This window comes from Candidatus Blochmannia sp. SNP (genome assembly GCF_036549215.1).
Classification (GTDB): Bacteria; Pseudomonadota; Gammaproteobacteria; order Enterobacterales; family Enterobacteriaceae; genus Blochmanniella.
This window is the reverse complement of record NZ_CP144371.1, coordinates 692,058-783,877: the sequence shown is the minus strand read 5'-3', so window position 1 is coordinate 783,877 and position 91,820 is coordinate 692,058. Positions and strand designations below refer to the sequence as shown.

Annotated in this window: 66 protein-coding genes and 2 tRNA genes; 53 read left to right on the top strand and 15 right to left on the bottom strand. The window is 28.5% G+C overall.

Annotated elements, in window-relative coordinates; all coding sequences use genetic code 11:
* Positions 1 to 1,914, top strand: a complete 1,914-nt coding sequence (dnaK, locus tag VOI34_RS03305; protein ID WP_331828434.1) for a molecular chaperone DnaK — start codon at positions 1 to 3, stop codon at positions 1,912 to 1,914.
* Positions 1,915 to 2,037: 123 nt separating this feature from the next.
* A complete protein-coding gene (gene dnaJ, locus VOI34_RS03300; protein WP_331828433.1) occupies positions 2,038 to 3,180 on the top strand; it encodes a molecular chaperone DnaJ in 1,143 nt (380 codons plus the stop codon).
* A gap of 60 nt (positions 3,181 to 3,240) precedes the next feature.
* On the opposite strand, the gene rpsT is transcribed toward dnaJ, so the two are convergent.
* A complete protein-coding gene (gene rpsT, locus VOI34_RS03295; protein WP_331828432.1) occupies positions 3,241 to 3,519 on the bottom strand; it encodes a 30S ribosomal protein S20 in 279 nt (92 codons plus the stop codon).
* A 227-nt stretch (positions 3,520 to 3,746) separates the two neighbouring features.
* Here rpsT and ribF point away from each other — a divergent pair, with 227 nt between their 5' ends.
* The 8 genes from ribF to folA all read left to right on the top strand — a co-directional run bounded on the left by ribF (position 3,747) and on the right by folA (position 15,437).
* Positions 3,747 to 4,706 (top strand): bifunctional riboflavin kinase/FAD synthetase, encoded by a 960-nt coding sequence (gene ribF / locus VOI34_RS03290; RefSeq protein ID WP_331828431.1) that lies wholly within the window; start codon positions 3,747 to 3,749, stop codon positions 4,704 to 4,706.
* Positions 4,707 to 4,713: 7 nt separating this feature from the next.
* Complete coding sequence (ileS, locus tag VOI34_RS03285; protein WP_331828430.1) at positions 4,714 to 7,542, top strand: isoleucine--tRNA ligase; 2,829 nt, start codon at positions 4,714 to 4,716, stop codon at positions 7,540 to 7,542.
* Complete coding sequence (gene lspA, locus VOI34_RS03280) at positions 7,542 to 8,024, top strand: signal peptidase II (protein ID WP_331828429.1); 483 nt, start codon at positions 7,542 to 7,544, stop codon at positions 8,022 to 8,024. The genes ileS and lspA overlap by 1 nt, the downstream gene beginning before the upstream one ends.
* 100 nt (positions 8,025 to 8,124) lie before the next feature.
* Positions 8,125 to 9,060, top strand: coding sequence for a 4-hydroxy-3-methylbut-2-enyl diphosphate reductase (gene ispH, locus VOI34_RS03275; RefSeq protein ID WP_331828743.1), 936 nt, complete (start codon positions 8,125 to 8,127; stop codon positions 9,058 to 9,060).
* A gap of 266 nt (positions 9,061 to 9,326) precedes the next feature.
* A complete protein-coding gene (gene dapB / locus VOI34_RS03270) occupies positions 9,327 to 10,181 on the top strand; it encodes a 4-hydroxy-tetrahydrodipicolinate reductase (protein ID WP_331828428.1) in 855 nt (284 codons plus the stop codon).
* A gap of 233 nt (positions 10,182 to 10,414) precedes the next feature.
* Positions 10,415 to 11,557 (top strand): glutamine-hydrolyzing carbamoyl-phosphate synthase small subunit, encoded by a 1,143-nt coding sequence (carA, locus tag VOI34_RS03265; RefSeq protein WP_331828742.1) that lies wholly within the window; start codon positions 10,415 to 10,417, stop codon positions 11,555 to 11,557.
* Between the two features lie 22 nt (positions 11,558 to 11,579).
* The gene (carB, locus tag VOI34_RS03260; protein WP_331828426.1) at positions 11,580 to 14,810 is read left to right on the top strand and encodes a carbamoyl-phosphate synthase large subunit; all 3,231 of its coding nucleotides are present in this window, start codon (positions 11,580 to 11,582) and stop codon (positions 14,808 to 14,810) included.
* 129 nt (positions 14,811 to 14,939) lie between these two features.
* Complete coding sequence (folA, locus tag VOI34_RS03255; RefSeq protein WP_331828425.1) at positions 14,940 to 15,437, top strand: type 3 dihydrofolate reductase; 498 nt, start codon at positions 14,940 to 14,942, stop codon at positions 15,435 to 15,437.
* 186 nt (positions 15,438 to 15,623) lie between these two features.
* Here folA and VOI34_RS03250 read toward each other — a convergent pair whose 3' ends face one another.
* The 9 genes from VOI34_RS03250 to leuA all read right to left on the bottom strand — a co-directional run bounded on the left by VOI34_RS03250 (position 15,624) and on the right by leuA (position 27,556).
* On the bottom strand, positions 15,624 to 16,448 hold the full coding sequence (locus tag VOI34_RS03250; protein ID WP_331828424.1) for a symmetrical bis(5'-nucleosyl)-tetraphosphatase: 825 nt from the start codon (positions 16,446 to 16,448) through the stop codon (positions 15,624 to 15,626).
* 343 nt (positions 16,449 to 16,791) lie between these two features.
* A complete protein-coding gene (gene rsmA, locus VOI34_RS03245; protein ID WP_331828423.1) occupies positions 16,792 to 17,598 on the bottom strand; it encodes a 16S rRNA (adenine(1518)-N(6)/adenine(1519)-N(6))-dimethyltransferase RsmA in 807 nt (268 codons plus the stop codon).
* Entirely contained in the window at positions 17,576 to 18,604 is a 1,029-nt protein-coding gene (gene pdxA / locus VOI34_RS03240; protein WP_331828422.1) for a 4-hydroxythreonine-4-phosphate dehydrogenase PdxA, read from the bottom strand. Before pdxA ends, rsmA begins: the two co-directional genes overlap by 23 nt.
* Positions 18,605 to 19,888 (bottom strand): SurA N-terminal domain-containing protein, encoded by a 1,284-nt coding sequence (locus tag VOI34_RS03235; RefSeq protein WP_331828421.1) that lies wholly within the window; start codon positions 19,886 to 19,888, stop codon positions 18,605 to 18,607.
* A 62-nt stretch (positions 19,889 to 19,950) separates the two neighbouring features.
* On the bottom strand, positions 19,951 to 22,323 hold the full coding sequence (lptD, locus tag VOI34_RS03230) for an LPS assembly protein LptD (protein ID WP_331828420.1): 2,373 nt from the start codon (positions 22,321 to 22,323) through the stop codon (positions 19,951 to 19,953).
* 521 nt (positions 22,324 to 22,844) lie between these two features.
* Positions 22,845 to 23,456 carry a 3-isopropylmalate dehydratase small subunit gene (gene leuD, locus VOI34_RS03225; RefSeq protein ID WP_331828419.1) on the bottom strand — a complete coding sequence of 204 codons (612 nt, stop codon included), beginning with the start codon at positions 23,454 to 23,456 and terminating at the stop codon, positions 22,845 to 22,847.
* Between the two features lie 26 nt (positions 23,457 to 23,482).
* Positions 23,483 to 24,877 (bottom strand): 3-isopropylmalate dehydratase large subunit, encoded by a 1,395-nt coding sequence (gene leuC / locus VOI34_RS03220; protein WP_331828418.1) that lies wholly within the window; start codon positions 24,875 to 24,877, stop codon positions 23,483 to 23,485.
* Between the two features lies 1 nt (position 24,878).
* Positions 24,879 to 25,979: a 3-isopropylmalate dehydrogenase gene (leuB, locus tag VOI34_RS03215; protein WP_331828417.1), complete on the bottom strand. Its 1,101-nt coding sequence runs from the start codon at positions 25,977 to 25,979 to the stop codon at positions 24,879 to 24,881.
* 23 nt (positions 25,980 to 26,002) lie between these two features.
* Positions 26,003 to 27,556: a 2-isopropylmalate synthase gene (gene leuA / locus VOI34_RS03210; RefSeq protein ID WP_331828416.1), complete on the bottom strand. Its 1,554-nt coding sequence runs from the start codon at positions 27,554 to 27,556 to the stop codon at positions 26,003 to 26,005.
* Between the two features lie 444 nt (positions 27,557 to 28,000).
* Here leuA and rsmH point away from each other — a divergent pair, with 444 nt between their 5' ends.
* The 15 genes from rsmH (at position 28,001) to secA (ending at position 48,204) form a co-directional block, all read left to right on the top strand.
* Positions 28,001 to 28,963, top strand: coding sequence for a 16S rRNA (cytosine(1402)-N(4))-methyltransferase RsmH (rsmH, locus tag VOI34_RS03205; protein ID WP_331828415.1), 963 nt, complete (start codon positions 28,001 to 28,003; stop codon positions 28,961 to 28,963).
* A gap of 2 nt (positions 28,964 to 28,965) precedes the next feature.
* Entirely contained in the window at positions 28,966 to 29,280 is a 315-nt protein-coding gene (gene ftsL, locus VOI34_RS03200) for a cell division protein FtsL (RefSeq protein ID WP_331828414.1), read from the top strand.
* 80 nt (positions 29,281 to 29,360) lie between these two features.
* On the top strand, positions 29,361 to 31,058 hold the full coding sequence (gene ftsI / locus VOI34_RS03195) for a peptidoglycan glycosyltransferase FtsI (RefSeq protein ID WP_331828413.1): 1,698 nt from the start codon (positions 29,361 to 29,363) through the stop codon (positions 31,056 to 31,058).
* A gap of 39 nt (positions 31,059 to 31,097) precedes the next feature.
* Entirely contained in the window at positions 31,098 to 32,609 is a 1,512-nt protein-coding gene (murE, locus tag VOI34_RS03190) for a UDP-N-acetylmuramoyl-L-alanyl-D-glutamate--2,6-diaminopimelate ligase (protein WP_331828412.1), read from the top strand.
* Complete coding sequence (gene murF, locus VOI34_RS03185) at positions 32,606 to 33,979, top strand: UDP-N-acetylmuramoyl-tripeptide--D-alanyl-D-alanine ligase (RefSeq protein WP_331828411.1); 1,374 nt, start codon at positions 32,606 to 32,608, stop codon at positions 33,977 to 33,979. The genes murE and murF overlap by 4 nt, the downstream gene beginning before the upstream one ends.
* Positions 33,964 to 35,049: a phospho-N-acetylmuramoyl-pentapeptide-transferase gene (gene mraY, locus VOI34_RS03180; RefSeq protein ID WP_331828410.1), complete on the top strand. Its 1,086-nt coding sequence runs from the start codon at positions 33,964 to 33,966 to the stop codon at positions 35,047 to 35,049. The genes murF and mraY overlap by 16 nt, the downstream gene beginning before the upstream one ends.
* A gap of 7 nt (positions 35,050 to 35,056) precedes the next feature.
* Positions 35,057 to 36,379, top strand: coding sequence for a UDP-N-acetylmuramoyl-L-alanine--D-glutamate ligase (gene murD / locus VOI34_RS03175; protein ID WP_331828409.1), 1,323 nt, complete (start codon positions 35,057 to 35,059; stop codon positions 36,377 to 36,379).
* Entirely contained in the window at positions 36,379 to 37,575 is a 1,197-nt protein-coding gene (gene ftsW, locus VOI34_RS03170; protein WP_331828408.1) for a cell division protein FtsW, read from the top strand. Before murD ends, ftsW begins: the two co-directional genes overlap by 1 nt.
* Entirely contained in the window at positions 37,572 to 38,639 is a 1,068-nt protein-coding gene (murG, locus tag VOI34_RS03165; RefSeq protein ID WP_331828407.1) for an undecaprenyldiphospho-muramoylpentapeptide beta-N-acetylglucosaminyltransferase, read from the top strand. Before ftsW ends, murG begins: the two co-directional genes overlap by 4 nt.
* A 52-nt stretch (positions 38,640 to 38,691) precedes the next feature.
* Positions 38,692 to 40,137: a UDP-N-acetylmuramate--L-alanine ligase gene (murC, locus tag VOI34_RS03160; protein ID WP_331828406.1), complete on the top strand. Its 1,446-nt coding sequence runs from the start codon at positions 38,692 to 38,694 to the stop codon at positions 40,135 to 40,137.
* Positions 40,138 to 40,268: 131 nt separating this feature from the next.
* Positions 40,269 to 41,081 (top strand): cell division protein FtsQ/DivIB, encoded by an 813-nt coding sequence (locus tag VOI34_RS03155; protein WP_331828405.1) that lies wholly within the window; start codon positions 40,269 to 40,271, stop codon positions 41,079 to 41,081.
* A gap of 29 nt (positions 41,082 to 41,110) precedes the next feature.
* The gene (gene ftsA, locus VOI34_RS03150; protein WP_331828404.1) at positions 41,111 to 42,367 is read left to right on the top strand and encodes a cell division protein FtsA; all 1,257 of its coding nucleotides are present in this window, start codon (positions 41,111 to 41,113) and stop codon (positions 42,365 to 42,367) included.
* A gap of 78 nt (positions 42,368 to 42,445) precedes the next feature.
* On the top strand, positions 42,446 to 43,624 hold the full coding sequence (gene ftsZ, locus VOI34_RS03145) for a cell division protein FtsZ (RefSeq protein WP_331828403.1): 1,179 nt from the start codon (positions 42,446 to 42,448) through the stop codon (positions 43,622 to 43,624).
* Positions 43,625 to 43,725: 101 nt separating this feature from the next.
* A complete protein-coding gene (gene lpxC / locus VOI34_RS03140; protein ID WP_331828402.1) occupies positions 43,726 to 44,619 on the top strand; it encodes a UDP-3-O-acyl-N-acetylglucosamine deacetylase in 894 nt (297 codons plus the stop codon).
* A gap of 852 nt (positions 44,620 to 45,471) precedes the next feature.
* On the top strand, positions 45,472 to 48,204 hold the full coding sequence (gene secA, locus VOI34_RS03135; protein WP_331828401.1) for a preprotein translocase subunit SecA: 2,733 nt from the start codon (positions 45,472 to 45,474) through the stop codon (positions 48,202 to 48,204).
* 377 nt (positions 48,205 to 48,581) lie between these two features.
* Here secA and coaE read toward each other — a convergent pair whose 3' ends face one another.
* On the bottom strand, positions 48,582 to 49,199 hold the full coding sequence (coaE, locus tag VOI34_RS03130; RefSeq protein WP_331828400.1) for a dephospho-CoA kinase: 618 nt from the start codon (positions 49,197 to 49,199) through the stop codon (positions 48,582 to 48,584).
* A 523-nt stretch (positions 49,200 to 49,722) separates the two neighbouring features.
* On the opposite strand from coaE, the gene dksA reads away from it, so the two are divergent.
* Positions 49,723 to 50,190: an RNA polymerase-binding protein DksA gene (dksA, locus tag VOI34_RS03125; RefSeq protein ID WP_331828399.1), complete on the top strand. Its 468-nt coding sequence runs from the start codon at positions 49,723 to 49,725 to the stop codon at positions 50,188 to 50,190.
* 265 nt (positions 50,191 to 50,455) lie between these two features.
* The gene (gene folK, locus VOI34_RS03120) at positions 50,456 to 50,947 is read left to right on the top strand and encodes a 2-amino-4-hydroxy-6-hydroxymethyldihydropteridine diphosphokinase (protein ID WP_331828398.1); all 492 of its coding nucleotides are present in this window, start codon (positions 50,456 to 50,458) and stop codon (positions 50,945 to 50,947) included.
* A gap of 1,949 nt (positions 50,948 to 52,896) precedes the next feature.
* Here the strand turns inward: folK and lpdA are convergent.
* From lpdA to aceE, 3 genes are all read right to left on the bottom strand, one after another.
* Complete coding sequence (gene lpdA / locus VOI34_RS03115) at positions 52,897 to 54,324, bottom strand: dihydrolipoyl dehydrogenase (protein ID WP_331828397.1); 1,428 nt, start codon at positions 54,322 to 54,324, stop codon at positions 52,897 to 52,899.
* Positions 54,325 to 54,484: 160 nt separating this feature from the next.
* On the bottom strand, positions 54,485 to 55,780 hold the full coding sequence (aceF, locus tag VOI34_RS03110) for a dihydrolipoyllysine-residue acetyltransferase (protein WP_331828396.1): 1,296 nt from the start codon (positions 55,778 to 55,780) through the stop codon (positions 54,485 to 54,487).
* Between the two features lie 8 nt (positions 55,781 to 55,788).
* A complete protein-coding gene (gene aceE, locus VOI34_RS03105; RefSeq protein ID WP_331828395.1) occupies positions 55,789 to 58,458 on the bottom strand; it encodes a pyruvate dehydrogenase (acetyl-transferring), homodimeric type in 2,670 nt (889 codons plus the stop codon).
* 2,158 nt (positions 58,459 to 60,616) lie between these two features.
* Here aceE and mrcB point away from each other — a divergent pair.
* The 26 genes from mrcB to tyrA all read left to right on the top strand — a co-directional run bounded on the left by mrcB (position 60,617) and on the right by tyrA (position 90,439).
* Positions 60,617 to 62,917 (top strand): bifunctional glycosyl transferase/transpeptidase, encoded by a 2,301-nt coding sequence (gene mrcB, locus VOI34_RS03100; RefSeq protein WP_331828394.1) that lies wholly within the window; start codon positions 60,617 to 60,619, stop codon positions 62,915 to 62,917.
* Positions 62,918 to 63,160: 243 nt separating this feature from the next.
* Entirely contained in the window at positions 63,161 to 63,511 is a 351-nt protein-coding gene (erpA, locus tag VOI34_RS03095) for an iron-sulfur cluster insertion protein ErpA (protein ID WP_331828393.1), read from the top strand.
* Positions 63,512 to 63,945: 434 nt separating this feature from the next.
* On the top strand, positions 63,946 to 65,589 hold the full coding sequence (locus tag VOI34_RS03090) for a CTP synthase (RefSeq protein ID WP_331828392.1): 1,644 nt from the start codon (positions 63,946 to 63,948) through the stop codon (positions 65,587 to 65,589).
* A gap of 79 nt (positions 65,590 to 65,668) precedes the next feature.
* The gene (gene eno, locus VOI34_RS03085) at positions 65,669 to 66,982 is read left to right on the top strand and encodes a phosphopyruvate hydratase (RefSeq protein WP_331828391.1); all 1,314 of its coding nucleotides are present in this window, start codon (positions 65,669 to 65,671) and stop codon (positions 66,980 to 66,982) included.
* Positions 66,983 to 67,516: 534 nt separating this feature from the next.
* Positions 67,517 to 69,337: an NADPH-dependent assimilatory sulfite reductase flavoprotein subunit gene (gene cysJ, locus VOI34_RS03080; protein WP_331828390.1), complete on the top strand. Its 1,821-nt coding sequence runs from the start codon at positions 67,517 to 67,519 to the stop codon at positions 69,335 to 69,337.
* Positions 69,337 to 71,064, top strand: a complete 1,728-nt coding sequence (gene cysI, locus VOI34_RS03075; protein ID WP_331828389.1) for an assimilatory sulfite reductase (NADPH) hemoprotein subunit — start codon at positions 69,337 to 69,339, stop codon at positions 71,062 to 71,064. The genes cysJ and cysI overlap by 1 nt, the downstream gene beginning before the upstream one ends.
* Positions 71,057 to 71,818, top strand: coding sequence for a phosphoadenylyl-sulfate reductase (locus VOI34_RS03070; protein WP_331828388.1), 762 nt, complete (start codon positions 71,057 to 71,059; stop codon positions 71,816 to 71,818). The genes cysI and VOI34_RS03070 overlap by 8 nt, the downstream gene beginning before the upstream one ends.
* 318 nt (positions 71,819 to 72,136) lie before the next feature.
* Complete coding sequence (cysG, locus tag VOI34_RS03065) at positions 72,137 to 73,564, top strand: siroheme synthase CysG (protein ID WP_331828387.1); 1,428 nt, start codon at positions 72,137 to 72,139, stop codon at positions 73,562 to 73,564.
* A 15-nt stretch (positions 73,565 to 73,579) separates the two neighbouring features.
* Positions 73,580 to 74,494 carry a sulfate adenylyltransferase subunit CysD gene (gene cysD, locus VOI34_RS03060; protein ID WP_331828386.1) on the top strand — a complete coding sequence of 305 codons (915 nt, stop codon included), beginning with the start codon at positions 73,580 to 73,582 and terminating at the stop codon, positions 74,492 to 74,494.
* A 9-nt stretch (positions 74,495 to 74,503) separates the two neighbouring features.
* Positions 74,504 to 75,931 (top strand): sulfate adenylyltransferase subunit CysN, encoded by a 1,428-nt coding sequence (gene cysN, locus VOI34_RS03055; RefSeq protein ID WP_331828385.1) that lies wholly within the window; start codon positions 74,504 to 74,506, stop codon positions 75,929 to 75,931.
* Positions 75,932 to 75,944: 13 nt separating this feature from the next.
* Positions 75,945 to 76,583 carry an adenylyl-sulfate kinase gene (gene cysC / locus VOI34_RS03050; protein ID WP_331828384.1) on the top strand — a complete coding sequence of 213 codons (639 nt, stop codon included), beginning with the start codon at positions 75,945 to 75,947 and terminating at the stop codon, positions 76,581 to 76,583.
* Between the two features lie 362 nt (positions 76,584 to 76,945).
* On the top strand, positions 76,946 to 77,236 hold the full coding sequence (locus tag VOI34_RS03045; RefSeq protein WP_331828383.1) for a septum formation initiator family protein: 291 nt from the start codon (positions 76,946 to 76,948) through the stop codon (positions 77,234 to 77,236).
* A 41-nt stretch (positions 77,237 to 77,277) separates the two neighbouring features.
* Positions 77,278 to 78,003: a 2-C-methyl-D-erythritol 4-phosphate cytidylyltransferase gene (gene ispD, locus VOI34_RS03040; RefSeq protein ID WP_331828382.1), complete on the top strand. Its 726-nt coding sequence runs from the start codon at positions 77,278 to 77,280 to the stop codon at positions 78,001 to 78,003.
* A gap of 15 nt (positions 78,004 to 78,018) precedes the next feature.
* Positions 78,019 to 78,492, top strand: coding sequence for a 2-C-methyl-D-erythritol 2,4-cyclodiphosphate synthase (ispF, locus tag VOI34_RS03035; RefSeq protein ID WP_331828381.1), 474 nt, complete (start codon positions 78,019 to 78,021; stop codon positions 78,490 to 78,492).
* Positions 78,493 to 78,934: 442 nt separating this feature from the next.
* Positions 78,935 to 79,840, top strand: a complete 906-nt coding sequence (locus tag VOI34_RS03030) for a peptidoglycan DD-metalloendopeptidase family protein (RefSeq protein ID WP_331828380.1) — start codon at positions 78,935 to 78,937, stop codon at positions 79,838 to 79,840.
* A 988-nt stretch (positions 79,841 to 80,828) separates the two neighbouring features.
* Complete coding sequence (gene alaS / locus VOI34_RS03025; protein WP_331828741.1) at positions 80,829 to 83,468, top strand: alanine--tRNA ligase; 2,640 nt, start codon at positions 80,829 to 80,831, stop codon at positions 83,466 to 83,468.
* A 185-nt stretch (positions 83,469 to 83,653) separates the two neighbouring features.
* On the top strand, positions 83,654 to 83,839 hold the full coding sequence (gene csrA / locus VOI34_RS03020) for a carbon storage regulator CsrA (protein ID WP_250236520.1): 186 nt from the start codon (positions 83,654 to 83,656) through the stop codon (positions 83,837 to 83,839).
* A 149-nt stretch (positions 83,840 to 83,988) separates the two neighbouring features.
* Positions 83,989 to 84,079 (top strand) — tRNA-Ser (locus tag VOI34_RS03015).
* Between the two features lie 16 nt (positions 84,080 to 84,095).
* A tRNA-Arg gene (locus VOI34_RS03010) sits at positions 84,096 to 84,169 on the top strand.
* Positions 84,170 to 84,355: 186 nt separating this feature from the next.
* On the top strand, positions 84,356 to 85,717 hold the full coding sequence (gene ffh, locus VOI34_RS03005) for a signal recognition particle protein (protein ID WP_331828379.1): 1,362 nt from the start codon (positions 84,356 to 84,358) through the stop codon (positions 85,715 to 85,717).
* 94 nt (positions 85,718 to 85,811) lie between these two features.
* Positions 85,812 to 86,051 (top strand): 30S ribosomal protein S16, encoded by a 240-nt coding sequence (gene rpsP / locus VOI34_RS03000; protein ID WP_331828378.1) that lies wholly within the window; start codon positions 85,812 to 85,814, stop codon positions 86,049 to 86,051.
* A gap of 16 nt (positions 86,052 to 86,067) precedes the next feature.
* Entirely contained in the window at positions 86,068 to 86,619 is a 552-nt protein-coding gene (rimM, locus tag VOI34_RS02995; protein WP_331828377.1) for a ribosome maturation factor RimM, read from the top strand.
* Positions 86,620 to 86,648: 29 nt separating this feature from the next.
* Positions 86,649 to 87,419 (top strand): tRNA (guanosine(37)-N1)-methyltransferase TrmD, encoded by a 771-nt coding sequence (gene trmD / locus VOI34_RS02990; RefSeq protein ID WP_331828376.1) that lies wholly within the window; start codon positions 86,649 to 86,651, stop codon positions 87,417 to 87,419.
* 4 nt (positions 87,420 to 87,423) lie between these two features.
* Positions 87,424 to 87,780, top strand: a complete 357-nt coding sequence (gene rplS, locus VOI34_RS02985; protein WP_331828375.1) for a 50S ribosomal protein L19 — start codon at positions 87,424 to 87,426, stop codon at positions 87,778 to 87,780.
* 443 nt (positions 87,781 to 88,223) lie between these two features.
* On the top strand, positions 88,224 to 89,321 hold the full coding sequence (locus tag VOI34_RS02980; protein ID WP_331828374.1) for a 3-deoxy-7-phosphoheptulonate synthase: 1,098 nt from the start codon (positions 88,224 to 88,226) through the stop codon (positions 89,319 to 89,321).
* On the top strand, positions 89,318 to 90,439 hold the full coding sequence (gene tyrA, locus VOI34_RS02975; protein ID WP_331828373.1) for a bifunctional chorismate mutase/prephenate dehydrogenase: 1,122 nt from the start codon (positions 89,318 to 89,320) through the stop codon (positions 90,437 to 90,439). Before VOI34_RS02980 ends, tyrA begins: the two co-directional genes overlap by 4 nt.
* 322 nt (positions 90,440 to 90,761) lie before the next feature.
* Here the strand turns inward: tyrA and VOI34_RS02970 are convergent, their stop codons facing one another.
* Positions 90,762 to 91,631: a prephenate dehydratase domain-containing protein gene (locus VOI34_RS02970; protein WP_331828372.1), complete on the bottom strand. Its 870-nt coding sequence runs from the start codon at positions 91,629 to 91,631 to the stop codon at positions 90,762 to 90,764.
* Positions 91,632 to 91,820: the final 189 nt, after the last annotated feature.

Sequence of the window (91,820 nt, the reverse complement as noted above, 5' to 3'; positions counted from 1 at the left end):
ATGGGAAAAATTATTGGTATAGACTTAGGCACGACCAATTCTTGTGTTGCAATTATTGAAGGAAATAAGCCTCGTGTATTAGAAAATAGCGAAGGCGATCGTACAACTCCTTCTATTATTGCTTATACACAAGATAGTGAGATTTTAGTTGGTCAGCCGGCCAAACGTCAGTCTGTTACTAATCCTAAGAATACTTTGTTTGCTATTAAGCGACTGATTGGTCGTAGATTTCAAGATAAAGAAGTTCAGCGTGATGTTAATATCATGCCGTATAAAATAATTTCTGCTGATAACGGAGATGCTTGGTTAGATGTTAAAGGGCAAAAAATGGCTCCTCCTCAAGTTTCCGCTGAAATTTTGAAAAAGATGAAAAAAACCGCAGAAGATTATCTTGGAGAGCAAATCTCAGAGGCGGTGATTACGGTCCCAGCTTATTTTAATGATGCTCAACGCCAAGCTACTAAAGATGCCGGGCGTATTGCTGGTTTGGAGGTTAAACGTATCATCAACGAACCAACTGCTGCAGCATTAGCTTATGGTTTAGATAAAGAAACTAGGGGTAATCGTACTATTGCTGTGTATGATTTAGGTGGAGGAACTTTTGATATTTCGATTATTGAAATTGATGATGTTGATGGAGAAAAAACTTTTGAAGTATTGTCTACTAATGGAGATACTCATTTAGGCGGCGAAGATTTTGATAGCCTTTTAATAAATCATTTAGTAGATGAATTTAAAAAAGATCAGCATATTAATTTATATAACGACCCTTTAGCAATGCAGCGATTAAAAGAAGCGGCAGAAAAAGCAAAAATAGAATTATCTACTTCACATCAAACTGATGTAAATTTACCATATATTACAGCAGATAATACTGGTCCGAAGCATATGAATTTTAGAGTAACACGTGCTAAATTAGAATCTCTTGTGGAGGATTTAGTGAATCGTACTATGGAGCCGCTTAAAGTGGCGCTAAAAGATGCTAATTTATCTATTACTAAAATAAATGATGTTATTTTAGTAGGCGGACAGACTCGTATGCCTCTTGTGCAGAAAAAGGTTTCTGAATTTTTTCAAAAGGAACCGCGTAGAGATGTTAACCCTGATGAAGCAGTTGCTATCGGAGCAGCAGTACAAGGAGGAGTATTATCAGGAGACGTGAAAGATGTGTTGTTGTTGGACGTAACACCATTATCTTTAGGGATTGAAACTATGGGAGGAGTCATGACCTCATTAATCTCCAAAAATACTACTATCCCTACTAAGCACAGTCAAATTTTTTCTACAGCTGAAGACAATCAATCTGCTGTTACTATTCATGTATTACAAGGCGAAAGAAAAAGAGCAAGTGACAATAAATCATTGGGACAATTTAACTTAGATGGAATAACGCCGGCAATGCGTGGTACACCTCAGATTGAAGTAACTTTTGATATTGATGCTGATGGTATTTTGCATGTATCTGCTAAAGATAAAAATAGTGGGCGTGAACAAAAGATAACTATCAAAGCTTCTTCTGGTTTAAATGAAGAAGAAATTAAGAAAATGGTTAAAGAAGCAGAAGTTAATGCTGAATCAGATCGTAAATTTGAAGAATTAGTACAGATTCGTAATCAGGCTGATCATTTATTGCATAGTACAAAAAAACAGTTAAAAGAAGTAAGTGACAATATCTCATCGGATGATAAATCTTCTATAGAAGACGCATTAAGAGAATTGGAATCAGTCATAAAAAATGAAGATAAAAGTGAAATTGAATCTAAAATTCAATCTTTAATCAAAGTTTCTGGAAAATTATTAGAAGCAAGTCAAAAACATCAAGAACAATCTAAATCTCAAACTTCTAATAGTACCGCTGATCCAACTGGAGAAGTGGTGGATGCAGAATTTGAAGAAATAAAAAATAAAAAATAATTTTTTAAAAAATTAAATTTAGAACAGGAGAAAATAATATTAAAGTTATAACTTAAAAATATTATGAAAATAAATATGTTAAATACCTAATGAATAGGTATATTGAGGGATATAAAGAAAACCATGGCTAAATCAGACTATTATGAGATTTTGGGCGTTTCCAAAAATGCGGATGAGCGTGAAATCAAAAAGTCCTATAAACGCCTGGCAATGAAATTTCATCCAGATCGTAATCCAGGAAATACTGCAGCTGAAACAAAGTTTAAAGAAATTAAAGAAGCATACGAAATATTAAGTAATGTAGAAAAACGTGCCGCTTATGATCAGTATGGTCATACAGCGTTTGAGCAAGGAAATATGGGGTCAGCGGCTAATTCAGGAAGGACATCATCAGCAGATTTTAGCGATATTTTTGGTGATGTGTTTGGAGATATATTTGGAGGAAATAGGAGAAATCGTTCAGGTAGAGGATCAGATTTACGGTATAATATAGAATTAAATTTAGAAGATGCAGTACGTGGAGTTATTAAAGAAATCTGTATCCCAACTTTATCAAGCTGTGAGAAATGTCATGGAAGTGGAGCACGATCTAATGCATCAATAGTCACCTGCATGACGTGTCATGGTCAAGGACAAATTCAAATACGCCAAGGATTTTTTTCTGTGCAACAATCATGTCCTGCATGCCATGGACATGGGAAAATTATTAAAGAAGTTTGTAATAGATGTCATGGAAATGGACGGGTAGAGCGATCTAAAACTCTTTCTGTTAAGATTCCTGCAGGTGTAAATACAGGAGATCGTATACGCTTGTCAGGTGAAGGTGAATCTGGAATGAATGGCGCTCCTGCAGGGGATTTATATGTTCAAGTACAAGTTAGAAAACATCCAATTTTTGATAGAGAAGAAAAAAATCTTTATTGTGAAGTGCCAATTAGTTTTTCTATGGCAGCTTTAGGAGGTGAAATTGAGGTACCCACTTTAGATGGTAGAGTTAAATTAAAAATTCCTCCTGAAACACAAACTGGAAAGTTGTTTCGCATGAGAGGAAAGGGTGTGAGATCAGTACGTAGTAGCGGCGGCAGTAATGGCGATTTATTATGTAGGGTGGTAGTAGAAACTCCCGTTAGATTAAGCAGTACCCAAAAACAACTGCTGCAAGATTTGTCAGATAGTTTTGAAGGACCTAATGGTAATAGAAATAGTCCTAGATCTAAAAGTTTTTTTGATGGCGTAAAAAAATTTTTTGATGATCTTACTCGTTAATCTGATTAAAACGGAGTTATCGTTATTTTTTAGAGATAATGTTTTTGATTTTTTATCTTATTATTCCAATGAAGAATGAGTCATTGATTCAATACGCGTATATGTCCTAGATTTATGTCTAGCAGCTTTATTCTTATGAATTAAACCTTTGCAAGCCTGACGATCTACTATTTTTTGCATAGAAACAAATGATGTCATTGCGGATTTTTTATCTTTAGCTGCAATTGCTATATGCACTTTTTTAATAAAAGTGCGCAGCATTGATCGACGACTTATATTATGCCTACGTTGATTTTTTGATTTTATAAGATTTTTTTTAGCTGATTTAGTATTAGCCAATATGTTACTCCTAAGAATTAAAATATAACAATATAATATAGAATATATTATATTGTTATATTTTATATTACAATTATTATTTATGATTTAAATATAATTGCTTTATGATTATAGTATACGTTTTACTTCTTGATTCTATCTTAAAATTAAATTATTTTTTATTATTTTTAATTAATTAAATTATAGAATAGTATAAATATTTTCTAATAATTTATTTAAATTTTGATATGGAATTTATTAGAGGATTACACAATATAAAATCTCATCATAAAGGCTGTATACTTACTATTGGCAATTTTGATGGATTTCATCGTGGACATCAAGCATTAATTTCAAAATTACAAGAAGAAAGGAATCATTTAAAATTACCTGTTATGGTTATGATTTTTGAACCACAACCCAGAGAATATCTATCTAATATAATAGCAATACGATTAACTAGGTTGAGAGATAAAATTAATTATTTATATACTGCAGGTGTAGATGTTATTCTATGTATTACCTTTAATAAAAAATTTGCTTCAATAGAAGCATATAATTTCGTTAAGAATATATTAATCTATAAACTAGGAGTGCAATTTGTTTATATTGGGGATGATTTTAGGTTTGGAGCCTTTAGGAAAGGAGATTTTTTTTTATTGAAAAAAATAAGTAAAAATGAAGGTTTTAAAGTAATACGCACTGCTGCTTATCTTGATTCAAATGGAAAAAGAATAAGTAGTACTGCAATACGTGAGGCTTTAACAGAAAATAGAATTTTAGATGCTGAATTATTACTGGGACATTCTTATTGTATTTCTGGTAGAGTAATACATGGAAATAGCTTAGGCCGTAAACTTGGGTTTCCTACAGCTAATATATCATTACAGGGTAAAAGATTACCTATACGTGGCGTATATGCAGTAAAAGTATATGGTATTTCTAATCTACCATTACCAGGTATAGCTAATATAGGAATACGTCCTACAATCACTGGTAAAAACCAACAACAATTAGAAGTGCATTTGCTAAATATATCTACAAATATATATACTTATCACATTAAAGTAGTTTTTTTAGCTAAAATACGTGATGAACAATATTTCACTTCTATGGAAACATTACAACATCAAATTAAAAACGATATAATAAATGTACGTAGTTATTTTAACAAAATAATATCAACAAAATTTATAAAAATGGAATGATTTATAAATGATGAACTATAAAAATACTTTAAATTTACCGCATACATTGTTTCCGATGCGTGCTAATTTAACTATATGTGAACCTGCTATATTAGAACGTTGGTATAAAGATAATTTATATGAAGCTATTCGTCTTAAAAAAAATAAAAAAAAGCTGTTTTTATTACATGATGGCCCACCTTATGTCAATGGTAATATTCACTTAGGACATGCAGTCAATAAGGTTCTTAAAGATATTATTATTAAATATAAAGGTTTCATGGGATATAACGCTCCTTATATCCCAGGTTGGGATTGCCATGGATTGCCTATTGAACTGCAAGTAGAACGATCGATAGGACAACCGAGAATTAACATTAGTCCAAATGAATTCCGTAATATTTGTCGTAATTATGTTTTAGATCAAATAGAAATACAAAAAAAAGATTTCATGAGGTTAGGTGTTTTAGGAGACTGGGCTCAACCTTATTTAACAATGAATTTTAAGACTGAAGCAAACATTATTCGTACTTTGAGTAAAGTGATATCTTATGGTTATTTTTATAAAGGTATTAAACCAATACATTGGTGTTTTCAATGTCATTCTGTATTAGCTGAATCAGAGGTAGAATATAATAATCATTTATCTTCTGCTATTGATGTTGCTTTTTCTGCAGCAGATAGTATTCGTGTTTCTGAAATATTTAATATTAATTTGTATAAAAGTACTATTGAATTAGTTATTTGGACTACTACTCCTTGGACATTACCTGCTAATCAAGCTATTTCTGTACATCCTGATTATAGTTATCAATTAATTTTGATAAATGATAACAGATATATAATTATTGCAGCCAATTTGGTAGACATTGTAATGAAACGTATACAATGCTTATCTTGGAAGATTTTAGGAGAAACTTTAGGTAATTCTTTAGAATCATTAAGATTTCATCATCCATTTATGTCTTTTGATGTTCCTGTTGTGTTAAGTTGTCATGTAGCATTGGATACTGGAACAGGAGCGGTACATATAGCTCCAAATCATGGTATTGACGATTATATTATAGCTCAAAAATATAATTTAAAAAATATTAATAATATAATAAACGATAAAGGATATTATATATCTGATATACATCCTATGTTAGATGGAGTGCATATTTTTCAATCAAATAATATAATAATAAATTTACTGAGCCAGTTAGGTGCTTTATTACATGTAAATTGCAATTATGAACACAGTTATCCATATTGTTGGCGTCATGAAATTCCTGTTATATTTAAAACTACTTCACAGTGGTTCTTAAGTATAGATAAATATAACTTAAGAGATAAATTATTGAAAGCAGTACATGAAGTACACTGGATTCCGGAGAAGAGTAAATCTAGTATTGAAACAATGATTATTAATAGACCTGATTGGTGTCTTTCAAGGCAGCGTGTTTGGGGCGTGCCAATACCTTTATTTATTCATAAACAAACAGATGTTTTACATCCACGTACATTTGAATTAATGGAAATAGTTGCGCAACGTGTAGAAAAATGTGGGATACAAGCATGGTGGGATTTAAAAGCTGAAGATATTATAAAAAAAGAAGCGGATCAATATGAAAAAGTATTAGATACACTTGATGTTTGGTTTGATTCTGGTTCTACTTGTGATTCAGTAATACCAGAAAGATTCAAATATCATAAACATGTACCAGATTTATATTTAGAAGGTTCAGATCAATATCGGGGTTGGTTTATGTCATCTTTAATTATATCAACTGTAATTAAAGGTAAAGCGCCTTATAGGGAGGTATTAAGTCATGGATTCACTGTAGATGCTCAAGGACGTAAAATGTCTAAATCTCTTGGAAATGTTATTAGTCCACAGAAAATAATAAAAAATTTTGGAGCAGATATTTTGCGGTTATGGATAGCTTCTTCTGATTATTCTAAAGATATGACAATTTCCAGTGCTATTTTAAAACATACAACTGATATATATCGGCGTATTCGTAATACTGCTCGATTTTGTTTAGCTAATATCAGTGATTTTAACCCAGAACAAGATTGTGTTCATCCAGAAAATATGATTGCAATAGATTGTTGGGCAATAGATTGTGCTTTGTCTGTACAATTAGGAGTAATATCAGATTATAAAAAATATAATTTTCATAATGTAATACGGCGAATTATGCAGTTTTGTTCAGTAGAAATGGGTTCGTTTTATTTAGATATTATTAAAGATCGACAGTATACTACAAAAAAAAATAGCACAGCACGTCGTAGTTGCCAAACTGCATTATATCATATTATCGAATCTATGGTACGTTGGATAGCTCCAATTTTATCTTTTACTGCTGATGAAATTTGGAAGTATATTCCAGGAAATCGTTCAGAATATGTGTTTACTGAAGAATGGTATGATGGATTATTCAGTATAAATTCGACACAAGTTATGAGTAGTAATCATTGGAGTACTTTTTTAAATGTTCGAAACGAAGTAAATAAAACAATTGAACAAGCACGTCTTAATGGAATTATTGGAGGATCCTTAGATGCTAGTATAATTTTATATGCTATTCCAGAGTTAGCAAATAAATTACGTATATTAGATAATGAACTGTCTTTTGGATTAATAACATCCTCGGCTATAGTTTTAGATTATTATGATAAATTTAATACAACTACACACAAACAAGAAGGAATACCAGGATTGCAGATTTTTTTAGAAAAAGCTAAAGGAAAGAAGTGTTTGCGTTGTTGGCATTATAGATTAGATGTTGATCAATATAAGAATTATTCAAATATTTGTGCACGTTGTATTTCTAATATGGTTGGTCCAGGAGAAAATCGTAGGTTTTTTTAATGCAGCATAAAAAGTATAATTATAAAAATTTAAAATGGTTATGGTTATCTATATTATTAATGTTATTAGATATGGAAACTAAATATTGGATAAAGACTCATTTTTTGATCGGAGAGGTATCATCAGTACTACCTGGCATTAATTTTTATTATATTCATAATTCAGGATTAGCTTTTGGGATATTTGCTGATGTTAATTTATATTATCATTGGGTATTCATATGGATAACAATATTAATCATCATAGCATTTATTATAACTTTGTATAAAATGATGAAGTATTCTAAGTGTTATAGTATATCTTGTTCTATGATTATTGGAGGAGCTTTAGGGAATCTATTAGATCGAGTGTTATATGGAACAGTAGTTGATTTTATTGATGTGTATATTAAAAGTTGGCATTGGCCAACTTTTAATATCGCAGATATGGTAATTTGTATGGGAACTATTATTTTAATAGTAAAACACTATTATGATTTTTAAAAAATTTTAATTTAGGATATGCGTATATGTTTATAAAAACTATATCGTAATTATAATACAATATTATTGTATTTGTATATATACAAATAAGGGGATAGATATTAAAGTTGTATTAGCTAATCCGCGTGGATTCTGTGCAGGAGTAAATCGAGCGATTAGTATTGTGGAAAAAGCTATTCAGGCATATGGTACTCCGATTTATGTAAAACATGAGTTAGTGCATAATAGTTATGTAGTTAACAAATTATCTAAGAAAGGTATTATTTTTATTGAACAAATAAATGAGGTGCCTAATGGATCAATTTTAATTTTTTCTGCTCATGGAGTATCAAAAAAGATACGGGAAGAAGCGAAAATTAAAAAATTAGTAATACTTGATGCTACTTGTCCATTAGTTACTAAAGTACATATGGAGGTTTCACGCGCTAATCGTAATGATATGGAAGTTATTTTAATAGGTCACGCTGGTCATCCAGAAGTAGAAGGAACGATGGGACAATATATTCCTAAAAATTCTGGGAGAAAAATATATTTAGTTCAATCTCGATCAGATGCTTTGTTACTTCAGGTGAATTATCCAAATAATTTGTTTCTTGTAACGCAAACAACTTTGTCAATAGATGATACTGCAGAAATTGTTACGATTTTACATAAAAGATTTCCTAATATCCTAAGTCCTAGAAAAAATGATATTTGTTATGCCACATTTAACAGGCAGAACGCTCTTAAAAATTTAGCTTTAACAGTAGAGATAATATTTGTTGTAGGATCAAGGATGTCGTCTAATTCTATGAGATTAATTGAATTAGCACATCGTATTGGAAAAATTGCATATTTAATTAGTCATGCTAATGATATTCAAAGAGATTGGTTACATGGGATAAATAATGTTGGCATTACTGCTGGAGCGTCAGCTCCAGATGTTTTAGTACATCAAGTCCTAAATAAGTTACGTATATTAAGTAAAGATCATCTTGTTGTTGAAGAAATGATTGGACAAGAAGAGACTATGTTTTTTAACACACCTAAAATTTAGTATGTTTAAACAACAGTGTATCTATTAATTTAGTATAATAATAATAATAAAACTATAAGTTTTAAGTAAAATAAGACAGCATAGAAATTATATAACAATGGTATATGTTATGTATTATATTTTATTAAAGAAAACACATAATTAATTACTAAAATTTATTGAAAACAAATATATATATATATATTTGTTTTCATATAAAATATGAAAACAAATTACGATTATACGTTTTTCTATATAATAAGTACTATTATAGGGTATATGAAATTATGAATGATGCACTTCTTCGTATTGCCGTTACGGGAGTAACCGGACGTATGGGCAAAAGAATAATACAATGTATTATTGTTGAGGGAGGAAAAAAAATTAGTCGAGAAATTATTTTAGGGGCTGCTATAGCACGTTCAAATTCCAGTGTTTGTGGTATGGATGTTGGGAAGTTAATGAAAACTGATACTTTAGGTATAACAGTTACTGATGATCTCGAATTAGTTAAAGATGACTTTGATGTTTTAGTAGATTTTACTGCTCCTAGTATATCTATGGAATATTTAAAATTTTGTGCCAATAATAATAAAAATATAGTTATTGGTACGACTGGGTTTAATCAAGCTCATAAGCGTTTTATTATAAATGCATCTCAAAAAATAGGAATTGTTTTTTCTTCTAATTTTAGTATAGGTATAGCATTAATATCAAGATTATTACATAAGATTACGCATATTATGGGCAATAATTCAGATATCAGTATTGTTGAAGCGCATCACAATAAAAAACGTGATATTCCATCTGGAACTGCTTTAATGATGCAAAATACTATTGTAAATGCATTGAGATCTGTCCGATCTAACAAAGTTATGGATTGTGATGTTGATTATACAACATATTCATCATCAACATCTTCTGATCGTGATGTTTTAATTCATTCGATACGTGCTGGGAACATTATTGGAGAACATACTGTTTTATTTATAGGACCAGAAGAACGTTTAGAAATAACACATAAGGCGTCAGATCGTATAATCTTTGCTAGCGGGGCGTTACATTCTGCTATCTGGTTGGGACGTGATAAAATAGGATTATTTGATATAGGAGATACTTTAGAAATAAATACATTATTATAATCACTTAAGTAGATAGAGATACTAATAGTATAGTTATACATTTTAATTAATGTTAAAACATTTTGGAAATTAATAATAAAATAAAACATGTGTAAATAAGATTTACACATGTTTTATTTTATTATACTATAATATTAATTATAATTTAATATTTGACTCATCAATTTCCTTTAATAAATTAAATATAAATTATATATTTAATGATTAATTTACCTGAGAAATATAGAGGTATTTTGATGAAACCGGCTTTATTAGTATTAGCAGATGGCAATCAATTTTATGGATACGCAATAGGAGCTGAAGGCGAAACAGTAGGAGAGGTAATATTTAACACATCAATGACTGGGTATCAAGAAATAATTACTGATCCTTCTTATGCGTATCAAATAGTAATTTTAACTTATCCTCATATTGGGAATGTTGGAACCAATGAACTTGATAATGAATCTTCTTGTATTCAGGTCAGAGGACTTATTATTCATAATTTAGCAATTACTGTTAGTAATTTTCGTCATACGTTAACTCTTTCAGATTATTTAATACAACAAAATGTTGTTGGTATCGCTGGAGTAGATACTCGTAAATTAACTCGATTAATACGAGAAAAAGGAATGCAACATGGCTGCATTACTGCTCGTGATGTTCCTAATGCTACTTTAGCATTACGTAGAGCTCGTGAATTTACTGGATTACATGGACTTAATCTTGCTCATAAAGTAAGTACTTCTCAACAATATATATGGAATCAAGGCACTTGGAATATCAAATCTGGAGTATTCGTTACTCCATTAAGTTTACCTTATCGTGTTGTAGTATATGATTTTGGTATTAAACGAAACATCATGCGTATATTAGTAGACTATGGTTGTTTATTAACTGTAGTCCCGGCACATACTACAGCGCGTGAAATAATTGATATGAAACCAGATGGAATTTTTTTAGCTAATGGGCCTGGAGATCCAAATGCATATGGATATGCGATTAATTCCATTCAAATTTTTTTAAATACCACTAAAATACCGTTATTTGGAATTTGTTTAGGTCATCAATTATTAGCACTAGCTAATGGAGCAAAAATAATAAAAATGAAATTTGGTCATCATGGATCTAATCATCCAGTCAAAGATATAGAAACAAATAAAGTTATAATAACCGCTCAAAACCATAATTTTGTGGTAGATAAAAAAACTTTGCCTGATACTTTAAGAATAACACATATTTCATTATTTGATGGAACATTACAAGGTATTCACCATATTAATAAACCTGCTTTTAGTTTTCAAGGTCATCCAGAAGCTAGTCCTGGGCCTCACGATGCTACATCATCATTATTCAGTCATTTTATTGAATTAATTAAAAATTATCGTAATCAATAAAATATGTTTGGAGAGTACAAACATGCCAAAAAGAACCGATATACAAAGTATTTTGCTATTGGGAGCTGGGCCAATTATTATCGGGCAGGCCTGTGAATTTGATTATTCTGGAGCGCAGGCTTGTAAAGCATTACGTGAAGAAGGATATCGTCTTATTTTAGTAAACTCTAATCCTGCTACAATTATGACAGATCCTGATATGGCTGATGCAACTTATATTGAGGCAATTCAATGGGAGATAATATCTAAAATTATTGAAAAAGAACGTCCAGATGCACTACTCCCAACTATGGGCGGACAAACTGCTTTAAATTGCACTTTAGATTTAGAACGTCACGGAATTTTAAGAAAATTTAATATCATAACTATTGGAGCAACAATAGATTCAATTTATAAAGCAGAAGATCGCCAAAAATTTCAAAAATCTATGAAAAAAATTGGTTTAGATATAGCCCGATCTGAAACTGTGCACGACATAAATGAAGCTATGGTAACTTTAGAAAAAATTGGACTGCCTTGTATTATTCGTCCTTCTTTTACTTTAGGAGGAAACGGAGGCGGTGTTGCTTATACTAAAGAAGAATTTAAAAAGCTTTGCAGATATGGATTAAATTTATCTCCTAATCATGAACTTTTAATTGATGAATCTTTAATTGGTTGGAAAGAATATGAAATGGAAGTAATTCGTGATATTAAAGACAATTGTATAATTGTATGTTCTATAGAAAACGTTGATCCTATGGGTATCCATACTGGTGATTCTATTACTGTGGCGCCAGCTCAAACTTTAACTGATAAGGAATATCAGGTTATGAGAAATGCTTCAATAATGGTATTACGTGAAATTGGAGTAGAGACTGGTGGTGCTAACGTACAATTTGCAGTAAATCCAAATAATGGAAGACTTGTTGTTGTTGAAATGAATCCGAGAGTATCACGGTCATCAGCATTAGCTTCAAAAGCAACTGGATTTCCTATAGCTAAAATAGCTACTAAACTAGCAGTAGGATATACTCTAGATGAATTGTCGAATGATATTACAAATGGTAAGATTCCTGCATCTTTTGAGCCATCTATTGATTATGTAGTAACTAAAATTCCTCGTTTTGATTTTGAAAAATTTCCAGGACGGCGCAATAATAGATTGACAACTCAAATGAAATCAGTAGGTGAAGTGATGGCGATTGGCCGTAGTCAACAAGAATCTTTACAAAAAGCAATACGTGGACTAGAAATAGGAGTAACAGGATTAGATTCCAAAATTAATTTAGATCATCCTAAAATATTTAATACTATTAAATATGAATTAAAAAATGCTAGCAGTAACAGAATATGGTATATTGCTGATGCTTTTCGGTATGGAATGTCTTTAGAACAAATTTTTCATTTAACTAATATCGATCGTTGGTTTTTGGCTCAAATTGAAGAATTAATACAATTAGAAAATGATGTAATATCTGCAGGTATATCATACCTTAATAGAAATCGATTATATTTTTTTAAAAAGAAAGGATTTTCTGATGCAAGATTAGGGAAATTAACAGGTGTATCAGAGAATAAGATTCGCGCATTAAGATTTATGTATAATATACATCCTGCGTATAAGCATGTCGATGCTTGTGCGGCAGAATTTTCTACTGATACTTCTTATATGTATTCTACTTATGATGGTGAGTGTGAATTCCAATCTAATCAAAATAATAAAACTGTCATGATATTAGGAGGAGGACCTAATCGAATTGGGCAAGGTATTGAATTTGATTACTGCTGTGTGCATGCAGCACTAACATTGCGTGAAAACGGATATAACGTAATCATGGTAAATTGTAATCCCGAGACTGTTTCTACTGACTATGATATATCAGATATGCTTTATTTTGAACCAATTACTTTAGAGGATATTTTAGAGATTACACGTATTACTAAACCAATGGGTGTAATTGTTCAATATGGAGGACAAACTCCATTAAAATTAGCTAAAGCAATGGAAGCAGCTGGAATATCTATTATAGGTACTAGTCCAGATGCAATTGACCAAGCAGAAAATAGAGAACGATTTCAACGTTCAATAAAGTGTTTAGGATTACAACAACCTAACAATGTTACTGTTACATCATTAGAATCAGCTTTAAAAAACGCCAAAATTATAGGGTATCCTATGGTAGTTAGGCCTTCTTATGTTTTAGGAGGTAGAGCTATGGAAATAGTATATAATAAAAAAGAATTATTATGCTATTTTAAAAATGCTGTTAAAGTATCTAATAATGCTCCAGTTTTATTAGATCATTTTTTAGAAAATGCAATTGAGGTAGATGTAGATGCTATTTGTGATGGACAGCAGGTGTTTATTGGAGGAATTATGGAACACATTGAATACGCAGGAGTACATTCTGGGGATTCAGCATGTTCTTTACCGGCTTATACATTAAACAAATGTATCCAAGATAAGATAAGGTGTCAAGTAAAAAAATTAGCATTCAAATTTAATGTAAAAGGTTTAGTTAATATACAGTTTGCGATACAAAAAAATGAAATTTATATAATTGAGATTAATCCAAGAGCGTCACGTACAGTTCCGTTTGTATCTAAAGCTACTGGTATAGCGTTAGCAAAAATTGGGACTAGAGTAATGATTGGACAATCTTTATTTGATCAAGGTATTATAAATGAGGTGATTCCTCCTTATTTCTCAGTGAAAGAAGTGGTGTTGCCATTTAATAAATTTATTGACATAAATCCAAAATTAGGACCAGAAATGAGATCTACAGGGGAAGTGATGGGTATCGGACGTACTTTTGAAGAAGCATTTGCTAAAGCAACGGTAAGTAGTCAATCTTATATTAAAAAACATGGTAATATATTATTATCATTATCTAAAAGAGATACAAGTAAAGCAATAGATTTAGTTGCTAAATTTATTCAAAATGGTTTTATATTAGATGTTTCATATGAAACGGCAAAGATGTTAGAAAGCGTTGGAATTGTTTCTCAAATGATTAGGCCAGTGCATATAGCTAATACATATATTCATAAAAAAATTAAGAATGGCGAATATAGTTATGTTGTAGATACTACTTCAACAGATAGAGTTAGCGGTAATAATGCTACATTGCTATGTCGTATTGCGCTGCAACATAATATTCATTACGGTACTACAATAAATGGAAGTTTTGCTGCAGCAATATCATCAACTGTTGATACTACAGAACACGTTATATCAATTCAAGATATGCATTCTAAAATAGAACATTAATTATAATTAATAATATATAATAATAGATGTAATTATAATGTATACTTCCTAATAAAGTTTTTGCTGATGTAATTAGATATTCTTTAAAAATATTTTGTTTAATTTAATACATATTACAATCTTTTATATATGATCATTAGCTTAATTGTTGCATTAACCACCAATCATGTAATTGGAAAAGGAAATGTTATTCCTTGGTATTTTCCTGTAGATATTAAGTGGTTTAAGTATCATACTTTTCATAAGCCAGTTATTATGGGACGTAAAACATTTGAGTCAATAGGTAAAAAACCGCTACTAAATAGATTGAATATTGTTTTAAGTCGTAATCCAACAAATAACTATAATGATGTTTTTATGGTAGATAATCCAGATTATGCTTTATCTTTAGTAAAAGATACATACGAAGTTATGGTAATTGGGGGAGGAACAATATACAATATTTTTTTACCTTATGCTCAACGTTTATATTTAACATATATCAATAATATTATTGATATCGATGGTGATTCTTGGTTTCCTGATTATGATATAAAAGAATGGAAATCTATTTTTAATAGTTTTTACAAAGTAAATGATAGATTTTTTAATTACTTAAATTTTAAAATCCTAGAACGTCTTGAATAAGACCATTATAGCTAATTTTAAAAGTATTCTATGATGCCGATAGCGATAGAATTAATTATATTTTGGATCAATAAGCTATATTTTCTTAAAAATATCGATGGATTAAATATAATTGTTAATTTATTTCAGTTTATATGAAATATTTATATAGAATCGTCAAGATTTTAATTCTTATTTTTGAGCGTTTTATGCAGGTGGAGTACAAGGTATACAGATAGTTTCTTTATTTTCCCATCGCAACAAAGTAAGTGCACCTCCCCAACAACATCCAGAATCTAAACCATAAATACCAGAAGGAACTTGTATGCTTTTTAATGCTGACCAATGTCCGAAAATTATGTTATATGTAGGATCTATTAATTTCTTCAAAGAAAACCATGGATAAATATTTTTTGGAGCATTTTTGGGTGCACCTTTATATTTAAAATCTAATTTTCCGTTTAAATAAACATAACGCATTCGGGTAAATACATTAATGTGTTCTTGTATCTGTGCCAATTTTTTTTTATTTATCTGAATCTTATGTAAATCAGATATATCTTTATATATATTTTTAAAAATCAAATAAGGATTATCGCTGACTAGAATTTTTTCTATTTCTTGGGCATATTTTTTAGCAGCGCGAATATCCCAATTAGGACTAATTCCCGCATGTGTCATTATTATTTTTTTATTTTCATCTATGAAAAGCATAGGTTGATGGCGTAGCCAATACATTAATTCTTCTAAGTCCGGAGCATTTAATATTGCATTGAAGTAATCTTTATGATTTTTATTATCCATTCCAAAATATGTTTTTAACAAATGCAACTCATGATTACCTAATACTAGGCGAGCACTTGAGCGGAAATTGTGGATTAAACGTAATACCTCTAATGAACTAGGCCCCCTTGCTATTAAATCTCCAGTTAAATGTAAAGTATCAATATTAGGATCAAAGCATATACGATCCAGCATAGTTTTCAAATTTTTATAACATCCATGTACATCTCCAATAAAATAAGTAGACATTTTTGATTATAAATTTTATTATTAAATAATCGGTAACTTATAATATATTATTATAAGTTTTATATTTTATATTTAGATAAAAATCTTTCATTTAAAAAATATTTAATTTACAAGATAAATTTATTTACAAAATAATAAGCTTCTTTTTTTATTAAAGAAGCTATCAATTATAAAATGACTATTTTTATATAAACTATCCAGTTATTGAAATCTTTTAACAAAAGATTTCAATAACTAAAATATAACCAACACAAAAAGAATTATATCACTTAATTATCTAAAATACAAACATGAATGATTGTATTTTAGATATATATAATAAAAACATCATTTTAAATTAAGTTTATTTGTTATTTAATATAGCTGTCAGTGCACAATATTGATTAATGGTAATATTTTCTGCTCGTAATGTTGGATTTATTCCTTGTTGTATTATTTCTGTTTGGTTAAAAAATGTAGATAAGCTGTTGCGCAGAGTTTTACGTCTTTGTCTAAATGCTAATTTAGTAAGTAAAGATAGTTTTTTTACGTCGATTATGGGGTAAGGAGCATTCGTGTGTGGAATGAAGCGCATCATTAAAGATTCTACTTTTGGGATAGGAACAAAAGAAGTTGCTGGTATTTTAAATAATGGAATAATTTTGTAGTGATACTGTGTTATTATGCTTAGTCTTCCGTATTCTTTGTTATTAGGGCCTGCACAAATTCGTCTGCCTACTTCTTTTTGAAACATAAAATGCATATCATCAATTACATTAACATACCTGAATAAATATATGATTAATTCTGTAGCTATATTATAAGGTAAATTTCCTATTAACCGTAGTTTTTGTCCGACTTGGTTGGATAAATCAAAATAATTTATTGTCATTGCATCTTGATTAAAAATTTTAATTTTTTTATTAAATGTTTGAATTAATCGATTAACTAAATTAGAATCGCGTTCTATTAATATCAAGAAATCAATATCTATAGCGTTTAAAATTTGTTTGGTTAATGCGCCTAATCCAGGTCCAATTTCTACTATTTTTTGATATTTTTTAGGATTAATAGATTTAATAATAGCATTAATAATGTTTTGATCGCTAAGGAAGATTTGACCCCATTTTTTTTGTATAAAATGATTTTTATAATAGTAAATTTTTTTCATGAAGTTTATTTGCCATACTAATTGCAACTGTGATAGCCATCATCATACTATTAGGTAACGCTAACCCTGTGCCAGATAATTCGAGAGCAGTTCCATGATCCACAGAAGTTCTAATAAAAGGTAATCCAAAGGTAATATTTACTGATTGACCAAACCCAGAATACTTCAATATAGGTAATCCTTGATCATGATACATAGCTAATATTACGTCTGCATGTTGTATGTATTTTGATTGAAATATTGTGTCAGCTGACAAAGGTCCTATTATTTCATAATTGGTATTTTTTTTTAAAATATTTAGAGCAGGTATAATAGTTTCAATTTCTTCTTTTCCTATATACCCAGATTCTCCAGCATGAGGATTTAAACCACATACATAAATCCTAGGACATAGAATACCAAAGTATTGGTTTAACCCTTTAGCAAGAATAGAAATAGTATCACAAAGAGATTTTTGAGTAATTACTTTTGGAACAGATGATATAGGTATATGAGTAGTGACCAATGCAACACGTAGCTTAAGCTTGCTATTACTTAACATCATGACAGTTTTATTGCATTTGTTCATGTGAGATAAAAATTCAGTATGTCCACGAAATGCTATATTTCCTTTATTAAGGATAGCTTTATGCACGGGTCCAGTAATTAATGCTGAAAATTCTTTATTTAAACATCCTTGCGATGCTCTTTTTAAAGTATTAATAACATAATCGTTATTATCAACATCTAATTGACCAGGTACAGATTTTTTTGGAAGTAATATTTCTAATATAGATAACTCTCCGGGTATACAAGGAGACGCAGTTTTTTTATCATGATAAGAACGTAATTTTAAAGGCAAATTTATTTGACTTGCTCTATCTAACAGCAAACGAGGATCTGCGCATACAACTAATTCTACAGGCCATTTTTTTTGTGCGCTCATAATTATTACATCAGGACCGATCCCAGCGGGTTCTCCTGTAGTAATAACAATTCGTTGAAATTTTTTATTTGTTTTAATCATTTAATTAAGGATCTTAATATATGATGCAGATCGTAATTCTTGTATCCAATATTTCATAATTTCATTAAATTTTTTACTTAATAAATGTAAATAAGCACGTTCATGTATTATTGCAGTATAATCTAATACGGAAAAATCTATTAACTGAATTAAGTACCATCCATTATAAATATGCATTGGCATACTAATGTCATTATTTTTTAGAGTAATTAAAGCTTTTCGTATGGATGGTTCAAAGTCATCTAAATCCTTATATATTATATCTTCTTCATAATTATCAAAACATATATTTTTTAGTTTTTCTTTAGTAATTATATCAAACGTAGTATTGTTTTTTTCAACAAGTTCTTTAATCTGCAACAGTTGTTTTACTACGTTTATATTTTTACATGAATCTTTCACACCAAATATTTTTGCTTTAATTTTAGTAACAGGAAACATCAGTTGTTTATAACGTATATCTTTTACTTCTACAAGATGTATTCCATCATGAGATAAAATAGGACCAATAATATCGCCTTTTTCTATTGTTTGTAAATATTGATCAAAAATAATTGGTATATCCTGCCATGAAATCCATTCTGTTTCTTGTACTTTAATTATTTGCAGCATATCTTTAGTGGAATAAAGACGTATTAATTTTTTAATATTACTATTTTTATTAAATTCTTTTTCTTTAATTAACAATCTTGCAAAACATTCTATTGTGTTTATTTGGTTTTGAGTTGGTTGTATTGGTAATGAAAATGTGATATGTCTTAACTTAAATTGTTTATTAAAATCAATTATTTTTGATTGACTAACAACTTTATTTATTTCATTAGTAAGTATATTAGCACGATGATAAATAATACGATTACATATACTGATTTTAAGCATATCTTGATATTGTTGTGTACAATATTTTTCATAATTTAGACCAATATTATATAAGTATGTACGAAACTGGTTTAGTGTCATATCGTATAGATTTGCAATACGATAAATCGCCTGATTGAGCTGAGTATAATTATTTGTAATCTCTTGCTGAGTAGCGACCTGAAAAATGAGTTTATCTGTAATTAATTGGTCTAGTATTTGCTGATAATATATTACATATTGTAATTCATTGTTATCAATGTTAGAAATGCGTTCTTGAATCATATACATACTGTTTCGAACATCGCTATCTAATATAATATGATGATTTACTAAAGCTACAATTTTGTCTGTTGTTTTCATTTCTCCAAAAACAATGTTTGTATTTATTATAAATATTAAAATTAATGTTTTCCAAAATTTCATAAATAATTTAATAATATTGTGTGAGTATAAATTCCAAATCCTTTATGAAGGTATATATAAAATTAGGAGATATGTTGATACGGTAAAATACTAATATTTAACATCTTATGTAGATGTTGTTTAAAATCTGATGTAGAATTGTACAATTTAATATCTAATCGTATTTTACTATCATATGTATGATGATTCGATTGATTGATCCAATCAATAATTTTTCGTTCATAAGATATATTAATTCCCCAACATGGGGTATGATATTGTATTCCTATTGTTTGATCAATAAATTGATTAGTTTTTATATTATGGTAATGTGAGCAACTTATTTTCCAATTATTAAATAATGGATAGCAAGTGAGAATACCTAATTGAGCAATCGTTTTATAGTAAGTTGATTCGTTAATTTTTGGTAATATTTTTTCAAGATATTTTTCGTTGACATATCGATAATGTGTTTGTAGCACTTGATTATTTTTTCCTGTGTACTCCAATATTATAGTTCCAAAAGATAAGGTATGGTGCAGAAAATCATACTGTATTTCAGTGCTTGTATTCCAATAATTATTAATATTCCAACGACTTGTTCCTGAAAATAACTTGATATTGGGAATATGATATCTATATTTAGTTATTTTTGGATATTTAGTATTAAATTGTGTAAAATTCAAGATTTGTCCTATAGACGCGCAAAAAAATTCATTTTTTTTCTTAAAACACCGTATCGTGATATCTCCTGTAATTTGATTAGCAGGTAAAATACGATCCAACCCACTGCAGATAGAATCATGAAATAAATTTTTGTGATCTATATGAATCATATTAGTATCATATATACCAATGTTGTCTTGAAAACGATACGGTATATATAAATATTGAAATTGTGGCTCTAAGAAACTTTTATATTTTTTAGAAACATATGTTTTTTTTTTAAGAATCATTTTTCCATTGATTTTAAATTGTGGAATAAGGCGATTGACTGTATTTTGCAAAAAATAATCCATGCGCTGTGTTTTGTTATAGTAATTAATATTTTTTTGTCGGTAATGTGTCATTCTCAATTTTGCTTCAGTATTAAAACTGCCCCAGCAATTATTTATTGGCCAACTTAAAGTTGGTTCTGTATGTATTCTGATTGTTTTTGGAAAATTATAATTTACAGGTATAAATTGAGTTAATTGACTAAATAATTTAAAATTAAACGGTTGTTTTTTGATATTATTATAATAGGTATTTAATTCTAATTGAGGAGTTGCATTATAGTTATAATAACTTTGGATCGTCGTTGTTTTAATATTTGTAATACCAAAGTAAACAAAACTAGTATTCCAATTTTTATCGCTGTAATTACATAAAATTTTTTGATTCATATAGTCGTTATTAGAATATATATATACTGGTACATTAGTATTATCAATATAATTATTAAAATCTGCAGTAGTTAAAGTATAATCAGAATAAAAATGCCATTTTTTATTCATGATACCATTGTGTTTCCAATATAGTTGCCAATTACTACTGAAATAATTATTATCAAATTTTTTATTATGTATTTTCTGATTTTCTATGATATCTAAAATTAATAATCCAGTTCCTGGTTTAATTGAATAACGTATTTCTGTTTCTAATTTTGCTCCTAAGTTAGATGTGTAACATGGAGCAATACTTCCTGAATAATGTTTTGAAAAATTAATAATAGGACAAGGTATTTTAAATCCTAACCCTTGTTTATTACTGTATTTAACACTAGGTATATAGTATCCTAAAATATTATTTTGTCGTAAAGGTAATGATAAATAAGGGGTATAAAATATTGGTATTTTTTTTATTTTAAGGCATGCATTCCAAATATCTATATTACGTTTATGATGATCATATATCATTTCTGATCCTGTAATATTCCAATAATTATCATTTAGAATACAAGAAGTACACTTTCCTTGTTTAATGATAGTATAACGATTTTTACCTCGTTGCATAATAGAATTTGCCACACCATAAATATGCGGTTCTAATAAATAATATGTGGCTTTATGAATGTCTATGTTTTTATTATAAAAATTCATCCAAGCATGAGTTCCTGTTAGCATAATGTAATTACTATTATACTTTACATGACCATAAGCATATAAAGCATTATATAATAATTCATTTTTTTTATTGTGTGATATTATTAATTTATCAGACATTAAAATATGGTTATCTTGTTTAATACTAACATGTCCAGAAAATTGAATTTTTTTAGGATAATAGATATCTAATTCGTCAGATTGCACATAGATAGGCTGATCAACATAAAAAGAATTGCTGATCATAGGAATGTGTATACAATCAGACGCACAGGCTAAAAAATAAAATTGAGTATAGAATATAAAAAAAATTAAACTAAAGAAATTTTTTTTAAAAAACCTAATTCTATCGATCAAACTATTTTGATGCATATTTTATCAAAAAGACGAAATTTTTGATTGAGCTAAAAATAATATATAATATTTAACTATTAGATACGCACTTCGTATTAATTAAATAATGTTATTGAAATATTTTATTATAGCTTTGACAAGTAATACGTGTTTGTGTATAAGAATTCTTAAATTTGAAAATATAACTTTTATTTATATACCCCAATATTACTTTTATGTTTCTTATTTAATAGAGATGTGTTATTTTTCTCATATATAAAAAGATACTAACATGTGTCTATTGGAATAACACGAAATTATAGTAGTTATTTTGTTTAAATTTTTTGATTATGTGGGTTAAATAATATTCCTTCAATTGTGTTTATTTTCAATAATTGATCTATCATACCTATATATTCAGATAAATTGATTGTTAATTAGATAATATAAAATAAATTATTACAATAATCGAAAATTATATATTTTAGATGGTTTTAATATTTATTTTCATTTTAATTTATATAAAAAATACTATAATATATTATATTTTGTTAAGGTGTTTATTTTAAATAGGATGGCTGATTGTCTTCATATTTCTTAATAGCAGCATTATATTGTAAAGTTAAATTAATATCGTCTATATTATTAAGCATACAATTTCTATAAAAATCATTTATTTTAAATAAATATTTTTTTTTGTTATCATATGTATAAATAATTTGTTCATATAAATTTATAGTCAAGGACATACCTTGTTTTCGTATTGAAATTTCTTTAAATAAATCGTTTACCTGCACTTCTGATAAAGTTATAAGTAATAAGCGGTTGTTAAAACTATTTTTATGAAAGATATCTGCAAAACTTGGTGCTATGACAACTTTGAATCCATAATCTATCAGTGCCCATACTGCATGTTCACGAGATGACCCACATCCAAAATTTCTTTGACTTAGTAAAATGCTAGCATTTTTATAACATGGTTTATTTAATATAAAATTTGGATTCAAAATTTTAGGTGTATTTTCAAGAAAGCGCCAATTAAAGAATAAATATAATCCAAAATTAACACGAGTAATAGTTTGTAAAAATTGTTTTGGGATTATGTTATCAGTGTCGACATCAGCAATGTCAAGCGGTAAAACTATCCCGGTATGCTGAATAAACTGAGACATGTATATACATCCTTATATTATTGGTTTTATTTTCGGATATCTACAAAATGCCCGGCAATGGCAGCGGCCGCTGCCATTGCCGGGCTTACTAAATGAGTACGACTCCCATGACCTTGCCGACCTTCAAAATTACGGTTACTAGTAGAAGCGCAACGCTCGCCTATATTAAGTTTATCATTATTCATAGCTAAACACATAGAGCAACCAGGTAACCGCCACTCAAATCCTGCTTGTATAAAGATCTTATCTAATCCTTCTTCTTCCGCCTGTTTTTTCACTAATTTAGATCCAGGTACTACTATTGCTTGTGTACTATCAGAAATGCGACGTCCCTTAATGATTTGTGCTGCTGCACGCAAATCTTCAATACGTGAGTTAGTACATGATCCTATAAATACTTTATCAATAGAAATATCCGTTAAATAAGTATTAGGTTGGAGTTTCATATAAGCTAAAGCTCGTTCAGCAGAATTACGTTCTATAGGATCTATAAAAGATTCTAAAGATGGAATCGGTTGATCAATAGAGATTACTTGACTAGGCTTAGTTCCCCAAGTTATTTGCGGTTTAACATTAGATACATCAAAATTAAATGTTTTGTCAAAATGGGCATCATGATCGGAATATAATGTTTTCCAATATAATAATGCTTGTTCCCAGTTTTTTCCGGTTGGCGAGAATTCACGATTTTTTAAATAATCATAAGTAGTTTTATCTGGCGCTATTAAAGCAGAAGTTGCGCCCATTTCAATGGCCATATTGCAAAGAGTCATACGTTCTTCCATAGTTAAACAATCAATAACAGACCCACAAAATTCTACTACATGACCAGATCCTCCTCCATGCCCAATTTTTCCAATGATTGCTAAAATTATATCTTTAGCTGTAATCTGAGGAGCAATAACACCCAATAAGTTCACTCGCATAGATTTGTATCGAATTTGTTTTAAAGTTTGTGTTGCTAACACATGTTCTATCTCTGAAGTTCCTATTCCAAATGCTAAAGCACCAAAAGCTCCATGAGTAGCAGTATGAGAATCTCCACATACAATAGTCATACCAGGTAATGTCATTCCTTGCTCTGGAGCTAATACATGAACTATTCCTTGATAAGGATGATCCAAATCAAATAATTTGATTCCAAAATCTTTGCAATTTTTCGTCAATCTATCTAGTTGTGCTTTAGCCATGTTTCCAGAAATATTGATATTTTTTGTTGTAGTAGGAACATTATGATCCATAGTAGCAAATGTTTTATTGGGTTGTCTAACTATACGTTTTTTTAAACGCAGTGCTTCAAAAGCTTGTGGAGATGTAACTTCATGTAACAAATGTCGATCAATATATAATATTGGAACGTCATCTTTATTTTCATATACAATATGCATATCATATAGTTTTTGGTATAAGGATTTTCCCATATTATTTTTCTCTTTTATTTTGAATTAAAGAAGCTATGATATCGCCCATTGCATTAGTGCTTATGCTTTTGTCGTATTCTGATGCTATATCAAACGTTCGATATCCCAACGTTAACGCTTGAGAAACTGCTTTTTCGATTGCAATTGCAATATGATTTAATTTTAAACTATATCTAAATAACAATGCAGTAGAAAGAATATGTGCAATAGGATTAGCAATATTTTTACCTGCAATATCTGGAGCAGATCCTCCAGCAGGTTCATACAAACCAAAGTTACACTCATTAATACTAGCAGAAGGTAGTGTACCAATCGATCCACTTATCATGGCACATTCATCAGATAAGATATCGCCAAATAAATTTGAACATAAAATAATATCAAACCTAGATGGATTTTTGATTAATTGCATACTAGCGTTATCGACATATAAATGTTCCAATTCAACATCTGGATAATTTTTTGCAATCTGTGATACCACTTCTCTCCATAACATAGAAGTATGAAGTACATTAGCTTTATCTATAGAAGACACATGTTTACGTCTCATTTGAGCCAATTTAAAAGCAATATTAGCAATGCGTTCTATTTCAAATCGATGATAAATGGTAGTATCAAAAGCATATTCATGCGAACCTTCGCCTGAACGTCCTTGTGGTTTGCTAAAATAAATACCTCCAATTAATTCACGTACACATATAATATCGATTCCATCTGGAATTATTTTTATATTTAAAGGAGATAACTCCTTTAATGTAGCAGAAAGATATATAGGTCTTAAATTAGCAAATAAATTAAAATGCTTTCGTAAAGCTAATAAGGCACCTTGCTCTGGTCCATTTGATCCTTTTAAATGTGCCCACTGCGGTCCTCCCACTGCTCCGAGCAGTATTGCATCTGATTGTTCACAATGTTTTAAAGTGCTATTAGGCAAAGGAGTGCCTTCATTATTAATTGCATCTCCTCCTACCTTATGTTCTGTAGTAATAATATTGACTTGAAATTTTTTCCTTATTACATCTAAAACCTTATACGCTTGTTTTGTAATTTCTGGTCCAATACCATCCCCTGGTAATATTGCAATTCGATAATTAATATTCATAAATATTTAAGATTTTAAAATTATTAATGACTATCTTTTTGTAAGTATTTTCGTTGAATTATTACTTGTTTTGCACGCCAAATGTTATTTAAAACATGGATCATAGCTTTAACTGAAGATTCTATTACATCTGTATCTAATCCAACTCCATGAAAATTACGACCTTCATACGATACAACAATATCTACTTGCCCTAATGCATTACGACCGTGCCCTTTTGCGTTAAGTTGATATTTCTCTAAATTTATAGATAATTTTGTAATACACGTTAATGCCTCATAAATCGCATCTATCGGTCCATTCCCAGTTGCTGAATAAGCGCATATGTTTTTCCCACAATATAATTTTACTAAAGCGGTAGCAATGCCAGAAGAACTAGAATGTACATCAAAACACTTTAATCTAAAAAATTCTGATTGTTCTTGTTGATTATTAATAAATGCTAAAGCTTCTAGATCATAATCAAACACTTGTCCTTTCTTATCTGCCAATTCTAAGAAAACATCATATAACTTATCCATGTCATAATCACTTTCTTGATAACCCATTGCCTGCATATGATATTTTACCGCCGCCCTCCCAGATCGAGATGTAAGATTTAATTTAACATCTTTTAAACCAATACTTTCTGGAGTCATGATTTCATAATTTCTTCTATTTTTTAATATACCATCCTGATGAATACCTGAAGAATGAGCAAAAGCATTTGACCCAACTATTGCTTTATTGGCTGGAATAGGCATATTGCATAATTGACTAATTACTTGACTAGTCCTATAAATTTCTTGACAATGAATATTAGTGTGTACATTTAATAAATCCTCTCTCACTTTAATGGCCATAATTACTTCTTCTAGTGCAGTATTTCCTGCTCGTTCACCAATACCATTTATAGTACCTTCAATTTGCCGAGCTCCTGCTTGTATGGCTGAAATGGCATTACCTACTGCCATGCCTAAATCATCATGGCAATGTACTGAAATAATAGCTTTGTCAATGGTAGGAACACGATTATATAGAGAAGCGATAATTTGACCAAAGTGATATGGAGTTGTATAACCTACTGTATCAGGAATATTAATTGTACTTGCTCCAGATTGAATAGCAATTTCCACAATACGACACAAATTATCTATAGTAGTACGTCCAGCATCTTCGCAAGAAAATTCTATATCATCAGTGTATTTTCTTGCATAATGTATTGCATGAATGGTCATTTCTATAATTTGATCAAAATTTTTATTCAATTTAGATTGAATATGCACAGCTGAGGTGGGCAAAAATATATGAATACGAAAGTTTTTGGCAACTCTTAATGCTTCTGCTGCAATGTCAATATCTTTGTCAACACATCTAGCTAAGGCACATACTAAACTATTTTTTATTTGTTTAGCTATTGTACGTACTGATTCAAAATCTCCCGGAGAAGATATTGGGAATCCAACCTCCATAATATCTACCCCTAGTCGTTCTAAAGCAAAAGCAATTTGTAACTTCTCCTTTACATTCAAACTCGCCTGTAAAGATTGTTCCCCGTCTCGTAAAGTTGTATCAAAAATAATGACTTGTTGACTCATAGATTATCCATGTCTCATGAATGTTAAAAACAAATATATGCATAATATTTTATAATCATATATACACTATAACTAACAATATCAGATTCAAATAATAATTTATTACATTAAACTTATTTTAAGTCTATTGAATATTACTTGTCAACTACTAATACGACAGAAATAGGGTATTATAATAGTAATATTATAGTATTTTAGAGCTAATTTTTGTATTATTTTACTTATAATGATGATGTATTTTGCATATTTTTAAAATAAAAATAAGTGTATTTTAATACTTCAGATATAGGTATCAGAATATATTACAATTATTAAATATTTTTATAGACACTAAGTATAATGAAGCATAGAATGTTGCATAATTAATAATTTTTATCATAATCAGATGCTTTATATTTATAAAATTTAAGTATACATATGTGACGTGTTTATATTTTGATCATTATGTGCATATTTCATATTAACTATGACCATAAAAGTGTATTGTTGGAAGAAGCGATACAAGCATTAAATATTAATTCAACAGGAGTATATGTTGATGGAACATTTGGTTCAGGAGGGCATTCTAAGTTAATTTTATCTAAATTAACTAAACAAGGACGTTTATTAGCAGTTGATAGAGATTTATCAGCCATAAAAATTGGGAAAATAATAGCTGAGCAAGACAGTAGGTTTACAATAATACACAGTACATTTTCCAAAATACATAAACATATTGAAAATATGAGGCTTACTGGATCGGTAGATGGCATTCTGTTGGACCTAGGGGTGAGCACGCTTCAATTGAATGATGACAACAGAGGGTTCTCATTCATGAGAGACGGTCCTTTAGATATGCGTATGGATGTTAGTAGTGGACAATCTGCTGCTGAGTGGTTATCAAAAGCTTCGTTGGAAGACATTGTTTGGGTGTTGAAAACTTTCGGAGAAGAAAGATTCGCTAAAATTATTGCTAAAGTTATTATATCTACAAGACGATATAAACCTATTGTACGTTCCATTATTTTATCTAAATTAATATGTGATATCGTTCCATATCGCAACGTGTATAAGCATCCTGCAACTAAAAGTTTTTTAGCAATTAGGATGTATATTAATAATGAATTGGAAGAAATAGCACAGGTATTAGAAGATTCGTTAGGGATGCTATCTACACGAGGAAGATTAGTAGTAATTAGTTTTAATTCTTTGGAGGATCGCTTAGTAAAGTACTTTATTCGTGATCATAGTTGTGTTGTGTCTATACCTCCTAAAATTCCATTAACAGATTACCAAATATTTAGTCAATATAAAAGTAAATATAAACTAAAAGATATGGGAAAATTAATGCCCTCAAAAAAAGAAATTGAAAGAAATACATGTGCTCGCAGCGCGAGATTACGTTATGCTGAAAAATTAATGATTTAAATATGATGAAAAAAAGGCAATATAACCTTGTTAATATTATTTATAATGATCTATTTTTTTATGGTAAACAGCAATTATTTTTATTGTTGTTAGTGTTAACTTCGGCAATGTTAGTAATTTTAGTAACTTATAATACTAGATCAATGATTATGGATCGAGAAAAAATTTTTTTGGAAAAAGATGCTTTAGATACTGAATGGAGAAATTTGATCCTTGAAGAAAAAATATTATCTGACCATAGTCGTATTGAATGTATTGCTATAAATGAACTACAAATGCATTATGTAGATCCAACACAAAATAATATGTTCAACTGACTTAATGAAATGTATGTTGATATATAAAAATTATTTATTAAATGTTATAGATCATCATACGATGATCTAATATATGTTATATGAAGTTTAAACCTTATAATTTCCAAATAATTTTAAGCAGTAAACGTTTTAACTTATTATACAGTTGTATTTTTTTTATATTAATTATTTTACTATTAAGATTAACTTATTTACAAATTATTTATTCTAATAAGTTAATTAATGAAGGCAACATGCGTTCATTACGTGTGCAACGTATCTCATTCACTCGAGGTATTATTACTGATAGAATGGGCCAATTACTAGCAATTAGTATACCGGCTGACTCTGTTTGGGTAGATCCTCATAAAATTAATAGGAATGGTGGCATCTCTTCTGATATCCGTCGTTGGACAGCGTTATCTAAAATATTAGATATATCATTGGATAAATTATCATCTCTTATTAGTAATCATACTACAGGACGTTTTATTTATTTGGCGCGACAAATAAATCCTTCTGTTTCTCAGTGTATTAGTCAACTTAGATTACCGGGGGTATATTTACAACAAGAATCAAAACGATATTATCCTGCCGGGCGTACAACTGCTCATTTAATAGGAGTAACAGATATAGATAGTCAAGGTATCGAAGGTATAGAAAAAAGCTTTAATACTTGGTTATCTGGTCAACCTGGAACAAAAGTAATACGAAAAGATAGATTTGGTAGAACAATTGAAGAAACTACTGTAGAAGATGGTCGAGCTTCTCAAAATATTGTTTTAAGTATCGATGAACGTCTGCAACACTTAGCATATCATGAATTAAATAATGCTATACATATAAATAAAGCCGAGTCTGGTAGCATAGTTTTAATAGATATTAGTACCGGGGAAATTTTGGCTATGACAAATAGTCCATCATATAATCCAAATAATTTATCTATTACTAATAGATCCGTTATGCGTAATCGCGCTATTACTGATGCATTTGAGCCAGGTTCAACAGTAAAACCCATTGTAATTATGGCTGCATTAAAACACAACATAATAACAACAGGTACTATTATTAATACATCTCCTTATATGATTGATGGATATCAGATCAAGGATGTAATATATCGTGATAAATTAACTATTAGAGAAATATTACAAAAATCTAGTAATGTTGGCGTTTCTAAATTAGCATTATCCATGCCTGCAACGGCCTTAGTAAATACATATTTAAATTTTGGGATGGGTAAGATGACCAATATAGGATTAATAGGAGAAAGTAGCGGGATATACCCATACGATAAATGTTGGTCAGATATAGAACGAGCCACATTTTCTTATGGATATGGCTTAATGATTACCCCGTTACAATTGGCTAAAGTTTATGCTACTATTGGTGGAATGGGAGTATCTAAACCACTTTCTATCATACGAGTTGATTCTCCTTTGACATTAGTAGGGCATCGAGTTTTTCCAAGATCGTTAGTACGTGCCGTTTTAGATATGATGGAAACTATATCATTACCACTAGGTAGTAATCATCAGGAAACGATTAAAGGATATCGGGTTGCAGTAAAAACTGGTACCATTAAGACAGTAGGATCACATGGAAAATATATTAACAAGTATATTGCATGTGCTGCTGGAGTAGCTCCAGCGAGTAATCCTAGATTTGCTTTAGCAGTAGTTATAAATGATCCCAAAAATGGCCACTATTATGGAAGTATGGTATCTGCGCCAGTGTTTCGTACAGTTATGAGTAATACATTAAAAATAATGAACATTGCACCAGATTTTTTACAGTAATTTGAAAGAAATACTATAATCTTTTTAATAAAAAATTATATGCATAAATTACATAATTTATATAAATTTCTTATACCATATGTTTCTAACAATTCTGATAGCCCCATATTAACAGGAATACAATTGGATAGTCGTGATGTTGTACTAGGAAATTTGTTTGTGGCGGTCAAAGGTTGTAGGACTGACGGAAGATTATATATTAATTGTGCAATTAAAAAAGGAGCTACAGCAGTTTTGTTGGACTCTTGGAATAATACAACAATATATAAAAAATATAGTCATAATAAAAATGAAATACCTGTAATTTATGTAAATCATTTATCACAACATTTATCTGATATAGCAGGAATCTTTTATAATCATCCATCGCGTTTTTTGAACTTAATTGGTGTAACTGGTACCAACGGGAAAACTACTGTTACACATTTATTAGCTAATTGGGTTCAATTATTAGGAGAAAAAAGTGCTGTGATGGGTACGTTAGGTAACGGGGTATTAGATAGTGTCTCTTTATCCGACAATACAACTTGTTCTGCCATTGATACTCAAAAGATATTAGCTCAATTTATTCAAGATAAGATCGTATTTGTTGCTATGGAGATATCATCACATGGATTATCTCAATATCGTGTAGATGCTTTATATTTTAAAGTTGCTGTATTTACTAATTTAAGTCATGATCATTTAGATTATCATGGTAACATGGAACAATATTCAATGTCTAAATGGCGATTATTTAACGAATTACATGTAGAGAAATATGTTATCAATGCTGATGATTTTATTGGGTATCAATGGTTATATTATTTGCCACAAGCGGTTGCAGTAACCATAACAGGAAATTTACCTTTTTTTTGGAAAGGTAAATGGATATCTGTGATTAAAGTTAATTATTATTTGCGTTACACAGACATTATTTTTGATTCAAGTTGGGGAAGTGGGATAATTCATAGTCAATTATTAGGAGAATTTAATGTTAATAATTTATTATTGGCTTTAGGTACACTATTGGTATTGGGATATCCTTTGTCGTTATTAGTACATACATCATTTCAATTACGACCTATAGTTGGTAGGATGGAAGTATTTCGTTCCCATGGACATCCTACAGTTATCGTAGATTATGCACATACTCCTGATGCATTAAAAAAAGTACTGATTTCAATTAGGCGGTATTGTTGTGGCCAATTGTGGTGTGTTTTTGGTTGCGGAGGCGATAGAGATCCAAGTAAACGTGCTTTAATGGGTTATGTTGCAAAGCAATTTGCTGATTGCATAATTATTACTAATGATAATCCACGTACTGAAGAACCACAATCAATCATAAATGATATTATGTGTGGTATAGGTGTAGCATATTCAAAAAAAAATATTAAAATTATTAAAAATCGTTATAGTGCGATACGAGCTGTCATCTCCCAAGCGTGTTCAGAGGATATAATATTGATTTCTGGAAAAGGTCATGAAAAATTCCAAATTATAGGAAATAATTGCATATATCATTCTGATCAAGACATAGTAAAAAAAATTTATAAACATAATTTATCATGATTCCATTTAGTCTTCATGAAATAGCACCAATTTTAAATGCAAAACATGTTGGTATAGATTTGATCGTTCATTCAATTACTATTAATTCAAATATTATTTGCAAACAATGTATGTTTGTAGCATTGATAGGTAAACGTTTTGATGGTCATGATTTTGCCGCCCAAGCAATTGCTTCTGGCGCTACAGCATTATTGGTAAATAGTTATATGTTTTTAGATGTTCCTCAATTAATTGTACCTAATACTCGTTATGCTTTATTAATATTAGCACATTGGGTACGTCAACGAGTATCAGCAAAGGTTATTGCTATAACTGGGTCCAGTGGTAAAACATCAGTAAAAGAAATGACCGCATCTATACTAAAGAATTGTGGGCATACAGTAGCAACACAAGGTAACTTTAATAATACAGTTGGAGTTCCAATTACTTTATTACGTTTAACTAAACAAAACAATTTTGCAATTATTGAATTAGGTTCAAATCATCCAGGAGAACTGATACAATTAAGTAAAATAGTTGCTGCTAATTCAGCTTTAGTAAATAATATTTACCCATCACATTTATTAGGGTTTGGGTCATTAACTAAAATAAAAAAAGAGAAAGGGAAAATTTTTTCTGCATTAGATGCACACGGAAAAGGTATTATAAATGCTGATAGCCATGCTTTGTACTTATGGCGTAAAATATTACGGGGAAAATCTATATGGAATTTTTCTTTATGTACTAATGTCGGTGTGGATTTTTCTGCAAGTAATATTATTTCCGAAAAAAACGGAATGCGGTTTTTTTTACATAGTCCATATGGAACCTCTCCAGTATTTCTATCGATGTTAGGCAAGCATAATGTATCTAATGCTTTAGCCGCTAGCGCTCTTGCATTTTCTGTAGGCGCAGGATTATCAGAAGTGGTTACTGGATTAGAAAATATAAAACCGTTGCCTGGTAGGTTATTTCCAATTATTTTAGGTGAAGGTAAGTTATTATTAGATGATACTTACAATTCTAATGTTGGTTCTATGATATCTGCGATTCATGTATTAACCACAATGCCAGGTTATCGCATATTGGTAGTTAGCGATATGTCAGAGTTAGGGAAATATAAAGAAATCAAATATCATTCTTATATTGGGAAATTGATCGCAACAACAAATATAAATAAAATTCTTACTATAGGCAGCGCCAGTTATTTTATTTCCAAAATGTGCAGGAAAGGAAAACATTTTAGAAATAAACGTAAGTTAATTATTTATATTAAACAAATGTTATCTAGCTATACATCAATTAGTGTGTTAGTAAAAGGATCTCGTGTTTTTAAAATGGAGAAAATAATAAATGCTATCAAGGATGAAAAAAAATGTTATTTTGGTTGATAAAAGATATATCAGTATTATACTCATTTAATTTTAATATTATTTGTCATTTAACTTTTAGGGTTATTGCTAGTTTGTTGTCAGCATTATTTATTTCTTTAGGGATAAGTTCTTATATAATTAAACGATTTCATAATTTACGTTTTTTTCAAATAGTACGTGAGAATGGACCAGAAGCGCATATTCAAAAACAAGGTACACCTACTATGGGTGGAATTATAATACTTCTGTCTATTTTTATAGTAATAATAATGTGGGCTGATCTATCTAATTTATATGTATGGTATGTATCATTTATATTAATAACATATGGGATATTAGGATTAATTGATGATCTTTTAAAAATAAAAAGGAAAAGTACTGCTGGTTTAAGCGCATTGCACAAATATTTTTGGCAATCATTAATTGCATTAACATTGATTATTACTATGTTTGCGTTAGACCACAACATTGTATCTACACAATTAGTAGTGCCATTTTGTAAAAATTTTATGCCACAATTAGGTGTTTGGTATATTGTATTAGCATACTTTGTCGTTGTTGGAACAAGTAATGCAGTTAATTTATCTGATGGATTAGATGGATTAGCTATCATGCCTATAATATTAATTACGGCTGGATTAGCTGTAATTGCATCTATAACTAGTGATATATACTTTTCGCATTGTTTACATATTCCTTACCTTGCTCTTTCTGGAGAATTAATAATTGTATGCGCTGCCATTATCGGATCTGGTATTGGATTTTTGTGGTTTAATACTTATCCAGCTCAAATATTTATGGGTGATGTGGGTTCTTTGTCACTTGGAGGTACGCTGGGGATAATTTCAGTATTGTTACATCAAGAGTGTTTATTATTAATTATGGGTGGTGTATTTGTAATAGAAACTATATCTGTGATCTTACAAATAAGTTATTTCAAATTATTTGGAAAACGAATATTTAAAATGACACCAATTCATCATCATTTTGAATTAAAAGGTTGTCCAGAACCTCGGCTTATAGTGCGATTTTGGATCATATCGTTAATATTGGTTTTATTTGGATTAATTACTTTGAAGATACGGTAATAAAGATATGAGTAATTATCGAGGATCACAAGTTGTGATTATCGGTTTAGGAGTTACAGGTTTATCTTGCGTTAATTTTTTTCTATCTCGCGGTGTAATACCAAAAGTAATAGATACTCGTACGCATCCTCCAGGAATAAATCAATTACCACATATTGTAAAGTGTTATTTGGGTACATTTAACGATATGTGGTTGTTAAGTGCTACGTTAATCGTAGTTAGTCCAGGAGTACGATTAGATCATCCTATTTTAATTGAAGCGTTAAAATCTGGGATAGAGATTATTGGTGATATTGAATTATTTGCTCGAGAAGTAACTGCTCCGATAATAGCTATTACTGGATCTAACGGAAAAAGTACGGTAACTCAATTAGTTTATAGGATAGCTAAGAGCGTTGGTTGGTGTGTTGGTGTTGCAGGAAACATAGGTGTACCTGTTCTGAGTTTATTAAATAAATCATATCAATTGTATATATTGGAGATTTCAAGTTTTCAATTAGATACTACTTATAGTTTACGCGCAAAAGCTGCGATAATTTTAAATATTAGCGAAGATCACATGGATCGTTATCCTGGTGGATTAAGACAATATTATCTTTCTAAACAAAGGATTTATAAAAACGCTACAGTTTGTGTAATGAATGCTTTAGATCCTTTAACAGTGCCTATATATGATGGTTGTGATTATTGTGTAAGTTTTGGTATAAACGTAGAGTCTGCAGACTATCATCTGAAATATTATAAAGGACATAATTGGATAATCGCGTACAACGAATACGTGTTCAATTGTTCCTCAATGAAAATTAATAGTCGCATTAACTATACAAACGCGTTATCTGCTTTAGCATTATCAGATATTGTCAATATTCCTCGTTCTATTTCCTTAAAGGTATTGTGCCAATTTTCTGGATTAACGCATCGTTGTCAATTAATTTATAAAAATCATGGAGTTAGTTGGATTAATGATTCTAAAGCTACTAATGTTAGTGCAACCATAGAAGCGATTAATAACTTAAGATTATCTGGAAAACTACATTTGATGCTAGGAGGCGATAGTAAATTAGCTGATTTTTCTGCGTTGAAACATTTAATTAAACAATATGAAATACATCTTTATTGTTTCGGAAAAGATGGATTATTATTAACAAAACTAGGTTTTGATAATGTTATTCTCACAAATACAATGATACAAGCAATGCGAATCATCAGTCGTCGTACAAAAGAAAAAGACATAGTTTTGTTATCTCCAGCTTGCTCTAGCTTAGATCAATTTAAATCATTTGCAACACGTGGATTTATGTTTGCCTATTTTGCACGAGAGTTTGGATAATGAAAGTATTAAAAGAAAAAATTCCTAATCAGTTATCGAAATCACATAAAAATAAATCATCGCATATTGATGCGTTATATGATCGTTTGTTTTTTTGGTTTGTATTAGGATTAATTTGTATTGGTTTTATTATCATTAGTTCAGGATCGATTCCTATTGGAATACGATTAATGAATGATCCATGCTATTTCATAAAGCGTGTAGTTATTTACTATATTATAACACTCTTATTATCTGTAGTTGTTTTAAAAATGCCCATAATAATTTGGCAGAATTATAGTTTTGGAATGCTATTATATAGTTATATAGCGTTGACAGCGGCATTGATATTAAATAATTCTACTAATGGAGCATCGCGTTGGATAATGTTAGGTTCGCTATGCATTCAACCTTCAGAATTATCAAAGTTATTTTTTATTTGTTATCTTGCTAATTATTTGACACGTAAATCACAAGAAATATGTGCTAATTTTTGGGATATATCTAAACCCATAGTAATTATGATGCTATTAGCTATATTATTATTAGTGCAACCTGATTTTGGTAGTATTGTTATTCTATTTATTACTACTTTATCTATATTATTTCTTTTCGGAGCCAAATTATGGCAGTTAACATTGATTTTTGTGTCTAACATATTTTTAATTGCATTATCGATTATAATTAAACCTTATCGTATACAACGTATGCTTACTTTTTGGGATCCGTGGAAAGATCCATTTGGAAATGGCTATCAATTAACTCAATCATTGATGGCATTTGGTCGTGGAAAATGTTTTGGAGAAGGATTGGGAAATTCTGTACTTAAATTAGAATATCTACCTGAAGCTCATACTGACTTTATTTTTTCTATCCTTGCAGAAGAATTAGGATATTTTGGATCAATTTTAGTATTATTTATGTTGTTTATAATTGTGTTTCGTGCCATGACTATTGGTTATAGCGCTTTGAACATTAATCATAGATTTTCTGGTATTTTGGCTTGTTCTATTAGTATCTGGTTTGGGTCACAAATATTTATTAATATAGGAACTGTTAGCGGGATATTACCCACTAAAGGGTTAACATTACCGTTTATTAGTTATGGAGGATCTAGTTTTTTAGCTACAGTAATAGCAAGTATGCTGTTGTTAAGAATAGATTTTGAAACACGTTTATCTAAAGATCAAGCTTTTTTGAAGAGCATGAAAAAATGAATCAAAAAAAAAGAATTTTGATAGTAGCAGGCGGTAGCGGAGGACATGTATTTCCAGGATTGTCAGTAGCTCATTACTTAATTGACAATGGATATCAAGTTGTTTGGTTGGGTACTTCAGATCGTATTGAAGCTAAACTAGTTCCTAAATATGGCATTGATATTAAATTTATTCATATTAAAAGGTGGCATGGCGAAAAATTGCACATCAAGTGCATAATGCCATTATATATTTGTTTAGCAGTATATCAAGCACGAAAAATTATAAAATATTGGAAACCTGATATAGTCTTAGGCATGGGTGGATATGTCTCTGGACCTAGTGGATTAGCAGCATGGACATGTGGTATTCCGTTAATCATACACGAACAAAATAGAATTATTGGTTTAACTAATCGGTATTTATCGATGTTTGCTGCAAAAGTATTACAAGGATTTCCTAATACCTTTCCTAATGCGAAAATAGTAGGAAACCCAATACGACGAACAATATTAGCTATTCCAAATCCAGTTAAACGATGGGAAGGCCGTGTTGGTCCTATTCGTGTTTTAGTTATTGGAGGAAGTCAAGGGGCTCATATATTAAATAAAATTATTCCAAACATGGCAGAAAAATTATCTAATAAACTGATCATATGGCATCAAGTTGGAGAACAAGATTTTAAAAAAGTAAAATGGGCTTATCAAAAAATAAAACAAAATTATCATAAAATTGTAAAGTTTATTGATGATATAGCTCAAGCATATTCTTGGGCAGATATATTAATTTCTCGTGCTGGCGCATTAACAGTCAGCGAAGTATCGATCGTAGGATTGCCGGCAATATTTGTACCTTTTATACATCATAAAGATCGTCAACAATATTGGAATGCTATGCCTTTAGTACAAGTAGGAGCAGCAAAAATTATTGAACAACAAAACTTTACAAGTGATTATGTTAGTACAGTGTTAGAATCTTGGGATAGAAAAACATTATGCAGTATGGCTCAACGTGCTAGAAATGTGGCCATACCTAATGCAACTCAACAAGTTTCTCAAATAATAATTGAATATCTAAAAAAATAAATATACTAATAATTTAAATTTTTTATATATGTAAAATTTTGAAATATATTGCATGAATCTGCTTAATATACCGTTATTTAAATCAAGAGATATTATGTTAATGATGAGTTATGTCAAAAAAATACATTTTGTTGGCATAGGTGGAACTGGTATGTGTGGCATTGCAGAAGTATTAATGTATGAAGGTTATGATGTTACTGGTTCTGATATTGTACACAATAATATAACACGTCATTTACTTGAAATAGGGGTAAAAATTTATTTCGGCCATAAATATAGTAATATAAATAATGCTAATGTTGTCGTCATATCTGGCGCCATTACCCCAAATAATCCAGAAATTTTAGCTGCTAAACAAGCTCGGATTCCTGTTATTACACGCACAGAAATGTTATCTGAACTCATGAGGTTTAGATATGGGATAGCTGTTTCTGGAACACATGGGAAAACTACTACTACAGCAATGATAGCTAATATTTATACTGAGTCAGGGTTAAATCCAACTTTTATAAACGGCGGTCTAGTAAAATCCGAAGGTGTGCATGCTCGTCTTGGATATGGTCGTTATTTAATCGTAGAAGCAGACGAAAGTGATGGTTCATTTTTACATTTACATCCCATAGTAGAGGTGATTACTAATATTGATACTGATCATATAAATGCATATCAAGGAAATCTTGAATGTCTTAAAAAAGCATTTATTAGTTTTTTACATAATCTACCATTTTATGGACATGCTGTGGTGTGTATTGATGATCCCATAATTTGTGAGATCTTACCTAAGATTAATAGAAAAATTATTACTTATGGTTTTAATAAAAATGCTGATTTACATGTTTTTGATTATCATCAAAATATAGAAAAAAGTAGTTTTACTGTATTGCGTCCAAATAAATCAAAACTAAAAGTAACTTTAAATGCCCCTGGTTGTCATAATGCACTTAACGCTACGGCTGCTATTGCAGTAGCAACTGAAGAAGGAATTAGTGATGAACATATTCTTAAAACTATGTTATATTTCCAAGGAACACAACGACGTTTTGAAAATTTAGGTCATTATTCTTTAAATACAATAAATAGTCAAACAGGAGAATTTATATTAATTGATGATTATGGACACCATCCTGCTGAACTATATGCTACTATTGTAACAGCTCGAATCGGATGGCCTAATAGACGATTAATTATGGTATTTCAACCTCACAGGTACACACGTATAAAAGAATTATATGATGATTTTGTTAATGTACTTTCTAATGTAGATATTCTTTTAATATTAGATGTTTATTCTGCTGGCGAAACTCCTATTTTAGGAGCAGACAGTCAATCTCTGTGTCATACAATTCGTAAATATGGTAAAATCAATCCAATATTTATATCAAATACACAGATGTTATCAGATATACTAGCTCAGTTCTTAAAAAATAACGATTTGCTCTTAATTCAAGGAGCAGGTACAATAAGTGAAATTGTGCGTAAATTAATTATTAAAAAATAATGATATATATATATAAAACTATCATGACAAACAGTATAAAGTAAAAAATATAAGTATGCATAGAATAATAATGAATTTTATGGCAATAAAATTATGAAAAGAAATAAATTACTAAAACACTTCGAACAGTGTTGAACGCACGTAAAAGCACAAAAGTTAAATATAGTTTAAAACTAAGTCCAAATAGATATTATAAATTTCATCATCCATTATTAGATTGGATATTATTATTTATCGCTATAATTGGTGTTGTTTGGATTTTTTATTATGTAAAAACATGGATTTATAATTCTTGTTGTTGTCCTGTGTCTTGTATGATAGTGACTGGGAATCGTTATTATACTACTAACACAGATATTAATCAGATAATAATAAAATTAGGTGTATTAGGCACATTTATCACGCAGGATATTAATATTATTCAAAAAAAAATTGAATGTTTACCATGGATTCAGCAAGTGAGTATAAGGAAACAATGGCCAGATACATTAAAGATTCACATAGTAGAGCATATTCCATTAGCTTATTGGAATAATTTACAAAACATCAGTATAACAGGTACTATTTTTAGTATACCTAAAAAATATAAAAATAATGACACAAAAATTCCGTATTTATATGGGCCAAAAGGCAGCGAAAAAACTGTACTAACTAATTACCACATATTTAATGAAATATTAAAGTCTAATAAATTTCAAATAAAATCCATAAAAATGGATACACGTTATTCATGGCAATTGATTTTACAAGATAATATTCATCTAAAATTAGGTAGAAATAATATAATCGAACGATTATATTATTTCATTAAAATTTATCCTATTCTTCTTCAAGAAATTAACGAAAATAATAAATATATTGATTATATAGATTTACGTTACCGATCAGGATTTGCTGTAAGATGGATTTCTAGCTCGATTACTCCTGTACTTTATAATAAATAAAGAAAAAATAAATAAAGGCAAATACAAACATGATCAAAACTTCAGATAAAAAATTACTAGTAGGATTAGAAATTGGCACAGCTAAAGTTGCTACGATGGTAGGTGAAGTTTTGCCTGATGGAATAATAAATATTATTGGATTAGGATATTGTTCATCGCGTGGCATGGATAAAGGAGGAGTAAATAATTTGGAATCAGTAATAAAATGTGTACAATATTCAATTAATCAAGCAGAATTAATGGCAGGTTGTCAAATTTCATCTGTTTATCTTTCTTTATCTGGAAAACATATTAGCTGTAAAAATGAAATAGGTATGGTACCTATTTCAGAAGAAGAGGTAACGCAATCAGATGTGGATAATGTAGTACATATAGCTAAATCAGTTAAAATACGTGATGAGCATCGAATATTGCACGTTATTCCACAGAATTATGCTATTGATTATCAAGAAGGGATAAAAAATCCAGTTGGATTATCTGGGGTTAGAATGCAAGCTAAAGTCCATTTGATTACTTGCCATAATGATATGGCTAAAAATATTGTCAAAGCAGTAGAACGATGTGGATTACAGGTAGATCAACTGATATTTTCTGGATTGGCATCTAGTTATGCTGTGTTAACAGAAGATGAGCGTGAATTGGGCGTCTGTGTTGTAGATCTTGGTGGTGGCACGATGGATGTGGCAATATATACTGCTGGAGCTTTACGCCATACTAAAGTTATTCCATATGCTGGAAATGTAGTTACTAGTGATATTGCCTATGCTTTTGGAACACCATTGTCTGATGCAGAAATAATTAAGATACGTTATGGTTGTGCTTTAGAATCTCTAATTAGTAAAGGAGAAAATATAGAAGTTCCAAGTGTTGGAGGTAGACCCCCTCGTGTTTTACAACGTCATATGTTAGCGGAAATAATTGAGCCTAGATATATTGAGTTAATGATGTTAATTAATCAAGAAATACTGCAATTACAATCACAACTACGCCAAATTAATATTAAACATCATCTTGCAGCAGGTATTGTATTAACTGGTGGAGCATCTCTTATAGATGGATTGTCAGCTTGTGCGCAAAAAGTATTTCATACACAAGTTCGCATTGCGTCTTCTATAAATACGAGCGGAATAATAGATGATATAAAAAATCCACAGTACTCTACTGTTATTGGATTATTACATTATGGAAAAGAATCTCATTTGAATAATGAGATAAATATAGAAAAAGGAATAACAATTAAAAGTTGGATAAAAAAAATGAATAATTGGTTAAAAAAAGAATTTTAAAAATTTTTATAAATTTAAAATATGCTAAATCCGTTAAAAAATTTATCTCAAAATAACTGAAGTAATATGGAGAAAACTATGTTTGAACCAATGGAATTAACTAGTGACGCAGTAATTAAAGTTGTTGGTATTGGCGGAGGTGGCAGTAATGCGGTTGAGCACATGTTACGTGAACATATTGAAGGTGTGGATTTTTTTGCTGTTAATACTGATGCTCAAGCTTTAAGAAAAATGACAATAGGCCAAACCATCCAAATTGGTAGTTCCATTACTAAAGGGTTAGGGGCAGGCGCTAATCCAGAAATTGGTCGTAACTCTGCAGAAGAAGATCGCGATGTATTGAAAGCCACTATAGAAGGTGCAGATATGGTTTTTATTGCCGCAGGCATGGGCGGAGGAACTGGAACAGGTGCTGCTCCGATAGTAGCCGAAGTAGCTAAAGATTTAGGAATTTTAACTGTAGCCGTAGTTACTAAACCTTTTAATTTTGAAGGGAAAAAACGTATGATGTTCGCTGAACAAGGAATTTCTGAATTATCTAGATATGTAGATTCACTAATAACAATTCCAAACGACAAATTATTGAAGGTTTTAGGACGCGGCATATCATTATTAGATGCATTTAGTGCTGCCAATGATGTATTAAAAGGGGCAGTGCAAGGTATTGCAGAATTAATCACTCGACCAGGCTTAATGAATGTAGATTTTGCAGATGTACGTACAGTAATGTCAGAAATGGGATACGCTATGATGGGAGCTGGAGTAGGATGTGGAGACGATAGAGCAGAAGAAGCATCTGAATTAGCTATTGCTAGTCCTTTATTAGAAGATATTGATTTATCTGGAGCTCGCGGTGTTTTAGTAAATATTACTTCTGGTTTAGATCTACGGTTAGATGAATTTGAAACTGTGGGTAATACTATACGTTCTTTCGCTTCTGATAACGCAACAGTAGTAATAGGTACTGCTTTAGACCCAGATATAAATAATGAATTACGTGTTACTGTGGTTGCAACAGGAATTGGTATTGATAAGCGTTCGGATATTATCCGATCCCGATCCCGATCAAATATTAAAGAAGAAAAAAAAATAACACGAGATAATCATTATCATAATCATTCTTCTCAAAGAGTATCTACATTTTTCAAGGAATCTAGACATACATCATCTGATACAGTTAACCAGCAGAGTACAACCCTTGATAAAGATACAGATTATTTAGATATTCCCGCTTTTCTAAGAAAACAAGAAGACTAAATTAAAGATAATATTAATGAGCAATTATCACAAAAATGAAAATATATGTCTATATAATTTATTGGTATAGTAATAGTATAATAATTGTATGAAATAATATCATGATAAAACAACGAACATTAAAGCGCGTTGTACAAGTTACTGGTGTAGGATTACATACTGGTAAAAAAGTTACATTAACTTTACGTCCTACTGCAGCAAATACTGGTATTATTTATCGTCGTACTGATTTATATCCTCCTGTAGATTTTCAAGTTAATATTAAATCAGTAGGGAGCACTGCATTGTGTACATGTTTGATTAATGAATATGGTGCTCAAATTTTTACTGTAGAACATTTAAGTGCTGCTCAAGCAGGATTGGGTATTGATAATATTATTATAGAACTGAATGCCCCTGAAGTGCCAATAATGGATGGAAGCGCTAATCCTTTTGTATGCTTATTATTAGATGCTGGCATAGAAGAACTTAATAGCGCTAAAAAATTTATCCGATTAAAACAAACCGTACGTGTTGAGGATGGTGATAAATGGGCTGAACTAAGACCATTTGATGGGTTTACACTTGATTTTACTATTGATTTTGATCACCCAGCGATTAATGTTAATACGCAGCATTGTTTTTTTAATTTTTCTTCAGAATCTTTTGTTCATAATATTAGTCGAGCGCGTACTTTTGGCTTTATGCGTGATATTAAAGATTTACAATCTCGTGGATTTGCTTTAGGAGGAAGCTTCAGTTCGGCTATAATAATTGATGATGATCGTGTGCTTAATGAAGATGGATTACGTTTTGACGATGAATTTGTGCGACATAAAATGCTTGATGCCATTGGTGATCTATTTATGTGTGGACACAATCTTATCGGTTCTTTTATTGCTTTCAAATCCGGACATACCCTAAATAATAAATTATTAAAAACTGTTTTATCATGCCAAGAGTCATGGGAAATCGCTACTTTTTCTAAGGCATCTGATCTACCTTTAGTATTTTAGATATCCATTCATATTTTTAAATGTAAAAATGATAATATCATTATAAATTTTAACACGTAAATTTATCTAATTTATTTAAGATAATTCCATTATTATTATTTAATTATTTAAAAAATTTCATTTATTAATACATATGTAGTTATATTACATACTATATACTTCTAATTTATTAAATTAAAAGCTCTAAAAAATTATTTAAATTTGTCTGTAATAAACATTTTTATCTTGTAAAATAGACGATATGTATATATAAATCTGAGTATAGCATGTCTAATTTATAAGTTTATATCATTATGAAAATCAGAGATAAACGAATATTTTTTGATATTTTATTTCTTCTTATTTGTATGTGTAGAAACCATCTATGCTATCAAGTGAATATATACATTTCCATATATAAAATATATTTTTATATTCGTATATAATAAATTTAATAATTATTAATAACTATACTTGAACGATTTTTAAAGTTTATTTAAATAGTTTTACATTCAGAATATCAAATATGCTAATCAACCATTAATCATATATCGCATTATATAATATGTTTAAAACATATACTTAATGCGTAAGTTTATGTAAATAAAAGCTTATATACTTATCCATGCGATTTTACTGTTTAAATATTTTTATATAAATATTTATGTTAATCAATATTATTTATAGCATTACACATATATTTTGTTCAATTTATTCACATTTATTTTAATGGATTGTAAAATAATATAAATTAATTACTGTTATTAAAACAATCAAATACATATGTGCATATAGTATATATCGTCAATAAGAGTATATTGTCACATTGTTATTTGTATAATTCACCGTCATTGTAATGAGATATAAATTATTATGATAACACCATTTAAATTACTTACTAAAATTTTTAAAAATAGAAATGAGCGTGCACTATATCGTATGAAAAAAGTGGTGGATATTATAAATTGTATGGAAAAAGATATAGAAAAATTAAATGATAATCAACTTGCATCTAAAACTAATGAGTTTCGTGCATCTATTAAGTCAGGTGTAAAATTTGAAGAATTATTACCACAAACGTTTGCTGTAGTGCGCGAGGCTATCAAGAGGATATTCAATATACGTCTTTTTGATGCCCAATTATTGGGTGGAATAGTTTTAAATAATCGTTGTATCGCGGAAATGAAAACTGGGGAAGGAAAAACTCTAACCGCTACGTTACCCGCTTACTTGAATGCGTTAAGTGGTAAAGGAGTGCATATCGTTACAGTTAATAATTACTTAGCACATAGAGATGCAGTAAATAATAGACCATTATTTGAATTTTTAGGATTGACCGTTGGGATCAATTTACCGGAACAATCAACATCTATAAAACGCGCTGCGTATGCAGCAGATATTACCTATGGAACAAATAATGAATATGGCTTTGATTATTTGCGTGACAATATGGTTTTTGTTCCAGAAGAACGGGTACAACGAGGATTATATTATGCATTAATAGATGAAGTAGATTCTATTTTGATCGATGAAGCTCGTACTCCATTGGTCATTTCTGGCCCATCAGATGATACTTCTTTATTATATTTAAAAATAAACGAATTAGTCTTTAGTATAATTCAAAAAAATACAAAAAATATAAAAGATTTACAAAAAGAAGAATATTTCACAGTTGATGAAAAATCTAGACAAGTTATATTAACTGAGCAAGGATTAGTATTAATAGAACAATTGTTAATTAAATCTGAAATCATGAATCAAGGCGAATCATTATATTCATCAGATAATATCATCTTGATGCACCATGTTAATGCAGCGTTTCGTGCACATATTTTATTTTCATGCGAAGTAGATTATCTTGTTAAAAATGGTGAAATACTGATTATCGATGAACATACAGGACGTGTTATGCCTGGTCGTCGATGGTCAGATGGATTACATCAAGCGATAGAAGCTAAGGAACGAGTAACAGTGCAAAATGAGAATCAAACATTAGCTTCAATTACATTTCAAAATTATTTTCGTTTATATGAAAAGTTATCTGGCATGACAGGAACTGCTCATACCGAAGCATTTGAGTTTCAATCTATCTACAAATTAGATACTATTATTATACCGACTAATCGCCCTATGATTCGTAACGATTTACCAGATGTAATTTATATGACGGAACGCGAAAAAATTGATGCTATTGTTAGTGATGTTAAAAACTGTGTTAAACGTAATCAGCCAGTTTTAGTAGGAACTATATCAATTGATAAATCTGAAATTATTTCTCGTGCTTTAAAGCAAGCTGGAGTTGTTCATAAAGTTTTAAATGCTAAATTTCATTCTGTAGAAGCGGATATTATAGCTCAAGCGGGGTATCCTGGTGCAGTAACTATTGCTACAAATATGGCTGGCCGTGGAACTGATATTATGTTAGGAGGAAATTATCGCGCAGAAATTGCTGAATTGAATACAGTGAGTACATGTAAAATTTCAAAAATTAGATCTGATTGGAAAAAACGTCACGATACAGTATTAAAATCTGGAGGGCTACATGTAATTGGTACTGAACGGCATGAATCTCGTCGTATTGATAATCAACTGCGCGGGAGATCCGGACGACAAGGAGATATAGGTTCCTCTAGATTTTATTTATCAATGGAAGATTCTTTAATACGAATTTTTGCTTCTGATAGATTAGTAAATATGATGAAAAAATTAGGTATGAAATCTGGAGAAGCAATAGAACATCCATGGATCACTAAAGCTATTGCCCATGCTCAAAAAAAAGTAGAAAATCGTAATTTTGATATTAGAAAACAATTATTAGAATATGATGATGTAGCCAACGATCAACGTCGAGTTATTTATGAACAACGCGATAAATTATTAAACATGTCAGATATTGATGATATTATCAGTAATATTCGTCGCGATGTTATTGACAAATTATTTAATATTTATATTCCTTTACAAATCATAGAGGATAAAAATGATTTAATAAAATTAGAAGAATGTTTGAAAACTGATTTTTATTTAACATTACCTCTTGCAGGATGGATAGATTTAGATCCCAAATTATATGAAGAAAAAGAAAGATTACGTCAGCGTATATTAGATAGTATGACCCAACAATATGAACATGCCAGACAAATAATAGGAGTGAATATTGTGCGTTCTTTTGAAAAAGGAATTATGTTAAGAACATTTGATATCTTATGGAAAGAACACTTATCATCAATGGATTATTTACGTCAAGGAATTCATTTAAGAGGGTATGCACAAAAAGATCCTAAACAAGAATATAAAAGAGAATCATTTGCTATGTTTACTAAAATGCTAGATCATTTGAAATATGAAGTAATAAGTGAAATTAGTAAACTAATGATGGAATTGTTTAATAAAAAAGAATCCATTTTATCAGAAAGTAACAAGTGTAATGAGATACAATCTATTAATCCACAAATAATTAATAGTAAATTATTGTCTATAGATTATTTTCTACATGCAAATACACTAATTAAAAATAAAGTAGTAGGACGTAATGATTCTTGTCCCTGCGGATCTAATAAGAAATTTAAGGAATGTCATGGTAAAATTACATATAAATATCATTAATCACTAATATACATATAAACTATTTGAAATTGTTTTAATGTAATTATTATGCGATTGACAATGAAATTATACTTTTATTTAAAATAAAAAATAATGTTTGTACATTATAAATAAAGAACGTTTACAACATATACATAGTATTTTTATATATTCATAATCTTTATTATCGCGCCACAATGTTAACTAATCTGAGATTAGCTATTTGTAATTTTAATAATGGGTTGTATTGTGTGTGTAAAGTGCAAATATGAAAATAATTATAATGATTTGATTACAAAAATAATGAATACATAATTTGTTATTATGATGATGAAATATGTATTTCATACGATGAATATGACATAATTTTGAAATTTTTCTTAATAAAAACAGTAGTTTTAGTGATTATTTTTTTTTACATTCATATAATATTTATGTAAAATGGAAATGTCTGTGTCGATGTCATTCAGATTTTTGTTGTTGTTAATAATATCATCGGCAAAGTCGAGTCTATGTTGACGAGATACTTGTGATAATAGAATATTTTTAGCATATCGTTGGCTAATTTTGTCTCTGTTAATAATCCGATTCAATTGAATATCGGTGCGAACATCTACTACTAATATACGATCTGCAAATTTTTGTAAATTATTTTCTATTAACAATGGAATTACCCATAATATATAATATGATCTATTAAATAATAGATTTATAGTTTTTTGAGTTTCTTTTCTGATTATCGGATGTAACAATTTTTCAAGCCATTCTTTATCTTTAAGATTAAAAAAAATGATTTTTTTTAACATGGATCGATTTAATGAACCATTGGAAAATAATATATCTGATCCAAAATGTTTAGCTACCATATGTAAAGCAATGCTTCCAGGTTGTGTTACTTTTCTAGAAATCAAATCGGAATCTACTACAGATACTTTTTTTGATAAATCAGAAAATTTTTTAGCAATAACACTTTTCCCAGAACAAATACCTCCGGTTAGCGCAACAATATAAGACATAATGTATTTTTATTGAATAAAAGTTTTGTTTCTATAAAAATATAATTTTTTAAAATCATAAAATGAATATTATGATTTCCGTATAAATATTTAATAAATTAAATACAATACTATTATTATTGATAATAAATATTATAATATTGTTATAAACACCTCAATGATATTGTAACATAATGCATAATTTTTAAACAATTATCAATACTTATTATTCCCATTATAAGCAATAAAAAATATATATACAAACCAATTATAATATTTTTCTAAAATATTATAATTGGTTTGTATATATATTGATATGATTCTATAATTAAGTGTACGTTTTAAAAATAATCAAGTATCATAATAAAATGAAAAGGTTGCTTAAATAAGGCCTGTTATATTTTATTAAATAATAATACTTATTTTATTTAATTTTTTATTCATTATATATTTGTAATATTAGTGAATTTTATTTAAAAATTAAATTTTATATCATATTGATATGAGTTTGTTTTAATATATATATAAAATTAGGAGCAATTATATGCCGACAAAGTCATCAACCCATAGTAACAAGTGTTCTTCTTTAAATGTATTAATAATTGCCGGAGTTACGCCATATCAACGCAAACCTAATGAAGAATATATGAGTTCTGATCAACTATTACATTTTAAACGCATTCTCGAAACGTGGAAAAACCAACTTAAACATGATTTAGGGTCTTCTACATTATGTGTACAAAATCAAGAATCTGTCAATTTTCCAGATCCAGTAGATAGAGCCGCACAAGAAGAAGAATTTAATATTAAATTACGCAATCGAGATAGAGAACGTAAACTTATTGAAAAAATTGAAAAAACTTTAAAAAAAATAGGTACAAATGAATTTGGATTTTGTGCTTCATGTGATGTAGAGATCGGAATCCGAAGATTGGAAGCTCGACCAACGGCTGATTTATGTATTGATTGCAAAACTTTAGAAGAAATTAAAGAAAAACAAATGACCGGATAAATTATCATAGTATAGCAATCAATTTTTTATTAGATGATATAATGATATTATGACATGAAGATATAATTAAAAATCAATTTTTTAATGATTTATATATAATTTTTGTTATGATAATTAGTTTGATTAAGATTTGTTGATTGTTTTGTGTATAAGCATGTATTTATATAAAAATTTATAAAATATTTTAATTTTAATTATATGTAAATTTTTATAAAAATCAAAAGACTGATGATTTTGTAGTTAATTAGTTAGGATACATAATCAAATGGAACGTGTTTGGATAGGACTAGGCAGTAATATGTTAAATCCTAAAAAACAAGCTGATAAAGCTGTGTGGTCTCTTTCTAAGCTCCCAATGACCAAACTTATTGCTTTTTCATCCTATTATTGTAGCCGGCCATTGGGGCAGAAAAATCAGCCTGATTTTCTAAATGCAATAATAATATTAGATACTAATCTCTCTCCAAAATCATTATTAAGTCATATCCAATATATTGAAAAAAAACAAGGACGTGTTCGGTTACATAATTCTCTGTTATGGCAGTCACGCACACTAGATTTAGATATTTTATTATTTGGAAAACATAATATATATACTTCTGAATTGATAATACCGCATTATGACATATGTAATCGAGAATTTATAATTTATCCATTAATTGAATTAGATAATCATTTAGTTTTTCCTAATGGAAAAATTATAACAGATATTGCTAAAACTGTTCCTAAAAATGGTTTAGATTTTTGGAAAAAATAAAATCTTTAAATATTATTATCTATAACAACTGTAATATGGAGGGGTTATTATTTGTTCCAAAAAATAAATTGTTCATCTATAACCAATTGTTTATAGTGAAATTAAAGATATTGATATATCTATTTAGTATTGTGAATATATTGATCTAACTATCGAAAATTTAATTCATAACAAATTCTCTATTATTTTATTTTTATTATCTTAATTAAAATTATATACCAAAATTATTTAGCTATATTTATTAATAAATATTTAATAATTATTATAATTTGTAGCGATTTCTATAGATGAATAAATTTCAGATACTAGTATTCTCAGAAAATAATAAAAAATTTATAATTGAGATAAAAATAATAACTTTATATTATTAAAATCACAAATTACTATATTGTCATGTTTATATAAAAATGCATAAACATGCAAATATATTTTTATTGCTTAATATACTTATTTTTATTATAGTAATATACTTTTTAGTGATAAATGAATTAATTATTATGAAATAAGTATTATATGTTATGTTCTATACTTATAAAAATATTTGATATGTGAATAATTTTTAATTTAATTTAAAACAAATTAATATTTATCTTTTTAAATATATGCAGATATATTAGTTTATTGATGATATATACTATATAAGTAATTAATTATATTTATAACAAAAATAATTGCTATAAAACATATTAATATTAGCAATCATTTGGAAAATATTTTCATAATGAACCTTCATTTTATTAATTAAAAATAAAATTATTTAGTGATTTTAATTAAAGAATATTATAGTGATAGTAATCAAAAAATTATGCCTATATATATGTTTAATAATTTAAATTATTTTTTATTGTTAAGTTTGATAACTTTTATGCTTTTAAAATACTTATTAACATATTTATTTTTTAGATATATATAGAATATAGTTGATATTATAATTGTATTGTAAAACGTACTTTAGATTAAACAATAAATGGTAAATAATTATCACTATATGTTGTCATACTATTATTAAATATAAATCGGTCTGTGTTATTAGATAACATAATACTAATAACACAAAAAACTATTGATTTAATAGTTATTTTTAGGTTGTTATAGACAACAAGAATTATACGGATATAATAATAATTCTCAATATAAATAAAATAAGAGTTATTATTAATTTATACAGTAAGTATTTTTCTTAAATATTTATTTAAAACTATAAAATAGATATCATATTTTAAAATTATTATGATACATTTTATTGTTATTAATAGATTTTAAATATAATTAATATCTATATTTAGATTGAATTAAAATATATCTAATTATTCTAAATTAAATTGAATGATTAAAACATATATGAAATTTAGATATACCAAATTTTTTAATTTGTTTCTAATATTGTAAGATATTGGCAATATGGTTAGTATTTTGTTATTATTAAAATATATAAAAAATATTTTTAGACTAATTTGTAAATTACACACTTATGATAATATAACTAGTTTTAGTATTAGAATAAATTTCTGTTTTTATAACAGATTAAATATTTCAAATAATAAAATATTAAATTTATAATTATAATTAATTAATAGTTACAAATCAATTATGTCCTAAATACTTAATAAGTATAATGTGAATACACCTCACAACCATAAGTTATGTGATTGTATATAATTTATGATGTTTAATGAATGAACGCTATTTGAGTGACGATATTATTATTTTAAACATTTTATTTTCATCTAATAAACTATATCACATCAATAACATAAATATGTAGCGATATATATCGCTACATATTTAAAAATATAAATAAATGTAATTATTATATTTGATTTTTATAAATTGTATAATATGTTAAATATTAACACTTATATACTTTATAAGTTGGAATAAACTATATACCAATGTAGTATTATTTTTAAATTAATCAATTTAGAACTTTATTTATAATCATATAAAATTTATTGGTTTTGTGTTTTTATATTAGGCAGATCAGTAATCGATCCATTATAAATAGATGCTGCTGATGCTATTGATTCATATAAAGTTGGATGAGCATGAATAGTTAGAATAATATCTTCTGCATCACACCCCATTTCAATAGCTAATGCAACCTCTCCTAATATTTCACTAGCATGCGTGCCTAAAATAGATCCTCCAATAATTCTGTTTGTTTTTTTATCGAAAATCAATTTAGTCATACCTTCTTTGCAATCTTCAGTAATTGCTCGGCCTGAAGCCATCCAAGGGAAAATAGTAACTTTATAATCTATATTTTTTGCTTGTGCATCTTTTTCAGTATAGCCAACCCATGCTATCTCTGGATTAGTATATATAATAGATGGAATTATTATTGGATTAAAATAACGTTTTTTACCAGCAATAACTTCTGCTGCTACATGTCCTTCATGAATACTTTTATGCGCTAACATTGGATGTCCAATAATATCACCAATAGCAAAAATGTGTTTTATATTAGTACGCATTTGTTGATCTACAGGAATAAAACCGTATTTATCTACATTGACCCCTGTGTTTTCAATGTTCAACATATTGCCATTCGGAACACGTCCAATTGCCACTAATAATACATCATAACGTTTAATATTTTTTAATGAAGTTTGATTATTTTCCATAGTAACATAAACACCATCTTTTTTAGCCTCTACTATATTTACTGTGGTATTTAAAATTAAATTAATATTCTTACTTATTATTTTAGAAAAAGGATTAATAACATCTTCATCTAAAATTGGTATAATTTGATTATATACTTCTACTATATCAATTTCTGATCCAAATGCATGATATATTGTTGCCATTTCTAATCCTACAGCTCCAGAACCTACAATCAGTAAACGCTTAGGTATTGATTGTAAAGATAGAGCATCAGTTGAATTCCAAATACGATTATCATTAGGAACAAATGGTAAGGAAACAGAATGAGATCCTGCTGCTATAATAGCGTAATTAAATGTTATTTCTAAAGTCATTTGATTATTTTCAACTTGAATAGTATTCTTATCAAGAAATTTACCAATTCCATTAATTACTTTAACATTACGTGTTTTTGCCATGGTACTTAAACTATTTGATAGCTGAGTAATAATTTTATCTTTCCAAGAACGTGTTTTATCAATATCAATATCTGTTTCTGCTGATGCAAGAATACCATATTTATCTAAATTTTTTCTTGTTTCAATTAATTTAGCAATATGTAATAATGTTTTAGAAGGAATACAACCAACATTAAGACATACTCCACCTAAAATGGGGTAACGTTCTACTATAGTGGTATCCATTCCTAAATCAGCACAGCGAAAAGCCGCAGAATAACCTCCTGGTCCTGCGCCTAAAACAAGAATTTGAGTTTTTAGTTGCATATGCATAGCTCTCTCTTTTACCCCTCAGATTTTAATTAAAACTATAAACTAGTATATCTAATTTGATTAGACATGTATTTCTTTATTATGTTAATTTATATCTGATAATGACATATACTCTTGCATTTTATGTGATAAAATTATCATAATTTATATAATAATCAATTTACATAAACAATAATCGCATATCAGAAATTATTTTATTAATAAGTGTTATAAATCGAGCACCATCTGCACCATTAATAACACGATGATCATATGATAATGATAAAGGCAATATTAAACGTGGAACGAATTTTTTTCCAGTCCAAACTGGTTTTGTAAAAGACTTAGACATACCTAAAATAGCTACCTCTGGAACATTAATAATAGGAGTAAAGATTGTCCCCCCTATACTTCCTAGATTAGATATAGTAAAACTTCCTCCCTGCATATCAGAAGGACTCAATTGATTTCCAGAACGCGCTTTCAAAGAAAGCGCTGTTAATTCTTGTGATAATGAAATGATACCTTTTTTATTTACATCACGCAAAACAGGTACTAATAATCCTTTGGAAGTATCTACTGCTATACCAATATTAATATATTTTTTTAAAATTAACGTCTGACTGTCTTGAGATAAAGAACTATTAAATTGTGGTAATTCTTCTAATGCTTTTGAAACTGCTTTCATAACAAAAACTAGCAGTGTAATTTTACAATTTATTTTTTTCTTTTCAATTTCAAGATTTTGTTGTTTTCTAAAATGCTCTAAATCAGTAATATCAACTTCATCGAATTGTGTTACATGAGGAAGCATTATCCAATTTCTTTGTAAATTTGAACCAGAAATTTTCTGTATTTTACTTAATGTTACAGTTGTAGTATTGCCAAATTTACTGAAATCTATTTTTGGCCAAGATGGTATAGGTAATAATCGATTAGATTGAATAGATGGTATACAATTTGTATGATGCATTGATATATTATTCATGTAATCTTGAATATCTTCTTTTAAGATACGTCCTTTACGGCCACTACCCTTTACTTTTGATAAATCTATTCCGCACATACGAGCTATGTGACGTACTAATGGAGTAGCATGTATTGTGATATTGAATTTAGAATAGATACTGCGATTTATCGCATTACTATATATAACTCTTTTTTTTATATTATTGGTTTCTGAAAAAGAAGAAGAGGGGCTAATGTTATTTTGATCACTGAAAGACGATGTATTAGTACCATTTTGTGTATCAAGTAATAAAATTAAAGATCCTGTATGTACTTTATCTCCAACATGAACATGAATTGCCGTAACAATACCAGAATAGAGAGCTGGTATTTCCATAGAAGACTTGTCACCTTCTATCATAACAAGTGATTGGTTAATATTAATTTTGTCTCCAATTTTGACCATAACTTCTGTAACTTCTAATTCATCATCACCAATATTTGGCACATTAACTTCGATTGCTGTCATGCTACCTCCTATATTAGACGTGGATTAATTTTATCAGGATCAATATCATATATTTTGATAGCATTTAGAACAACGTTGGCATGAATATGGCCATTTTTCATTAATTGAGCTAATGCAGCTGTAACTACATAACCTGTATCTACTTCAAAATGATGTCTTAAATTTTCTCGACTGTCAGAACGACCGAATCCATCTGTACCTAAAACAAAAAAATGATTACTTGGAATAAAACATCTAATTTGTTCTGCAAATAACTTCATATAATCAGTAGCTGCTATAGTAGGAAAATTATTTAACACGGTAGTAATATATGGTATTTTGGGTATATCCATAGGATGCAACATGTTCCAGCGTTCACAGTCTTGCCCATCTCTTGCTAATTCAGTAAAAGAAGTAACGCTGTATACATCAGAACTTACATTATATTCTTCAGATAAAATTTGAGCTGCGTCACGAACGAGACGTAAGATAGCACCAGATCCCATTAACTGGATTTTTCCATTTTCTCCAGATAAAGATTCTAATTTATAAATTCCTTTTCTAATGCCTTCTTCAACTCCTGCTGGCATTGCTGGCATATGATATTTTTCATTTAATGTAGTGATATAATAATATATATTTTCTGGTTTATTTCCATACATACGCACCAACCCATCTTGTATAATCACAGCGATTTCGTATGCATATGCTGGATCATAAGAAATACAATTAGGAATTGTTAATGACTGAATATGACTATGGCCGTCAGCGTGTTGTAGTCCTTCGCCGTTTAAGGTAGTGCGACCAGATGTGCCTCCAATTAAAAATCCTCGAGCTTGTTGATCAGCGGCAGCCCAAAAAAAATCTCCAATTCTTTGGAAACCAAACATTGAATAATAAATATAAAATGGGATCATAGGAAAATCATTAGTACTATATGAAGTAGCAGCAGCCAACCAAGAGGCTGCTGCCCCCAATTCGTTAATCCCCTCTTGTAAAATCTGCCCTTGTTTATCTTCACGATAATATGCAAGTACATCATGATCTTGAGGGGTATATTGTTGTCCCATAGAACTATAAATGCCGATTTGACGAAATAATCCCTCCATCCCAAAGGTTCGAGCCTCATCAGCAATAATGGGTACTAATCTATGCTTAATTGACTCATACTTCAATAGTATATTGAAGGCACGCACAAATGCAAGAGTAGTAGAAATATCTTTATTTTGTTGTGTTAACAAAGAATAGAAATGTTTTAATGTTGGCAGTTTTAATGAATAAGTAGAATGTTGCAATCTGTTTGGAATGTATCCAAATAATTTTTTGCGTTGTTCATGTAAGTATATGTATTCCTTAGAACCTTCTTTAAATGTTAAATAAGGCAAAGATTCAATTTGGTCATCTTTAATAAGACTAAGGTTAAATCTGTCTCTAAAATGACGTATTCCGTTTATATTAATTTTTTTAATTTGATGCGCAATATTCATTCCTTCAGCACTAGAACCCATTCCATAACCTTTAATAGTATGTGCTAATATTACGACAGGTTTTCCAGAGCTATTCTTAGCTTTTTTTAAAGCAGCAAATACTTTTTTAGGATCATGTCCACCGCGATCTAACGCCCAAATTTCAGAATCACTCATATCATTCACTAATGCGTTAGTTTCTGGATATTTTCCAAAAAAATGTTTACGTACATATGCGCCATTTTTAGATTTAAATGTTTGATAGTCTCCATCAACAGTTTCATTCATAAGTTTAATAAGCTTACCGCTAGTATCCTTACGTAACAAAGAATCCCATTTACTTCCCCAAATAACTTTAATTACTTCCCAACCTGATCCTTTAAATATATTTTCTAAATCATTGATAATTTTTCCGTTGCCTACTACTGGACCATCTAATCGCTGTAAATTGCAATTAATAATAAAAATTAAATTATCCAATTTTTCTCTAGCGGCAATATTAAGAACTCCTTTAGATTCAGGTTCGTCCATTTCTCCATCTCCTAAAAAAGCATATACTGTCTGTAAAGTAGTATCTTTTAAATTTCTATTTTTTAAGTATTTTAAAAATTTTGCTTGATAGATTGCGCTAATTGGAGTAAGACCCATAGAAACTGTAGGAAATTGCCAAAATTCTGGCATTAATTTTGGATGAGGATACGAAGGAAGTCCTAGGTTTTTTATTTCTTGACGAAAATTATTTATTTGATCCTCACGCAATCGTCCTTCAAGAAAAGCCCGAGCATATATTCCAGGTGATATATGACCTTGAAAATACACTAAATCACCTCCATCGTGTTTATTACGTCCACGAAAAAAATGATTAAAACATACCTCGTATAACGTAGCTGAAGATTGAAAAGAAGCGATATGCCCTCCTAAATCTAAATTTTTTTTTGATGCATGCAATACCATCATAATAGCATTCCAACGAATAACAGCGCATATATGTTGCTCTATTTCTAGATTTCCAGGATATTCTGGTTCATCTTGAACTGGAATAGTATTTATATAATTATTTGTTATTATTTCATTACTAGAAGTAATAACACCATTGCTACGGGCTTCATGTACAATTTGATCTATTAAAAACTGAGCCCGTTTAACACCTTCTTTTTGAATAACTGAAGAAATAGATTGTAACCAATCTTGTGTTTCTATTGGATCCACATCATTAGATAAGCATTCTAACATTGTAGCGTTTCCTTAATGTGTTTGAATATATGTATACTGTTTATATTTATATTATATTTATATATATGATATAAATATAAATTTATTTATATACGATTATGTTCATAACGAATAAAAAATTATTTTTAAAATATATTAATTCACCGCTGTAAAAATAAAAAATTTTGGTACAAAACGATAATTCGGTAATTCAGGTGAATATAGAATATTGTTAAAATATTCTATATTCACCTCTTTAAGAGCAACAAATAACAAATCAAATAAGTAAACATAATATATGCAAATATTATTTATTAATTTTTTCATATTAATTCTTATAATATATCATGTATTTAATAATCGTAATAAGATATATAATAGATTTATTTTTATTCTAATTTTTTCAGTATTATGTATATATTTTATATGCAAAACAATAATGTTGTTTTTGTTAAATAGTTTTATGACTATTTCATCATAAAATTAAATTACATTGCATATTTTTATAATAATAAACTAAAAGTACATATTAGTTGTTATTTTATTATTTCTTAATCGTAATATAATTTACATATTAAATCAATTTGTTGTTTATAAATTTATATATAACAAAAAATTTATTCAATACTTGAATATTTTCTAATGTTAAGTTAGATCTTTACAGAATTATTATATTTATATTGTTGTGTCATTTTTACACAGCATTAAAATATTATTATTATTATTATTAATAATAATAATAAAATGAATGTACTTTCATATTATGCATTTGTATTGATTAAAACTATATGATTACTACATATAATATATTTTTATTCAATATTTAACTAAACTTAAATATTGTTATAGGCCAGAATATACTTAATAATATAAAAATAGATTAGAATATAAATACAAATACTTCAGATTGTACATATAAAACTAAGTATTTATATACAGAAATAATATGAATTGAAATTATTTTTAATATTAATCGAAATATAGATGTATAAAATCATAAGTTTTTCATGCATATAAAACAGTATAAAAATATATTTTTATATTAGTATATTTCATTGTATATAAATTAATACATGTATGTGTATATAAAATTTATCAAGTTTATAATTATAAAAATTTACAATTTTAGACATTAAATCTGATTGATGATTAATATTAATTAATTGTATAAATCTACATAAAATTTAATTATTTAAATAAATTATAAATTAAAATAGTAACTTAAAATATGATTATAATCAAAATATTTAAATACTTTTCCACAAAATAAATATTTATAAACACAACTTTTCTATTTGCACAATAATTTACTTTACAAAAGTTTTTAATAAAAATGTTATTTAGTTATTTTAAACACAAAAAATATAATATAATGTTAAATTTAATGATAATATTTGGATTAATATATAATTTTTTATATGTCCTTAAAATATGTATTAGAGCTATTTTATCATTATTCGAAATATTTATTTATTTACTCTATTACATAGAGATATAAAACAATACATTATGAAAAAAATTATTTAATATTCTTATAAAAAATTGTTAATCATATAAAATATGCATAGAATATATTTATATTTAAAAATTTGATTGATTTTTATACTAAAACATAAATATTATTATATAGTTTCAATTTATTTCTGTATTAATGTAAATTATCATCATGATATAATGTTTGTTATATTTTCAATCTTATTGAAACTAATTGAATAAAAATTATTTATAATTATCAGGGATGTATCTATGTACAAAAATATAAGTTTGAAAATTATTATATAAACATAAATTAAAGTTTTAATACTAATAATATTATTATGGTTAAATTTAAAATATTCAGGCATTAATTATTATTTAAGATAACTTGTTTATAGTTATTATGTTTTATTCCATATCTCTATTTCTGTTCATTAATTACTAAAAATTAATAATCAAATACACAAATTCTTATTTAAAAAATATATAAATTACTGTAAATTAATCATAGTATTTCCAATACTATTACTTAAATATAGTAAATATATATATATATTACATAACGATTATCATATAATAATAATAATAACAAAACAGTATCAAAATGATCAATTGATGATTATACTTACCTAAGTATTATAATGCGTATTAAAAACTCCAATTTTTATTGGATTGATTACTATATAAGTGTCATTTAATTATTGTGCAACGAACTTTACATTTTTTATACATTATAATATGCATTTTTGCATTTATTATTATCCTAATTATATCATATGGAATGTTTTTAGATAAAACAATTCAAAGTCGGATTAACGGAAAAGTCTGGCAATTACCTACTGTTGTTTACGGTCGTATGATTAATGTAGAACCTAATATGTCATGCAATAGAAATGATATAATTCATTTATTGGAATCATTACAGTACCGTCAAGTATCTAAAATTACTCATTCAGGGGAATTTATCGTACATAATAATGAAATTGAGTTATTTCGTAGATCTTTTAACTTTCCAAGCGGAGAAGAAGGAGAAATACATGCATCCTTTTTTTTTAATCAAGAGAGATTATTACGCATTTATAATCAAGATACAAAAAATAATTTTGGATTATTTCGGTTTGATCCCAAAATCATCTCTATTATATATGCCCCTAATGGACAACAAAGGTTACTTTTACCAAGATCTGAATTTCCAGATATATTAATAGATATGTTATTGGCCATTGAGGATCGTTATTTTTATCGACATGATGGCATTAAAATATCTTCTATTGGCCGTGCTTTTTTAGCTAATGTTATTTCTGGACGCGCTGTACAAGGAGGTAGTACTCTAACGCAGCAACTAGTAAAAAATTTATTTTTGAACAATACCCGATCATTGTGGCGTAAATTTAATGAAGCCTATATGGCTTTAATTGTTGATCATCGATATAGTAAAGATCACATTCTTGAGTTATATTTAAATGAAATATATTTTGGTCAAAATAGAAATGATCAGATTCGCGGGTTCCCTTTAGCCAGTTTTTATTATTTTGGTAGACCGGTAAATGAATTAAGTTTGGATCAACAAGCAATGTTAGTTGGAATGATAAAAGGAGCATCTTTATACAATCCCTGGAAAAATCCACAGATAACATTGGAACGTCGAAATTTAATACTAAAATTATTAGTACATAGAAATATTATTGACAAAAAGTTATATACTATTCTTAGCGCGCGTCCTTTAGGAATACAATCAAAAGATGAAGTATTAATATTAAGTCCTGCTTTTGCACAAATGGTAAACGAAGAAATACAAAATATTGATCAAATTAACGATTTTTCTGGAATAAAGATATTTACGACATTAGATCCTAATTCTCAAAAATCAGCAGAAAAAGCAATGGAATTAGGTATTCATAATCTAAGACGTTTTTATAAGATAAAAGATTTGGAAGGAGCTATAGTTGTAGTAGATCGATTTAGCGGGGAGATACGTGCTATGGTGGGCGGATCTGAACCACATTTTTATGGATTTAATCGTGCTATGTATGCTCGTCGTTCCATTGGTTCATTAGCAAAACCAGCAACTTATTTAGCAGCCTTGAGTAATCCTAATAAATATCACCTTAACACATGGATTGCTGATGAACCAATGACTTTAAAACAACCTAATGGAGTGATTTGGTCCCCTAAAAATTATGATCGAAAATTTAGAGGCAAAGTTACACTTATTGATGCATTTATTAAATCTCTCAATATACCTACCGTTAATTTAGGAATGACAATAGGGTTAGACGCTGTTTCTGACATTTTAATAAAATTGGGTATTTCACCTGATTTTATTTCTTCTTTTCCATCAATCCTTTTAGGATCTATCAGTCTGACACCTATAGAAGTTGCACAAGAATTTCAAACTATTGCTAATGGTGGTCAACATTCTTCTTTATCGTCTGTTCGTTATGTTATGAATGAAGAAAATATGATGTTATATCAATATTTTCCTAAAACAGAACGTGTTATTTTTCCTCAAGCAGCTTATTTAATATTATATGCAATGCAACAAGTAGTAGCACAAGGAACTTCTTATATTTTATCTGTAAAATTTCCTTATTCACAGTTGGCTGCTAAAACTGGCACTACTAATGATCTTCGCGATAGTTGGTTTGTTGGAATTGATGGAAAGGAAGTAACTGTGATTTGGATAGGACGCGACAACAACGGAGAGACCAAATTAACAGGTACGAATGGGGCGTTAACTTTATATAGTCTTTATTTAGAACATCAAAAACCTACTCCTTTATGTTTAATACCACCTAATGGTATTAAACATATACCTGTAGATAATCGTGGTAACTTTATCTTGCCTGATAGCAAAAACACTTGTTATCAAGTATTACCAATATGGACAACTGATCAACAATTATTATATCAATCATCCAATCAAACAAATATAATTTCATATAATCAGAAATCGACAAATAATATTATAGAAAATCAAGTTATTCATGATATAAGCGAATAAATTAAACAATTTTTTATTCATTAAAAAACGTTATTTATCCTTTATTATATTATAATATTATCGTAAAAATAACGATTTAATTATATTAATTTTAGTTTATATAATTTTTTAAACTATATTGAAAATATATACTGTTAACTTAAACATTTTTAATAAAAATAAAACAAAAATTTTATACATTTGACTAACTTATTACTAAAAAGTTAATTATAGCACTATATATGATGTAAAAGGCTGATAATTATGAACAGTAATGTAACGTTTCCTGTACAATTAACTGATTTTGCAGCTAACAAGGTAAGACTTTTAATTAAAAATAAAACAACAAACAATTCAAATTTAAAATTACGCGTGTATATTATAGGAGGAGGTTGTAGTGGATTTCAATACGGATTTACTTTAGATGAAAAAAGATCTAATGATGATTATATTATAGAAAACAATGGTGTTACTTTAGTGATCGATCCTGTAAGTTTGCAGTATTTATTTGGAGGTATTATAGATTATTATGAAGGACTAGAAGGGTCTCGATTTGTTGTAATTAATCCAAATGCTAAGACTACTTGCAGTTGTGGTTCATCGTTTAGTATATGAAATACATGATATAAATAATAATATATTTACAAATGAGAAACATGTTGTGTTTTTATAATTATGTTATGCAATACCAATTATATTAATTAAATCATGTATATATCATGTTTTGTATGATACAAGCTCTAAGAAAAATAAAGAGTAAATACTATTATACGTAATATAACGATATACCATTGCTGTGTTATGAAAATAAATACACACGACTACTGCGTTACTAATATTAGTAGGTGATGTAAAAAATCAAATGTTTATTAATATGAAAATCATTTACTATTAAAATTTGAATAACATTCAAGGATAATTGTAATTATTATTCCAGAAATAAAGATAAGTATATCAAAAAATTAATATTTAACTAAATAATCCGCTATAATTTATAATAAAAATTAAATCATAAAGATTATATATATATATATAATTTGGGTTAATATGTGAAAATTAATTATATTTTTGTTACTGGGGGAGTGGTATCATCTTTAGGTAAAGGTATTGCTACAGCATCCCTGGCTGCGGTTTTAGAGGCACGTGGTCTTCGTGTAACTATAATGAAACTAGATCCTTACATTAATGTAGACCCTGGCACGATTAGTCCCGTGCAACATGGTGAGGTATTTATCACTGAAGATGGAGCAGAGACTGATTTAGATTTAGGACATTATGAGCGCTTTATCCGTACTAAAATGAGACATCATAATAATTTTACTGCTGGTAAAATTTATGCCGATGTTTTACGAAAAGAACGTCGTGGTGATTACTTAGGTGCCACTATACAAATTATTCCTCATGTTACTGATACCATAAAAAAATGGATTATAGCAGGTGCTTCTGGTTACGATGTTTTATTAGTGGAAGTAGGAGGAACAGTAGGTGATATCGAATCATTGCCCTTTTTAGAAGCTATTAGGCAAATGGTAATAGAAGTAAATAAAGAAAAAACTCTGTATATACATCTAACATTAGTACCTTTTATTACAGCATCTGGAGAACTAAAAACAAAGCCTACGCAACATTCAGTAAAAGAATTGCTTTCTATAGGCATTCAACCTGATATTTTAATTTGTAGATCTGATAGAGTAATCAGCAATAGTGAACGAAAAAAAATTTCTTTGTTTTGTAATGTACCTAAACAAGCAATCATTTCTCTTCAAGATGTAGATTCGATTTATAAAATACCTGCTTTATTAAAATCACAAGGATTAGATGATTATATTTGTAAACGTTTTAATTTAAGTTGTCCTGAAGCAAATCTATCAGATTGGGAAGAAGTAATTTATTATCAAGAACATCCAATAGGAGAAGTTACTGTCGGCATAGTAGGTAAATACATTGAATTAGTAGACGCTTATAAGTCAGTAACAGAAGCGTTAAAACACGCTGGAATAAAAAACCGGTTTATTGTTAATATTCGTCTTATTAACTCCCAGGAAGTAGAAAAATTAGGTATAGAAAAAACTTTGAAGGGATTAGATGCAATTCTAGTTCCTGGAGGATTTGGTTATCGCGGAGTGGAAGGAAAAATTTTATCTGTACAATATGCTAGAGAAAATAATATACCATACTTCGGGATTTGTTTAGGTATGCAAGTAGCATTAATCGAATTTGCCAGACACGTTGCTGGAATGCCGGACGCCAATTCTACAGAATTTATAACTAATTGCAAATGCCCAGTGATAGCTTTAATAACTGAATGCAAAAATGAAAATGGTACTATGATGGCGTATAATAATACTGATTTAGGTGGTACTATGCGTTTAGGAAATCAAACATGTTATTTAATGAAAGGAAGTTTAACGTATCAAATATATGGAAAAAGCACTATATTAGAACGTCATCGACATCGTTACGAAGTAAATAATATGTTATTAAAAAACATAAAACATGCTGGATTAACTTGTGTTGGATTTTCTGAAAATAATCATTTGGTAGAAGTAATCGAATATTCAAAACATCCATGGTTTATAGGTAGTCAATTTCACCCTGAATTTAATTCTACACCTCGTAAGGGACACCCTTTATTTATAGATTTTATAAGAGCCGCAATGGAATATAAACATCGTCATAATAAATTAATTTAGTGTATATGAGTCAATGTTTATGGTACTATATTTCTAGTTTATAATTAAAAATATAAGTTAATTGATAAAGGAAACGTACATGCCCAAAATTTTAAATATTGTTGGACGTGAAGTTATCGATTCACGTGGTAATCCAACAGTAGAAGCTGAAGTATATATTAAAGGTGGTTCTAGATTAGCATCAGTACCATCTGGAGCATCTGTTGGTTCCCAAGAAGCTGTAGAGCTGAGAGATAATGATAAAAATCGTTTTTTCGGAAAAGGAGTAACAAAAGCAGTTAATGCTATAAATGGACCTATTAATAAAATATTAAAAGGTATAGATGTAACACAACAACATATTATTGATAACACCATGATTGATTTAGATGGCACTAGTAATAAATCAAAATTTGGTGCTAATGCTATCTTGAGTGTTTCTTTAGCAATTGCAAAAACGGCTTCAGTATTTAAAAATGTTCCGTTATACCAACATATTGCTGATTTATATGACATGCCAACAAATAAATTTTCTATACCACTTCCTATGATGAATATTATTAATGGCGGTAAGCACGCTGAGAATAATTTAGATATTCAAGAATTTATGATAATTCCAATCGGAGCGAAAACGATTAAAGAAGCAATTCAAATGGGGTCTAAAATATCATATGTTTTAGGGACAATACTAAAGAGTAAAGGGATATCTACGCAATTAGGCGATGAAGGTGGATACGCTCCTCCTAATATAAATTCTCATACTACCACTCTAGAATTAATAAAAGAATCTATTGAACAATCCAATTATATCTTAGGAAAAGACATTGTATTAGCAATAGATTGTGCTGCATCTGAATTATTTGATAAAATAACTGCTAAATATAATATAAAAAGTGAAAAAAAATTCTTTACCTCCAAAGAATTTACTCATTATTTATCATTATTAGCGCAAAAATATTCAATAGTTTCTATTGAAGATGGACAAAGTGAACATGATTGGGATGGATTTGCTTATCAAACTAAAGTTCTTGGAGATAAAATTCAATTAGTTGGAGATGACTTATTTGCAACTAATGTAAATCTATTACAAATAGGCATTGACCAAAAAATTGCAAATTCTATTTTAATTAAATGTAATCAAATAGGATCATTAACCGAAACACTATATACTATTAGAATGGCTAAAAAAGCAGGGTACGCTACAATTATTTCACATCGTTCTGGAGAAACTGAAGATACTAGTATTGCTGATATAGCAGTGGGTACTGATGCAGGTCAGATAAAAACTGGACCTATCCGCTGTTCTGAACGTGTAGCTAAATATAATCAACTGATTCGTATAGAAGAAATTTTAAGTAAAAAAGGAGCACTGAGTGGGTTTAATAACATTAAATACATACATACATATTTTTGATATGTGTAATTAAATATATCTGAAAATATGTAATACTTAATCAAGTTATATTTTATTGTATAAAAATTAAATAACAAGAATATAATTTCATATTACTTAATAATAGAACATTAAGTATAAAATAGCTAATTTTAATGATACTGATCATATTAGATAAATGATATGTACGAAACGTACAGATAAATATATACATATTAAATGGTAATATTATTACCATTTAATATGTATATATAATAAATAAATATATAAACTATTTTAGAGTACTACTTATTATACTATTGTAGTAATAACAAGAATATAATATATGATTTATATTATCTTAAGCTTATAGTGTTTTCAAAAATCATAACAAATAATTTTTTTTAAATTAGTATTTATTGATTAGATTAAAAATCTGGATGAATTGCATTCATCCATTTGCATTTAACAGATCTGTCTTATCTAAATATAATAATACTGAACTATTTAGATAGATATATTGATAATAATAAATAATCTTTGCTTTTATAAGCATAAAATTAAGTTTTTGATTTAATGATGAAAAAAAATGCATATAACCAAATAACACCATTAACTTCAGAACAATTAAATGATATTCAATCAATTTTTGTCACTCTGTCTAGTTCTCAATTGATTTGGATATCTGGATACTTGTGGGGATTAATAAATTCTATACAATCTGATAAGATAACCAACGTTTCTGAAAAAACTAAAATTACAGATTCTGTTCCTAATAAAAAAATTACTCTTATATCTGCCTCTCAAACTGGTAATGCACGTCAATTAGCTGAACAATTACGTGATGATATTCATGCGATTAATTTAGATGTTGTATTATTTAATGCTAGAGACTATAAATTCAAAAAAATTGCTAAAGAAACATTATTAATTATTATTACTTCTACATATGGAGAGGGAGAACCTCCAGAAGAAGCAATTGCGTTACACAAATATTTGTTCTCTAATAAAGCAGGCAAAATGGAAAATACTTATTTTGCTGTGTTTAGTTTTGGAGATCGATCGTATGAATATTTTGCTAAAGCTGGAAAAGATTTTGATTGTCGCTTAGAAGAACTTGGAGCACATCGATTATGTGATCGGGTCGACGTCGATATCGATTTCAAAGAAGAAGCTAATATATGGAGAAAAAAAATAGTCTCTTTATTAAAAAAAAAGATAACAAATACTTCTATATTTGATAAAAATAATAAAGTTCATAGCATTACACAAGTAAATCATACTATTTATAACAAAAAATATCCATTAATTGCTTATTTATCAACACGACAAAAAGTTACTAGTCGTAATTCACTTAAAGATGTTCACCATTTGGAAATAGATATTACTGATTCTAATGTATGTTATCAACCAGGAGATGCATTAGGAGTATGGTATGAAAATGACCCTAATCTTATTGATGAGTTATTAGAATTATTAGATTTAAAGGGGACTGAAGAAATAGAAATTAAAGGGAAATTAATATCTCTTAATGAGGCGTTAAAAAATCACTATGAATTAACACATAATTCCACAATTGTTGTAAAAAACATAGCTACTATTACTCAAAATAAAATATTGTTGGATTTATTTAGCGATCAAGGAAAATTAAATACATTTATTTTAACTACGCCTATTATTGAAATGATGCATCATGTATCAATGAAAATAAATGCTCAAGAATTATTACAAATATTACGACCCATGCAACCTCGATTCTATTCTATTGCTTCTGCTCAATCAGAAGTGGGAGAAGAAGTACATATTACAGTAAGCGTAGTACGCTATAAAATAAATGAACGATTTAGAACAGGTGGTGCCAGTAGTTATTTAGTAGATCGTATACAAGAAAATGATAAAATTCGTATTTTTATTGAGCCTAATGATAATTTTAGATTACCAAAAGATTCTAATGTTCCAATAATTATGATTGGAGCTGGGACAGGAATTGCTCCGTTTCGTGCTTTTATGCAACAACGCGCTGCAGATGGAGCATTAGGCAAAAATTGGTTGTTTTTTGGAAACTTGAGATTTATTGATGATTTTATTTACCAAATTGAGTGGCAACGTTATTTCAAAAATGGTGTATTGACTAAAATTGATACAGCTTGGTCTAGAGATCAAAATTATAAAATTTATGTGCAAAATAAATTATTAAAAAATAGCGCTGAAGTTTGGTCATGGATCCAAGAAGGAGCTCATATATATGTATGCGGTGATGCTAAATATATGGCTAAAGATGTAGATAAAGCTTTAATTATGTTAACATCTCAACATGGAGGTATGAATGTAGATAAAGCAAATGAATTTTGGGATGAAATGCGAGTACAACAGCGTTATCAAAGAGATATTTACTAATGAATACAAAAACAAAACATACTAATAGTAATAATACAACGTTATTATCCGATAATGAGAGAATAAAACAAGCAAGTAACTTCTTAAGGGGTACTATTACTCAAAATTTAGATAACAGCTTGACCGGAGGTTTTAATGCAGAAAATGTGCAATTAATTAAATTTCATGGAATGTATCAACAAGACGATCGCGATGTGCGTATAGAGCGAGAAAATCAAAAATTAGAACCACTAATTAATATAATGTTACGTTGTCGTTTACCGGGTGGTGTAATTACCCCAAAACAATGGCTAGCTATTGATGATTTTTCAAAAAAATACACTTTATATGAAACAATCCGTCTTACCACTAGACAAACTTTTCAACTGCATGGTTTGTTGAAACCAAATTTAAAAAGTTTACATCATTTATTAAATAAATTAGGATTAGATTCTATAGCTACTGCAGGGGATGTGAATCGTAATGTAATATGTACAGCCAATCCAATGGAATCAACATTGCACTATCAAGTATGGGAGTTAGCAAAAAATATTTCTGAACATTTATTACCAAAATCTCGGGCGTATGCAGAAATTTGGTTAGATGGAAAAAAAACAGAATCTACAGATTCTGAACCAATTTTGAGTGCTACTTATTTACCTCGTAAATTTAAAATAGCAATTGCGATACCACCAATGAATGATGTGGATGTTCATGCTAATGATCTTAGTTTTATTGCTATAAAAAGTAATAACACTGAGAAAATAATTGGGTTTAATGTATTGGTTGGCGGAGGATTAGCGATGACTTACGGAGATATGACTACATATCCTCGTAAAGCTAGTGAATTTGGGTACATTGTTACAAAGGATATTTTAAAGATTACGGAAGCAGTAGTTACAACACAAAGAGATTGGGGGGACAGATCTGATCGTAGACATGCTAAAACAAAATATACTTTAGCTCGAGTTGGAATATCTGTATTTAAATCAGAAGTTGAACGCCGTTCTGGAATAAAATTTCACCCAATTCATCCTTATATCTTTACAAATAGAGGAGACCGATTTGGATGGGTTCAAGGTATTGATGGCGATTGGCATCTTACTTTATTTATAGAAAATGGAAGAATATTAGATAATGGCCCTAAAAAGTTATTAAAACACGGAATATCAGAAGTTGCACGAGTACATTCCGGTTCTTTTAGACTAACTGCAAATCAAAATTTAATTATTTCTGGAATATCTAAAGACAATAAATTACTGATTAAAAGTATATTAAAAAAATATAGCATAACAAATGATGATATTACGCCTCAACGACAAGCATCTATGGCATGTGTAGCACTTCCTACTTGTCCTTTAGCGATGGCAGAGGCGGAACGATTTTTACCTAAATTCATTACTAAAATAGAAAATATTATGTCAAAGTATAAATTAGAAAAAGATGCTATTATTTTGAGAGTGACGGGTTGCCCAAACAGTTGCGCTCGTGCAATGTTATCAGAGATTGGATTAACAGGAAGATCAATCGGACGTTATAATCTTTATTTGGGAGGTAATAATATTGGTACACGCATTCCTCGATTGTATAAAGAAAATATCACAGAAACAGATATTTTAAATATACTTGATATGACTATTAACCGTTGGTCAAAAGAAAGGATTAATCAAGAATCCTATGGAGATTATGTAGTAAGATCCGGGATAGTCAATGCCGTTTTAAATTCTGAAAAAGATTTTTATGAATAAATTATTGAATATTGTTAACTATTGTTGGACTTTTACAAAATTTAACTCATTCAATATAAATGAGCAAAAATTGATATTAAGTAAAATAAATCAACATTTAGAATCTTTAACAACAGAAGACAGGTTTAAATGGGCTCTAGAACATTTACCTAATCAGGCAATATTATCTTCAAGTTTTGGTATTCAGTCGCCAGTCAGCTTGCATTTAACTACTTATTATTATCCTAATATCCCAATTATTTTGATTGATACTGGTTATTTATTTCCAGAAACATATCGATTTGTAGATCAACTAACAGAAAAAATGCAATTAAATTTACATGTATTTTCTCCAAATCAATCTGCAGCATGGCAAGAAGCACGATATGGTAAATTATGGGAACAAGGTATAAATGGGATTAAACAATATAATAATATTAATAAAGTTGAACCGATGCATCGTGCCTTAAAAACACTTAAAGTAAAAACATGGTTTGCAGGTTTACGACGTAATCAATCAAATAGTCGTAAAAAATTGCCAATCATCACTGTTCAAAATGGAATTTTTAAATTTTTACCCATCATTGACTGGGATACTTCTCAGATTTATAGATATATGAAAACCCATTCTTTGGAATATCATCCATTATGGAAACAAGGATATGTATCAATAGGAGATGTGCACACTAGCATAAAATGGAAACCTGGTATGAAAGAAGAAGAGACACGATTTTTTGGATTACAGCGTGAATGTGGTTTACATATTATTGATTGAAATTTCTTTTTATATAAATAATTTATATGATATACTTCAATTGTAATCGTATAGTAAGCATTTTAATAAAAATATATTGTTACTAACAATAGTTATTTATAAAATAATGAATACATATATTTTATTACCTATTAAACTATATTAGGTACGTATTATTTATAAATATCAAAGATTAACTCTAAAAATGGAGAACATTATATATAAAAAATGTTTTTATATACAAATACTTATAATTTCTATTAATTTTTTAATATAATAAAATACGTAATATTAAGAATTTATTAATAATTTGTTATATCTGAGTATAAGTATAATTCTGTGGAATATTTACCATTATTTATTAATCTCAAAAATAGGCCAGTTTTAGTTGTTGGAGGGGGTAGTGTTGCTGCACGAAAAATACAAATACTACAAAGAGTTGGTGCTATTATTACAATAATAGCACCAACTCTTTGTCCGGAGTTAAAAAAAATTTTATTTACACAAAATATCAATTGGATCAGCAAAAATTTTAATCCTACAATGTTAAATAAAGTAATTTTAATAATTGTGGCAACCAATGACGCTAAATTAAATACTCTAATATACCAAAATGCTGAGGAACGACATATATTAATAAATACTGTGGACGATAAGAATAAATGTTCATGCATTTTCCCTGCTATTATCGATCGAGATCCTATTTTAATAGGAATTTCTTCTTGTGGAAAAGCGCCCATATTAGTACGTATTTTACGTGAAAAACTTGAAGCATTATTACCAAAATCTCTTGGATTTATAGCAAAATTAGCTGGAGCATGGCGTAATCAAGTAAAACAACATATTGTCGATACAGTATGTAGGCGCCGATTCTGGGAAAAAATATTTTATAATGGTCACATTGCTGATTTAGTTGAAAAAAATCATTTCGAAGAAGCTAATAAAGCTTTTAAATTTGCTCTTAAAAATACTGGTAATAATAATAATAATAAAGGTAGTGTAACATTAGTAGGCGCAGGGCCTGGAGATGTAGGATTGTTAACTATTAGAGGGTTGCAAGTAATGCAGCAGGCGGATGTAGTACTATATGATCACTTAGTAAGCTCAGATGTATTAGATTTAATTCGTCGAGATGCTGATAAGATTTATGTTGGGAAACGTGCTGGAGATCATTCAATTTCTCAAAATAAACTTAATCGATTTATGGTGCAATTAGCACAACAAGGAAATAAAGTTGTTAGGCTGAAAGGAGGGGATCCATTTATTTTTGGTCGGGGAGGAGAAGAATTACAAACAGTATCAAAAGCGGGTATTCCTTTTCAAATAGTCCCTGGCATCACAGCAGGTATTGGTGTTCCAGCTTATGCTGGAATTCCGTTAACTCATAGAAAATATGCTCATAGTGTCATTTTTATTACAGGTCATAATATAAATGACAATAATCAATTTAATTGGAATACTTTATCAAATAATAAACAGACATTAGTCATTTATATGGGTAAATTGAATGCTATAAATATTAGCAGTAATTTAATCATTCATGGACGAAATATATATACTCCAGTAGCTATAATTAGTCGAGGAACATATAGAGATCAAAAAATTTTAATTGGTACCTTGATTGAATTAGAAAAATTAGCAAAAATGGCTGATCAGCCTGCTTTGTTGGTTATTGGAAATGTTGTATCATTGCATAGTAAAATAGATTGGTTTGGAAAAAATACACTGCATTTCTATCCGATTAATTCAATTATTAACTTGATGTAAATTAAAAGAGTAATTATGATACAAAACAGAAAATATATTACTTATTTAAATAAATTAGAGTCAGAAAGTATCTATATTATTCGTGAGGTAGTAGCTGAATTCCATAAACCAGTCATGTTGTATTCCATCGGAAAAGATTCTTCAGTAATGTTACATTTAGCAAGAAAAGCATTCTATCCTGGTATGTTACCTTTTCCCTTATTACATATAGACACTGGTTGGAAATTTCATGAAATGTATATATTTCGCGATAATACTGTTAAATCTTATGGATTTGAATTGTTAGTTCATAAAAATTTAAAAGGTATATCTATGGGGATAAATCCATTTATTCATGGCAGTGCTAAATATACAGATATTATGAAAACAGAAGGACTTAAACAAGCATTAAATAAATATGGATTTGACGCAGCTTTTGGCGGTGCACGTCGTGATGAAGAAAGGATTAGATCTAAAGAACGGATTTATTCGTTTCGGGATAAATTTCATTGCTGGAATCCTAGAAATCAACGTCCAGAACTATGGTATAACTATAATGGGAAAATTAATAAAGGAGAAAGTATTCGTGCGTTTCCTTTGTCTAATTGGACAGAATTAGATATTTGGCAATATATTTTTTTAGAAAAGATTGAAATCGTACCATTATATTTCGCTAAAAATCGTCCTGTAATATGTAGAGATGGAAATTTAATTATGGTAAATGACGAACGTATTAATCTTAAGCCTGGAGAAATTATAGAAGAACGCATGGTACGATTTCGTACATTGGGGTGTTGGCCATTAACTGGAGCAATAGAATCTAAAGCAGAAACGTTACCTAAGATAATTGAAGAAATGTTAATATCTAAAAACAGTGAGCGGCAAGGACGAATCATTGATTTTGATCAATCTGGATCTATGGAAATTAAAAAACGTCAAGGTTATTTCTAAGGAACCATTATGATTAACACCATAGAACAAGAAATTATTAATTATGGAGGAATTGAAAATTATTTATATGCGCAACAATATAAAATGTTGTTGCGCTTTCTCACATGCGGCAACGTAGATGATGGGAAAAGTACTTTGATAGGACGATTGTTATATGACTCATATCAAATTTATGATGATCAACTATCTATTCTGCATATGGATAGCAAAAAAATTGGTACTCAGAAAAATAAATTGGATTTAGCGTTGTTAATAGATGGATTACAATCAGAACGTGCACAAGGTATCACTATAGATGTTGCTTATCGTTATTTTTTTACTAAAAAACGTAAATTTATAATCGCTGACACTCCAGGACATGCAGAATATACAAAAAATATGGTTACTGGAGCTTCTACTAGTGAATTGGCTATTTTATTAGTTGATGCACGTAAAGGAATACAAGGACAAACTAAAAGGCATTGGTTTATAACTGTACTTTTAGGTATCCGATATATAATAGTAGCAATTAATAAAATGGATTTAATAGATTACAATCAAGAGATATTTCAAAAAATTAGTAAAGAATATTTAGAATTTTCTAAACAATTATCTACTGATATAACTACCAAATTTATTCCAATATCTGCTTTAGATGGAGATAATATTACAACATTATCAACAAACATGAAGTGGTATAAAGGCTCTACTTTATTGGAGATATTAGAAGATATTAATATTAATCGTTCCTCCTGCTTTGAAAACCAAGAATTACGTTTCCCAATACAATATGTAAATCGTCATAATTCAGATTTTAGGGGTTACTCTGGCACTATTGCTTCTGGTAATGTCCATACTGGACAACATGTTAATATTTTTCCATCAAATACTACTTCTAGTATTAAACGCATTATTACTTTTAATAAAGATCAAAAATATGCTCAAACTGGAGAAGCGGTTACAATAACTTTAGAAGATGATCTTGATATTAGCAGAGGAGATATAATAATAGATGCTCATACAACCATTACCCCTGTATGGTATGCATTAGTAGATGTAGTATGGATGAAAAAGGAAGAATTACAAGAAAACCAATATTTCAATATCAAAACTGCTACTAAAATTGTAAAAGCACAAATAAGTAATATAGAATATCAAGTAGATATAGATACTTTACAATTCCAAGAAACGAAATCAATACCACTCAATGGTATTGGATTGGTCAAATTATCATTTGATGAACCATTATTATTAGATCAGTATTCTTATTATCCAACAACTGGAAGCATGATATTTATTGATTTATTGACCAATGAAACCGTAGGAGCCGGCATGGTCCGAGTCCCTATAAAATATAATAAGTCTGAAGATAAAAATAATTATAGCGAATTTGAATTAGCATTACATGCATTTATTCGTCTGCATTTTCCTCATTGGAATATTAAAGATTTACCATGAATATACTTATATTATGACTAATAAAAATATCGATTATTTTTCTAATAGAAATATTTTTTGGAACACGTTTTGTATAAAACAACAAGATCGTGAATTTTTACATAAACATCGTGCTATATTATTATGGTTTACAGGATTATCAGGATCTGGTAAATCAATTTTAGCTAATGTTTTAGAAAAAGAATTACATAATAGAAATATTAGTACATATATATTAGATGGGGATAATACACGACACGGACTGTGTCGTGATTTAGGATTCAGTGATCGTGACCGACATGAAAATATACGTCGAGTAGGAGAAACGGCGCGATTAATGGTTGATGCTGGAATAGTAGTATTAGCCAGTTTTATTTCTCCTTATCATTATGATCGTCAAATGATACGTAATATGTTCCCTATTAATCATTTTGTTGAGATATTTGTTGATACTCCTCTGCATATTTGCGAAAAACGTGATTCAAAAGGTTTATATAAAAAAGCTAGATCTGGTGAAATAGAAAATTTCACTGGCGTAAACTCTCCGTATGAAAAACCAAAAAAACCACATATATATTTAAATGGACAAAAATCGATAATAGAATTAGTTAGCCAAATATTGCAATCATCGTTCCTTGAATCTTTATTCAAAATAAATCATTATCTTAAATGATACAGAACAAATTCATATACTTAATAATTTTATAATAATTAAATTTCTATAATAAATAAAATGATGTATATCAAAGAATATTATTTGTTTTAATAAGAATTATTTTCCTAATTAAATAAAAATAATTTTTCCAAAAATATTTTTATAATAAATACAAATAATTTACAATAATTTTTGAATTAGTTTATTTTAATGTGTATCATGTGTGGTGTGAACGACTGTATATTACGCATTTAACAAAAATTATAATTACCTACTTACTTTAGAAGTTTTTATTTGTTATCAAAGATAACAAATTACTTATATGATAAATCCAATCGATACTGATACTGAAATATAATCAATTGGTAGGTAGCATAAACATGAATAAATTGAGTTGTCTATTATTAACATTGCTCGCTTGGCTACAATATTCGCTTTGGTTAGGTAAAAATGGCATCTATGATTTAGTCAATATTCATAATACAACTAAACTATATGAAAACATTAATGATATTGCCCAAATGAAACTTCGAAATAATCAATTATTATATGAAATTTATGACTTACTTCATGGATATGAAGCTGTTGAAGAGCGATCAAGATATAATCTTGGTATGATTAAAATTGACGAAACTTTTTATCAAATAAAATTTGAATCACAACAATATTAATTTCAATAAACATTGATAATAGTTTAACGAAATTGGTGTATATGACATGCTTTATTGAACGTGTTAAAAAGAGTTTTCCGGATATTACAGCTATTCTTCCAGCGGCAGGTACTGGGGAACGTATGAATAGTATACTGCCGAAACAATATTGTACAATAGGCGACAAAACTTTACTTGAGCATTCAATTAGCGCCTTATTATGTCAATCGTGTATTCGTCGTTGCATAGTAGTAATTAACGCTCAAGATCGTTGGTTTAAAAAATTATCTATTGCCTGTGATCCTAGGATCAGTGTAGTTATTGGAGGAAAAACTAGAGCCGATTCAGTAATGGCTGGCTTGCAACATGTAAAAAAGTCAATTTGGGTGATCGTACATGATGCAGTACGGCCTTGCTTACATCCTGAAGATCTGTTCCGGTTATTTGAAATTACAAAATTTTCTCAAGTAGGTGGAATTTTAGCAATACCAATCTGTAATACTATTAAACAAACCTATTGTGGCACTAATTTTGTAAAATATACTCTAGATCGCAATAATCTGTGGCATGCTTTAACTCCACAGTTATTTAATTGTAATCTTTTAAAAAGTTGCCTTAAAGAAGCTTTAAAAAATAGAGTTACCATTACTGATGAAGCATCAGCTGTAGAATATTGCGGATACACATCTATTTTGATACAAGGTCGTTCAGACAATATCAAAGTTACTTATCAAAATGATTTAAAATTAGCTAGGTTTTATCTATCTGAATTAAATAAGAAAATTTAACAGGATTTATAAAATATGTTGCGTATTGGTTATGGGTTTGATGTACATCGATTTGGAGGATGTCGTCCGCTCATTATTGGAGGGGTAAATATTCCTTGCACACAAAAAATAGCAGCACATTCTGATGGTGATGTATTAATACATGCATTAATCGATTCTTTGTTAGGAGCTGCTTGTTATGGAGATATTGGATCAATGTTTCCAGATACTGATTCTGAATATAATAATATAGATAGCCGAAAATTGTTACGAATCTCTTGGAAAAAAATTATCACACAAGGGTATTTATTGGAAAATGTAGATATCACTGTAATCTTGCAAATTCCAAGGATAAATACGTATATTTATCAAATGCGTTATCATGTTTCTAAAGATCTAAATTGTCCAGTCACTAACATTAACATAAAAGCTACTACTACTGATACATTGGGTTATATTGGGTGCTCTAAAGGCATCGCGTGTGTAGCAGTAACATTATTGACACGTTAATATCTATTATTATTATTATTATGATAATAGATATATTTTTATACATGGTTAAAATGTATATTTATATGAGCTATATATTTTATATAAATAAATACGTTAATATAATTAATAGTTACTATTAATTTAAATCAAATTAATAACATAAATTTATAAAATAACAATAATAGTATCTGTCAATTCATCAATTTATTAGAGAATCAATAATTTTATATTTGATACATAATAAATACACATATTTGTGCTAAGTCTATAAATTATTTTTGATATTAAAAAATATGTATTATTTAAAATTTAATATTAATATTAAATATATATATTCCACTTATAATCTATTTAAATCAGTAAATTATCAACAGAAAATAAGCAGACACCGAAGGAGTTCAGTATAGTTACTATGCTAGACAACAATATATTAATAATTTATATAATAATAATAATTTTCATGTTTCTGGGAGGATGCTCGAATAACAACAATCTCTACAGTAGATACCATAGTGAATGCACGTTACGCTCTACGAACCTTAATGATAATATTTTTTCATCCCAAGGTAAAGAAAAAAATTTATGGCATCAACAGAAAATATCTATTACTAAGGCTCGTAAATATAATAATATAAATTATGGTTCTTATCATAAGTCTACATATACGGTAAAATCTGGCGATACTTTATTTTATATTGCTTGGATTACAGGAATCAATTGCTCAAATCTATCAAAAATAAATAATATTAAAGATATAAATCAATTAAGAGTAGGTCAAGTAATAAGATTATCCCATAACACAGCGTTATCATCTTTTAAAAAATCATCAAAAAAATTTTTTGGAGATTTTAATCATAGTGACAATACTTTAAAAAAAATATTATTTTTTATCAAAACCCAATTATTATTTTTACGGACGAACAAATATAATTCTTCTAACATAGAGGATATATCTCATAATATGACCTCTTGCTTAAAAAAATCAGAATTAGTAGTAGTTAAAAATTGGTATTGGCCGACAAATGGAATCGTAATCAACACTTTTTCTAATTCTGAAGGAGGTAATAAAGGAATTGATATATCTGGAATTTTAGGTCAACCTATATTAGCTACTGCTAATGGAAAGGTAATATACGTTGGTAATACATTGAAAGGATATGGTAATTTAATTATTATTAAACATGATAATAATTATCTTAGCGCTTATGCACATAATGATACAATATTAGTAACAGAACAACAAAAAGTTAAAATGGGAGATAAGATAGCTACTATGGGCTATAGTGGCACTAACGAAGTAAAATTGCATTTTGAAATCAGATATAAAGGAAAATCAGTAGATCCTTTGTATTATCTGAAACAATAGATAATCTAATTCTAATTAAATATGAACATTTTAACAACAAATATATAAAAACGTATATTTATAAAAATAATAATTATTTTATCTTTTGAATTAGTTTAATTATATTCTAATGTTTTAATTTTAATAATTGATTAAAATTATTAATTGCACGAATATATATACCTAATATTTAAATTAAACTTAAAATAATATTAATCAAATATAACTATTTAATACATTAAATATAAAATATAGCATTATATATACATATATATTATTTTAATAAAATATTAATCGCATATTCTGATTTGAATATTAGATTCCTTATATTTTTTAAATAAAAAATGCATTATAATGAATTGAAAATTACAATTATATTAACTTTTATTTTAATAAAAATAAATAATTAGTTTCAATATAATTGCATTCATTACATAGTATAAATGATGCTATATACACATTTCAATGTATGATACAGTATTGTTGTAAAAAATTTAATTTTTTAATTCTACTAGGTTGTAGAAATAATTAAGGATTTAATTATTTGATTATTGATATTGGAAGTCACAGATTGTGTCTAATAAATATACGATTCTAAATTTATTAAATTCTTTATATTTATCAGTAAATATATGTTAAACAATAATGTATTTATATACTGAACATAAATAAGAGATTATATCAATTAGCGCATTTTAAATATATCTTATAAATTATTTTTAAATAAAATTTTATGAGCTACTTAAATAGCTGCTCTATTGGAAATGGAATATAATATATATATCTGTATTTCATATTTTTTATTTTCAAGATATATCTGTAAATAATACATTATCGCTCATTAAAAATACTTAATAAATTTTTCTATGAATAATATTTAACTGTATTTATATATATTCAAAAATAAATAATATTCTGCAATTTTGATTTCTATCTTTTTTAAAATTGTTTATAATATTTAATTATATAAATCAAATATATGGAATTTTCATTTCGTGATGGAATCTATATGCATAAAAATATTGATGATATTCGTCAGGAATTTCTTAATTTTTTTAAAAAAAAGGGACATGAAATTGTTGCTAGTAGTACTTTAATTCCTAATAATGACCCAACATTATTATTTACTAACTCTGGTATGAATCAGTTTAAAAATATATTTTTAGGCATTGATAAACCGTTATTTAAACGTGTTACAACTGCACAACGTTGTGTACGTGCTGGAGGAAAACATAACGATTTAGACAATGTTGGATATACTGAACGACATTTAACATTTTTTGAGATGTTAGGTAATTTCAGTTTTGGAGATTATTTTAAATATGAAGCTATCCAATTTGCTTGGGAGTTATTAACTGATAGTAACTGGTTTAATTTATCTAAAAATAAATTATGGGTAACAGTACATATTAGTGACTCTGAATCTTATGATATTTGGATAAAACAAGTAGATATACCCAACGAACATGTTGTTAGAATTGGTAATAATACGGATAATTTTTACGATTCTGATAATTTTTGGCAAATGGGCAATATTGGTCCATGTGGGCCTTGTTCCGAAATATTTTATGATCATGGAGATCGATTCCAAGGATACCCCCCTGGTAGTTTAAAAGAATTTGGAGAAAGATATGTTGAAATTTGGAATTTAGTATTCATACAATTTAATCGTCAATTGGATAGTCATCTTTTATCACTTCCTATGTTATCAGTAGATACCGGAATGGGTTTGGAGCGTATTGCCGCGATATTACAGGGAGTACATAGTAGTTATTCCGTTGATGTATTTAAAAAATTGATATCTTCTATATCTCAAATTATTAAAGTTAGTGATGATAATACTAACAGATCTTTATATGTAATAGCTGATCATATTCGTACATGCTCATTTTTAATTCAAGACGGAGTTCTTCCTTCAAATGAAGGACGTGGTTATGTATTACGCCGTATTATCCGTAGAGCTGTGCTTCATGGAAAAAAATTAGGTACAAAGAATATTTTTTTTTATAAATTAGTGCCTCCTCTTATTAAATATATGCAACATTTATCTGATAAATTATGTGAAAAACAAGACTTTATAGAAAAAATCTTACTTAGTGAAGAAAAATTGTTTGAAGATACTTTAAAAAAAGGTTTAAAATTATTGGAAAAAAAATTATCCTTATTAAGAGGCAATATTTTGAATGGTGAAATAGCATTCCATTTACATGATACTTATGGATTTCCTTTAGAATTAACAAAAAATATTTGTTTAAGACACGGTATACACGTAGATCAAGTAAAATTTGATCAGTCTATGTTAATTCAAAAAAAATATGCGAAAGAATCAAATAAATTTTATATAACTAGCAAAAATATATCACTCTGTAATATATCAAATACGTTTGTTGGATATCGTGAACTTACTTGTAGAAGTCAAATAATAGCATTATTTCGCGTAAATAATCCAGTAAATAAAATTTATGCAGAAGAAGAAGGAATAGTAATTTTAAAAAATACTCCTTTTTATGGAGAATCTGGAGGCCAAATTGGAGATTCTGGTCAATTGAAAACTATATCTAGTTTATTTCAAGTTACTAATACTAAAAAATATGGACAAACAATAGGCCATTTTGGAACAGTAAACAGTGGCGCTATTAGTGTAGGAGAAGAAGTAATTGCTCAGGTAGATCAATATAAAAGGAAATATATTTCTTTCAATCATTCCGCTACTCATTTACTACGCGCCGCATTATATCAAGTTCTCGGATCTCACATAATACAAAAAGGATCATTAGTAAACGATCAATATTTACGTTTTGACTTTTGTCATCATGAAACAATGACAGCGGAACAAATTAATACAGTAGAAAATCTTGTAAATAAACAAATTTGGAGTAATTTTCCTATCGCGGCTGACATGATACCAATAGAAATAGCTAAAAATAGCGGAGTTGTGATGCTGATCAATAAGCAATATGAAAAAATAGTGCGTGTTATAAGAATGGGAAATTTTTCTGCCGAATTGTGTGGAGGGACTCACGCTAAAAATACTGGAGAAATTGGTGTATTTGTCATTACTAAAGAATCTAGCATTGCTTCTGGTATTAGACGGATTGAAGCGGTAACTAGTAATACAGCATTATCTGTAATACATCAATATAAAAAATTACTTCAAAATATTTTTAAATTGACACAAAGTGATAACAAAAATATTTTAAGTAAAATACATGAATTCAAGTCCCGTTGTCAAAAATTGGAAAAAGAAATAGAACATTTAAGAAACAAACAAATTATGCACAAAAGTTTATCTTTCATTAAGGAAATTTATTATATTAAAGATGTACAAATTTTAATAAAACAAGTTGAAAATATGATGCTAAAACCATTGACTAATTTAATAGATTGTCTTAAACGTCAACTAAAATCAGGAGTTATTGTTATTATTAATATTAGTAAGAATAATAAAATTAACATAGTAATAGCTGTAACTAAAGATTTAATAGAAAATAATCGCATAAATGCTCTAAATTTAGTACATTTAATTATAAATACCCTTGGTGGGAAAGGCGGAGGCAAGCCTCATTTTGCTCAAGTCGGCATTAATAATATTATAAATACATCCAAAATTTCTACTAAAATAGATTTCTTATTACATAATATACTATAAATAATTATGTAATATATTTAAATTATTTTAAACAAAACTATTTATATATTATTAAAACAAGGTATTAAGAATATATAACATAATTAAAGTATCACATAAAGATACTTATTTCATGTTGTTAAATATTGTAAAAACAGTAAAAACGTTCAAAATTACGGCTATTTGAATTTTTCAAGGAGTAAAGGATGCTTATTCTAACTCGACGAGTTGGTGAAACTCTTATCATCGGAGATGAGATTACAGTAACTGTATTAGGTATTAAAGGGAACCAGGTCCGTATTGGTGTAAATGCTCCTAAAGAAATATCTATACACCGAGAAGAAATTTATCAACGTATTAAAGCTGAAAAATCACAACAAACTTTATGCTAAATTTATTATTTTCAAATAAATTTTCTGTACAAATAATAATTTTGTAATTAAAAATTTAGTTGTAAATTATGTAAAAACAACGTAATGTAACAGAAAATTTTTTGATTATAAAAATAAAAAATTAATGAAGAAAATAAATAAAGATATTCGGTGAGGTGGCCGAGAGGCTGAAGGCACTCCCCTGCTAAGGGAGTATATAGTTTTAGCGCTGTATCGAGGGTTCGAATCCCTCCCTCACTGTTAACGGAAATAGTGTGCACCCGTAGCTCAATTGGATAGAGCACTCGGCTACGAACCGAGAGATCGGAGGTTCGAATCCTCTCGGGTGTATTTATGTAGTACTTTGGTTTTGCGCACATCAAAAAATAACAGTTCAATGCTAATTGAATAAATAATACTATTGATTTTGGTTGTTATTAAATAACATAGAAATATTAATAATTGTGTTTAATAATTACTTATTATAATTTTATAGTTGAATTTATTATAATATTTACTTTAATTTGAGTAACAAAAATGTTTGAAAACTTATCCAAAAAAATATCACAATCAGTACGTAATATTGTTGGTTCTGGACGCTTAACAGAAAAAAATATTCAAGACACTTTGAATACAGTTAAAGTTTCTTTATTAGAAGGCGATGTTGCGTTATCTGTCGTACACAGTTTTATTAATAAAGTCAAAGAAGGAATAATTGGAAAGAATATAAATAAACATTTAACTCCAGGTCAAGAATTAATTAAAATCATGCACGCCTCTTTAGTAAAAATTATGGGTGAAGGACTACATGATTTAAATTTACATACCCAAGTACCCTCACTAATATTAATAGTGGGCTTACAAGGTTCTGGTAAAACTACTACTGTTGGAAAACTTGCGAAATATTTAAAAGATAAAAAAAATAAAAAAATATTAGTGGTATCAACTGATATATATAGACCAGCGGGTCTACAACAACTAAAAACATTAGTATCTTCTGAAGATATTAATTTTTTTTCAAATTATAATGCTAACAATAAACCAATTGATATCGCTAAAACCGCAATTATCGCGTCGAAGTCATTATCTTATGATGTTCTGCTAATAGATACTGCTGGTTGTTTAGATACAGATTGTACTTTACTTTCAGAACTATCTGAGATTCATAATACTATTAATCCAGTAGAAACTTTATTTGTTATAGATTCTATGATTGGACAAGTAGCTATTAATAGCATAAATATATTTAATAAAACTTTACCATTAACTGGAATTATCTTAACTAAATTAGATGGAGATTCACGTGGAGGTGTAGCTCTATCTATTAAATATCTTACTGGAAAACCTATAAAATTTATAGGAACAGGAGAAAAAATTGACGAATTAGAACCTTTTAATTCATACAGAATAGCTGGTCGTATACTTGGAATGGGTGACATACTTTCATTAATCGAAGATATTGAAAATAAAGTAGAATGGGTTAAGGAAAAAAAATATATTGATAAAAATAATACAGATTTTAATTTATATGACTTTTTAGGTTATATAAAACAAATACGTAATATGGGAGGAATCAATAAAATAATAAGCAAGTTACCTTCTAATTTAGGAATTAAATTGAATGATATTCAATCATATACTCATGATAATACATTTACACATATAGAAGCTATAATTAACTCTATGACCATTGAAGAACGTTTCAATCCAGATATAATTAAAGGATCTAGAAAAAAACGTATCGCCAATGGATCTGGAGTACACATACAAGATGTTAATAAATTACTCAATAAATTTAATTATATACGTATTACAATACAAAAAATAAATAAAAATGAAGTATTTCGAGTAATACGTACGTTAAAAAACAAAATATCATCTAAATTTACAATTGGTTAAACATGATTTATATACTAACTTAGTATATAGATTATATATCATGCATGTATCACAAGTCTGATTACTTTTAATTTTCAATTCAGGTATGTTATCTATGGTAAGAATTAGATTAGCACGAGGAGGCTATAAGAAAGCTCCTTTTTATCACGTAGTTGTTACTGATAGTAGAAACGCACGTGATGGTCGCTTTATTGAGCGTATCGGATTCTTTAATCCAATTAAATTTGGAAACAATAAAAACTTACATATAAATATAGAACGAGTAAAATATTGGTTACATAAAGGAGCAGCTCCATCTAAACGTGTTTTAAAATTAATAAAAATTTATGAATAATCATTCAATGTGAAATATGAAAAAAAAAATTACGGGAACATCACCTATTACTAATCCCATAGTAATAGGAAAAATTGTAGGCGCATATGGTGTGTTAGGGTGGATACGAATCCAATCTTTTACTGAAAAAAGTGACAATATATTTTTTTATAATCCGTATTACGTCATAATCCAATCTACATGGAAATCAATTTATTTAGATGAATGGAGATTACTTGGAAAACGTTATATCGCCAAAATACGAGAAATATCAAATAGGGAATCTGCTCAATTATTAAATCATTGTGAAATGATTATAGATGAAACACAATTCCCTCATCTAAATGCTGATGAATATTATTGGAAAGATTTAATAGGTTGCACAGTAATTACAGTAAAAGGAATTTTTTTAGGGAATATTATTAGTATAATAGAAACTACAGCAAATGATGTTTTAGTGGTAAAAATGTATCAAAATAAATTTACTGGAATAAAAAATTGTCTTATTCCTTTTCTTATAAAGAAAGTTATCAAAAATGTTGATCTTGTTATACGCACTGTAACTGTAGATTGGGATCCTAATTTTTAATGACTCATGAAATTGAAATTTTATAAAATATGTGGTTTGGTATAATTACTTTATTTCCAGAAATGTTTAGTCCTATTATTAACCATGGAATAATAGGTCGATCAATTCAAAATGGTATTATTTCGATAACACTATGGAACCCGCGCGCATTCACACATAATCAACACTACAATGTAGATGACCGTCCTTATGGAGGAGGACCGGGTATGTTAATGATGATTGAACCTTTAAAAAATGCAATTAATCAAGCTAAAAATGAATTAGGAAATAATATTAAAATAATTTATCTTTCTCCTCAAGGAAAAAGACTAAATCAGCAGTACGTGCGTAAATTCGCATCTGAGTATCAAAAACTAATTTTAGTTTGTGGTAGATATCAAGGTATTGATGAAAGATTAATTCAAACAGAAATTGATGAAGAATGGTCTATAGGAGATTATATCCTTAGTGGGGGAGAATTAGCCGCAATGGTATTAATAGATACTATGTCTAGAGTTATTCCTGGTGTGCTAGGCAATCAAGATTCAAAAGAATCGGATTCTTTTTCTAAAGGAAAATTAGATTGTCCACATTATACACGACCAAAAGTTTTTGAAGGAATGAAAGTGCCATCAGTATTATTATCAGGAAATCATAACAATATTGTTCGTTGGAGACAAAAACAAGCTTTAGGTCGTACTTGGATTAAAAGACCAGATTTGCTTAATGATATACAATTAACTAATAAAGAAAAAGAGTTGCTTGCTGAATTTAAAAATGAGTACTTTTTATCATTGAAAGAAAAAGAATTAGGGAAATAACATAATGTATAAATTAATAAATAATTTCGAACAAAAACAAATAAAAAAAAATATACCTCACTTACATTCAGGTGATACGATAGAGGTTAAGACCTGGGTCATAGAAAACAATAAAAAACGTTTACAAACTTTTGAAGGTGTCGTTATCGCGATTAAAAATCGTGGATTACATTCTTCATTTACTGTAAGAAAAATTTCTAGCGGAGAAGGTGTAGAACGCGTTTTTCAAACACATTCTCCTATTATTAAAGAAATTAAAATTAACCGATTTGGTTTTGTTCGCCGTGCTAAATTATATTATTTACGTAATCTTAGCGGAAAATCTGCACGTATTAAAGTAAAAGTACGTACAAATCCATAAAATACTTTTCATCTTATTAAATATTAATATATTTCATAATATATTAATATTTACCACTAAATTGAATATCTTATAATTATTATTTACTTTAATTATCGATCAGGCTTTAAATTATAATAATCACCCATTATATATAACACAGTACTAAAAATAACATAATATAATGTGTACTATATATATAAATCTTAATTTTAATTAAATTACATCAATAATCTATCATATAGAACAACAACTTATTATTAATAGAACCTCGAATAAATTAAAAAATTAAATAAATTCAATTAATCAATTTATAATAATTTATTAACGATTATGATATAAAACTATATTTACATTAGTTTTATATGTGTATCATAATATAGCTACATATCATCACTTTTAATTGATTATTTAGTATTATAGATTCGTAAACTATGACATCTTATTATATTAAGGTTAATAATATGCAGAACAATGAACGTAATAGTATCTATACTTGCAATATGTACCCAATAATTACTCCTGAACAATTAAAAAATCAATTTCCTATAACGCATATAGAGCAACAGACCATTGTTGATTCTCAAAATATAATTGTGAATATTATTCATAGACGTGATCCACGTTTTTTAGTAATATGTGGTCCTTGCTCTATCCACGATGTTAATGCTACTTTCGAGTATGCCAATAAATTAAAAACTTTATCAATAGATTTACAGGATCAACTATATATAGTTATGCGAGTATATTTAGAAAAACCTCGTACTAATATCGGCTGGAAAGGTCTAATTAACGATCCGTATATGAATGGTTCTAACGATATTGAATTAGGATTAAAAACCGCTCGAAATCTGCTGGTGCAATTAATAAAAATTGGATTACCACTTGCTACTGAAGTATTGAATCCAAATATTCCCCAATATATTGGAGAACTCTTCAGTTGGTCATCTATCGGAGCACGTACTACAGAATCGCAAATACATCGAGAAATAGCTTCTGGATTGAACACTCCTATAGGATTTAAAAATAGTACTAACGGTAATTTTTCTAATGCAATTAACGCAATACGTGCTGCAATGATGCCTCATTGCTATATTAGTATTAATCAATTGGGTCAAGTATGTTTACTACATACAAAAGGCAATCCTAATGCTCATATAATTTTGCGCGGAGGCAAACATCCTAATTACCATCCAGCAGATGTTATCTGCTGTGAAAAAAAAATAAGAGAATCAGAAGGATTATTACCATTGGCATTAATGATAGATTGCAGCCATGGCAATTCTAATAAAGATTATCGTCGTCAGACTAATGTAGCACAATCTATTTCAGATCAAATTAAATATGGAAACCGTTCTATTATCGGTTTAATGATTGAAAGTTATATTCACTCTGGGAATCAATCTATAAATTTATCATCTTCATCTTCTACAGTGCAGTATGGGGTATCAGTCACCGACGCTTGTATAGACTGGGAAACAACTCAACACTTACTATATAATTTATATAAGGAATTAAAACCATTTCTTATAAAGCGTATATCAGGAGCCGAAATGGCATGATAGAGGAACTGAATATTTTACGAAAAAAAATTGATAAAGTAGATCAAGATTTATTAAAACTTTTATCTAAACGACTTTCTTTAGTCTCCAAAGTAGGAGAGATAAAAAGTCGTTATGGATTATTTATTTATGCTCAAGATAGAGAGGAAATAATAGTAGCTTGTCGAAGGAAAGAAGCAATAAAATTAGGTATTTCCCCAGACTTAATAGAAGATATATTACGTCGTGTCATAAGTGAATCTTATTGCAATGAAAATGAAAAAGGATTTAAAACATTATGTCCGAATTTAGGCCCAATTGTTATAATTGGAGGAAATGGCAAAATGGGGCAATTTTTTTATAAAATGCTAACTTTATCAGGGTATAAAGTACAAATTTTAGATAAAAATGATTGGACTAATGCAGAATCAATGCTAACAAATGCTGGAATGGTGGTAATCAGTGTTCCCATTCATTTGGTTGCTAATGTTGTTTGTAAATTACCATATTTACCTCATAACTGTATTATAGTAGATTTATCATCTATAAAAAAAATATCCTTAAATGCTATATTAGCTGCGCATAGCGGGCCAGTTTTGGGATTACATCCTATGTTTAATCCAGATCACGGTAGCATGGTGAAACAAGTAGTAATTTGCTGTGAAGGACGTTATCCAGAAGCATATCAATGGTTATTGGAACAAATACGATTATGGGGGGCAAAATTATATTTTTGCAATATAATAGAACATGACCGATATATGAGTCTAACACAAGGATTATGTCATTTTATTACTTTTATAGCAGGATATTATTTATTAAAAGAAAACATTGATTTAAAAAAAATACTATCTCTTTCTTCTCCAATATTTCGATTAAAATTAATAACAATAGGACGGTTATTTGCTCAAGATCCACAATTATATGCAGATATCATAATGACTTCAGAAAATAATTTAATATTAATCAAACGTTATTACAGGAGACTAGGCAGAATTCTAACATTACTAGAACAAAATAAAAAACAAGAATTCATTGATCAATTTAAAAAAATTCAAAATTGGCTTGGTATATATACTGATCTTTTTTTTATAGAAAGTCGTAAAATATTACGTCAAATTAATCACATGCAAAAATAATACACAAAGTTAATAATCTAAATGACATTGACTAATTTTTATAATTATTTTTATTAAAAATTATATTTATCTAGATTAATAATCTACTATATAAAAATCAATTGTTTAAAATTTAAGATATTGTTTTATATGTATAATAATAATATGTACATTCTTATATTCGACATCCATGTTTGTTAACAATAACACATAATTGCCTATCATTTACAACTGCATACAGTCTCACGTAAAAATAACACGTATATTATCGTTATTCAAAAAAATATTTATATATGAATTTACTATATAAAATAGTATATAAATTTATTTTTTATTGCTGTTTTTAATTTTTATTAGTAGTTGATGTACATTGATAACAACCTAATATTTTTAATGAAGATGAAATTTTTCGTAATTCAATCAAAACTTGTTGTGTATATATATCATTTATATGTGCCATAATTTCAATAATAATTATGTTGTTTGATCTATTATATGATAAAAACCGTGGTTTTAAATAAGTTGTTTTAATACTATAAAATTGTAATATTTTTAAAATTTCACATAATTTTTCTGATTTCTGATTAATAGAGATAATGATTGTAGTTTTTATGGCTATAGAATTATTGATAACTTCAATATTTTTATTTTTTAAAATAATAAATCTAGTTGTATTTTTCTGATAATTAGACAAGTTATATGCCAATAATGAATGTAATCCATAAAACGCGCCTCCTTGCATACTTCCTAAAGCTGCTAAATTAGATTGATTTAATTTAGCTACTGTTTCCATAGCAGCTGCGCTGCTTTCACAGAATACGATTTTCCATGCCGAAAAATATTTCAAAAATTTACTGCATTGTTGAACAGGTTGAGGATGACTATATATAATCTGAATTTGATTTATATCAGTTTTATTATTAACTAATATACAATGGTTTATAGGAATAGTAATTTCATCTACTAATAATAATCGAGTGTGAAGTAATAAATCACATACTTCATTAATTAATCCAGAATTAGAATTCTCGATAGGAACTACGCCATATTCTGCATGACGACATTCTACTAAAGTAAAAATATCATTAAATCTTTGACAACTACATTCTATTACTTGATCAAAACGACAATTCGCATATTGCATAGCAGCAATATGCGAATAAGAACCCTTAGGACCTAAAAATGCTATATGCACTATAGATTTATAAATCATAATACTCATTTACTGTAATATTTTAATGTTTACAGATAATATCTGTATAATAATTGCAATCACTGTAACGATATTTCTACAATTAAAATCCAATTTATAAATATTATACAGTACTTTTTATTAATATATATTTTAAATATTCATTGCATTCTATATATAGAATGCAATGAATATTGTTCGTAAATCATA

Bases quoted from the DNA above. Each gene is read 5' to 3' on its own strand.
- cysJ (WP_331828390.1), top strand. From the start codon at position 67,517: ATGATGAAAAAAAATGCATATAACCAAATAACACCATTAACTTCAGAA.
- pdxA (WP_331828422.1), bottom strand. From the start codon at position 18,604: ATGATTAAAACAAATAAAAAATTTCAACGAATTGTTATTACTACAGGA.
- leuB (WP_331828417.1), bottom strand. From the start codon at position 25,979: ATGAATATTAATTATCGAATTGCAATATTACCAGGGGATGGTATTGGA.
- mraY (WP_331828410.1), top strand. From the start codon at position 33,964: ATGTTATTTTGGTTGATAAAAGATATATCAGTATTATACTCATTTAAT.
- rimM (WP_331828377.1), top strand. From the start codon at position 86,068: ATGAAAAAAAAAATTACGGGAACATCACCTATTACTAATCCCATAGTA.
- dksA (WP_331828399.1), top strand. From the start codon at position 49,723: ATGCCGACAAAGTCATCAACCCATAGTAACAAGTGTTCTTCTTTAAAT.
- murG (WP_331828407.1), top strand. From the start codon at position 37,572: ATGAATCAAAAAAAAAGAATTTTGATAGTAGCAGGCGGTAGCGGAGGA.
- trmD (WP_331828376.1), top strand. From the start codon at position 86,649: ATGTGGTTTGGTATAATTACTTTATTTCCAGAAATGTTTAGTCCTATT.
- lpdA (WP_331828397.1), bottom strand. From the start codon at position 54,324: ATGCATATGCAACTAAAAACTCAAATTCTTGTTTTAGGCGCAGGACCA.
- eno (WP_331828391.1), top strand. From the start codon at position 65,669: ATGCCCAAAATTTTAAATATTGTTGGACGTGAAGTTATCGATTCACGT.
- ispF (WP_331828381.1), top strand. From the start codon at position 78,019: ATGTTGCGTATTGGTTATGGGTTTGATGTACATCGATTTGGAGGATGT.
- erpA (WP_331828393.1), top strand. From the start codon at position 63,161: ATGAACAGTAATGTAACGTTTCCTGTACAATTAACTGATTTTGCAGCT.
- csrA (WP_250236520.1), top strand. From the start codon at position 83,654: ATGCTTATTCTAACTCGACGAGTTGGTGAAACTCTTATCATCGGAGAT.
- VOI34_RS03030 (WP_331828380.1), top strand. From the start codon at position 78,935: ATGTTTCTGGGAGGATGCTCGAATAACAACAATCTCTACAGTAGATAC.
- cysI (WP_331828389.1), top strand. From the start codon at position 69,337: ATGAATACAAAAACAAAACATACTAATAGTAATAATACAACGTTATTA.
- rsmH (WP_331828415.1), top strand. From the start codon at position 28,001: ATGTGCATATTTCATATTAACTATGACCATAAAAGTGTATTGTTGGAA.
- murC (WP_331828406.1), top strand. From the start codon at position 38,692: ATGAATCTGCTTAATATACCGTTATTTAAATCAAGAGATATTATGTTA.
- ileS (WP_331828430.1), top strand. From the start codon at position 4,714: ATGATGAACTATAAAAATACTTTAAATTTACCGCATACATTGTTTCCG.
- VOI34_RS03045 (WP_331828383.1), top strand. From the start codon at position 76,946: ATGAATAAATTGAGTTGTCTATTATTAACATTGCTCGCTTGGCTACAA.
- ftsW (WP_331828408.1), top strand. From the start codon at position 36,379: ATGAAAGTATTAAAAGAAAAAATTCCTAATCAGTTATCGAAATCACAT.
- lspA (WP_331828429.1), top strand. From the start codon at position 7,542: ATGCAGCATAAAAAGTATAATTATAAAAATTTAAAATGGTTATGGTTA.
- cysN (WP_331828385.1), top strand. From the start codon at position 74,504: ATGATTAACACCATAGAACAAGAAATTATTAATTATGGAGGAATTGAA.
- cysD (WP_331828386.1), top strand. From the start codon at position 73,580: ATGATACAAAACAGAAAATATATTACTTATTTAAATAAATTAGAGTCA.
- rpsP (WP_331828378.1), top strand. From the start codon at position 85,812: ATGGTAAGAATTAGATTAGCACGAGGAGGCTATAAGAAAGCTCCTTTT.
- VOI34_RS03250 (WP_331828424.1), bottom strand. From the start codon at position 16,448: ATGTCTACTTATTTTATTGGAGATGTACATGGATGTTATAAAAATTTG.
- dnaK (WP_331828434.1), top strand. From the start codon at position 1: ATGGGAAAAATTATTGGTATAGACTTAGGCACGACCAATTCTTGTGTT.
- murD (WP_331828409.1), top strand. From the start codon at position 35,057: ATGAGTAATTATCGAGGATCACAAGTTGTGATTATCGGTTTAGGAGTT.
- carB (WP_331828426.1), top strand. From the start codon at position 11,580: ATGCCAAAAAGAACCGATATACAAAGTATTTTGCTATTGGGAGCTGGG.
- VOI34_RS02970 (WP_331828372.1), bottom strand. From the start codon at position 91,631: ATGATTTATAAATCTATAGTGCATATAGCATTTTTAGGTCCTAAGGGT.
- ftsZ (WP_331828403.1), top strand. From the start codon at position 42,446: ATGTTTGAACCAATGGAATTAACTAGTGACGCAGTAATTAAAGTTGTT.
- aceF (WP_331828396.1), bottom strand. From the start codon at position 55,780: ATGACAGCAATCGAAGTTAATGTGCCAAATATTGGTGATGATGAATTA.
- rsmA (WP_331828423.1), bottom strand. From the start codon at position 17,598: ATGAAAAAAATTTACTATTATAAAAATCATTTTATACAAAAAAAATGG.
- ispD (WP_331828382.1), top strand. From the start codon at position 77,278: ATGACATGCTTTATTGAACGTGTTAAAAAGAGTTTTCCGGATATTACA.
- dnaJ (WP_331828433.1), top strand. From the start codon at position 2,038: ATGGCTAAATCAGACTATTATGAGATTTTGGGCGTTTCCAAAAATGCG.
- ftsA (WP_331828404.1), top strand. From the start codon at position 41,111: ATGATCAAAACTTCAGATAAAAAATTACTAGTAGGATTAGAAATTGGC.
- alaS (WP_331828741.1), top strand. From the start codon at position 80,829: ATGCATAAAAATATTGATGATATTCGTCAGGAATTTCTTAATTTTTTT.
- ftsL (WP_331828414.1), top strand. From the start codon at position 28,966: ATGATGAAAAAAAGGCAATATAACCTTGTTAATATTATTTATAATGAT.
- VOI34_RS03070 (WP_331828388.1), top strand. From the start codon at position 71,057: ATGAATAAATTATTGAATATTGTTAACTATTGTTGGACTTTTACAAAA.
- lpxC (WP_331828402.1), top strand. From the start codon at position 43,726: ATGATAAAACAACGAACATTAAAGCGCGTTGTACAAGTTACTGGTGTA.
- VOI34_RS03235 (WP_331828421.1), bottom strand. From the start codon at position 19,888: ATGAAATTTTGGAAAACATTAATTTTAATATTTATAATAAATACAAAC.
- lptD (WP_331828420.1), bottom strand. From the start codon at position 22,323: ATGCATCAAAATAGTTTGATCGATAGAATTAGGTTTTTTAAAAAAAAT.
- coaE (WP_331828400.1), bottom strand. From the start codon at position 49,199: ATGTCTTATATTGTTGCGCTAACCGGAGGTATTTGTTCTGGGAAAAGT.
- dapB (WP_331828428.1), top strand. From the start codon at position 9,327: ATGAATGATGCACTTCTTCGTATTGCCGTTACGGGAGTAACCGGACGT.
- murE (WP_331828412.1), top strand. From the start codon at position 31,098: ATGCATAAATTACATAATTTATATAAATTTCTTATACCATATGTTTCT.
- ribF (WP_331828431.1), top strand. From the start codon at position 3,747: ATGGAATTTATTAGAGGATTACACAATATAAAATCTCATCATAAAGGC.
- leuA (WP_331828416.1), bottom strand. From the start codon at position 27,556: ATGAGTCAACAAGTCATTATTTTTGATACAACTTTACGAGACGGGGAA.
- VOI34_RS02980 (WP_331828374.1), top strand. From the start codon at position 88,224: ATGCAGAACAATGAACGTAATAGTATCTATACTTGCAATATGTACCCA.
- tyrA (WP_331828373.1), top strand. From the start codon at position 89,318: ATGATAGAGGAACTGAATATTTTACGAAAAAAAATTGATAAAGTAGAT.
- ffh (WP_331828379.1), top strand. From the start codon at position 84,356: ATGTTTGAAAACTTATCCAAAAAAATATCACAATCAGTACGTAATATT.
- ftsI (WP_331828413.1), top strand. From the start codon at position 29,361: ATGAAGTTTAAACCTTATAATTTCCAAATAATTTTAAGCAGTAAACGT.
- secA (WP_331828401.1), top strand. From the start codon at position 45,472: ATGATAACACCATTTAAATTACTTACTAAAATTTTTAAAAATAGAAAT.
- rplS (WP_331828375.1), top strand. From the start codon at position 87,424: ATGTATAAATTAATAAATAATTTCGAACAAAAACAAATAAAAAAAAAT.
- aceE (WP_331828395.1), bottom strand. From the start codon at position 58,458: ATGTTAGAATGCTTATCTAATGATGTGGATCCAATAGAAACACAAGAT.
- leuC (WP_331828418.1), bottom strand. From the start codon at position 24,877: ATGGGAAAATCCTTATACCAAAAACTATATGATATGCATATTGTATAT.
- folA (WP_331828425.1), top strand. From the start codon at position 14,940: ATGATCATTAGCTTAATTGTTGCATTAACCACCAATCATGTAATTGGA.
- murF (WP_331828411.1), top strand. From the start codon at position 32,606: ATGATTCCATTTAGTCTTCATGAAATAGCACCAATTTTAAATGCAAAA.
- folK (WP_331828398.1), top strand. From the start codon at position 50,456: ATGGAACGTGTTTGGATAGGACTAGGCAGTAATATGTTAAATCCTAAA.
- leuD (WP_331828419.1), bottom strand. From the start codon at position 23,456: ATGTCTCAGTTTATTCAGCATACCGGGATAGTTTTACCGCTTGACATT.
- cysC (WP_331828384.1), top strand. From the start codon at position 75,945: ATGACTAATAAAAATATCGATTATTTTTCTAATAGAAATATTTTTTGG.